General features: G+C 74.5%; 91 protein-coding genes, 3 tRNA genes and 1 rRNA gene (1 of these 95 cut by a window edge). 69 read left to right on the top strand and 26 right to left on the bottom strand.

Annotated features, from left to right (window positions below; translation table 11 throughout):
• Positions 1–139 precede the first annotated feature (139 nt).
• The 5 genes from rrf to ACFU9A_RS17000 all read left to right on the top strand — a co-directional run bounded on the left by rrf (position 140) and on the right by ACFU9A_RS17000 (position 4,829).
• A 5S ribosomal RNA gene (gene rrf, locus ACFU9A_RS17020) occupies positions 140–256 on the top strand.
• A 922-nt stretch (positions 257–1,178) separates the two neighbouring features.
• Positions 1,179–1,682, top strand: a complete 504-nt coding sequence (uraD, locus tag ACFU9A_RS17015; RefSeq protein ID WP_430576453.1) for a 2-oxo-4-hydroxy-4-carboxy-5-ureidoimidazoline decarboxylase — start codon at positions 1,179–1,181, stop codon at positions 1,680–1,682.
• The gene (gene uraH, locus ACFU9A_RS17010) at positions 1,679–2,017 is read left to right on the top strand and encodes a hydroxyisourate hydrolase (protein WP_430576452.1); all 339 of its coding nucleotides are present in this window, start codon (positions 1,679–1,681) and stop codon (positions 2,015–2,017) included. Before uraD ends, uraH begins: the two co-directional genes overlap by 4 nt.
• Positions 2,018–2,149: 132 nt before the next feature.
• Positions 2,150–3,094, top strand: a complete 945-nt coding sequence (pucL, locus tag ACFU9A_RS17005; RefSeq protein ID WP_430576451.1) for a factor-independent urate hydroxylase — start codon at positions 2,150–2,152, stop codon at positions 3,092–3,094.
• Positions 3,095–3,149: 55 nt separating this feature from the next.
• Positions 3,150–4,829 carry a nucleobase:cation symporter-2 family protein gene (locus ACFU9A_RS17000; RefSeq protein WP_430576450.1) on the top strand — a complete coding sequence of 560 codons (1,680 nt, stop codon included), beginning with the start codon at positions 3,150–3,152 and terminating at the stop codon, positions 4,827–4,829.
• 80 nt (positions 4,830–4,909) lie between these two features.
• Here the strand turns inward: ACFU9A_RS17000 and ACFU9A_RS16995 are convergent, their stop codons facing one another.
• The gene (locus ACFU9A_RS16995; protein WP_430576449.1) at positions 4,910–5,662 is read right to left on the bottom strand and encodes an IclR family transcriptional regulator; all 753 of its coding nucleotides are present in this window, start codon (positions 5,660–5,662) and stop codon (positions 4,910–4,912) included.
• A 108-nt stretch (positions 5,663–5,770) separates the two neighbouring features.
• On the opposite strand from ACFU9A_RS16995, the gene ACFU9A_RS16990 reads away from it, so the two are divergent.
• From ACFU9A_RS16990 to ACFU9A_RS16925, 14 genes are all read left to right on the top strand, one after another.
• Positions 5,771–7,246, top strand: coding sequence for an NAD-dependent malic enzyme (locus tag ACFU9A_RS16990; protein ID WP_430576448.1), 1,476 nt, complete (start codon positions 5,771–5,773; stop codon positions 7,244–7,246).
• Positions 7,243–8,499, top strand: a complete 1,257-nt coding sequence (locus ACFU9A_RS16985) for a DUF6986 family protein (protein ID WP_430576447.1) — start codon at positions 7,243–7,245, stop codon at positions 8,497–8,499. The genes ACFU9A_RS16990 and ACFU9A_RS16985 overlap by 4 nt, the downstream gene beginning before the upstream one ends.
• Positions 8,500–8,738: 239 nt before the next feature.
• Positions 8,739–9,551, top strand: coding sequence for a hydroxypyruvate isomerase family protein (locus ACFU9A_RS16980; RefSeq protein ID WP_430576486.1), 813 nt, complete (start codon positions 8,739–8,741; stop codon positions 9,549–9,551).
• Positions 9,552–9,603: 52 nt separating this feature from the next.
• Positions 9,604–10,482, top strand: coding sequence for a 2-hydroxy-3-oxopropionate reductase (locus ACFU9A_RS16975; RefSeq protein ID WP_430576446.1), 879 nt, complete (start codon positions 9,604–9,606; stop codon positions 10,480–10,482).
• A 47-nt stretch (positions 10,483–10,529) separates the two neighbouring features.
• Positions 10,530–12,305, top strand: coding sequence for a glyoxylate carboligase (gene gcl / locus ACFU9A_RS16970; protein WP_430576445.1), 1,776 nt, complete (start codon positions 10,530–10,532; stop codon positions 12,303–12,305).
• Positions 12,306–12,379: 74 nt separating this feature from the next.
• Entirely contained in the window at positions 12,380–13,591 is a 1,212-nt protein-coding gene (locus ACFU9A_RS16965; RefSeq protein ID WP_430576444.1) for a glycerate kinase, read from the top strand.
• Positions 13,588–14,928 carry an allantoinase AllB gene (gene allB / locus ACFU9A_RS16960; RefSeq protein WP_430576443.1) on the top strand — a complete coding sequence of 447 codons (1,341 nt, stop codon included), beginning with the start codon at positions 13,588–13,590 and terminating at the stop codon, positions 14,926–14,928. The genes ACFU9A_RS16965 and allB overlap by 4 nt, the downstream gene beginning before the upstream one ends.
• Positions 14,929–14,989: 61 nt before the next feature.
• On the top strand, positions 14,990–15,466 hold the full coding sequence (bcp, locus tag ACFU9A_RS16955; protein WP_430576442.1) for a thioredoxin-dependent thiol peroxidase: 477 nt from the start codon (positions 14,990–14,992) through the stop codon (positions 15,464–15,466).
• Positions 15,467–15,529: 63 nt separating this feature from the next.
• Positions 15,530–17,149: a malate synthase A gene (gene aceB / locus ACFU9A_RS16950; protein ID WP_430576441.1), complete on the top strand. Its 1,620-nt coding sequence runs from the start codon at positions 15,530–15,532 to the stop codon at positions 17,147–17,149.
• A gap of 146 nt (positions 17,150–17,295) precedes the next feature.
• On the top strand, positions 17,296–17,592 hold the full coding sequence (gene gatC, locus ACFU9A_RS16945) for an Asp-tRNA(Asn)/Glu-tRNA(Gln) amidotransferase subunit GatC (RefSeq protein ID WP_380323985.1): 297 nt from the start codon (positions 17,296–17,298) through the stop codon (positions 17,590–17,592).
• 1 nt (position 17,593) lies between these two features.
• A complete protein-coding gene (gene gatA, locus ACFU9A_RS16940; RefSeq protein WP_430576440.1) occupies positions 17,594–19,099 on the top strand; it encodes an Asp-tRNA(Asn)/Glu-tRNA(Gln) amidotransferase subunit GatA in 1,506 nt (501 codons plus the stop codon).
• A gap of 18 nt (positions 19,100–19,117) precedes the next feature.
• The gene (gatB, locus tag ACFU9A_RS16935) at positions 19,118–20,623 is read left to right on the top strand and encodes an Asp-tRNA(Asn)/Glu-tRNA(Gln) amidotransferase subunit GatB (RefSeq protein WP_430576439.1); all 1,506 of its coding nucleotides are present in this window, start codon (positions 19,118–19,120) and stop codon (positions 20,621–20,623) included.
• Positions 20,623–21,210, top strand: a complete 588-nt coding sequence (locus ACFU9A_RS16930) for a GNAT family N-acetyltransferase (protein WP_430576438.1) — start codon at positions 20,623–20,625, stop codon at positions 21,208–21,210. Before gatB ends, ACFU9A_RS16930 begins: the two co-directional genes overlap by 1 nt.
• Before the next feature lie 228 nt (positions 21,211–21,438).
• The gene (locus ACFU9A_RS16925) at positions 21,439–22,278 is read left to right on the top strand and encodes a bifunctional allantoicase/(S)-ureidoglycine aminohydrolase (protein ID WP_430576485.1); all 840 of its coding nucleotides are present in this window, start codon (positions 21,439–21,441) and stop codon (positions 22,276–22,278) included.
• A 25-nt stretch (positions 22,279–22,303) separates the two neighbouring features.
• Here the strand turns inward: ACFU9A_RS16925 and ACFU9A_RS16920 are convergent, their stop codons facing one another.
• Positions 22,304–23,686, bottom strand: a complete 1,383-nt coding sequence (locus ACFU9A_RS16920; RefSeq protein ID WP_430576437.1) for a cryptochrome/photolyase family protein — start codon at positions 23,684–23,686, stop codon at positions 22,304–22,306.
• Positions 23,687–23,834: 148 nt separating this feature from the next.
• Here ACFU9A_RS16920 and ACFU9A_RS16915 point away from each other — a divergent pair, with 148 nt between their 5' ends.
• Entirely contained in the window at positions 23,835–25,355 is a 1,521-nt protein-coding gene (locus ACFU9A_RS16915; RefSeq protein WP_430576436.1) for a peptide MFS transporter, read from the top strand.
• 31 nt (positions 25,356–25,386) lie between these two features.
• On the opposite strand, the gene ACFU9A_RS16910 is transcribed toward ACFU9A_RS16915, so the two are convergent.
• Complete coding sequence (locus ACFU9A_RS16910) at positions 25,387–25,968, bottom strand: DoxX family protein (protein ID WP_430576435.1); 582 nt, start codon at positions 25,966–25,968, stop codon at positions 25,387–25,389.
• 317 nt (positions 25,969–26,285) lie between these two features.
• Here ACFU9A_RS16910 and ilvD (ACFU9A_RS16905) point away from each other — a divergent pair, with 317 nt between their 5' ends.
• From ilvD (ACFU9A_RS16905) to ACFU9A_RS16870, 8 genes are all read left to right on the top strand, one after another.
• Positions 26,286–28,148 (top strand): dihydroxy-acid dehydratase, encoded by a 1,863-nt coding sequence (gene ilvD / locus ACFU9A_RS16905; RefSeq protein ID WP_430576434.1) that lies wholly within the window; start codon positions 26,286–26,288, stop codon positions 28,146–28,148.
• An 82-nt stretch (positions 28,149–28,230) separates the two neighbouring features.
• Positions 28,231–29,139, top strand: a complete 909-nt coding sequence (locus ACFU9A_RS16900) for a tryptophan 2,3-dioxygenase (RefSeq protein WP_430576433.1) — start codon at positions 28,231–28,233, stop codon at positions 29,137–29,139.
• On the top strand, positions 29,136–30,227 hold the full coding sequence (locus ACFU9A_RS16895; protein ID WP_430576432.1) for an amidohydrolase: 1,092 nt from the start codon (positions 29,136–29,138) through the stop codon (positions 30,225–30,227). Before ACFU9A_RS16900 ends, ACFU9A_RS16895 begins: the two co-directional genes overlap by 4 nt.
• Positions 30,224–31,495 carry a kynureninase gene (locus ACFU9A_RS16890; protein WP_430576431.1) on the top strand — a complete coding sequence of 424 codons (1,272 nt, stop codon included), beginning with the start codon at positions 30,224–30,226 and terminating at the stop codon, positions 31,493–31,495. The genes ACFU9A_RS16895 and ACFU9A_RS16890 overlap by 4 nt, the downstream gene beginning before the upstream one ends.
• A complete protein-coding gene (locus ACFU9A_RS16885) occupies positions 31,492–32,325 on the top strand; it encodes a PaaX family transcriptional regulator C-terminal domain-containing protein (protein ID WP_430576430.1) in 834 nt (277 codons plus the stop codon). Before ACFU9A_RS16890 ends, ACFU9A_RS16885 begins: the two co-directional genes overlap by 4 nt.
• Entirely contained in the window at positions 32,322–34,031 is a 1,710-nt protein-coding gene (gene ilvD / locus ACFU9A_RS16880) for a dihydroxy-acid dehydratase (protein ID WP_430576429.1), read from the top strand. The genes ACFU9A_RS16885 and ilvD (ACFU9A_RS16880) overlap by 4 nt, the downstream gene beginning before the upstream one ends.
• Before the next feature lie 57 nt (positions 34,032–34,088).
• A complete protein-coding gene (locus tag ACFU9A_RS16875) occupies positions 34,089–34,667 on the top strand; it encodes a pyridoxamine 5'-phosphate oxidase family protein (RefSeq protein ID WP_430576428.1) in 579 nt (192 codons plus the stop codon).
• Positions 34,668–34,699: 32 nt separating this feature from the next.
• On the top strand, positions 34,700–35,026 hold the full coding sequence (locus tag ACFU9A_RS16870; protein ID WP_430576427.1) for a 4a-hydroxytetrahydrobiopterin dehydratase: 327 nt from the start codon (positions 34,700–34,702) through the stop codon (positions 35,024–35,026).
• On the opposite strand, the gene ACFU9A_RS16865 is transcribed toward ACFU9A_RS16870, so the two are convergent.
• Entirely contained in the window at positions 34,962–36,422 is a 1,461-nt protein-coding gene (locus tag ACFU9A_RS16865) for a PLP-dependent aminotransferase family protein (protein WP_430576426.1), read from the bottom strand. The genes ACFU9A_RS16870 and ACFU9A_RS16865 overlap by 65 nt on opposite strands.
• Before the next feature lie 46 nt (positions 36,423–36,468).
• On the opposite strand from ACFU9A_RS16865, the gene ACFU9A_RS16860 reads away from it, so the two are divergent.
• The 8 genes from ACFU9A_RS16860 to ACFU9A_RS16825 all read left to right on the top strand — a co-directional run bounded on the left by ACFU9A_RS16860 (position 36,469) and on the right by ACFU9A_RS16825 (position 45,087).
• Positions 36,469–36,969 carry a carboxymuconolactone decarboxylase family protein gene (locus ACFU9A_RS16860; protein WP_430576425.1) on the top strand — a complete coding sequence of 167 codons (501 nt, stop codon included), beginning with the start codon at positions 36,469–36,471 and terminating at the stop codon, positions 36,967–36,969.
• A 96-nt stretch (positions 36,970–37,065) separates the two neighbouring features.
• Entirely contained in the window at positions 37,066–38,385 is a 1,320-nt protein-coding gene (locus ACFU9A_RS16855) for a VOC family protein (protein WP_430576424.1), read from the top strand.
• A gap of 140 nt (positions 38,386–38,525) precedes the next feature.
• A complete protein-coding gene (locus tag ACFU9A_RS16850) occupies positions 38,526–39,572 on the top strand; it encodes an ABC transporter ATP-binding protein (protein ID WP_430576423.1) in 1,047 nt (348 codons plus the stop codon).
• Positions 39,569–40,663: an ABC transporter permease subunit gene (locus tag ACFU9A_RS16845; RefSeq protein WP_430576422.1), complete on the top strand. Its 1,095-nt coding sequence runs from the start codon at positions 39,569–39,571 to the stop codon at positions 40,661–40,663. The genes ACFU9A_RS16850 and ACFU9A_RS16845 overlap by 4 nt, the downstream gene beginning before the upstream one ends.
• A gap of 273 nt (positions 40,664–40,936) precedes the next feature.
• Entirely contained in the window at positions 40,937–42,760 is a 1,824-nt protein-coding gene (locus ACFU9A_RS16840; RefSeq protein WP_430576421.1) for an acetolactate synthase large subunit, read from the top strand.
• 28 nt (positions 42,761–42,788) lie between these two features.
• Complete coding sequence (gene ilvN / locus ACFU9A_RS16835) at positions 42,789–43,310, top strand: acetolactate synthase small subunit (RefSeq protein ID WP_430576420.1); 522 nt, start codon at positions 42,789–42,791, stop codon at positions 43,308–43,310.
• 90 nt (positions 43,311–43,400) lie between these two features.
• Positions 43,401–44,429, top strand: coding sequence for a ketol-acid reductoisomerase (gene ilvC / locus ACFU9A_RS16830; protein ID WP_430576419.1), 1,029 nt, complete (start codon positions 43,401–43,403; stop codon positions 44,427–44,429).
• A gap of 127 nt (positions 44,430–44,556) precedes the next feature.
• The gene (locus ACFU9A_RS16825) at positions 44,557–45,087 is read left to right on the top strand and encodes an ASCH domain-containing protein (protein WP_430576418.1); all 531 of its coding nucleotides are present in this window, start codon (positions 44,557–44,559) and stop codon (positions 45,085–45,087) included.
• 23 nt (positions 45,088–45,110) lie between these two features.
• Here the strand turns inward: ACFU9A_RS16825 and ACFU9A_RS16820 are convergent, their stop codons facing one another.
• On the bottom strand, positions 45,111–45,545 hold the full coding sequence (locus ACFU9A_RS16820; protein WP_430576417.1) for an NUDIX hydrolase: 435 nt from the start codon (positions 45,543–45,545) through the stop codon (positions 45,111–45,113).
• A 59-nt stretch (positions 45,546–45,604) separates the two neighbouring features.
• Here ACFU9A_RS16820 and ACFU9A_RS16815 point away from each other — a divergent pair, with 59 nt between their 5' ends.
• On the top strand, positions 45,605–46,135 hold the full coding sequence (locus ACFU9A_RS16815) for an ASCH domain-containing protein (protein ID WP_430576416.1): 531 nt from the start codon (positions 45,605–45,607) through the stop codon (positions 46,133–46,135).
• Entirely contained in the window at positions 46,132–46,632 is a 501-nt protein-coding gene (locus ACFU9A_RS16810) for a GNAT family N-acetyltransferase (RefSeq protein ID WP_430576415.1), read from the top strand. The genes ACFU9A_RS16815 and ACFU9A_RS16810 overlap by 4 nt, the downstream gene beginning before the upstream one ends.
• Positions 46,633–46,647: 15 nt before the next feature.
• Here the strand turns inward: ACFU9A_RS16810 and ACFU9A_RS16805 are convergent, their stop codons facing one another.
• Positions 46,648–47,361 (bottom strand): methyltransferase domain-containing protein, encoded by a 714-nt coding sequence (locus tag ACFU9A_RS16805; protein WP_430576414.1) that lies wholly within the window; start codon positions 47,359–47,361, stop codon positions 46,648–46,650.
• 141 nt (positions 47,362–47,502) lie between these two features.
• On the opposite strand from ACFU9A_RS16805, the gene ACFU9A_RS16800 reads away from it, so the two are divergent.
• The 4 genes from ACFU9A_RS16800 (at position 47,503) to cimA (ending at position 53,019) form a co-directional block, all read left to right on the top strand.
• Entirely contained in the window at positions 47,503–48,546 is a 1,044-nt protein-coding gene (locus ACFU9A_RS16800) for a 3-isopropylmalate dehydrogenase (protein WP_430576413.1), read from the top strand.
• 232 nt (positions 48,547–48,778) lie between these two features.
• Positions 48,779–49,939 (top strand): branched-chain amino acid aminotransferase, encoded by a 1,161-nt coding sequence (locus ACFU9A_RS16795; RefSeq protein WP_430576412.1) that lies wholly within the window; start codon positions 48,779–48,781, stop codon positions 49,937–49,939.
• Between the two features lie 75 nt (positions 49,940–50,014).
• The gene (locus ACFU9A_RS16790; RefSeq protein ID WP_430576411.1) at positions 50,015–51,160 is read left to right on the top strand and encodes a winged helix DNA-binding domain-containing protein; all 1,146 of its coding nucleotides are present in this window, start codon (positions 50,015–50,017) and stop codon (positions 51,158–51,160) included.
• A 209-nt stretch (positions 51,161–51,369) separates the two neighbouring features.
• Positions 51,370–53,019 (top strand): citramalate synthase, encoded by a 1,650-nt coding sequence (gene cimA, locus ACFU9A_RS16785; protein ID WP_430576410.1) that lies wholly within the window; start codon positions 51,370–51,372, stop codon positions 53,017–53,019.
• A gap of 16 nt (positions 53,020–53,035) precedes the next feature.
• Here cimA and ACFU9A_RS16780 read toward each other — a convergent pair whose 3' ends face one another.
• Positions 53,036–53,917 carry a MurR/RpiR family transcriptional regulator gene (locus ACFU9A_RS16780; protein ID WP_430576409.1) on the bottom strand — a complete coding sequence of 294 codons (882 nt, stop codon included), beginning with the start codon at positions 53,915–53,917 and terminating at the stop codon, positions 53,036–53,038.
• Positions 53,907–54,992: an N-acetylglucosamine kinase gene (locus ACFU9A_RS16775; RefSeq protein ID WP_430576408.1), complete on the bottom strand. Its 1,086-nt coding sequence runs from the start codon at positions 54,990–54,992 to the stop codon at positions 53,907–53,909. Before ACFU9A_RS16775 ends, ACFU9A_RS16780 begins: the two co-directional genes overlap by 11 nt.
• Positions 54,993–55,114: 122 nt before the next feature.
• Here ACFU9A_RS16775 and ACFU9A_RS16770 point away from each other — a divergent pair, with 122 nt between their 5' ends.
• From ACFU9A_RS16770 to ACFU9A_RS16740, 7 genes are all read left to right on the top strand, one after another.
• Complete coding sequence (locus ACFU9A_RS16770) at positions 55,115–56,191, top strand: lipoate--protein ligase family protein (RefSeq protein WP_430576407.1); 1,077 nt, start codon at positions 55,115–55,117, stop codon at positions 56,189–56,191.
• A 326-nt stretch (positions 56,192–56,517) separates the two neighbouring features.
• Positions 56,518–57,828: a sugar ABC transporter substrate-binding protein gene (locus ACFU9A_RS16765; RefSeq protein ID WP_430576406.1), complete on the top strand. Its 1,311-nt coding sequence runs from the start codon at positions 56,518–56,520 to the stop codon at positions 57,826–57,828.
• Positions 57,829–57,831: 3 nt separating this feature from the next.
• Positions 57,832–58,803, top strand: a complete 972-nt coding sequence (locus tag ACFU9A_RS16760; RefSeq protein WP_430576405.1) for a carbohydrate ABC transporter permease — start codon at positions 57,832–57,834, stop codon at positions 58,801–58,803.
• 92 nt (positions 58,804–58,895) lie between these two features.
• Positions 58,896–59,696, top strand: coding sequence for a carbohydrate ABC transporter permease (locus ACFU9A_RS16755; RefSeq protein WP_430576484.1), 801 nt, complete (start codon positions 58,896–58,898; stop codon positions 59,694–59,696).
• Complete coding sequence (locus tag ACFU9A_RS16750; RefSeq protein ID WP_430576404.1) at positions 59,693–61,285, top strand: glycoside hydrolase family 3 N-terminal domain-containing protein; 1,593 nt, start codon at positions 59,693–59,695, stop codon at positions 61,283–61,285. The genes ACFU9A_RS16755 and ACFU9A_RS16750 overlap by 4 nt, the downstream gene beginning before the upstream one ends.
• Entirely contained in the window at positions 61,282–62,559 is a 1,278-nt protein-coding gene (locus tag ACFU9A_RS16745; protein WP_430576403.1) for an anhydro-N-acetylmuramic acid kinase, read from the top strand. Before ACFU9A_RS16750 ends, ACFU9A_RS16745 begins: the two co-directional genes overlap by 4 nt.
• Positions 62,556–63,539, top strand: coding sequence for an N-acetylmuramic acid 6-phosphate etherase (locus ACFU9A_RS16740; protein ID WP_430576402.1), 984 nt, complete (start codon positions 62,556–62,558; stop codon positions 63,537–63,539). Before ACFU9A_RS16745 ends, ACFU9A_RS16740 begins: the two co-directional genes overlap by 4 nt.
• Positions 63,540–63,603: 64 nt before the next feature.
• On the opposite strand, the gene ACFU9A_RS16735 is transcribed toward ACFU9A_RS16740, so the two are convergent.
• On the bottom strand, positions 63,604–64,368 hold the full coding sequence (locus ACFU9A_RS16735; RefSeq protein ID WP_430576401.1) for a YggS family pyridoxal phosphate-dependent enzyme: 765 nt from the start codon (positions 64,366–64,368) through the stop codon (positions 63,604–63,606).
• A 121-nt stretch (positions 64,369–64,489) separates the two neighbouring features.
• Here ACFU9A_RS16735 and ACFU9A_RS16730 point away from each other — a divergent pair, with 121 nt between their 5' ends.
• Positions 64,490–64,912 (top strand): YccF domain-containing protein, encoded by a 423-nt coding sequence (locus tag ACFU9A_RS16730; RefSeq protein WP_430576400.1) that lies wholly within the window; start codon positions 64,490–64,492, stop codon positions 64,910–64,912.
• 15 nt (positions 64,913–64,927) lie between these two features.
• Here the strand turns inward: ACFU9A_RS16730 and ybaK are convergent, their stop codons facing one another.
• Both ybaK and ACFU9A_RS16720 read right to left on the bottom strand, forming a co-directional pair.
• Complete coding sequence (gene ybaK / locus ACFU9A_RS16725; RefSeq protein WP_430576399.1) at positions 64,928–65,428, bottom strand: Cys-tRNA(Pro) deacylase; 501 nt, start codon at positions 65,426–65,428, stop codon at positions 64,928–64,930.
• Between the two features lie 52 nt (positions 65,429–65,480).
• Complete coding sequence (locus ACFU9A_RS16720; protein WP_430576398.1) at positions 65,481–65,939, bottom strand: SRPBCC domain-containing protein; 459 nt, start codon at positions 65,937–65,939, stop codon at positions 65,481–65,483.
• A 149-nt stretch (positions 65,940–66,088) separates the two neighbouring features.
• Between ACFU9A_RS16720 and ACFU9A_RS16715 the strand changes: the two genes are divergently transcribed.
• A complete protein-coding gene (locus tag ACFU9A_RS16715) occupies positions 66,089–66,844 on the top strand; it encodes a TSUP family transporter (RefSeq protein WP_430576397.1) in 756 nt (251 codons plus the stop codon).
• 27 nt (positions 66,845–66,871) lie between these two features.
• On the opposite strand, the gene ACFU9A_RS16710 is transcribed toward ACFU9A_RS16715, so the two are convergent.
• The 4 genes from ACFU9A_RS16710 to ACFU9A_RS16695 all read right to left on the bottom strand — a co-directional run bounded on the left by ACFU9A_RS16710 (position 66,872) and on the right by ACFU9A_RS16695 (position 72,481).
• Positions 66,872–69,610 (bottom strand): DEAD/DEAH box helicase, encoded by a 2,739-nt coding sequence (locus ACFU9A_RS16710; protein ID WP_430576396.1) that lies wholly within the window; start codon positions 69,608–69,610, stop codon positions 66,872–66,874.
• Between the two features lie 105 nt (positions 69,611–69,715).
• Positions 69,716–70,438, bottom strand: coding sequence for a lytic polysaccharide monooxygenase (locus tag ACFU9A_RS16705; RefSeq protein WP_430576395.1), 723 nt, complete (start codon positions 70,436–70,438; stop codon positions 69,716–69,718).
• Positions 70,439–70,612: 174 nt separating this feature from the next.
• Entirely contained in the window at positions 70,613–71,383 is a 771-nt protein-coding gene (locus ACFU9A_RS16700; protein WP_430576394.1) for a phosphotransferase, read from the bottom strand.
• A 33-nt stretch (positions 71,384–71,416) separates the two neighbouring features.
• Positions 71,417–72,481: a DMT family transporter gene (locus ACFU9A_RS16695; protein ID WP_430576393.1), complete on the bottom strand. Its 1,065-nt coding sequence runs from the start codon at positions 72,479–72,481 to the stop codon at positions 71,417–71,419.
• A 39-nt stretch (positions 72,482–72,520) separates the two neighbouring features.
• Here ACFU9A_RS16695 and ACFU9A_RS16690 point away from each other — a divergent pair, with 39 nt between their 5' ends.
• Entirely contained in the window at positions 72,521–73,054 is a 534-nt protein-coding gene (locus tag ACFU9A_RS16690; RefSeq protein WP_430576392.1) for a CGNR zinc finger domain-containing protein, read from the top strand.
• Between the two features lie 96 nt (positions 73,055–73,150).
• Positions 73,151–73,603, top strand: a complete 453-nt coding sequence (locus tag ACFU9A_RS16685; RefSeq protein WP_430576391.1) for a peptidoglycan-binding protein — start codon at positions 73,151–73,153, stop codon at positions 73,601–73,603.
• 9 nt (positions 73,604–73,612) lie between these two features.
• On the opposite strand, the gene ACFU9A_RS16680 is transcribed toward ACFU9A_RS16685, so the two are convergent.
• Positions 73,613–74,557: a 3-methyladenine DNA glycosylase gene (locus tag ACFU9A_RS16680; RefSeq protein ID WP_430576390.1), complete on the bottom strand. Its 945-nt coding sequence runs from the start codon at positions 74,555–74,557 to the stop codon at positions 73,613–73,615.
• 55 nt (positions 74,558–74,612) lie between these two features.
• On the opposite strand from ACFU9A_RS16680, the gene ACFU9A_RS16675 reads away from it, so the two are divergent.
• Entirely contained in the window at positions 74,613–75,467 is an 855-nt protein-coding gene (locus ACFU9A_RS16675; protein ID WP_430576389.1) for a PhzF family phenazine biosynthesis protein, read from the top strand.
• Here the strand turns inward: ACFU9A_RS16675 and ACFU9A_RS16670 are convergent.
• Positions 75,457–76,194: a hypothetical protein gene (locus ACFU9A_RS16670; protein WP_430576388.1), complete on the bottom strand. Its 738-nt coding sequence runs from the start codon at positions 76,192–76,194 to the stop codon at positions 75,457–75,459. The genes ACFU9A_RS16675 and ACFU9A_RS16670 overlap by 11 nt on opposite strands.
• Before the next feature lie 114 nt (positions 76,195–76,308).
• On the opposite strand from ACFU9A_RS16670, the gene ACFU9A_RS16665 reads away from it, so the two are divergent.
• Both ACFU9A_RS16665 and ACFU9A_RS16660 read left to right on the top strand, forming a co-directional pair.
• Complete coding sequence (locus tag ACFU9A_RS16665; RefSeq protein ID WP_430576387.1) at positions 76,309–77,340, top strand: phosphodiester glycosidase family protein; 1,032 nt, start codon at positions 76,309–76,311, stop codon at positions 77,338–77,340.
• Positions 77,337–78,512, top strand: coding sequence for a glycosyltransferase (locus ACFU9A_RS16660; RefSeq protein ID WP_430576386.1), 1,176 nt, complete (start codon positions 77,337–77,339; stop codon positions 78,510–78,512). The genes ACFU9A_RS16665 and ACFU9A_RS16660 overlap by 4 nt, the downstream gene beginning before the upstream one ends.
• Here ACFU9A_RS16660 and ACFU9A_RS16655 read toward each other — a convergent pair.
• Entirely contained in the window at positions 78,485–79,429 is a 945-nt protein-coding gene (locus tag ACFU9A_RS16655; RefSeq protein ID WP_430576385.1) for a GlxA family transcriptional regulator, read from the bottom strand. The genes ACFU9A_RS16660 and ACFU9A_RS16655 overlap by 28 nt on opposite strands.
• Positions 79,430–79,499: 70 nt before the next feature.
• Between ACFU9A_RS16655 and ACFU9A_RS16650 the strand changes: the two genes are divergently transcribed.
• Entirely contained in the window at positions 79,500–80,531 is a 1,032-nt protein-coding gene (locus tag ACFU9A_RS16650; protein WP_430576384.1) for a saccharopine dehydrogenase NADP-binding domain-containing protein, read from the top strand.
• On the opposite strand, the gene ACFU9A_RS16645 is transcribed toward ACFU9A_RS16650, so the two are convergent.
• Positions 80,494–81,678 (bottom strand): heparan-alpha-glucosaminide N-acetyltransferase domain-containing protein, encoded by a 1,185-nt coding sequence (locus ACFU9A_RS16645; protein ID WP_430576383.1) that lies wholly within the window; start codon positions 81,676–81,678, stop codon positions 80,494–80,496. The genes ACFU9A_RS16650 and ACFU9A_RS16645 overlap by 38 nt on opposite strands.
• A gap of 91 nt (positions 81,679–81,769) precedes the next feature.
• Between ACFU9A_RS16645 and ACFU9A_RS16640 the strand changes: the two genes are divergently transcribed.
• The 4 genes from ACFU9A_RS16640 to ACFU9A_RS16625 are packed head-to-tail and all read left to right on the top strand — an operon-like array spanning position 81,770 to position 84,791.
• The gene (locus tag ACFU9A_RS16640; protein WP_430576382.1) at positions 81,770–82,681 is read left to right on the top strand and encodes a class I SAM-dependent methyltransferase; all 912 of its coding nucleotides are present in this window, start codon (positions 81,770–81,772) and stop codon (positions 82,679–82,681) included.
• A 35-nt stretch (positions 82,682–82,716) separates the two neighbouring features.
• Positions 82,717–83,499, top strand: coding sequence for a fumarylacetoacetate hydrolase family protein (locus ACFU9A_RS16635; RefSeq protein ID WP_430576381.1), 783 nt, complete (start codon positions 82,717–82,719; stop codon positions 83,497–83,499).
• 1 nt (position 83,500) lies between these two features.
• Positions 83,501–84,076: an NUDIX hydrolase gene (locus tag ACFU9A_RS16630; RefSeq protein WP_430576380.1), complete on the top strand. Its 576-nt coding sequence runs from the start codon at positions 83,501–83,503 to the stop codon at positions 84,074–84,076.
• 49 nt (positions 84,077–84,125) lie between these two features.
• Positions 84,126–84,791 carry a nitroreductase gene (locus ACFU9A_RS16625; protein ID WP_430576379.1) on the top strand — a complete coding sequence of 222 codons (666 nt, stop codon included), beginning with the start codon at positions 84,126–84,128 and terminating at the stop codon, positions 84,789–84,791.
• Between the two features lie 18 nt (positions 84,792–84,809).
• Here the strand turns inward: ACFU9A_RS16625 and ACFU9A_RS16620 are convergent, their stop codons facing one another.
• Entirely contained in the window at positions 84,810–85,568 is a 759-nt protein-coding gene (locus ACFU9A_RS16620; protein WP_430576378.1) for a flavin reductase family protein, read from the bottom strand.
• Positions 85,569–85,691: 123 nt separating this feature from the next.
• Here ACFU9A_RS16620 and gltX point away from each other — a divergent pair, with 123 nt between their 5' ends.
• Both gltX and ACFU9A_RS16610 read left to right on the top strand, forming a co-directional pair.
• Complete coding sequence (gltX, locus tag ACFU9A_RS16615; protein ID WP_430576377.1) at positions 85,692–87,161, top strand: glutamate--tRNA ligase; 1,470 nt, start codon at positions 85,692–85,694, stop codon at positions 87,159–87,161.
• Positions 87,158–87,898, top strand: a complete 741-nt coding sequence (locus tag ACFU9A_RS16610) for an HAD family hydrolase (RefSeq protein WP_430576376.1) — start codon at positions 87,158–87,160, stop codon at positions 87,896–87,898. Before gltX ends, ACFU9A_RS16610 begins: the two co-directional genes overlap by 4 nt.
• A 7-nt stretch (positions 87,899–87,905) precedes the next feature.
• On the opposite strand, the gene ACFU9A_RS16605 is transcribed toward ACFU9A_RS16610, so the two are convergent.
• Positions 87,906–89,051 carry a YeiH family protein gene (locus ACFU9A_RS16605; protein WP_430576375.1) on the bottom strand — a complete coding sequence of 382 codons (1,146 nt, stop codon included), beginning with the start codon at positions 89,049–89,051 and terminating at the stop codon, positions 87,906–87,908.
• 69 nt (positions 89,052–89,120) lie between these two features.
• Here ACFU9A_RS16605 and ACFU9A_RS16600 point away from each other — a divergent pair, with 69 nt between their 5' ends.
• A complete protein-coding gene (locus ACFU9A_RS16600) occupies positions 89,121–90,026 on the top strand; it encodes a LysR substrate-binding domain-containing protein (protein WP_430576374.1) in 906 nt (301 codons plus the stop codon).
• 68 nt (positions 90,027–90,094) lie between these two features.
• On the opposite strand, the gene ACFU9A_RS16595 is transcribed toward ACFU9A_RS16600, so the two are convergent.
• Positions 90,095–90,916 (bottom strand): class I SAM-dependent methyltransferase, encoded by an 822-nt coding sequence (locus ACFU9A_RS16595; RefSeq protein WP_430576373.1) that lies wholly within the window; start codon positions 90,914–90,916, stop codon positions 90,095–90,097.
• Between the two features lie 152 nt (positions 90,917–91,068).
• On the opposite strand from ACFU9A_RS16595, the gene ACFU9A_RS16590 reads away from it, so the two are divergent.
• The 3 genes from ACFU9A_RS16590 to ACFU9A_RS16580 all read left to right on the top strand — a co-directional run bounded on the left by ACFU9A_RS16590 (position 91,069) and on the right by ACFU9A_RS16580 (position 91,423).
• Positions 91,069–91,140: transfer RNA gene (locus ACFU9A_RS16590), tRNA-Gln, on the top strand.
• 75 nt (positions 91,141–91,215) lie between these two features.
• A tRNA-Glu gene (locus ACFU9A_RS16585) sits at positions 91,216–91,288 on the top strand.
• Positions 91,289–91,350: 62 nt separating this feature from the next.
• Positions 91,351–91,423, top strand: a tRNA-Glu gene (locus tag ACFU9A_RS16580).
• Between the two features lie 90 nt (positions 91,424–91,513).
• On the opposite strand, the gene ACFU9A_RS16575 is transcribed toward ACFU9A_RS16580, so the two are convergent.
• From ACFU9A_RS16575 to ACFU9A_RS16565, 3 genes are all read right to left on the bottom strand, one after another.
• Positions 91,514–92,308 carry a PH domain-containing protein gene (locus tag ACFU9A_RS16575; protein ID WP_430576372.1) on the bottom strand — a complete coding sequence of 265 codons (795 nt, stop codon included), beginning with the start codon at positions 92,306–92,308 and terminating at the stop codon, positions 91,514–91,516.
• Positions 92,309–92,316: 8 nt separating this feature from the next.
• Complete coding sequence (locus ACFU9A_RS16570) at positions 92,317–92,484, bottom strand: hypothetical protein (protein ID WP_380320620.1); 168 nt, start codon at positions 92,482–92,484, stop codon at positions 92,317–92,319.
• Positions 92,485–92,643: 159 nt separating this feature from the next.
• Positions 92,644–93,363 carry an IclR family transcriptional regulator gene (locus ACFU9A_RS16565; RefSeq protein ID WP_079574616.1) on the bottom strand — a complete coding sequence of 240 codons (720 nt, stop codon included), beginning with the start codon at positions 93,361–93,363 and terminating at the stop codon, positions 92,644–92,646.
• A 165-nt stretch (positions 93,364–93,528) separates the two neighbouring features.
• Between ACFU9A_RS16565 and leuC the strand changes: the two genes are divergently transcribed.
• Both leuC and leuD read left to right on the top strand, forming a co-directional pair.
• A complete protein-coding gene (leuC, locus tag ACFU9A_RS16560; RefSeq protein ID WP_430576371.1) occupies positions 93,529–95,004 on the top strand; it encodes a 3-isopropylmalate dehydratase large subunit in 1,476 nt (491 codons plus the stop codon).
• 26 nt (positions 95,005–95,030) lie between these two features.
• Positions 95,031–95,669: a 3-isopropylmalate dehydratase small subunit gene (leuD, locus tag ACFU9A_RS16555; RefSeq protein ID WP_430576370.1), complete on the top strand. Its 639-nt coding sequence runs from the start codon at positions 95,031–95,033 to the stop codon at positions 95,667–95,669.
• A 90-nt stretch (positions 95,670–95,759) separates the two neighbouring features.
• Here leuD and ACFU9A_RS16550 read toward each other — a convergent pair whose 3' ends face one another.
• Positions 95,760–96,288, bottom strand: partial view of an SDR family oxidoreductase gene (locus ACFU9A_RS16550; RefSeq protein ID WP_430576369.1) — the 3' portion only. The gene runs 176 nt beyond the window's last position; only the last 529 of its 705 coding nucleotides appear in the window; its start codon lies beyond the right edge, outside the window; the stop codon is at positions 95,760–95,762.

The following is a 96,288-nucleotide window of genomic DNA, read 5'->3' as shown; positions in this document are numbered from 1 at the left end:
AACTTCACACACACCCAACACTGTTGGCAATAACATGCTTGCGTCCACTATGCGGTTCCCGAGAAACGGGCACCACCCCCACCCCCCACACACACACGTGCGGGCGGCCACGGGGTGAACCCAGACAACTCGATAAAGTTACGGCGGTCATAGCGTTGGGGAAACGCCCGGTCCCATTCCGAACCCGGAAGCTTAGCCCTTCAGCGCCGATGGTACTGCCCTCGAGAGGGGGTGGGAGAGTAGGACGCCGCCGGACACCCATTCACGAAAGGCCCACCCCCCAGGGGGTGGGCCTTTCGCATACCCGGATCCCCTCACCACCATCCGCGGCCGCGGCGTTCCGCCACGCTGCGTGACGACCACGTGAGCACGGCAGGGCCTGCATCGCAGCTCAACGGCTGCCCACGACCGCGAGCGGGCCGAGCCGACAGGGTCGTCGGTAGCAGCTGCTCCGGTCGCTGGCCGGGCGGCTGAGGGGGATCGCGCCTCATCCGCTCCCATGGCTCGCCGTGGCGCGGAGCCGCGTACGCACTCACGCGGCGCTCAGAGGCCTCGACGTCCACCCTCGGCGGCCAGAGCCTCGACGGTCAGAGCCTCGACGGTCAGAGCCTCGACGACCAGAGCGCTCGACGTGCCGGGCGCCCGTCCTGGGCGCGTGGTGCTCCTTGTTCTCCGGGACGGGTCCTCGCGGTGCCGGGAGCCCGGATCCGGTGCCCCACGCCCCGCCGTGCTGTCCACGCCCGCCGGCCGTGCCCGTAGGCGGGGTCGCCCCCGTCGGCGCCCGGCGCGTCGTCACCGACGGCGCATCCCGGTGCCTCCGCACGTCCGTCGGCCCGCACCCGGTGGATGCGGCGCCGGCCTCGGCCCAGCGCGCTCCGGACGCGGCCCCCGGCCTGGCGCCCTCGGGTACGGCGGCGCACGGCGGCGCGGCCTGCGCCGGGCGGGGCCGCGGGATCGGCGACCCACCTCCGCATGCCCTTCACGCGGCTGGTAGCGCGCGGGTTCTCCGGGGCTGACCATGGGACATGCGGGGGACACGGCCGGGCCTCGCCGCGAGGGTCTCGCGGGCGGCCGCAGTGAGCATCGACTCACTTGACACGTCGCCCGTGCGAGAGCGAGACTTCACGGAACGGAAACCCATTTTCGGTGGGTGGAATCGTCCGAAGGAGGATCGCTCGATGACGAGTGCGGGTCTCGAGGCATTCAACGCGGCGGACGTGGACGCTGCTCTCGTGCAGGTCCTCTCCTGCGCGGCCGTGTCCCGGTGGGCCGAGGCGGTCGTCGCCGGCCGTCCCTACGCCGACACCGCCGCCGCCCTCGCGGCGGCGCGCGCGGTGGCCGACCCCTGGACCGAGGAGGAGATCGACTCCGCCCTCGCGCGCCACCCGCGGATCGGCGAGCGGGCGTCGGGGGAGGACGCCGACGCCGCGCACTCCCGGCGGGAGCAGGCCGGGCTCGGCGACCTCGCCGCTTCGGTGGAGGAGCGCCTGCGCGAAGGGAATCGCGCCTACGAGGCGCGGTTCGGCCACGTGTTCCTCATCCGCGCGGCGGGCCGGAGCGCCGAGGAGATCCTCGGCTCGCTCGAGGAGCGCCTCGGGAACGACGCCGCCACCGAGCGACGGATCGCCGGCCAGCAGCTGCGGGAGATCGCCGTGCTGCGGCTGGAAGGAGAGCTCTCATGACCTCGCACATCACCACCCACGTGCTCGACGCCGTCTCGGGCCTGCCCGCGGCGGGCGTCGCCGTGTCCCTCTGGAGCGTCGGCGCGGACACGGCCGAGCGGCTCGCGGACGCGACCACGGACGCCGACGGCCGGGTGAAGGACCTCGGCCCCGGGGCGCTCGAGCCCGGCACCTACCGCGTGACCTTCGCGACCGGCGAGTACTTCGCCGCGCAGGGGACCCCCACGTTCTACCCGTCGATCACCATCGACTTCACCGTCGAGGCCGGCCGTGACCACTACCACGTGCCCTGCCTGCTCAGCCCGTTCGCGTACTCCACGTACCGCGGGAGCTGACGGGCCCTCCGGCCCGCATCACCGGCCGCGGCAGAGGCGCCGCGACCTGCGTCATCGTCATAGGAGACGTGCCCGCCGGCCCTTCGGGGGCCGGCACGGGACAACGCAACAACAGATGAAGGAGTCAGCAAGATGACCGCCACCGCCACCGACGCACAGGCCACGACCGGCACGATCGTGCTGGGCGACAACCAGTACGGCAAGGCCGAGGTCCGCGTCATGAAGGTCGACCGGGACCAGGCGCGCCACCGCATCACCGAGCTCTCCGTGACCTCGCAGCTGCGCGGCGACTTCTCCGCCGCCCACATCGAGGGCGACCAGGGCCTCGTGGTCCCGACGGACACGCAGAAGAACACCGTGTTCGCGCTCGCCAAGGACGGCATCGCCTCGCCCGAGGAGTTCGCGCTCCGGCTGGGCGAGCACTTCACCTCGAGCTTCGACTGGATCGAGGGCGGCCGGTGGGAGGCCAAGGAGTACACCTGGGAGCACATCCCCTCCTCCCTCGCGAACCACGTCACCGACGGCGAGCACGACCACGCCTTCGTCAAGGGCGGCACCGAGACCCGCACCACGGTGGTGCAGCGCGACGGGGACGACGTCTTCGTCGTCTCGGGCCTGGAGGACCTCAAGGTCCTCAAGTCCACGGGGTCGGAGTTCCACGGCTTCCCGAAGGACCGCTACACCACGCTGCAGGAGACCACCGACCGCATCCTCGCGACCTCGGTGACCGCCCGCTGGCGCTACACGACGCTCGACATCGACTTCAACGCCGTCTACGACGACGTGCGCCGCATCCTGCTGGAGACGTTCGCGGACGTCCACTCCCTCGCCCTGCAGCAGACGCTGTTCCAGATGGGCAAGAAGGTGCTCGAGGCGCACCCGGAGATCGGCGAGATCAAGTTCTCGATGCCGAACCTGCACCACTTCGTCGTCGACTTCGAGCCCTTCGGCCTGGAGAACCCGAACGAGGTCTTCTACGTCGCCGACCGCCCGTACGGGAAGATCGAGGCGGAGGTGAAGCGGGAGGGCGCCGACCAGGAGCCGCGCGCGTGGGCCACCGTCACGGGGTTCTGCTGATCGCGGTCCGGCTGATCAGCGAGGCACCGTGCAGTCGGTTCGAAGGAGCATCGAGATGAGCACGACGACGACGATCGACGACGCGACGTCGGTCGCGCCGGCCGCAGGCGGCCGGCCGGAGGACGAGCGGTACCCGCTCGGCAAGACCTTCCTCTACGGCCTGCAGCACATCATGACGATGTACGGCGGCGTGATCGCGCCGCCGATCATCGTCGGGCAGGCGGCGGGCCTCGACGGCGCGCAGATCGGTCTGCTGGTCTCGGCGGCGCTGCTCGTCAGCGGCCTGGCCACCGCGCTCCAGACGCTGGGCATCCGCTTCTTCGGGTCGCAGCTCCCGCTCGTCCAGGGGATCTCGTTCGCCACCGTGTCCACGATGGTCGCGGTGGCGAGCGGGGACGGCGGCCTGCCCGCCGTCTTCGGCGCCATCATCGTGGCGGCCGCGATCGGCCTGGCGATCACCCCGTTCTTCGCCCAGGTCGTGCGGTTCTTCCCGCCGGTCGTCACGGGCACCATCATCACGATCATCGGGGTCTCGCTGCTGCCGACCGCGGCCGGCTGGATGATGGGCGGCGACGCGGAGGCGGCCGACTGGGGCTCCGTCCCGAACATCTCGCTCGCGCTCGGCACGCTGGCCGTGGTGCTCGTGCTCAGCAGGTTCCTGCAGGGCACGATCTCCCGGCTGTCCATCCTCTTCGGGCTGGTCATCGGCACGGTCGTGGCCGTGCCGCTGGGGCTCGCGGACTTCTCGGGCGTGGGGCAGGGGGCCGTGTTCGAGCTCCCGACGCTGTTCGCCTTCGGCATGCCCGTCTTCGAGGTCGGCGCCATCATCTCGATGACCATCGTGATCCTCGTGATCATGACGGAGACCACCGCCGACCTCATCGCCATCGGCGAGGTGCTGGACACCGAGGTCGACTCCAAGCGGGTCGGCGACGGCCTGCGGGCCGACATGGCGGCCACCCTGGTGGCACCGCTGCTCAACTCGTTCCCGGCGTCGGCGTTCGCGCAGAACGTGGGCCTGGTGGCGATCACCGGCATCCGCTCGCGGTTCGCCGTCGCGGCCGGCGGCGCCGTGCTGTTCGTGCTGGGGCTGTTCCCGGTGCTGGGCCGCGTGGTCGCGGCGATCCCCGCGCCCGTGCTGGGCGGGGCCGGCATCGTCCTGTTCGGGTCCGTGGCCGTGTCCGGCATCCGCACGCTGTCGCGCGTCGAGTACGAGGGCAACCTCAACCTGACGCTCGTGGCGGTGGCGCTCGGCTTCGGGATCATCCCGATCGCCGTCCCCGACTTCTACGACCAGTTCCCCACCTGGGTGGGCATGATCTTCCACTCCGGCATCGCGGCCGCCGCGGTCGTGTCGGTGGTGCTGAACCTCGTGTTCAACGAGATCCGATGGGGCCGGCGCAGCACGGACCCGTCGGTGTTCACCGCGGGGTCCTCGGCGCGGCTGGTCGTCACCGAGGAGCAGGAGCAGCGCCGGGCGGAGTACTTCGCGCGGCTCGACGCCGAGCACCAGGCCGCCCGCCGCGCCCGACTCAACGCGGACGTGCGGGCGCGGGTGCGCCACGGGCACGGCCGCCGCTCGGGCTGCGTCTCGGCGATCGACCTCGACGCCGACGGCGTGCCCGACGTGCTGCAGATCCGGGAGGGGGCGCGCGCCGCGGTCGCGGAGCGCCGCCCCGGCGCGGACTCGCGACCGCTGGTGCACGCGGGCGCGGCCGAACCGGGGGACCGGTGAGCGCGGTGCGCGCCCCCGCACGACGGAGGGCGCGAGGCGGGACCACCGCCTCGCGCCCCCCGTCGGGCCCGCGCCTGCGCTCAGGCCGCGGAGAGCAGCTCCTTGGAGATGGTCTCGGCCACCTCGTGCAGCAGGGGGAGCGCGGCCTCGCCGAACTCGTAGGTGACGCGGGCCGCCGGCCCCGACACCGAGAGGGCGGTGGGCGTGGGGGCGCCCTTGACGGGAACGGCGAAGCACCGCACGCCGATCTCCTGCTCGCCGTCGTCGACGGCGTACCCCTGCTCGCGGATGGTGCCGATCTCCTTGAGGAGGTCGTCCGGGTCCGTGATCGACAGGTCGGTGGCCGGCGGCATCCCGACGCGGCCCACGATGTCGCGGATGGTCTGGTCCGGCAGCTCGGCGAGCACCATCTTGCCGACGCCGGTGCAGTGCGTGTAGACGCGCCGTCCCACCTCGGTGAACATCCGCATCGAGTACGACGACGAGGCCTGGGCGACGTACACCACCATGTCGCGGTCGATCATCGCGAGGTTGGCGCTCTCGCCGAGCTCGCGGGCCAGGCGCTCCAGGTGGGGGCGGGCGCTGGCGCCGAGCTGGCGTCCCGCGCTCTCGCCCAGCCGGATCAGCCGCGGCCCGAGGGTGTAGCGGCGGGACGGGAGCTGGCGGGCGTAGCCCCGGCCGACGAGCGTCCGCATCAGCCGGTGGATCGTCGGGAGCGGGAGGCCGGCCGCGGCCGCCAGCTCGCTCAGCGCGGCGTCCCCGCCCAGGTCGGTCATGATCTCGAGCAGGTCGATCGCCCGGTCCACCGACTGGACTCCGGTGCCGTTCGCCATGGTCAGGTCCCCCTTCGCAAAGTCTCGTGAACCGTTCCCGGTTCTAGAAACCATCCTTCCACATCTCGAAACTTCATGTCATCAGCTCCCCGAAAGGACACCCAGGCCATGGCGATGCCCAGCCCCAGCTACACGATCACCCTCCGCGTCGAGGCGCCGGCCTCCCAGCGCGCGACGAGCGAGATCGTCCACGAGATCGCCACGGCGGGCGGTTCGGTGATGGGCGTCGACATCGCGCAGTCGCACACCGACACGATCGTCGTCGACGTCACCTGCGACACTGTGGACGCCGAGCACGGCGAGCGGATCGTCCAGGCCCTGGACGCGCTCGAGGGCGTGCGCGTGCTGAAGATGTCGGACTCGACGTTCCTCATGCACCTCGGCGGCAAGATCTCGATCGCGCCGAAGGTGCCGCTCAAGACCCGCCGCGACCTGTCGCGCGCGTACACCCCCGGCGTCGCCCGCGTGTGCCTCGCGATCGCCGCCCGCCCGGAGGACGCGCGCCGCCTCACCATCAAGCGCAACACCGTCGCCGTGGTCACCGACGGCACCGCCGTCCTGGGGCTCGGCGACATCGGCCCGGAGGCCGCCATGCCGGTCATGGAGGGCAAGGCGGCACTGTTCAAGCAGTTCGCCGACGTCGATGCGTGGCCCATCGCCCTCGACACGACGGACACCGAGGAGATCATCCGGACCGTCAAGGCGATCGCGCCCGGCTTCGGCGGCGTGAACCTCGAGGACATCTCCGCCCCGCGCTGCTTCGAGATCGAGAAGCGCCTGCGCGAGGAGCTGGACATCCCCGTCTTCCACGACGACCAGCACGGCACCGCCATCGTGGTGCTGGCGGCGCTCATCAACGCGCTCAAGGTGGTGGGCAAGAAGATCGAGGACGTCCGCATCGCCGTCTCCGGCGTCGGCGCCGCCGGCTCCGCCATCATCCGGCTGCTGCTCGCCCAGGGCGCCCGCGACATCATCGGCTTCGACCGTCACGGCGCGCTCACCACCGAGTCCGCGCACGGCGACGAGAACCGCGCGTGGATCGTGGAGAACACCAACCCGTCCGGCTTCACGGGCACGCTCAAGGAGGGCCTGGTGGGCGCCGACGTCTTCGTGGGGGTGTCGGCCGGCAACATCCTCACGGGCGCGGACGTCGCGCGGATGAGCGACGACGCGATCGTGTTCGCCCTCGCGAACCCGACGCCCGAGGTCGACCCGATCGCCGCCGGCGAGACGGCCGCCGTCGTCGCCACGGGCCGCAGCGACTACCCGAACCAGATCAACAACGTGCTGGCGTTCCCGGGCCTGTTCCGCGGGCTGCTCGACGCGGGTGCCACGCAGATCACCGACGAGATGCTGCGCGTCGCGGCCGTCGCGATCTCCTCGGTGGTGAGCGAGGACGAGCTCAACTCCGCGTTCATCATCCCGGGCGTCTTCGACAGCCGCGTGGCCGAGGCGGTCGCCGACGCCGTCCGGGCCGAGGGGCACAAGGAGGTCCCGGTGGCGGAGCACCGCGCCGAGGACGCCGAGCGCCTCGCCCAGCACCTGGGCCGGGCGCTCCAGCCGGAGGCGGCGGTGGTCCGATGAAGGTCTCCCTCGACCAGGCCGCGCTCGGCGACGTCGAGCGCCGCCTTGCCGCGCACGACGCCCACCTCGACCGTGCCTACCCGGGCGACGACGGCACGCGTCAGCCGGTGCACACCGTCTACGTGCCGGCGCACCGGTACAGGGCGGGGCTCGCGACGAAGTGGGGCGCGCAGGCGTGGGCCGCCGTGGAGGCGCAGGGGACCGACGCGCTCCTCGACGCCGTCGGCGTGCGCGCCGACCTCCGCGACGCGGTCGCGGCGCAGGTGGAGCGCAAGCTCGCCACCGAGCCGATCGAGGACCTGCGCATCGACCTCGAGGACGGGTACGGGACGCACCCGGACGCGGCCGAGGACGAGGTGACCGCGGCGGCCGCCGCGGCCCTGCGGGCCGAGCTGGACGCCGGGGGCGCGACGCCGTTCGTGGGCATCCGCTTCAAGTGCTTCGAGCGGCCGACGCGGGCGCGCGGGCTGCGCACCCTGGACGTCTTCGTCAGCACCCTGGCGTCGTCGGGCGACCTGCCGGAGGGGCTCGTCCTGACCCTGCCGAAGGTGACCGCCGTCGCGCAGGTCGAGGCGATGGTCGCGGTGTGCGAGCGCCTCGAGGAGGCGAACGGGCTCCCCGCGGGCCGGCTGCGGTTCGAGGTGCAGGTGGAGACGCCGCAGTCGATCCTCGACTCCGCCGGCACGGCCACGGTCGCGCGGATGATCCACGCGGGCGACGGGCGGGTGAGCGGCCTGCACTACGGCACCTACGACTACTCGGCGTCGCTCGGCATCTCCGCGGCGTACCAGTCGATGGAGCACCCGGCGGCGGACCTCGCCAAGGAGGTCATGCAGCTCGCGGCCGCGGGGACGGGCGTGCGCCTGTCCGACGGGTCGACGAACATGCTGCCGGTCGGGGACGACGCGCAGGTGCGCGCCGCGTGGGCGAACCACGGGCGCCTCGTGCGGCGCTCGCTGGAGCGGGGGTTCTACCAGGGCTGGGACCTGCACCCGGCCCAGCTCCCGAGCCGGTTCGCCGCGACGTACGCGTTCTACCGCGAGGGCTTCCGGCCCGCGGCGGAGCGGCTGTCGAACTACGTGAACAAGGTGGAGGGGGCGGTGCTCGACGAGCCCGCCACCGCGAAGGCGCTCGCGTGGTACCTCAAGCGCGGCCTCGACTGCGGGGCGCTCGGCGCCGACGAGATCGTCGGGCGCACCGGCCTGCAGCAGGCGGAGCTCACGGCGATGGTGACCCGCCCGGTCGGGGCCTGACCCGCGCCCCGGCGCCACGGCCCGGCCACGACGGCCCGGTGGGACCTCGGTCCTCCCGGGCCGTCGTGCTGTCCCGGACCGTCGGCGCTGCTGGTGGCGCCGGCTGTGGGCCGGATCACGACCGGAGGGCGGGACGGGCCCCGGCGGGGGTTGACCTTTCCTGCCGGCGCGGCGTAGCGTTTTCACAACAAGGAACCATTCTTCCATCTGGCGAAAGCGAGTCAGCGATGACGGACCAGATCCCCTACACCGTGAACTGCTCGATCCTCCTTACGGACCTGCCGCTCCTGGAGCGTCCGGCGGCCGCCAGGGCGGCCGGCTTCGACGGCGTCGAGTTCTGGTGGCCCTTCGCCACCCCGACGCCCGCGGCGGACGAGATCGACGCGTTCGTCGGCGCGCTGGCCGACGCCGGCGTGCAGCTGACGGGCCTCAACTTCGACGCCGGCAACATGCCCGGCGGCGACCGCGGCCTGGTCTCCTGGCCGGAGCGCTCGGCCGACCTGCGTGCCAACCTCGACGTCGTCGCCGCCATCGGCGAGCGCACCGGCTGCCGCGCGTTCAACGCGCTCTACGGCAACCGCGTCGACGGCGCGGACCCCGCGGCCCAGGACGGGCTCGGCGCCGAGAACCTCGCGCTGGCGGCGAAGGCCGTCGAGCGCATCGGCGGCACGGTGCTGCTGGAGCCGGTCTCCGGCGCCCCCGCCTACCCGCTGACGTCGTCGGCCGACGTCGTCGCCGTCCTGGACCGCGTCCGCGACGAGCACGGCGCCACCAACCTCGGGCTGCTCTTCGACGTCTACCACCTGTCGGTCAACGGCTCGGACGTCGACCTCGACCTCAAGACCTACGGCGACCGCATCGCCCACGTCCAGGTCGCCGACGCCCCCGGCCGCGGCGCCCCGGGCAGCGGGGACCTGCCGATCCGGCGCTGGATCGGCGACCTGCGCTCCGCCGGCTACGCCGGGCCCGTCGGCCTCGAGTACAAGACGGCCGACGCCGACCCGTTCGCCTGGCTCCCGCGCGAGGAGCGCGGCCAGGGCACCGCCGCCTGACGGCGCCCCCGACCGCAGCAGCCACCCCGCACCCGAAAGAGAGACACCGATCATGAGCACCATCGCCTTCATCGGCCTCGGCATCATGGGCAGCCCGATGGCCGTCCACCTCCAGGACGCCGGGCACTCCGTCGTCGGCTACAACCGCACCGCCGCGAAGGCGCAGCCCCTCGTCGAGGCCGGCGGCACCGCCGCCTCGTCGGTGGCCGAGGCCGTCAAGGCGGCGGACGTCGTCGCGGTCATGGTGCCGGACTCCCCGGACGTCGAGGGCGTGCTCACCGGTGACGACGGCGTCCTCGCGAACGCGCAGCCGGGCACGCTGATCATCGACTTCTCGTCGATCCGCCCCGACGTGACGATCGCGCTCGCCGACCAGGCGAAGGCCGCCGGCTTCCGCTACCTCGACGCGCCGGTCTCCGGCGGCGAGGCGGGCGCCGTGAACGCCGCGCTGTCGATCATGGTCGGCGGCTCCGCCGAGGACTTCGCCGCCGCGTCCGAGGTGTTCGACGCCGTCGGCAAGACGGTCGTGCACGTGGGCCCGTCGGGCTCGGGCCAGACGGTCAAGGCCGCGAACCAGCTCATCGTCGCCGGGAACATCGCGCTGCTCGCCGAGGCAGTGGTCTTCCTCGAGGCATTCGGCGTCGACACCGAGGCGGCCGTCAAGGTCCTCGGCGGCGGCCTCGCCGGGTCGGCCGTGCTGAACCAGAAGGCGCAGAAGATGCTGGGTCGCGAGTTCGCCCCCGGCTTCCGCATCGACCTGCACCACAAGGACCTGGGCATCTTCACGACCGCCGCGCGCGAGCAGGGCGTCGTCGCCCCCGTCGGCGCCGTCGTCGCGCAGCTCATGGCCGCGGCCCGCGCCGAGGGCGACGGGTCGCTGGACCACTCCGGCCTGTTCAACGCGATCGCGCGCCTCTCGGGTCGCGACTGACCGTCGCGCCCGTCCCCGACATCCCAGAAGACTCGAAGGAGAGCACCATGCCCCGCATGCGCGCGGCCGACGCCGCGGTCGCCATCCTGGCGAAGGAGGGTGCCACCGAGGCCTTCGGCCTCCCCGGCGCCGCCATCAACCCGTTCTACGACGCCATGCGGCAGCACGGCGGCATCCACCACGTGCTCGCCCGGCACGTCGAGGGCGCGTCGCACATGGCCGACGGCTACTCGCGCGCCGAGCGCGGCAACATCGGCATCTGCATCGGCACGTCGGGCCCCGCGGGCACCGACATGATCACCGGCCTCTACGCCGCGTGGGCCGACTCGATCCCGATGCTGTGCATCACGGGCCAGGCCCCGGTGGCCAAGCTCGACAAGGAGGACTTCCAGGCCGTCGACATCGCGTCGATCGCCGCGCCGGTCACCAAGCTGGCGAAGACGGTCCTCGAGGCGTCGCAGGTGCCGGGCGTCTTCCAGCGGGCGTTCCAGCTCATGCGCTCCGGCCGCCCCGGCCCGGTGCTCATCGACCTCCCGATCGACGTGCAGATGACGGAGATCGAGTTCGACCCGGAGACCTACGAACCGCTGCCCGTGGAGCGGCCCGAGGCCACGCGCGCGCAGGTCGCCAAGGCCCTGGACATGCTGCTCGCCGCCGAGCGCCCGCTGATCGTCGCCGGCGGCGGCATCATCAACGCGGGCGCGGAGGCCGAGCTGGTCGAGCTCGCCGAGACCCTCGGCGTGCCGGTCGTGCCGACCCTCATGGGCTGGGGCGCGATCCCCGACGACCACCCGCTGACCGCGGGCATGGTCGGCATCCAGACGTCGCACCGCTACGGCAACGCGACCTTCCTGGAGTCGGACTTCGTGATCGGCGTCGGCAACCGGTGGGCCAACCGCCACACCGGCGGCCTGAAGACGTACACCGAGGGGCGCACCTTCGTGCACGTCGACATCGAGCCCACGCAGATCGGCCGCGTGTTCGCGCCCGACTACGGCGTGGTCTCGGACGCGGGCGCCTTCCTGCGCACCGCGCTCGAGGTGGCCGCGGAGCGCAAGGCCGCCGGACAGGTCAAGGACTACTCCGCCTGGGCCGCGTCCGCGCAGGAGCGCAAGGGGACGCTGCAGCGCAAGACGCACTTCACCGAGGTGCCGATCAAGCCGCAGCGCGTGTACGAGGAGATGAACAAGGCCTTCGGCCGCGACACGGTCTACGTCACCACGATCGGCCTGTCGCAGATCGCCGGCGCCCAGCTGCTGCACACCTACAACCCGCGGCACTGGATCAACGCCGGCCAGGCGGGCCCGCTGGGCTGGACCGGCCCGGCCGCGCTCGGCGTGTCCCGCGCGCTGCCCGAGGGCAACGTGGTGGCGCTCTCCGGCGACTACGACTTCCAGTTCATGCTGGAGGAGCTCGCCGTGGGCGCGCAGCACCACCTGCCCTACGTGCACGTGGTGGTGAACAACGCCTACCTCGGCCTGATCCGGCAGTCGCAGCGCGCGTTCGACATGGACTTCCACGTCTCCCTCGCGTTCGACAACATCAACTCGGCGGAGACCGAGGGTTACGGCGTGGACCACGTCAAGGTCGCCGAGGCCCTGGGCTGCAAGGCGATCCGGGTCAAGGACCCGGAGGACCTGGCCGCGGCGTTCGCCAAGGCGCAGGCCATGACGGCCGAGTTCCAGGTGCCCGTGGTGGTCGAGGTCATCCTCGAGCGCGTCACCAACATCGCGATGGGCGCCGAGCTCAACGGCGTGAACGAGTTCGAGGACCTGGCCATCTCGGCCGAGGACTCGCCCACGGCCATCGCGCTGCTGGACTGAGCAGTACCCCGACGACGGCGACGGGAGAGACGATGACGACGACGGGCAGCGACGGACGGGGAGGGGGAGCGACGGTGACGACGACCACGGCCCCGGCGGCGCGGACCGCGCCGGGGGGCGCGCCGCGCGTGCTCCTCGCCCCCGACAAGTTCAAGGGCTCGCTGTCCGCGGGCGAGGTCGCCGCCCACCTGGCGGCCGGCCTGCGCCGGGCGGTGCCCGGCGTCGTCGTCGACGAGCTCCCCGTGGCCGACGGCGGCGAGGGCACCCTCGAGGCCGCCCTCGCCGCCGGCCACACCGCGGTGGACGTGGTTGCGACCGGCCCCCTCGGGGAGCCGGTGGCGACCCGGTATGCCCGCCGCGGCGGCACGGCGGTGATCGAGATGGCCGCGGTCACCGGGCTCGCGATGGTGCGCCCGACGGCGGCCACGGCGCTGGCCGCCACCTCCCGCGGCCTCGGCGAGGTGATCGCGCACGCCCTCGACGCCGGGGCGCGCGAGATCGTCATCGGCGTCGGAGGCTCCGCCAGTACGGACGGCGGGTCCGGCATGCTCGCCGCGCTCGGCGCGCGGCTGTCGGGCCCGGCAGGCGACCTCGCGGACGGCGGCGGCCACCTGCACGGGCTGGTCGACGTCGACCTCTCGGGTCTGCACCCCGCCCTCGCGGACACGGAGATCGTGCTGGCGAGCGACGTGGACAACCCGCTCCTGGGCGACCACGGCGCGGCCGCCGTGTACGGGCCGCAGAAGGGCGCCGACCAGGGCACGCTCGCCGAGCTGGAGCTGGGGCTGGCCACCTGGGTGGACGTCCTGGCGACCGTCGGCGTCACCGGCGCCCGCGGGTACGCCGCGGCACCCGGCGCGGGCGCGGCCGGCGGCGTCGGCTTCGCCTGCCTGCTGCTCGGCGCCGAGCGGCGCCCCGGCGTCGACGAGGTGCTCGCCCTCACGGGCTTCGCCGACCGCCTCGCCGGGGTGGACCTCGTCGTCACCGGCGAGGGCAGCCTCGACGGGCAGTCCCTGCACGGCAAGACGCCGGTGGGCGTCGCCGCCGCGGCCGCCGCGGCCGGCGTCCCCACGGTCGCCGTGTGCGGTCGCACCACCCTGAGCCCCGAGAGCGCCGCCGCCGCCGGTCTCCGCGCCGTGCACGCCCTCACCGACGTCGAGCCGGACGTCGCCCGCTGCATCGCCGAGGCGGGCCCGCTGCTCGAGACCCTCGCCGCGCGGTTCGCCGACCACCTCCCGGTGCCTGCCGCGACGGACACCGTGACGACCCCGATGGAGAACGCATGAGCACCGCCACCCACGACCTCGTCGTCCGCGCCGCCCGCGCGCTGACCCCCGACGGCGAACGTGCCGTCGAGGTCGGCGTCACCGACGGCCGGATCGCGGCGGTCGTCCCGCTGGGCACCGGGCTCGCCGGCGCCGAGGTGCTCGAGCTCGCCGAGGACGAGGTGCTGCTGCCCGGCCTGGTGGACTCGCACGTGCACGTCAACGAGCCCGGTCGCACCGAGTGGGAGGGCTTCGCCACCGCCACCCGCGCCGCGGCCGCCGGCGGCGTCACGACCATCGTCGACATGCCGCTCAACTCGCTGCCGCCCACGACCTCGGTCGCGAACCTGGAGGTCAAGAAGCAGCGCGCGGTGGACCAGGCGTTCGTCGACGTCGGGTTCTGGGGCGGCGCGGTGCCCGGCAACACGGCCGACCTGCGGCCCCTGCACGACGCGGGCGTGTTCGGCTTCAAGTGCTTCCTCGCGGACTCGGGGGTGCCCGAGTTCGGGCACCTCGAGACCGACGAGCTGCGCACCGACCTGGCCGAGCTGACCGCGTTCGGCGGACTGCTGATCGTGCACGCGGAGGACCCGGGCACGCTCGAGGACGCCCCCCAGGAGCCCGGCCGGGCCTACAAGGACTTCCTCGCGTCGCGCCCCGCGAAGGCGGAGTCGACGGCCATCGCCGCGCTCATCGACGCGGCGCGCACCACGGGCGGCCGCGCGCACGTGCTGCACCTGTCGGACGCCGACTCCCTGCCGATGATCGCCGCCGCGCGCGCCGAGGGCGTCCGGCTGACGGTCGAGACCTGCCCGCACTACCTGTCGCTGGACGCCGACCACGTGCCGGACGGCGCGACGGCGTACAAGTGCTGCCCGCCGATCCGCGAGCAGGACAACCAGGACCGCCTCTGGCAGGGCCTGCGCGACGGCCTGATCGACATCGTCGTCACGGACCACTCGCCGGCCACGGCCGAGCTCAAGCAGCCGGCCTCCGGCGACTTCGCCGAGGCGTGGGGCGGCGTCGCGTCGCTCCAGCTCGGTCTCGCCGTCGTGTGGACCGAGGCGCGCCGCCGCGGCGTCCCGCTCGCCCAGGTCGTCGGGTGGATGTCCGCCGGACCGGCCGCGCTGGTCGGCCTGGAGCGCAAGGGCGGCATCGCCGTCGGCAAGGACGCGGACCTCGCGGTCTTCGCCCCCGACGCGACGTTCGTCGTCGACCCGACCCGCCTGCACCACAAGAACCCGGTCACGCCGTACGCCGGCCGCGACCTCACGGGCGTGGTGCGGCGCACCCTGCTGCGGGGGCGCGACGTGGGCGACGAGCCCGCCGGCACCCTGCTGCGCCGCGGCGAGGCCTGACCCCGGGTCACGGCCCGCCACCGTTCCCCCGTCACACCGAGAACGAACAGGACACCCCGCGATGACGCGACTCCAGCCGGGCGACACCGCCCCCGACTTCACCCTGACCGACGCCGCCGGCGCCGCCGTGTCCCTCGCGGACGTGCGCGCCGGGGCGGACAAGGGCGTGGTCGTGTACTTCTACCCGAAGGCGGGCACCCCCGGGTGCACCACCGAGGCCTGCGACTTCCGCGACAACCTCGCGTCGCTCGCCGGGGCCGGGTACGCCGTCGTCGGGGTCTCCGCGGACCCCGTCGAGGACATCCGCGCCTTCGTGGAGTCGGAGCGCCTGACGTTCCCCCTGCTGAGCGACGCGGACCACGCGGTGGCCGACGCCTACGGCACGTGGGGGCCAAAGACGATCGGCGGCCGGACGTTCGACGGGGTGCACCGCTGCACGTTCGTCGTCGACCCGGACGGCACGCTCCGCAGCGCGGAGTACGACGTCGAGGCGACGGGCCACGTGGCCGCGCTGCGCGCGCGGCTCGTGGGTGCCTGAGCCAGGCTGGACCCGCTAGGGTTCACCTCAGGCGATTCCGCTAGGCGTAATCAGACTTTCACCATGCAACGTTCCGCAGAACAAGGAGGGACTGTCGTGGAGCTCCCCGACGGCCTGACCATCACCGCCGAGATCGGTGAGCGCGACAACGAGGTGCTCACCCCGGCCGCGCTCGACCTCATCGCGACCCTGCACCGGCAGCTCGGCGCCCGCCGCCTCGAGCTGCTCGACGCGCGGGCCCGCCGCCGCAGGTCGCTCGCCGACGGGGGCACGCTCGACTTCCTGCCCCAGACGGCGCACATCCGTGCCGACGACTCCTGGAAGGTCGCGGCCCCGGCCCCCGGCCTGGTCGACCGCCGCGTCGAGATCACCGGCCCGACCGACCGCAAGATGACGGTCAACGCGCTCAACTCGGGCGCGAAGACGTGGCTCGCGGACCAGGAGGACGCCAACACGCCGCAGTGGCGCAGCGTGGTGGGCGGCCAGCTCAACCTGCTCGACGCGATCGAGCGCCGGATCGACTTCACCAACGAGGCGGGCAAGTCCTACGCCCTGGCGCCCGACGAGGAGCTCGCGACCATCATCGTGCGCCCCCGCGGGTGGCACATGAACGAGAAGCACGTCCTCGTCGACGGCGAGCAGACGTCCGGCGGGCTCGTGGACTTCGCGCTCTACGTCGCGACGGCGGGCCTGCGGCAGATCGAGAAGGGCCTCGGGCCGTACTTCTACCTGCCGAAGATGGAGTCGCACCTCGAGGCGCGCCTGTGGAACGAGGCGTTCGTCATCGCGCAGGACGCCCTCGGCATCCCGCGCGGCACCATCCGCGCCACGGTGCTCATCGAGACCATCCCGGCCGCGTTCGAGATGGAGGAGATCCTCTACGAGCTGCGCGACCACTCGGCCGGCCTCAACGCGGGCCGCTGGGACTACCTGTTCTCGGTGGTGAAGAACTTCCGGACCCGCGGCGAGGAGTTCCTGCTGCCGGACCGCAACCAGATCACGATGACGGTGCCGTTCATGCGGGCGTACACCGAGCTGCTCGTGGCGACCTGTCACAAGCGCGGCGCGCACGCGATCGGCGGCATGGCCGCGTTCATCCCGAGCAAGGACGCCGAGGCCAACGCGCAGGCGTACGCGAAGGTCCGCGCGGACAAGGCCCGCGAGGCCGGCGACGGCTTCGACGGCTCCTGGGTGGCGCACCCGGGCATGGTCGCCACGTGCAAGGAGGTCTTCACCGAGGTGCTGGGGGAGCGGCCGAACCAGATCGACCGCACCCGCGACGACGTGCACGTGACCGCCGCGGACCTGCTGTCCGTGGACAGGACGCCGGGCACGGTCACCGAGGCGGGCCTGCGTAACAACGTGTCCGTGGGCATCCAGTACCTGCGCGCCTGGCTCGGCGGCCTCGGGGCCGTCGCCATCTTCGGCCTCATGGAGGACGCCGCGACCGCGGAGATCTCCCGGTCGCAGGTGTGGCAGTGGCTGCACAACGGGGTCGTCCTCGCCGACTCGGGCGAGAAGGTGACCCGCGAGCTGGTCGACCGCGTCGTCGAGGAGGAGGTGGCGAAGCTCCCGGGCGACGCCGCCGACTACGACGAGGCGCGGACCACCTTCATGGAGGTCGCCGTCGCCGACGAGTACATCGACTTCCTCACGACGGCCGCCTACGAGCGGATGGACTGAGGAACCCGGCACGCTCGGCTGCGACGGGGGCGCCGAGCACCGCCGGTGCGTGACGGCCGGGACCATGGTCCGTGTGACATGGTCCCGGCCGTTTCGTCATGCGGGGACAACGTCCCGGACACGTGCCGACCACTAGACTGGCGGCCATGTCCACCATCTCCCGAGACGAGGTCGCGCGCGTCGCCGCCCTGGCCCGGATCGACCTGCGCGACGACGAGGTCGACCGGCTCGCCGGCGAGCTCGACGTCATCGTCGACTCGATCGCCCGCGTGAACGAGGTCGCCACCCCCGACGTGCCCGCGACGAGCCACCCGCTGCCCATGACCAACGTGTTCCGCGAGGACGTGCCGCAGCCCGCGCTGCCCGTGGCGGACGTGCTGGCCGCCGCGCCGGACGCCCAGGACGGGCGCTTCGCCGTGCCGCAGATCCTCGGGGAGGAGTGAGATGACGGACCTGACCCGCCTCAGCGCGGCGGAGCTCGCCGACGCCCTGGCCCGCAAGGAGGCCTCGAGCGTCGAGGTCACGCGCGCGCACCTGGACCGCATCGCGGCGGTCGACGGCGACGTGCACGCGTTCCTGCACGTGAGCGACGAGGACGCGCTGGCCACGGCCGCCGACGTCGACGCCCGCCGCGCCGCCGGCGAGGAGCTGCACCCGCTGGCCGGCGTGCCGATCGCCGTCAAGGACGTCGTCGTGACGAAGGGCATGCCCTCGACCGCCGGCTCCAAGATCCTCGAGGGCTGGATCCCGCCCTACGACGCGACGCTCGTCGAGAAGATCCGGGCCGCGGGCCTGCCGATCCTCGGCAAGACGAACATGGACGAGTTCGCGATGGGCTCCTCCACGGAGCACTCCGCGTTCGGCAACACCCACAACCCGTGGGACCTCGACCGCATCCCGGGCGGCTCGGGCGGCGGCTCGGCGGCCGCCGTGGCCGCCTTCGAGGCGCCGCTCGCGATCGGCACCGACACCGGCGGCTCGATCCGCCAGCCGGGCGCCGTCACGGGCACCGTCGGCGTGAAGCCGACCTACGGCGGGGTCTCCCGCTACGGCCTCATCGCGATGGCGTCGTCGCTGGACCAGGCCGGGCCCGTGACCCGCACGGTCCTGGACTCCGCGCTGCTGCACGAGCTCATCGGCGGGCACGACCCCCGCGACTCCACGTCCATCCCCGAGGCGCTGCCGCCGCTGGTCGAGGCCGCCCGCGCCGGCGCGCTGGGCGACCTGTCCGGCCTGCGCGTGGGTGTCGTGACGCAGCTGCAGGGCGAGGGCTACCAGCCGGGCGTGCTGGCCCGGTTCCACGAGTCGCTCGAGCTGCTGACCCAGGCCGGTGCCGAGGTCGTCGAGGTCTCCTGCCCGAGCTTCGACTACGCGCTCGCCGCGTACTACCTGATCATGCCGGCGGAGGCGTCGAGCAACCTCGCGAAGTTCGACGGCATGCGCTTCGGCCTGCGCGTCGAGCCCACCGACGGGCCGATCACCGCCGAGCGCGTCATGGCGGCCACCCGCGGCGCCGGCTTCGGCGACGAGGTCAAGCGCCGCGTCGTGCTCGGCACCTACGCCCTCTCGGCCGGCTACTACGACGCCTACTACGGCAGCGCGCAGAAGGTCCGCACCCTCATCCAGCGCGACTTCGCCGCGGCGTTCGCGCAGGCCGACGTGCTGGTCTCGCCCACGGCGCCCACCACGGCGTTCCCGCTGGGGGAGAAGCTGGACGACCCGCTCGCGATGTACCTCAACGACGTCGCGACCATCCCGGCCAACCTCGCGGGCGTGCCGGGCATCTCGGTGCCCAACGGCCTGTCCGACGACGGCCTGCCCGTCGGGTTCCAGATCCTCGCGCCGGCGAAGGCGGACGACCGCCTCTACCGTGTCGGCGCCGCGCTCGAGTCGGCCCTCGAGTCCACCTGGGGCGCCCCGCTGCTGTCGCGCGCACCCCAGCTGGGCTGACGAACGGAGATCATCGCTGTGACCACCACGACCCCTGCTCTCGTCGCCTACGACGACGCTGTGCGCCGCTACGACCCGGTGCTCGGCATCGAGGTGCACGTCGAGCTCGGCACCCGCACCAAGATGTTCTGCGCGGCGGAGCAGTCGTTCGGCGCGGAGCCGAACACGCAGACCACGCCGGTCTCGCTCGGCCTGCCGGGCGCGTTGCCCGTCGTCAACGGGACCGCCGTCGAGTACGCGATCCGCATCGGCCTGGCGCTCAACTGCCAGATCGCGGAGACCTGCCGCTTCGCCCGGAAGAACTACTTCTACCCGGACGTGCCGAAGAACTTCCAGACGTCGCAGTACGACGAGCCGATCGCCTTCGAGGGCTGGCTCGACGTGGAGCTCGAGGACGGCACGGTGCACCGCGTCGAGATCGAGCGCGCGCACATGGAGGAGGACGCCGGCAAGAACACGCACGTCGGTGGGTCCGCGGGCCGCATCCACGGCGCCGAGTACTCGCTGGTCGACTACAACCGCGCCGGCGTCCCGCTGGTGGAGATCGTCACCAAGCCGATCACCGGCGCGGGGGAGCGGGCGCCCGAGGTGGCCCGCGCCTACGTGCAGGCGCTGCGCGACATCTTCCGGGTGCTGGGCGTCTCCGAGGCCCGCATGGAGCGCGGCAACGTGCGCGCCGACGTCAACCTCTCGCTGCGCCCGACGCCCGAGTCGCCCCTCGGCACGCGCACCGAGACGAAGAACGTCAACTCCTTCCGGTCGGTCGAGCGGGCCGTGCGCTACGAGGTCTCGCGGCAGGCCGCGCTCCTCGACGCGGGGCAGACCGTGATCCAGGAGACGCGCCACTTCCACGAGGAGGACGGCTCGACGTCGCCCGGCCGCGTGAAGTCCGACGCCGAGGACTACCGGTACTTCCCGGAGCCGGACCTCGTGCCGGTCGCCCCCTCGCGCGAGTGGGTCGAGGAGATCCGCGCCACCCTGCCCGAGCTGCCGCAGGCCCGGCGCCGCCGCCTGCACGACGAGTGGGGCTTCGCGGACGCCGAGATGCGCGACGTCGTGAACGCGGGCGCGCTCGACCTCGTCGAGGCCACGGTGGCCGCGGGCGCGAGCCCGGCCGCCGCGCGCAAGTGGTGGATGGGCGAGCTGGCCCGCCGCGCCAAGCAGGACGAGGTCGAGCTCGCCGAGCTCGCGATCACGCCCGCGCAGATCGGCGAGCTCCAGCAGCTCGTCGACTCCGGCCGGATCAACGACAAGATCGCCCGGCAGGTGCTCGACGGCGTGCTCGCCGGCGAGGGCGACCCGGAGGCGGTCGTCGTGGCCCGCGGCCTGGAGGTCGTCTCCGACGACGGCCCGCTGCTCGAGGCGATCGACGCGGCGCTCGCGGCCCAGCCGGACATCGTGGAGAAGGTCCGCGGCGGCAACCAGGGCCCGGTCGGCGCCATCATCGGGTCCGTCATGAAGGCCACCAAGGGGCAGGCGGACGCCAAGCGCGTGCGCGAGCTGGTGCTGGAGAGGATCGGCTGATGCGCTCGCCCGTCCTGCACGGGGAGCTCGTGCGCCTGCGCGCGCTCGAGGCCGGGGACGCCGACCGCCTGTGGGCGTCGCTGCGCGACCCCGACAACGGCCGGCTCTCGGGGATGGGCACCAGCGGTGCCTCGTCCCGCGCCGAGGTGGGCTCGTGGGCGGCGGACGCGGCGGACCTGCCCGGGCGGTACGACTGGGCGGTCACGTCGGCGGCCGTGCGGGACGGGGAGCTCGTCAGCGACGACCTCCTGGGCGAGATCTCGCTGGACCAGGTGGACCTGCAGCTGATGTCGGCCAACCTGCGCCTGCGGATGATGCCCGACTACCGCGGCCGCGGGTACGGGCGCGAGGCCATCGGCGAGGTGCTGCGGTTCGCGTTCGACCGCGCGGGCGCCGGCCTGGGCCTGCACCGGGTGAGCCTCGCCGTGACGAGCATCAACCCCCGGGCGCGCGCCCTGTACGACTCGCTCGGCTTCCGCGAGGAGGGTCGCCTGCGCGACGCCTTCCGCGACGGGCAGGGCTGGGCGGACGCCATCGTCATGGGCATCCTCGAGGACGAGTTCCGCGCGGGGGCCGGCACGGACTAAGCGCCCCGCCCCACGCACGACGACGCCGGCACCCGCGACCCCGCGGGTGCCGGCGTCGTCGTGTCCGGGGCGGTCGCGGTCGTCTGTCGCCGTCGGCGCGGCGAGGATGGGGAGGTCGCTTGACCGCCGGGACGCGCCCGCACTAATCTCACAGAGCAGAATCTGAATTCCACTGAACGAAAGAACCGGGGTTCAGTCGCCAGGACCACGAGCGAGGAGAGCGTGACGATGACACAGCCAGGGCCGCAGACCACCCGCTACTACACCCCGCAGGGCGGGCTGCCCGGGCAGGAGGAGCTGCTGACCGACCGGGCGATCGTCACCGAGGCGTACACCGTCATCCCGCGCGGCGTGCTCCGCGACATCGTCACCTCCAACCTGCCGGGCTGGGACAAGACGCGGCTGTGGGTGCTCGCTCGCCCCGTCGAGGGCTTCGCGACCACGTTCGCGCAGTACGTCGTCGAGGTCTCCCCGGGCGGCGGCACCGACCGCGGCGAGGTCGAGGAGACCGTGCAGTCGGTCGTCTTCGTCACCGAGGGCACCCTGGTGCTCACCGTCGGCGGCGCCGAGCACGTCCTCGAGCCGGGCGGCTACGCCTACCTCGCGGCCGGCGACGCCTGGGCGCTGCACAACCGCTCGGACGCCAAGGCCGCGTTCCAGTGGGTCCGCAAGGTCTACGAGCGTGTCGACGGCTACGAGGCCAAGACCTTCGTCACCCGCGAGCAGGACGTCGAGCCCCGCCCCATGCCCGACACCGACGGCGCCTGGGCCACGACCCGGTTCGTCGACCCCGACGACCTCGCGCACGACATGCACGTCAACATCGTGACGTTCCAGCCCGGCGGCTCCATCCCGTTCGCGGAGACCCACATCATGGAGCACGGCCTGTACGTGCTCGAGGGCAAGGCGGTCTACCGCCTCAACGGCGACTGGGTCGAGGTGCAGGAGGGCGACTTCATGTGGCTGCGCGCCTTCTGCCCGCAGGCCTGCTACGCCGGCGGCCCCAAGCCCTTCCGCTACCTGCTCTACAAGGACGTGAACCGGCAGGTGCGGCTGGACCGGCGCTGACCGTCGGGGTCAGGCCGACGACACGTCACCGGCGGCGCGCGCGCTCGAAGTCGTCGAGCGCGACGCGCCGCTCGTGCGCGTGGTCGACGACCGGGGCCGGATAGGCCTCCGGCGGCGCGGGCAGCTTCCACGGCTCGTGCACGCCGCGGCCGGGGACGTCTCGCAGCTCGGGCACCCAGCGGCGCACGTAGTCGCCGTCCGGGTCGAACTTCTTCCCCTGGGTCACCGGGTTGAAGACGCGGAAGTACGGGGCCGCGTCGTGCCCGGTGCCCGCCACCCACTGCCAGTTGAGCTGGTTCTGCGACACGTCGCCGTCCACCAGGTGGGCCATGAAGTGTGCCGCCCCGCGCTGCCAGCGCACGTGCAGGTCCTTGACGAGGAACGACGCGACCACCATCCGCACCCGGTTGTGCATCCACCCGGTCGCGAGGAGCTCGCGCATCCCGGCGTCCACGAGCGGGTACCCGGTGCGCCCCGCGGCCCAGGCCTCGAAGGCGCTGTCGCCGGCGGCACCCGTCGCCCAGGAGTCGTCCGGCACGACGGCGCGCAGCGGGCGGGCGCGCGCGTCCGGACGGTGGTGCAGCACGTCCGCGTGGAACTCGCGCCACGCCAGCTCGGAGCGGAACGTCGCGACGTCGTCCGCGGGCGCCCCGCCGGCCTGCGCCTCGCCGAGGTCGGCCAGCAGCGTCCGCGGGTGGACCTCCCCCCAGCGCAGGTGCACGGACATCGCGGACGTGCCCGCGCGGTCCGGCCGGTCCCGGTCCGTCCCGTAGGTCGCGAGGCCGTCGCGCAGGAACGTGTGCCACCGGCGCCGGGCGGCGTCCTCGCCGGCGCGGGGCAGGTGCTCGGCGGTCGGTGCGGCGTCGGGCAGGTCGTCCGTGCGCAGCGACGCCCAGGGGATCTCGCGCGGTCGCGGCGCCGGCGCCCGCCAGCCGTGCTCCAGCCACGCGCCGCGGAACGGGGTGAACACCTGGTAGGGCGTGCCCGCGCCGGTGCGCAGCCGGCCCGGCGAGACCGCGTACGCGGAACCCGTGCGGACCAGGCGGGCGCCGGCCCCGGCCAGCGCGGCCTCCACGGCCTCGTCCCGGCGCCGGCCGTACGGCTCGTGGCTCGCGGCCACGTGCACCTCGGCGGCGCCCACGCTCCCGGCGACGCCCGGCACGACGTCGCGAGGGTCGCCGCGGCGGAGCACCAGCCGGCCGTCGCAGGTGGCGTCGAGGGCGCGGAGGGAGGCGACCAGGTACGCCAGGCGGTTCGACCCCGCCGCCGCCCACAGCGCGTCGTCCAGGACGTAGAGCCCCACGACCTCGCCGCCGCCGGCGCGGGCCGCCTCGACGGCGGCCACGAGAGCGGGGTTGTCGGCGAGGCGCAGGTCGCGGCGGAACCAGAGCACGCTCGTCGTCGGCATCCGCCCACCGTACGTGCCCGCCCGGCTCCCGACCGGATCCCCACCCGACCCCCACCCGACCTCGACCGGGTCCCGACCGCGGCGGAGGTGCGGGTGGAAGCCCGGTCACCGGTCGCAGGTCGCCGGTCCCGGTGTCAGAGTCGACTCCATGACCGATCAGGCGCCGACGGCGGCGCCGCACCCGGAGCACGAGGGGGACCGCGCCTTCTTCGGCCACCCGCGCGGGCTGATGACGCTCGCCACCACGGAGGCGTGGGAGCGGTTCAGCTACTACGGGATGCGCGCCATCCTGCTGCTCTACCTCACGGACACCGTGGCCAACGGCGGCCTCGGGATGGACGCGACGACCGGCGCCGCGTTCGTCTCCATCTACGGCACGTCCGTCTACCTGCTGTCCGTGGTCGGCGGCTGGCTGGCCGACCGCGTGATCGGGGCGCGCCGGTCCGTCCTCTACGGCGGCATCATCATCGCCGCAGGGCACGTGTCCCTCACCGTGCCGACCTACGCCTTCTCGATGCTCGGCATCGGCCTGGTCGCCTTCGGCACCGGGCTGCTCAAGCCGAACGTGTCCTCGATGGTCGGCGAGCTGTACTCCCGCGACGACCCGCGTCGTGACCCGGCCTTCTCGATCTTCTACATGGGGATCAACCTGGGGTCGTTCTTCTCGCCGTTCATCGTCGGCTTCGTGCAGCGCCAGTGGGGCTACCACGCGGGCTTCTCCGTCGCCGCGATCGGCATGGGCATCGCGCTGGTCTTCTTCGTCGCCGGCTACAAGTACCTCGGCAAGGCCGGCACGGACGTGCCGAACCGGATCACGCCGGCGGACCGGCCCGCGGTGGTCCGCCTCGGCCTGATCGTGGTGGGCGCCATCGTGGTCGCGACCCTCCTGGCCGTGCTGATGGCCGGCGGGTGGGGCACCGGCACCTTCATCGACGCGGTGTCCTACCTCGCGCTGGCGACGCCGGTCGTGCTGCTGACCGTCATGTACCGGTCGAAGCGGGTGACGGACGCCGAGCGCCCCCGGGTGGTCGCCTACGTGCCGCTGTTCATCGCGGCGATGCTCTTCTGGATGATCTTCGAGCAGGCGGCGACGACGCTGACGCAGTTCGCCGCGGACCGCACCGACCTGATGCTGTTCGGCATCGAGCTGTCGCCGGCGTTCTTCCAGTCGATCAACCCGGCGTCGATCATCATCCTGGCGCCCGTGTTCGCGTGGCTCTGGACGAGGACGGGCGACCGGCCGCCCACGGCCTACAAGTTCGTCATGGGGCTCACGCTCGCGGCGCTGTCGTTCCTGTTCCTCGCCTGGATGTCCGAGGTGTTCGCGGGCGAGCTGGCACCGCCGTGGGTGCTCGGCGGTGTGTACGTCATCCAGACGCTCGGCGAGCTGTGCCTGTCGCCGGTCGGCATCGCGGCCACGACGCTGCTGGCGCCCCGGGCCTTCCGGGGTCAGGCGATGGCGCTGTGGTTCCTCTCGTCCGCCGCGGGCCAGGCGATCACCGCGCAGACGATCGAGGCGACGGAGGGGGTGTCGGACACGGCGTACTTCGGCGGGATCGGGGTCGTGGCGCTCGCGTTCGCGGGCATCCTGCTGCTGCTCGCGCCGTGGGTCACGCGGCACATTCGCCACGCCGACGAGATGGAGCGCACCCACAGCGCCGGCGCGTGACGCGCCGGCGCCGTGGGGTGCCGGCGTGCGGTCAGCGCAGCCAGGTGGCGCTGCCCGGCACCGGCGAGGCGGCCCAGGCGCGACCGAGGCCCCAGGTGTCGCCGGCGCGGGTGAGCGCCAGCGTGACGAGCAGCGTCACGTACAGCAGGTGCTGGTCGACGACGGGGTTCTGCGAGCCCGCGGCGAACGGCCAGACGGAGGCCCAGAGGGAGAGCATGAGCAGGCCGCCGGCCACGGCGGCGACGCGCAGCCCGACGCCGAGCAGCAGGGCCAGGCCCGTGCCGAGCATGCCGAGCATGAAGAGCCAGTCGACGACGGGGCCGGACATCGCCGCGAAGCCGGCGGCGAGCGGGCTCTCGATGGAGCCGAGGTAGCCGGCCGTGGGGGAGGAGCCGGACAGCCACGCCCGCTCGGCGGGGGTGGCGTAGCCGAGGCCGAACGTCTTGTCGAGGACGGGCCACAGGAAGACGCCTGCCAGGAGGATGCGACACAGCGCCAGGGCGCGGCGCGCGGCCGGGCGGGTGACGACGTGCGTGGCGGCGTCCTCCTCGGCGCGGGTGCGGGCGGAGGTCGTGGTGCGGGTCGTGCTGCTGCCTGCGGCGGTCGCGGTCATGAGTGAGCTCCCTGATCGTGGTGCGCTGCGTGGTGCTGGGGTCGGGTGACCCGGTGCGGCCGGCCCCCCGTCGGGCCGGTCGCGCGAGGATGTGGTCCGCCGGACGACGTCTTCGTCGAATTTGGATGGATCACTGACGAACCGTGCCCAACATGCCAAGGTTGCCCGGGCGTCGCAACCGTTTCGTGATCTTCGTGGCGTTTCAGCAGGCAAAACGACCATAGTTCGGACGATTGCCCGCGATGCGGGACGGCGGGCGTAGCGTGCTCGTGCGCGCCGTCCGTGACGGCGTGGCACCACTCGTCGAAGGAGCTGACATGAGCCGTCCCCTGCGCTCTCGGACGTCCACCCACGGTCGCAACATGGCCGGTGCCCGCGCGCTGTGGCGCGCCACCGGCATGGGCGCGGGCGACTTCGGCAAACCGATCATCGCGATCGCGAACTCCTACACGCAGTTCGTCCCCGGGCACGTCCACCTCAAGGACATGGGCGACCTCGTGGCCTCCGCCATCCAGGAGGCCGGCGGCGTGGCGAAGGAGTTCAATACCATCGCCGTGGACGACGGCATCGCGATGGGCCACGGCGGCATGCTCTACTCGCTGCCGAGCCGCGACCTCATCGCCGACTCCGTCGAGTACATGGTCAACGCGCACTGCGCCGACGCCCTCGTGTGCATCTCGAACTGCGACAAGATCACGCCGGGCATGCTCAACGCGGCCCTGCGCCTCAACATCCCGGTGATCTTCGTGTCCGGCGGGCCGATGGAGGCCGGCAAGGCGATCGTCGCCGACGGCGTTGCGAAGACCCCGCTCAACCTCATCAACGCGATCAACTACTCGGCCGACGACAACGTGTCCGACGAGGCGCTCGCCCAGGTCGAGGAGAACGCCTGCCCCACCTGCGGCTCGTGCTCGGGCATGTTCACCGCGAACTCGATGAACTGCCTCACCGAGGCGCTGGGCCTGTCGCTGCCGGGCAACGGCTCGACCCTGGCCACGCACGCCGCCCGCAAGGAGCTCTTCCTCGAGGCCGGGCGCACCATCGTCGACCTGGCCAAGCGGTACTACGACGACGAGGACGACTCGGCCGCGCCCCGGTCGATCGCCACCAAGGCGGCGTTCTCCAACGCGATGGCCCTCGACGTGGCGATGGGCGGCTCCACCAACACGGTGCTGCACATCCTGGCCGCGGCGCAGGAGGGCGAGATCGACTTCGACCTCTCCGACATCGAGCAGATCAGCCGCCGCGTGCCGTGCCTGAGCAAGGTGGCGCCGAACCACCCGGACTACCACATGGAGGACGTGCACCGCGCCGGCGGCATCCCCGCCCTGCTGGGCGAGCTGGACCGCGCCGGCCTGCTCGACCACGACGTGACGTCCGTGCACTCGCCCACGCTGCGCGGCTGGCTCGACGACTGGGACGTGCGCGGCGGCAAGGCCACCGACCGGGCGGTCGAGCTGTTCCACGCCGCGCCCGGCGGGGTGCGCACTACGCAGGCCTTCTCGACGTCGAACGTCTGGGAGAGCCTCGACACGGACGCGGCCGGGGGCTGCATCCGCGACCTCGAGCACGCGTACACCGTGGAGGGCGGGCTGGCCGTGCTGCGCGGCAACCTGGCCGAGGACGGCGCCGTGTTCAAGACGGCGGGCGTCGACCCGGACGTCTTCCACTTCGTCGGCACCGCGCTGGTCTGCGAGTCGCAGGAGGACGCGGTCGAGAAGATCCTCACCAAGCAGGTCCAGCCGGGCCACGTCGTGGTGGTGCGCTACGAGGGCCCGTCCGGCGGCCCGGGCATGCAGGAGATGCTCTACCCGACGTCGTTCATCAAGGGCCGCGGCCTGGGCAAGGTCTGCGCGCTGATCACCGACGGCCGGTTCTCGGGCGGGTCGAGCGGCATCTCCGTGGGCCACGTGTCGCCGGAGGCGGCCGCGGGCGGCGTCATCGGGCTGGTCGAGGACGGCGACGAGATCGAGATCGACGTCGACACCCGGCTGATCCGCCTCAACGTGCCGGACGAGGTGCTCGCCGAGCGCCGCGCCAAGATGGAGGCCCGGGAGAACCCGTGGCAGCCGGAGAACCGCGACCGCTACGTGTCCCCGGCCCTGCAGGCGTACGCCGCGATGGCGACGTCCGCGGACCGGGGTGCCGTGCGGGACGTGTCGCTTATCGCGCGCCGCTGACGTCGCCGGGCGCCGGGTCGCCCCCGGCGCCCGGTGTTGCACGATCTGGCCGGGCGTCACGTTCGTGGCATAGGCTCGCGGCATGGTCGACCAGCCGCCGCAGCCTGCCCCGACGTCCGCCGCGCCCAACGAGCGGGAGCTCGAGCCGGAGATCGTCACCGACCTGCGCGAGCGCATGACCTACGGCTCGTACCTGCACCTGGACCGCCTGCTGGCCGCCCAGGAGCCGATCAGCACGCCGGCGCACCACGACGAGATGCTGTTCATCGTGCAGCACCAGACCACGGAGCTGTGGCTCAAGCTGGTGCTGCACGAGCTCGTCTCCGCCCGCGACCTCCTCGCGGCGGACGAGCTCGGGGCGGCGCTCAAGCGCATCGCCCGCGTCAAGCACGTGCAGCGCACGCTCACCGAGCAGTGGTCCGTCCTCGCGACCCTCACGCCGAGCGAGTACGCCCAGTTCCGCGGGTTCCTCGGCAACGCCTCCGGCGTCCAGTCCTGGCAGTACCGGGCCGTCGAGTTCCTGCTCGGCAACAAGAACGCCCGCATGCTCGCGGTGTTCGACGCCGAGCCCGAGGCGCGCGCCGAGCTCGCCCGGCTGCTGGCCGAGCCGAGCGTGTACGACGAGTTCCTGCGCTACCTCGCCCGGCACGGCCACGACGTGCCGCAGCGGGTGCTCGACCGCGACGTCACCACCGCGCACACCCTCGACGACGACCTCGTCGAGGTGTTCCGCCGCATCTACGCCGACCCCGAGTCGGACTGGTCGGCGTACGAGACCTGCGAGGAGCTCGTCGACCTCGAGGACAACTTCCAGCTCTGGCGCTTCCGCCACATGAAGACCGTGCTGCGCATCATCGGCACCAAGCGCGGCACCGGGGGCTCCAGCGGCGTCGGGTTCCTGCAGCGGGCGCTCGACCTCACGTTCTTCCCCGAGCTGTTCGCCGTGCGCACCGAGATCGGGGCGACCGCCGGCCCGGGCGCGCGGTCGTGACCGGCCCGCTCCTCGTGCCCCCGGCCCTCGCCCCGGTGGTCCTCCCCGCCGACGTCCCGCCGGAGGTGCGGAGCCGCCTGGCCGGCTCCGGCACCCTGCTGCCGCCGTTCACGGACGCGCACGTGCACCTGGGGCTGGTGGACCCGGCGCCGCTGCGGTCGCGCGGCGTCGCCGCCGTGCACGACCTGGGTGGGACCCCGGCCGACGTCGCGGCCCTGGCCGGCGACCCGGCGCTCCCGCGCGTCGCGTACGCGGGGGCGTTCCTCACCGCGCCGGGCGGGTACCCGAGCGACCGGGCGTGGGCCCCGGCCGGCTGGGTCGAGGAGGTCGCGAGCCCGGCGGACGCCGTCGCGGCCGTGGACCGGCAGGTCGCCGCGGGGGCGTCGTTCGTCAAGGTCGCGCTGCACGCCGACGCCGGGCCGACTCCCGACGACGCCACCCTGGCCGCCGTCGTCGACCGGGCGCACGCGCACGGGCGGGACGTCGTCGCGCACGCCGAGGGGCCGGGCCAGGCGGCGCGGGCGTTCGCGGCGGGCGTCGACCGGCTGGCCCACGCCCCGTTCAGCGAGCGCCTGCCCGACGAGCTGCTCGTGGCCATGGCCACCCGCGGGACGACGGGGGGCTCCAGGACGCCGGGCCCCCTGACCTGGCTCAGCACGCTCGACATCCACGGCTGGGGCTCTCCCACGCCCGAGCGCGAGGTGGCGCTCGACAACGTCCGCCGCTTCGCCGTGGCGGGCGGACGCGTCCGCTACGGCACCGACCTCGGCAACGGACCGCTGCCCGTGGGGCTGAACGCCCGCGAGCTCGCCGCCCTCGCGGCGGCCGGCCTCGGCCGGCGGTCGCTGCTCCAGGCGCTGGTCGGCGACGAACCGCCTGCCGGCCTCGTGTCGTTCGTGCCGGGCCCGGCGCCCGCGCAGGCGGACGTCGGCGCGGTCCACGCGGCCTGGCTCGCGCGCGCCGTCGTGCTCGACCTCGCCGACCTGCGGGACCCCGCCTTCGTCCCGCCCACCGCCACTGACCAGCCCGCCGACCAGCCCGCCGACCAGCCCGCCGACCAGCCCGCCGAACCTGGAGGAGCCGCATGACCACCGACGCCGCCACCCGTCGCGACCGCGCCGCCGCGCTCGACGCCGCCGACCCGCTGGCCCGGTTCAGGGCCGCGTTCGTCGACTCCGCGGAGGTGACCGCCTACCTCGACGGGAACTCGCTCGGCCGCCCGACGAAGGCGTCGGCCGAGCGGCTCGCCCGCTTCGCGCCCGAGGTGTGGGGCGCGCGCCTCATCCGCGGCTGGGACGAGGAGTGGTACGACCTGCCCCTGCGCGTCGGCGACCGCATCGGCGCGGTGGCCCTCGGCGCGGCACCGGGCCAGACGTTCGTCGCCGACTCGACGACGGTCGTCCTCTACAAGCTGGTGCGCGCGGCGCTGTCCGCGCCGCGGGCGGCCGGGCGCGACGAGATCGTCCTGGACTCCGGCAACTTCCCGACCGACCGCTTCGTGCTGGAGGGCGTCGCCCGCGAGCACGGCGCCACGCTGCGCTGGATCGAGCCGGACCACGACGGCGGCGTGACGCCCGACCAGGTCTCCGCGGTGCTGGGCGAGCGGACGGCGCTGGTCGTGCTGAGCCACGTCGCGTACCGCTCGGGGTACGTGAGCGACGCCGCGGAGATCACGCGGCGCGCGCACGACGCCGGCGCGCTGGTGCTGTGGGACCTGTGCCACTCCGCCGGCGCGGTGCCCGTCGCGCTCGACGGCTGGGGCGCCGACCTCGCCGCCGGCTGCACCTACAAGTACCTCAACGGCGGCCCGGGGTCGCCCGCGTTCGGCTACGTGCGCGCGGACCTGCAGGACGAGCTGGTGCAGCCGATCCAGGGCTGGATGGGCAGCGCCGAGCCGTTCGAGATGGGCCCCGCCTACGCGCCGCACGCCGGCGTGCGGCGCTTCCTGTCCGGCACGCCGGCGATCGTCGGGATGCTGGCGATGCAGGACATGCTCGACCTGGTCGCCGACGCCGGCCTGGACGCCGTCCGCGCCAAGTCGGTGGCGCTCACCCGGTTCGCGCTGGAGCTCGTCGACGACCTGCTCGTGCCCCTGGGCGTGCGGGTCGCGTCGCCGCGGGACGACGAGCGCCGGGGCAGCCACGTGACCGTCGACCACGACGCGTTCGCCGACACCCTGCCCCTGCTGTGGGAGCGCGGCGTGATCCCCGACTTCCGCCGCCCGAACGGGCTGCGCCTCGGCCTCTCGCCGCTGTCCACCTCGTTCGACGAGGTGCGCGTCGGCGTCGAGGCGGTGCGGGACGCGCTGGTCGGGGTCGCGGGGGCCGGCGCCGCGCGGGTCGAGGGCACCGCGTGATCCTGGACGACCTGGACGCCCGCCCCGGCAGCGCGACGTCGCTGCTGCGCACGGTCGTGGGCCTGTACGCCCGCGACCTGGGCGGGCACCTGGCCGCGGCGGACCTCGTCGCGCTGCTCGGCGCGGCAGGGGTCGCGCCCGGCGCGGCGCGGTCGGCCGTCTCGCGGGCGAAGTCGCGGGGCCTGCTCGAGGCCGAGGAGTCCGGCGGGCGGGCGGGGTACCGCCTCGCGCCGGGCGCGGAGGAGATGCTCGAGCGCGGCGACCGGCGGATCTTCGCCTACCGTCCGCAGGGCGACCGCGACCCGTGGTGCCTGGTGTCGTTCTCGATCCCCGAGGCGCGGCGCGACGCGCGCCACCGGCTGCGCCGCAGCCTGGCCGGCATCGGGTGCGGCACGGTCGCGGACGGGCTGTGGATCTGCCCCGGCCACCTGGCCGACGAGGTCGAGGGCATCCTCGACGGGCTCGGCCTGCGCGACGCGGCCACGGTGTTCCTCACCGGCACGCCCCGCGTCGCCGGGGCGCTCGCGGACGCCGTCGCCCGCTGGTGGGACCTGCCGCTCCTCGCGGGGGCGCACCGGGCGTTCCTGGCGGCCCACCCCGACCCGGCCGCCGGGGAGGCGCTCGACCCGGCCGAGGCGTTCGCGCGCTGGGTGCGTGCCGTCGACGACTGGCGGCCCCTGCCGTACCGCGACCCCGGGCTGCCGCCGGGCGTGCTGCCGGACGACTGGCCGGGGACGGCGGGCGTCGCGCGGTTCGCCGCGCTGCGCGCCGCGCTGGCCGCGCGCGCCGCCGCGCACGTGCGGGCCGTGGTCCCTACGCTCGGTCCATGAGCGCCGACGCCGCAGCCACCCCGGACCTCAAGCCCCGTTCCCGCCAGGTCACCGACGGTCTGGAGGCGACGGCCGCCCGCGGCATGCTGCGCGCCGTCGGGCTCGGGGACGACGACTTCGCGAAACCGCAGATCGGCGTCGCGAGCTCGTGGAACGAGATCACGCCCTGCAACCTCTCGCTGGACCGGCTGTCGCAGGCGGTGAAGCACGGCGTGCACGCGGGCGGCGGCTACCCGCTGGAGTTCGGCACGATCTCGGTCTCCGACGGCATCTCGATGGGGCACGAGGGGATGCACTTCTCGCTCGTGTCCCGCGACGTCATCGCGGACTCCGTGGAGACGGTGATGCAGGCCGAGCGCCTCGACGGCTCGGTGCTCCTCGCCGGCTGCGACAAGTCGCTGCCGGGCATGCTCATGGCGGCCGCGCGGCTCGACCTCGCGAGCGTGTTCCTCTACGCCGGCTCGATCATGCCCGGCTGGGTGAAGCTCTCCGACGGCACGGAGAAGGACGTCACGATCATCGACGCGTTCGAGGCCGTGGGGGCCTGCGCCCGCGGGCTGATGAGCGAGGAGGACGTCGGCCGGATCGAGCGCGCCATCTGCCCCGGCGAGGGCGCGTGCGGCGGGATGTACACCGCCAACACGATGGCGTCCGCCGCCGAGGCGCTCGGGATGTCGCTGCCCGGCTCGGCCGCACCGCCGTCCGCGGACCGCCGTCGCGACGCCTTCGCCCAGGCCTCCGGCGAGGCCGTCGTCGAGCTGCTGCGGCGCGGCATCACCGCCCGGCAGATCCTCACCAAGGACGCCTTCGAGAACGCGATCGCCGTGGTGATGGCGTTCGGCGGGTCCACGAACGCCGTGCTGCACCTGCTCGCCATCGCGCACGAGGCGGAGGTGGAGCTCACGCTCGACGACTTCTCCCGGGTCGCGGACCGCGTGCCGCACCTCGGCGACCTCAAGCCGTTCGGCCGCTACGTCATGAACGACGTCGACCGCATCGGCGGGGTGCCCGTGGTGATGAAGGCGCTGCTCGACGCGGGACTGCTGCACGGCGACTGCCTCACCGTCACCGGCCGCACGGTCGCGGAGAACCTCGCGGACATCGACCCGCCCGACCCGGACGGCAAGATCCTGCGGGCGCTGGACCGGCCGATCCACCCGACGGGCGGCATCACGATCCTGCACGGGTCGCTCGCCCCCGAGGGCGCGGTGGTGAAGTCGGCGGGCTTCGACTCCGACGTCTTCGAGGGCACGGCCCGCGTCTTCGAGCGGGAGCGCGCCGCGCTCGACGCCCTCGAGGACGGCACGATCACCGCCGGCGACGTCGTCGTGATCCGCTACGAGGGCCCCAAGGGCGGGCCGGGGATGCGCGAGATGCTCGCGATCACGGGGGCGATCAAGGGCGCGGGGCTCGGCAAGGACGTGCTGCTCGTGACCGACGGGCGGTTCTCCGGCGGCACCACCGGGCTGTGCGTGGGGCACATCGCGCCCGAGGCGGTCGACGCCGGGCCGATCGCGTTCGTCCGCGACGGCGACCGCATCCGCCTCGACGTCGCGCGCAAGACGCTCGACCTGCTCGTCGACGACGCGGAGCTGGAGTCCCGCCGGGACGGCTGGGCGCCGCTGGCGCACGGGTACACGCGGGGTGTCCTGGCCAAGTACACGAAGCTGGTGCAGTCGGCCTCGCGCGGGGCCGTCCTGGGCTGAGCGACCACCTGGCGGTCGCCCGTCGACCGGGAGGCGCGCGGGGGGCAGGATTGCCGCATGGGAAAGGTGCACGAGCGCATCGACGGCCGGCTGCGGAGCTTCATCGAGTCCCAGCACGTCTTCTTCGTCGCCACCGCCCCGCTGGCGGGCGACGGGCACGTCAACGTCTCGCCGAAGGGGATCGACGGCTCCTTCTCGGTGGTCGACGAGCACACCGTCGCCTACCTCGACATCACCGCGTCGGGGGCGGAGTCCGTCGCGCACCTGCGCGAGAACGGGCGCATCACCCTGATGTTCTGCGCCTTCGACGGCCCGCCGAACATCGTCCGGCTGCACGGCCGCGGCCGGGTCGTGACGCTGTACGACGACGAGTACGCCGCGTGGGCGCCGCGGTTCCCCGAGAGGCGGGGCGCCCGCGCGGTGATCGTGGTCGACGTCCATCGGGTGTCGGACTCCTGCGGCTACGGGGTGCCGCTGCTCGACTACGCGGGGGAGCGCGACCTGCTGCCGCCGTTCATGGACCGCAAGGGCGCCGAGGGGCAGGCCGACTACCGGAGGCAGAAGAACCGCACCAGCATCGACGGCCTGCCGGCGTTCGACGACGACCCCGTCCCCGCAGGTCAGGCCGAGGGCTAGCGAGCACCGGGGCGGCAGGCGATGCTGGACGTATGAGCGACTCGATCACGCCCCGACAGTTCCACCACTCCGACGGGGTCGCGGACTGGCAGGCGGACGACGGCTCCGCCTGGGCGGTCTTCCAGACCGGGTCGTTCGCGGCCGGGGCACGCTTCGTGGACGCGATCGCCGAGATCGCGGACGCCGTGAACCACCACCCCGACGTGGACCTGCGCTACGCGACGCTGACGGTGCGCACGTCCTCGCACGACTCCGGCGGCCTGACCTCGCGCGACGTCGACCTGGCCCGCCGGATCAGCGAGGCCGCCCGCGAGCTGGAGGTCCCGGTCGAGCCGCACCACCACCACCTGCGGCACTGACCGCGTCGACGAGCGCCGCCAGCGCCGCCTCGAAGCGGTGCCCGGGCGGGGCGCCGTAACCGACGACGACGTGCGGCGGGGCCGCGCCCGGCGCGCCGGGTCCCGCGGCGTCGAAGTCGCCCAGGCCGGCCAGGCGCAGGCCGCGCGCGGCGGCCGCCCCGGTGACGGCCCGCTCCGGGACGCCGACCGGCAGGGCGAGGAGGCCGTGCAGCCCGGCGTCCATGCCGACCAGCCGGCACCCGGGCAGCCGCGCGTCGACGACCTCCTGCAGCCGGCGCCGCCGGTCGCGGTAGTCCGCGCGCCGGCGCCGCACGGTCCGGTCGTACTCGTGGTCGTCGACGAACCGGGCGAGGGTGAGCTGCCCCAGCGGGTCGGGCCGCACCCCGCTCCGCCGGCGCTCGCGGGCGAGGTCGTCGACGAGCGCGGGCGGGACGGCGCCCCATGCCAGCCCGATCCCCGGGGCGAGCGCCTTGCTCGCCGTGCCCGCGTACACGACCCGGTCCGGGGCCAGGGCCTGCAGGGCCCCGACCGCGCGCCGGTCGTACCGGAACTCGCCGTCGTAGTCGTCCTCGACGACCAGGGCCCCGGTGCCCGCCGCCCACGCGACGAGCTCCCGCCGCCGCGCCGGGGCCAGCGCGGCCCCCGTCGGGAACTGGTGCGCGGCCGTCACCAGGACGGCGTCGACGCCGGGCAGGGCGGCGAGCCGGCCGACGTCCAGACCCTCCTCGTCCACCGCCACCGGCACGACCCGCAGCCCGGCCGCCTCGATCACCTCGCGGTGCGCGGCGTGGCCGTACCGCTCGACGGCGACGCCCCGGGCCCCGCGTGCGGCGAGCACCCGGCACACCAGTGCGAGCAGCTCGCCGAAGCCGTGCGTCACGACCAGCGACCCGGGCTCGGACCGGACCCCGCGCACGCGGGCCAGGTAGGCGGCGAGGCTCCGGCGCAGGACGGCGTCGCCGAGCGGGTCGCCGTACCCGAGGTGCGCGGCGGGGGCGTCGGCGGCGGCCCGGCGGGCGCTCGCGGCCCAGGCGGCGCGTGGGAACGCGGAGGCGTCGGGGATGCCGCCGCGCAGGTCGAGCAGGTCCCGGACGGGCTCCGGCGGCGCCGGGGGAGCGGACGCCGTGGTCGTGGGCCGGGCGACCCAGGTGCCGGCGCCGACCCGCGACGCGAGCCAGCCCTCGGCGGCGAGCTGCGCGTACACCGCGGAGACGGTGTTGCGCGCCACGCCGAGGTCCGCCGCGAGCGCCCGGGACGAGGGCAGGCGGGCGCCGGGCGCGATCCGGCCGCCCGTCACGGCCTCGCGCAGCGCGGCCTCGAGGTCCCGGCCGGGCCGCGCGGCCCCGAGCGCCAGGTGCAGGTCGAGGCCCGAGGAATTGGCCCAGGAATCCGTCATCAGAATGCACTGTAGCGATGGTCCACCCGCGCGTAGCGTCGAGGACATGACCACCGACACCGCTCCTCGCGCCCCCTTCGTCCGCGTCCCGCGCCGCCTGGACGTCGACCATCTCGCGCCGTCCTTCTCCGAGGCGATGGGCGCGCTGGACGCCGCGGCCACGGCCGACGCCGAGCGCGCGGGCGTCGCCCCCGCGGTCCGCGAGCTCGTGCGGCTGCGGGCCTCGCAGCTGAACGGCTGCTCCTACTGCGTCGACCTGCACTCGCAGGCGGCCCTCGACGCCGGCGTGGACGCGCAGCGCCTGCTGGCCCTGCCGGTGTGGCGCGAGTCGAGCTTCTTCACCGCGGCCGAGCGTGCCGCGCTCGAGCTGGCCGAGGCGGTGGTGCGGCTGTCCGTGGCGGAGGTGCCGGCCGCGGTCGTCGACGGCCTGGTGGCCGAGGTGGGCGAGGAGACCGCCGCGGCGGTGCTCGCCCTCGTGGTCACCGTGGTCGCCTGGAACGGCATCGGCGCGACCGCGCGCTGCTGGTCGCCCGCCCGCCGCCGCTGACGCCGGGCCTCGCCGCGCGAGGCCTGCGGCCCCGGGGCAGGGTGGACCGGTGCGGTCCGGGCGACGGGCCCGGGCACGCGACGGACGGAGGCGCCGATGGCCGACGAGATCACCCCGGCGGGGTTCGAGGCCGCGGCGGGCACCGCCGACTGGCGGGCCCTCGGCACGGGCGCGAGCGCCCTCTTCCGCACCCGGTCGCCGGGGGAGGTCGCCGTCCTCCTCGAGCACGTGCGGGTGCTCGCGGACGGCGCGAACCACCACCCCGACGTGGACCTGCGGCCGGACGGCGTCGTCGTGCGTGTCGTGTCGCACGACGTCGACGGGCTGAGCGAGCGGGACGTCGCCCTGGCCCGCGAGGTGTCGGCGACCGCCGCCGACCTCGGGCTCGCCGCCGACCCGGCCGCGCTGCAGGAGGTCGAGCTGACGATCGACGCCGCCGACCGTGAGCAGGTCATGCCGTTCTGGGGCGCCGTCCTCGGGCACCGTCGCACGAACGAGGACCTCGCGGACCCGCACGGCCGGTGGCCCGGCATCTGGTTCCAGGAGATGTCCGAGCCCCGGCCGCTGCGCAACCGGCTGCACCTGGACGTCTTCGTCCCGCACGACGTGCGGCAGGCGCGCGTCGACGCGGCGCTCGCGGCCGGCGGGCGGGTCACGACCGAGGAGTTCGTGCCGCACTGGTGGACCCTCGCCGACGCCGAGGGCAACGAGGCCGACGTCGTCGCCTGGGAGGGCTTCGACGAGGACCTGGCCGAGGGGCTGCTCACCCCGCAGGAGTTCCGCGCGGCGGGCGGCGTGGACGACTGGCGGGTGCTCCAGGGCGCCAGCGCGCACTACGTGACGGGCGGCTTCGACGCGGGCGTGGAGCTCGTCGCGCGGGCGGCCCGCGCCGCGGAGGAGGCGGGCGTGCCCCTGTTCGCCGACGTCCGCTACGCGGGGGTGACGCTTCGGGTCGGGCCGCCGGAGGACGGGTGGATCGACGACGCCCGGCTGCGGCTGGCGCAGCAGGCGCAGGCCGCCGCCCGCGACCTGGGCCTGCGCGCCGAGCCCGCCCAGCTGCGCGACGTGCAGCTCACGTTCGACGCGCTGGACCTCGCGGCCGTGCAGGCGTTCTGGGCCGCGGCGCTCGGCTACCGGGAGCGGGGCGAGACGGACCTGTACGACCCGCTGCTGCGCGGGCCGTCGGTGTTCCTGCAGCAGCTGGACGCGCCGCGCGAGCAGCGCAACCGGATCCACGTGGACGTCATGGTGCCGGCCGACGTCGCCGACGCGCGGGTCGCCGCGGCCGTGGCCGCCGGCGGGCGCGTGGTGCGCGACGCCGAGTCACCGTTCTGGCGCACCGTGGCCGACCCCGAGGGCAACGAGGTGGACATCGCCGTGGTCCCGGGCCGCACGGAGGCGTGGGGCGCCGACTGACCGGGTGAAAGTCTGAGAAGCCGCTGACCGGGGCCGGTGCGTCTCCACCACCGACCCCGGCTCGCCGCTATGCTCCGGGGCGCGCGCCGGAGCGCCCGGGGCGGCGATGTGGGCCCCGGTGACTCCGCGGCCACGAGGAGGTGGCGGTGTCCGAGACAGTCGGCGCAGAGCTCGCGATCGAGACGCGAGGCCTGCGCAAGACGTACCGGAGCGTGCGGGGGAGGTCGGTCGGGGTCGAGGGCCTCGACCTGCGGGTGCCGGTGGGCGGGGTGCACGGCTTCCTCGGCCCCAACGGCTCCGGGAAGACGACGACGATCCGCATGCTCCTCGGGCTGGTCCGGCCCGACCGGGGGACCGCGACGATCTTCGGTCACGAGGTGCCGAGGCGGCTGCCCGAGGTCGTGGGCCGCGTGGGCGCCATCGTCGAGAGCCCCAAGTTCTTCCCGGCGTTCAGCGCCCGCCGCAACCTCCGCCTGCTCGCCGACGCGATCGGCGCGCCCGCGGGCCGCGTGGACGCCGTCATCGACGAGGTCGGGCTCACCGGGCGCGCGCGGGACAAGTACCGCACCTACTCGCTCGGGATGAAGCAGCGCCTCGCCATCGCCGCGACGCTCCTCAAGGACCCCGACCTGCTGATCTTCGACGAGCCCACCAACGGGCTCGACCCGGCCGGCATCCGGGAGATCCGCCAGACGATGCGCGGCCTCGCCGACCAGGGCAAGACGGTGCTGGTCTCCAGCCACATCCTCGCCGAGGTGGAGCAGATCGCGGACACGGTCTCGATCGTCGCCCGCGGTCGCCTCGTCGCGTCGGGCCGGGTGGCCGACCTCATCGGCGCCGGCACCGCCACGCGGTCCGTCCGGCTGCGCGTGTCGCCGCAGGACCTCACCATCGCGACGAGCGTGCTGGAGACCGGCGGTCTGCTGGTGCGCCGCGAGCACGACGCGCTCGTGGTGGACGGCGCCGCCGACCCCGCGGAGGTCAACCGCGCGCTCGGCGAGCGCGGCGTCTGGGTGCACGAGCTCGCGCCGCTGCAGGCCGACCTGGAGTCGGTGTTCCTCGGCCTGACCGCGCACGAGACGCCGGGCGGCCACACCCACAAGGGCGGCCGCACCAAGCGGGGCGGCCCGCCGCCGGAGCCCGCGCACGCCGCCGGGAACGCCGCGACGACGGAGGTGGACGCATGAGCCGCCTGCTGCGCGTGGAGCTGCGGAGGCTGTGGGCCCGCCGGCTCACCTGGTGGGCGCTGGTCGGGGTGCTCGCGGTCGCGGCGATGACGGCGTTCTCCGCGTACGGGAGCGCGAAGCCGCCCACGGAGGCAGAGCTCGCGGACGCGAAGCAGATGTACGAGCGGGAGCTGGCGAACTGGGAGGAGTCGGGCGACGAGCAGGTCGCGGAGTGCAAGGAGTCCGAGGAGGCCGACCCCGACCCGGCCGTCGACTACGGCTGCGACCAGATGGAGCCGCGGCTGGAGTGGTTCCTGCCGCCACAGCCCTACTTCGTGCCGCCGGCCGCCGACGTCACGGACCTCGACACCTATGCCGAGGAGCGGGGGCTGGACCCGGCCGACGTCGACCCCCGGATCGCGGCGCTCGACACCGCGATGTGGAGCGACTGGGGGTCGGGCACGCAGCGCATCGCGACCACGGCGCTCGCGATCGTCGCGATCGCGTTCGTGCTGGGCGTGAGCTTCGTGACCGCCGAGACGAGTTCCGGCGCGCTCGGGCTGTGGCTGACGTTCGAGCCCCGGCGCCGCCGGGTGTTCTGGTCGAAGGCCGCCGCTGCCGGTGTGGGGACGATCCCCCTGACGGTGCTCGGGACGGTCGCCGTGATCGGCGGGGTCTACGCGGTGTACGCGAGCTTCGGCACGGTCGGCGACCTCACGTCGTCGCGGTGGGCGGAGATCGCCGGGTTCGGCGGGCGCCTCGTCGTGGAGGCGACGGCGCTCGCGATGGTCGGGGCCGCGCTGGGCGCGATCTTCCGGCACGCGGCGGCTGCGATCGGCGTCGCCGCCGTCCTCGCGTGGGTCGGGACCCTCGTGACGGCGTCCGTCGACGTCGCCCAGCGCTGGAGCCCGGTGGTGAACTTCGGTGCGTGGCTCCAGGGGGGCGCCGTCTACAACACCGAGCGGTGCACGCCGGGGGAGTCCGGCATCGTCGAGTGCGCCTGGGTCGAGAAGGTGGTCTCCCAGACGCAGGGCGGGCTCTACCTGCTCGCGCTCACCGTCGTGGTCCTGCTCGTCGCTGCGGTCGTCTTCCGGCGCCGCGACGTGAGCTGACCGTTCGCGTCACCCCCTGGTCGTGAGCCCGGCGTCCCGCATCGTGGGACACCGGGCTCACGACGTGACATCGCGAGGTGGCGGGCGTAACGTTCGATCCGTGCAGACGATCCTCGTAGTACTTCTTCCCGGGCGCGCCGACTAGGCCCACGCACCAGGCTTCGTCAGCGCGCTCACCCTCGTCAGTCCCGTCGTCCCGGGACCGGGGGCTTTTTTATTGCACGGACACCTTTCGCCAGACCCCTCGCCCAGACCGACCGGCAGGAGAGACCGATGGTCCAGCCGAACCCGACCCCCGCCCAGGTGGCCGCGCGCACCGCGCGCCCCGCCGACCGAGCCGTGTCCGGTGAGGAGGTCACCGGCGCCGAGTCGATCGTCCGCTCGCTCGAGTCGGTCGGCGTCGAGAACGTCTTCGGCATCCCGGGCGGCGCGATCCTTCCGCTCTACGACCCGCTCATGGACTCCAAGCAGATCCGCCACGTGCTGGTGCGGCACGAGCAGGGCGGCGGGCACGCGGCCCAGGGCTACGCCCACGCGACCGGCAGGGTCGGCGTCACGATGGCGACGTCGGGCCCGGGCGCGACGAACCTCGTGACCCCGATCGCCGACGCGCACATGGACTCGGTGCCGCTGGTGGCGATCACCGGTCAGGTGGCGCAGTCGCTCATCGGCACGGACGGGTTCCAGGAGGCGGACATCGTCGGCATCACGATGCCGATCACCAAGCACTCCTACCTGGTCACGGACCCCGACGAGATCCCGCGCACGATCGCCGAGGCGTTCCACATCGCCTCGACCGGCCGGCCGGGCCCCGTGCTGGTGGACATCGCCAAGTCCGCGATGACGTCGCGCACCACGTTCTCCTGGCCGCAGGAGCTGGCGCTGCCCGGCTACCACCCCGTGACGAAGCCGCACGCCAAGCAGATCCGCGAGGCCGCCAAGCTGCTCGCCACCGCCCGCCGCCCGGTGCTGTACGTGGGCGGCGGCGTCATCCGCGCGGGCGCGTCGGAGGCGCTGCGCCGGCTCGTCGACGTCTCGGGCGCCGCCGTCGTCACGACCCTCACCGCACGGGGCGCCGTCCCCGACAGCCACCCGCAGCACCTCGGCATGCCGGGCATGCACGGCACGGTGCCCGCCGTGGCCGCGCTGCAGAAGGCCGACCTGGTCGTCGCCCTCGGCGCCCGCTTCGACGACCGTGTCACGGGCCGGCTGTCGAGCTTCGCCCCGAGCGCCGCCGTCGTGCACGCCGACATCGACCCCGCGGAGATCGGCAAGAACCGCCCCGTGGACGTGCCGATCGTGGGCGACCTGCGCGAGGTGATCGCCGACCTGGTGCCGGCGCTCGAGGCCGAGCACGCCAAGGTGGGCAAGCCGGACCTGGCGGCGTGGTGGCACCAGCTCGACACCTGGCGCGAGACCTACCCCCTGGGCTACACGCCCACCGCCGACGGGCACCTGTCGCCGCAGCACGTGATCTCCCGCCTCGGCGAGCTCGCCGGCCCGGACGCGATCTACGCCGCGGGCGTGGGGCAGCACCAGATGTGGGCGGCGCAGTTCATCCGCTACGAGCGGCCGCGCACCTGGCTGAACTCCGCGGGCCTCGGCACGATGGGCTTCGCGGTCCCCGCCGCGATGGGCGCCAAGGTCGGCGAGCCCGACCGCGAGGTGTGGGCCATCGACGGCGACGGCTGCTTCCAGATGACCAACCAGGAGCTGGCCACCTGCGCGATCAACGACATCCCGATCAAGGTGGCGCTGATCAACAACAGCTCCCTCGGCATGGTGCGGCAGTGGCAGACGCTCTTCTACGACGAGCGCTACTCCAACACCGACCTGCACACCGGGCACGGCACCAAGCGCATCCCCGACTTCGTGAAGCTCGCCGACGCGTACGGCTGCGAGGGCATCCGCGTGGAGCGCGAGGACGAGGTCGACGCCGCGATCAAGCGGGCCCAGGAGATCGACGACCGCCCCGTGGTCATCGACTTCCAGGTCTCGCGCGACGCCATGGTGTGGCCGATGGTCGCCGCCGGCGTGCCGAACGACGACATCCAGTACGCGCGCGGCATCTCGCCGGCGTGGGACCGCGAAGACTGACCGGCGCGAGCAGAGACGGAGAGCCACCATGTCGCGTCACACCCTGTCCGTGCTGGTCGAGAACAAGCCGGGCGTCCTCACCCGCGTCACCGCGCTGTTCGCGCGGCGCGCGTTCAACATCCACTCCCTGGCCGTCGGCCCCACCGAGCACGAGGAGATCTCGCGCATCACCGTGGTGGTCGACGTCGAGGAGCACCCGCTCGAGCACGTGACCAAGCAGCTCAACAAGCTGGTCAACGTCATCAAGATCGTCGAGCTCGACCCGGAGTCGTCCGTGCAGCGCGAGCTCCTGCTCGTCAAGGTGCGGGCCGACGCCGCCACCCGCGCCGGGGTGCTGGAGGTCGTCGACCTCTTCCGCGCCCACGTCGTGGACGTGGTGCCCGACACCGTCGTCGTCGAGGCGACGGGCACCGACGCGAAGCTGTCCGCGCTGCTCAGCGCGCTCGAGCCGTACGGCGTCCGCGAGATCGTCAAGTCCGGCACGCTCGCGGTGGGCCGCGGCTCGCGGTCCATCACCGACCGAGCGCTGGAGCGGGTACGCACGGCCTGACGCCGTTCGCGTACCGTCACCCCTGCCGGTGACCACCGAGAAACCGACCAGCAGTACCGATTCGAAGTATCGAGACCGAGGAGCATCACCGTGGCTGAGCTGTTCTACGACGACGACGCCGACCTGTCCATCATCCAGCAGCGCAAGGTCGCCGTCATCGGCTACGGCAGCCAGGGGCACGCCCACGCGCTGAACCTGCGCGACTCGGGCGTCGACGTCCGCGTCGGCCTGCGCGAGGGCTCCGCGTCCGCGAAGAAGGCCGAGGACGAGGGCCTGCGCGTGCTCACCGTCGCCGACGCCGTCAAGGAGGCGGACGTCGTCGTCATCCTCGCGCCGGACCAGGTCCAGCGGCACGTCTACCGCGACGAGATCGCCCCGAACCTCGCCGAGGGCGCGGCGCTCGTCTTCGGGCACGGCTTCAACATCCGCTTCGGCTACATCAAGCCCGAGGCCGGCCACGACGTCCTCATGGTCGCCCCCAAGGGCCCGGGCCACCTCGTGCGCCGCGAGTACGTCGACGGCCGCGGCGTGCCCGTGATCGTCGCCGTCGAGCAGGACGCGTCCGGCTCCGCCTGGGAGCTCGCCCTGTCCTACGCGAAGGGCATCGGCGGCCTGCGCGCCGGTGGCATCAAGACCACGTTCACCGAGGAGACCGAGACCGACCTCTTCGGCGAGCAGGCCGTGCTGTGCGGCGGCGCCTCGCAGCTGGTCCAGTACGGCTTCGAGACGCTGACCGAGGCGGGCTACCAGCCCGAGGTCGCGTACTTCGAGGTGCTGCACGAGCTGAAGCTGATCGTCGACCTCATGGTCGAGGGCGGCATCGCCAAGCAGCGCTGGTCCGTCTCCGACACGGCCGAGTACGGCGACTACGTCTCCGGCCCGCGCGTCATCGACCCGCACGTCAAGGAGAACATGAAGGCCGTCCTCGCGGACATCCAGAACGGCGCCTTCGCCGAGCGCTTCATCGCGGACCAGGACGCGGGCGCGCCCGAGTTCACCGCGCTGCGCGAGAAGGGCGAGGCGCACCCGATCGAGACCACCGGGCGCGAGCTCCGGAAGATGTTCTCGTGGATCAAGCCCGCTGACTCCGACTACACGGAGGGCAGCGCCGCTCGCTGACCCACACCGTCAGCAGCGACGCGCGCGGCCGCCGCCCGGGAGACCCCCGGCCGGCGGCCGCACGTGCGTCCGGAGGTGCCGGGGCCCTCCGGGGGCGGACACAGGTCGGCCAGGAAGGATGTCCGGGATGAGCGACCACACGAGCCGTCCTCCGACGGGCGACCCGCCGGCAGCGCGCATCGCGGAGTTCTGGGACGCCGCCCGCCCGAGCGCCGGGCGCGCCGGCCCCGCCGGGGCGTCGGGGGAGCGGTCGGCGGACGCCGTCCCGCCGCCCGCATGGTCGTTCGGCGACTCGCCCGGGCTCGCCGACGAGCTCCTCGCCCTGGTGCTCCAGGGGCGCAAGACGGCCGCGGCGTCGCTCGTCGTCGAGTTCGAGGACGTCGGCGACCCGGTGCCCGCCCCGGGGGACCTGTCGATCGTGCTGGACGGCCGGGGCGAGCCGCGCGCACTGATCCGGACCGTGCGGGTCGAGATCGTGCCGTTCGCGGAGGTCACGGCCGAGCACGCCCACCTCGAGGGCGAGGGCGACCGCACGCTGGAGTCGTGGCGCACGGAGCACGAGCGGGCCTGGCGCGACGCGCTCGCGTCCCTCGGGCGCGAGCTCGACCCGTCGATGCTCGTGGTGTGCGAGCGGTTCACGGTGCTCTTCCCGGCCTGACGGCGGCCGGGCGCGTTCTCCCGTCAGCTCAGCAGGCCCGCCCAGCCGCGGACGACGTCGACCAGGCCCACACGGTCGAGGGCGTCGACGTCGGACAGGTGGTGCCAGGCGACGCCGTCGGTGGTGCCGTCGGCCTCGACCGAGAGCTTCCCGCCCACGACGTGGGCGTGGTAGACGATGCGGATGCCGTGCATCGGCTCGATCGGGGCGCCGAGGCCGATGTCGAACCGCTGCTCCGTGGGGACGACGATGCTGTCCACGCCGAGCAGGCCGTCGACGACGACGTCGTAGCCGGTCTCCTCGCGGAGCTCGCGCACGACCGCGTCCTCGGGGTGCTCGCCGGGGTCGATGCCGCCCCCGGGCATCGTCCAGCCCGACCCGGTGCCGCCGGACCAGTGGGGGAGCAGGATGCGGTCGTCCTCGACGACGAGGGCGTAGGCGGCGACGCGCGTGAACATCCCGGCATCATGCCATGCCGCACCGGCCTGCGGCGCCGTGGCCTGGCAGGATGGTCGGCATGACCGACGACGCGAACGCTGGGCTGACCGACGCCGAGCAGGCCGACCGCATCACGCAGTTCTGGGACGTCGCCCGGCCGAGCGCCGGCCGCACCAGCCACGGCGGCGCGGTGGGCGAGCGGTCCGAGAACGTCGTGCCGCCGCCGGCGTGGTCGTTCGGCGACTCGCCCGAGCTGGCCGACGAGCTGCTCCAGCTGGTGCTCGACGGCGTGAAGACCGGCACCGCGGCCGCCGTGTGGGAGTACGAGGCGGCGGAGGAGCCCCTGCCGCGCAAGGGCGACCTGTCGATCGTGCTCGACGGCACCGGCGCGCCGCGCCTCCTCATCAAGACCACCCGGGTCGACACCGTGCCGTTCGACGACGTGACCGCAGAGCACGCCGCTGCCGAGGGCGAGGGCGACCGCTCCCTCGCCGACTGGCGCGCGGGGCACGAGCGCTACTGGCGCCGCACGCTCGAGCAGATCGGGCGCGAGTTCGACCCGACGATGCCCGTCGTCTGCGAGCGGTTCAAGGTGCTGTTCCGCGCGTGAGCCGGTTCCCGGGACCCGCCACGATCCGACCTGCCACGCCCGAGGACGCCCCGGGATGCGCCCTCGTGCACCACACGTCGTGGGTGGAGACGTACGGCGGACTGCTCCCGGCGGAGCACTGGGAGACCGACACCCTCGAGGCGCGGACCGCGACCTGGCGGCGCTGGCTCGCCGGCGAGCTGACCGCGGTCGTGGCGGAGTCCGACGGGCGTGTCGTCGGCGTCGCGTTCGCCGCCGCGGGCCGGGAGGTCGGCGGTCATGTCCCCGTGCGCGACCGCGAGCTCTGGCTCCTCTACGTGCTGGGGGCGTACCACGGGACGGGCGCCGGCCAGGGGCTGCTGGACGCCGTCCTTCCGCCCAACGTGCCGGCCCAGCTCTGGGTCGCGGAGGAGAACCCGCGGGCTCGCCGGTTCTACGAGCGCAACGGGTTCGTGCCCGACGGCGCCCGCTTCGTCGACGAGCGGCTGGACCTCGCCGAGGTCCGGCACGTGCGCTGACCGCTCCGGGAGGGGCTACGCCGGGGTGAGGACCAGCCAGGCGAAGCCGACCACGCCGCGGTAGCCGCCCAGGTACTCGTCGCGTCGCCGGTCGGCGAAGGCGCGCGCCCCGGGCGTCCCGACGCGCTCGATGCCGGCGCGCCAGTCGGACTCGAAGTCGTCCCACTCGGCCTGCGTGGAGGTGGCGGCGTGCAGCACGCGCAAGCCGGCGTCCGTGGCGGCACGGGCCAGGCCCGCGAGGTCGGGCAGGTCGCCGAAGTCCCGGCGCACGTCCGCGTCCGGCTCGGCCTCGTAGACCCCGTCGCCGAACAGCAGCAGGCCGCCGGGCGCGGTGTGCCGGTGCAGGGCCGCGAACGCGTCCGGGGCGTCGCCCCAGATGTACCCGGCACCCACGTTCAGCACCACGGGCGCCGTCCCGTCCCATGCCGACGCGTCCGCCTCGTGGAAGGCCACCCGGTCGCCGAGGCCGCGCTCCGCCGCGCCACGCCGCGCGCGCTCGAGGTCGCCCGGGTGCTTGTCGACGCCGTCGCCGGCGAGGCCGTGCCGCGCGCACAGCCGCAGCAGGAGCTCGCCCGAGCCGCAGCCCAGGTCGAGGACGCGGGCGTCGGGGGCCGGGGGAGCGAGGCGCTCGAGGAGGTCCGCCACCCGCGCGGCGCCGAGCGGGGAGTTGAAGGTCAGGTTCGCGGCGGCCGCGTCGAAGTAGGGCCGGAGGTCGTCGTCCGAGGTCATGGGGCGATCGTGGGCGAGCGGGGCGCGCGGGCCAAGGGAATTGTCGGGGTGCCGCCCGTGACCTGCGAGGTCACGACGCCGCCTGTCCGAGGAATGAGATTTCTGTCCGCATCATGACCCCGCGGGCTTAGGCTCGCCCTCATGACGCGGAGCATCGACCTGGCAGTGGTGGCCGGCGACGGCATCGGGACCGAAGTCGTGGAGCAGGGCCTCGCGGTCCTCGAGGCGGCGGTCTCCGGGGCCGACGTCAAGGTCTCCACCACCGAGTTCGACCTGGGCGCGCGCCGGTGGCACGCGACCGGCGAGACGCTGACCGACACCGACCTCGAGGCCATCAAGGGCCACGACGCGATCCTGCTGGGAGCCATCGGCGACCCCAGCGTGCCGTCCGGCGTCCTCGAGCGCGGCCTGCTGCTCAAGCTCCGCTTCTCCCTGGACCACTACGTCAACCTCCGCCCGGGCAAGCTGTACCCCGGCGTGACGAGCCCGCTGGCGAACCCCGGCGAGGTGGACTTCGTCGTCGTGCGCGAGGGCACCGAGGGCCCCTACGTGGGCAACGGCGGCGCGCTGCGCGTCGGCACCCCGCACGAGATCGCGACCGAGGTCTCCGTCAACACCGCGTTCGGCGTCGAGCGCGTCGTGCGCGACGCCTTCGCCCGTGCGCAGGCCCGCCCCCGCAAGCACCTCACGCTGGTGCACAAGCACAACGTGCTGGTGCACGCCGGGCACCTGTGGCGCCGCACGGTCGAGGCCGTCAACGCCGAGTTCCCCGACGTCACGACGGACTACCTGCACGTCGACGCCGCCACGATCTTCCTCACGACCAACCCGTCGCGGTTCGACGTGATCGTCACCGACAACCTGTTCGGCGACATCCTCACGGACCAGGCCGCCGCGATCACCGGCGGCATCGGCCTCGCCGCGTCGGCGAACATCAACCCGGACCGCACCGCGCCGTCGATGTTCGAGCCGGTGCACGGCTCCGCCCCGGACATCGCCGGGCAGGGCAAGGCCGACCCGACCGCCACCGTGCTGTCGGTGTCCCTCCTGCTCGACCACCTCGGCCTCGCCGAGGAGGCCGCCCGCGTGGAGGCGGCCGTCGCCGCCGACCTCGTGGAGCGCGGCGACCGAGTACGCACGACGGCCGAGGTCGGGCGCGACCTCGCCGCTCGCGTCAACGGCTGACGACAGCCCCACCGTCGTCACCGGACGGCGCGGCGCCACCCGCGCCGCGCCGTCGGACGAGTCGTCCGAGCCACCGCCCGCCCCGGCCGTCATCCCCATCGATCACCCGGCGTCTCCTCCGAGCCGTCTTCTTCGTGTCCGGGTGGCCGCTGTGGTCGGAGCGACGCCGGTGCCCACGGGATGCGCGGTCGTGGAAAACTACAGGGGTCACCCGGTGAAAGGGCCCCGCATCATGACCACATCCAGCACCACCGCCTCCGCCGCGAGCACCGACCGACCGGGCATCCTCCCGGCCGAGCTCGAGGACCTCGTCGCCCTCTTCGACGTGCGCGAGACGGACAGCCCGACGCCCGACGCCGAGCGCGAGGCCGCGCTGCAGGCGCCGAAGTTCGGCACCGTCTTCTCCGACCACATGGCCCGCATCAGCTGGCGCCAGGGCGACGGCTGGCTCGACCGCCGCATCGAGAAGTACGGGCCCCTGCAGCTCGACCCCGCGACCGCCGTCCTGCACTACGCGCAGGAGATCTTCGAGGGCATGAAGGCCTACCGTCACGACGACGGCACGGTCTGGACCTTCCGCCCCGACGCCAACGCGGCGCGGTTCGCCCGCTCGGCGCACCGGCTGGCGCTGCCGGGGCTGTCGGTGGACGACTTCATCGGGTCCATCGCGGCGCTCGTGCGCACGGACCTCGCCTGGGTGCCGTCCGGCGAGGACTCCAGCCTGTATCTGCGGCCCTTCATGTTCGCGTCCGAGTCGTTCCTCGGGGTGCGGCCCGCGGCCGAGGTGGAGTACCTGGTCATCGCGTCGCCGGTGGGCCCGTACTTCGCGGGCGGCGTCAAGCCCGTGTCGATCTGGGTGGCCGAGGACTACCACCGGTCCGGGCCGGGCGGCACCGGCGACGCCAAGTGCGGCGGCAACTACGCCGCCAGCCTCCTGCCGCAGATGATCGCGCAGGAGCAGGGCTTCGACCAGGTGTGCTTCCTCGACGCCACGTCGGACACGTACCTCGAGGAGCTCGGGGGCATGAACGTGTTCGTCGTCATGGCGGACGGGGCCGTGCACACGCCCGAGCTCACCGGCTCGATCCTCGAGGGCGTGACGCGCTCGTCGATCCTGCGCCTCGCCGCCGACCACGGCCGCGACGTCGTGGAGCGCCGGATCCCGCTCGCCGAGGTCGCGGCGGGGCTCGCCGACGGCAGCGTGCGCGAGATCTTCGCGTGCGGCACCGCGGCGGTCATCACCCCGGTCGGCCGGCTCGCCGGCGACTCGTTCGACCACCAGGTCTCGGGCGGCGAGCCCGGCGAGCTCACCATGGCGATCCGTGCCGAGCTCACCGACATCCAGTACGGTCGGGCCGCGGACCGGCACGGCTGGATGCGCCGGCTCGCCTGACGCGGCGCCGCGCGGGTCTGCCGCGGGACGGTCGGGCGGGGTCGGTCACGACCACGGACGGAGGCCCGACACCGCATGGCAACCCCGATCACGGCGGACGCGCTCAACCGCACCACCCTCGCGCGCCAGCAGCTGCTCACCCGGTCCGACGACGACGTCCCCGCCGTCGTCGGGCGGGTGGGCGGCCTGCAGGCGCAGCACGCCGACATGCCGTACGTCGCGCTCTGGTCGCGGCGCTCGGGGCAGACGATCGCGGCGCTCGAGGAGGCCCTGACCGACGGCGTGGTGGTCAAGGCGACCGTGATGCGGTCCACCCTGCACCTCGTGCCCGCCGACGTGTGGCCCCTGCTCGACGCCGTCTCGGCGGAGCAGCGGCTCGCGGCCTGGCGCGCGAGCGCCCGGCGGGCGGGCGTCGACCTCGCCGGCCTCAACGCCGCCGTGCGCGCGTACTGCGCCGAGCCGCGCACCCTCGACGAGGTGGAGTCCTTCGCCGCCGAGCAGTACCCCGGCGTCGACGCCGTCGCGGCGATCCCCGGCGGCGTCAGCCGCGCGTGGTGGCGCCTCGCGAGCGCGGGCGGCGGCCTCGTGCACGTGCCCCCGAGCGGGCTGTGGGGCTCCCACGTGGCGGTGCGGTACCAGGACGGCACCCGCTGGCTGGCCGACCGGCTGCCGCACCCGCTGCCCGAGGTCCCGCCCGACGAGGCCCGGGCCCGCGTCGTCGGGCGCTACCTGGCCGCCTTCGGGCCGGCGTCGGCCCGCGACGTCGCGCGCGGGGTGGGGATCCGGGGCGTCGGGGCGCTGAAGCGGGCCCTCGCGCTGCTGGAGCTGCGCGCCTACGAGGCGCCGGACGGGCGGGAGCTGCTCGACCTCGACGGCGCGGACCTCGCCCCCGGGGACGCCGCCGCCCCGCCGCGGTTCCTGGCCCGGTGGGACCAGCTGCTCGTGGCGCACGACGTGCGCGACCGCCTCGTCACCCCGGCGGCCGTCCCGCAGGTCTACCGGCGCAACGCGGACGTGCTGCCCACGCTGCTCGTCGACGGGCGGGTGGCCGGCACGTGGTCCACCGAGCGCGACGGCGAGCGGGCCACGTTGCGCGTGGTCGAGCTGGAGCAGGTCGCCCCGGCGGCGCGCGAGGAGGCCGAGGCGGAGGCGGCGGCGCTGCTCGCCTACCTCGAGCCCGACGCCGCGGAGAGGTCCGTCGCATGGTCGCTGCCCGCCTGAGCCGAGCGCCCGCGGCGTGGACGTGCTGTCGGGGCGCCGCGCGGGTGTGGCACCATGTGGCCCATGACACGCCTCGCGTACCAGCGTCGCTCGCTCATCATTGCGTAGCGCGTCCGGCACACCCGCCGGACGCGCAGACCTTCCGTACCCCGGAGGGTCTTTTTTGTTGACCTGATCGCCCAGAGCTCCACGACGTTGGGGAGTCCCGCATGACCGCCACCCCGTTCCACGTGTACGACACCACCCTGCGCGACGGCGCGCAGCAGGAGGGCATGAACCTCTCCGTGGCGGACAAGCTGGCCATCGCGCCGCTGCTGGACGAGCTGGGCGTCGGCTTCATCGAGGGCGGCTGGCCCGGGGCGATCCCCAAGGACACGGAGTTCTTCCGCCGCGCGGCCAAGGAGCTGCGCCTGGAGAACGCCCTGCTGGCCGCGTTCGGCTCCACCCGCAAGGCGGGCACCCGGGCCTGGGACGACCCCCAGGTGCGCGCCCTGCTCGACTCCGAGGCGCCCGTGGTCACCCTCGTGTCGAAGTTCGACGTGCGGCACGTGGAGCGCGCGCTGCGCACCACCCCCGACGAGGGCCTGGCGATGATCACCGACACGGTGGCGTTCCTCGTGGGCGAGGGGCGCCGGGTGGTGGTCGACGCCGAGCACTTCTTCGACGGCTACCGCTTCGACGCCGCGTACGCGCGGGCCGCGGCCGAGGCGGCGTTCGCGGCGGGCGCCGAGGTCGTCACGCTGTGCGACACCAACGGCGGCATGCTGCCCCACTGGGTGACGGACGTCGTGACCGGGGTGCGCGAGTCGCTCGGCGTGCCGCACGGGCGCGACGCCGCGCCGGGCGACCCCCTGCTGGGGATGCACGCGCACAACGACTCCGGGTGCGCCGTCGCGAACACGCTGGCCGCCGTGGCCGCGGGCGCCTGGCACGTCCAGGGCACCGTCAACGGGTACGGCGAGCGCACGGGGAACGTGGACCTCGTGACCGTCGTCGCGAACCTCGAGCTCAAGCACGGCCTGCGCACGCTCGCCGGCGGGGGGCTGGAGGAGGCGACCCGCATCGCCCACGCCGTCGCGGAGATCACCAACATCTCCCCGTACGCGCGCCAGCCGTACGTCGGCGCCAGCGCGTTCGCCCACAAGGCGGGCCTGCACGCCAGCGCCATCAAGGTGGACCCGGACCTCTACCAGCACATCGACCCCACCGCCGTCGGCAACGACATGCGCATGCTCGTGTCCGACATGGCCGGGCGGGCCTCGATCGAGCTCAAGGGGCGCGAGCTGGGCTACGACCTCAGCGGCCAGGGCGAGCTGCTCACCCGCGTCACGACCCGGGTCAAGGACGCCGAGGCGCAGGGCTACACGTTCGACGCCGCCGACGCGTCGTTCGAGCTGCTGCTGCGCGAGGAGCTCACGGGCACCCGGCAGTCGTACTTCCGGGTCGAGAGCTGGCGCACGATCGTGGAGACGGTCGTCGGCAACGCGGGTCACGACGCCGCGAGCCGGGACGCGGACGCGGTCGCCGAGGCGACCGTGAAGCTGCACGCGGGCGGCGAGCGCGTCGTCGCCACGGGCGAGGGCAACGGGCCCGTGAACGCCCTCGACCAGGCGCTGCGCAGCGCGCTCACGCGCGTCTACCCGCAGATCGGGAAGTTCGAGCTCATCGACTTCAAGGTGCGCATCCTCGACGCCCAGCAGGGCACCGACGCCACCACCCGCGTGCTCGTCGAGACGACCGACGGGCAGCACTCGTGGTCCACGGTGGGCGTCGGGCCCAACGTCATCGAGGCGGCGTGGGAGTCGCTCATCGACGCGTACGTCTACGGGCTGCTGCACGCCGGCGTCGAGGCGCGCTGACCGCCGGGCCCGGGCGCTACTTCGGCGCGCGGGCCTGCAGGCGGTGGGGCTGGACGGCCTCGTACGTGGCCTTGAGCGCGGCGGTGGTCTGGTCGTAGCGACGCTGCGCGACGCGCACGAACAGGAAGTCGACGATGGCGAGCTGGGCGATACGGCTCGACATCGCCCCGGAGCGGAACTGCGTCTCGCGCGCGGTCGTGGAGAGCACGACGTCGGCGAGCTCGGCGAGCGGGGACGACGGGAAGTTGGTGACGGCGACGGTCGTGGCGCCGGCGTCCTTGGCGAGGGTGAGGGCCTGGATCGTCTCGACCGTGGTGCCCGTGTGCGACACGGCGACGGCGACGCAGCCCTGGCCGAGCAGCGCGGCGGACTGGAGCTGGCCGTGCAGGTCCACGGGGGCGAAGCAGACGATGCCGATGCGCGAGAGCTTCTGGGACAGGTCCTGCGCGGTGAGGCCGCTGGAGCCGGCGCCGTAGACGTCGACGCGCGGCGCGGCGGCCATGGCGCCGACGGCGCGCTCGAGCGCGTCCAGGTCGAGCATGCGCGCCGTCTCCTCGATGGTCCGGGCCTCGTGGAACGCGATCTTGGACACGACGTCGGTGGCGGTGTCGGTCCGGTTGATCTCGCCCTCCGCGATGCCGGACCGTTCGAGCTCCACGGCGCGGCGGCTCGTGGCCTGCGCGAGGTCGATCCGGAACTCCGGGTAGCCGGCGTAGCCCACGGCACGGCAGAACCGCACGACCGTCGCCTGGGACGTGCCGGCGCGCGACGCGAGCTCGGTGATGGTGGCGCCGACGACGCCGGGCGGGTCGTCGAGCACGACCGAGGCGATGCGCGCCTCGGCGGGCCGCAGCGTGGGCAGGGTCTGGCGGAGCCGGACGAGGACGTCACCGTTCATGCGCGGGGTTCTCCTTCCCGGCGGGCGCCGGCGTCGGGTGGGTGGCGGGTGGCGCGGGCGACAGGGTGCCCCGCACGGTGAGCCAGGGGTCGGTGGGCTCGACGAGCGAGCCGCCGCGGTCGTCGGCCAGCGAGCGGGCGAGGCGCAGGGCGCCGTCGAGCGGGCTGCCGTCCGCGGGCACGAGCCGCACGTCGGGGCGCAGGGCGGACAGGCGCGCCCGCAGCGGGGTGGTGACGGCGTCGCCGATCTGCAGGACGCCGCCCGTCAGCGCGGCCAGCGGCGGGATGCCCGGCCGCAGCGCGGCGACGAGGGTCTCCGCGAGGTGGGTGCCGGCGTCGTGCAGGATCCGCTGGGCCACGAGGTCGCCGGCCCGGGCGGCGTCGGCGACCGCGGGGGTGAACGACGCGAGCACGTGGGCACGGTCGGCGCGCCCGTAGAGCGCGGCCGGCCAGCCCTCGACGGGGCCGAAGCGTTCCATCGCCGCGGCGAGCAGCGTGGGGGAGGCCGGGCCGGGGCGGGCGTCGTGCGTGGCGACCGCGGCCCGCAGGCCGTGCGCGCCGATCCACGACCCGGAGCCGAGGTCGCCGAGCAGGTGGCCCCAGCCGTCGGCCCGGTGCCAGCGGTGGCGCAGGTCGGTGGCCAGCACGATCGCCCCCGTGCCGACGGCGGCCACGGCGCCGGGGCGCCCGCCCAGCGCGCCGAGGTGCGCGGCGAGCGCGTCCGCGGCGACCGCCGTGGCGGTGGCGCCGGCGTCGTGCAGCACGTCGTGCAGGGCGCCCGGGTCGGGCACCAGGGACGGGAGGCCGGTGACCGACAGCGCGGCGGACGCGATGCGCACGCCGGGGAGGCGGCGCCCGAGGGCCGCGACGAGCTCGGCCACGACGTCGGCGGCGTCGCTGCCGGCGGCCGTGATGCGCACGGGCCGGCCGGTGAGGGTGATCGGGCCGTCGTCGGCGCCGGTCGGCGAGCCGGGGGCCGGGAGCGCGGGCACGGCGACCAGGCGCGCGCCGCTGCCGCCGACATCGACGGCGACGACGCGCTCGAGGGCGGGGGGCGGGGCGTCCGTGCCGGTCACGGGGAACAGTGTGGCAGTCATTTTCTCGCGAAGGGGGGCTAACGAAACGAATCTCGCCCGCTCGGGGCCGGGTGTGACCGACGCCGCGTCCCGTCCGGGCGCAGCACGGCTACCGTGGTGACGTGCATGGTGAGTACAAGGTTCCCGGTGGCAAGCTCGTGACGGTCGACCTCGACGTGCGCGACGGGCTGCTCGCCGACGTCAGGCTCAGCGGCGACTTCTTCCTCGAGCCGGACGACGCGCTCGAGGTCATCGACGACACCCTGGCCGGGCTGCCGCGCGAGACGTCCACGAGCGAGATCGCCCGGGCCGTCGACGACGGCCTGCGCCGCGCCGAGCAGGACGGGCGCGTGGCGGGCGAGGTGGCCATGGTCGGCTTCGACGCCTGGTCGGTCGCCGTCGCGGTGCGCCGCGCCCTGGGCCTGGCCACCACGTGGGACGACCACACCTTCGAGGTGCTGCGCCCGGGCCCGCTGGCCCCGGCCACCCTCGCCGCCCTGGACCAGGTGCTCACCGAGGAGCTGGCCGAGGGCCGGCGCGGGCCCACGCTGCGGTTCTGGGACTGGACCGAGCGCGCGGTGTTCATCGGGTCCTTCCAGTCGCTGCGCAACGAGGTGGACCCCGAGGGGGTGCGCAAGCACGACGTCACCGTGGTGCGGCGCATCTCCGGCGGCGGCGCCATGTTCATGGAGGCGGGGAACTGCGTGACGTTCTCCCTCGTGGTGCCCGCCTCGCTCGTGGACGGGCTGTCCTTCGAGCAGTCGTACGCCTTCCTGGACTCCTGGGTGCTGGGCGCGCTGGAGGACGTCGGGGTCGAGGCGTACTTCTCGGGCATGAACGACGTCTCGTCGCCGGCCGGCAAGCTCGCCGGGTCGGCGCAGAAGCGCCTGGCGGGCGGCGCCGTGCTGCACCACATGACGATGGCCTACGACATCGACAACGCGAAGATGCTCGAGGTGCTGCGCATCGGCCGCGAGAAGCTGTCCGACAAGGGCACGACCAGCGCGAACAAGCGGGTGGACCCGCTGCGGTCGCAGACCGGCATGGCGCGCGACGAGATCGTCGACGCCTTCGAGGCGCACTTCAGGGCGCACTACCGCACCAAGGACTCCACGCTGCGCGAGGACGAGCTCGCGCGGGCGGAGGAGCTGGTGCGCACCAAGTTCGGCAACCCGGCCTGGATCAACCGCGTGCCCTGACCCGCGTGCCCTCCCGGGCCGCTCGTCGGCCCGTACGGGGTCGGACCTCCCGCGGAGGTCACCGTCCTGTCACGGAATGGTGCGGCGACTTTGCACGCCCTCGGTTGGTCAGTAATCTTCCTCCCAGACCGGCCGCCGGGAATTTCCTTTCAACCCGGGGGTCGTCGCACGCGACGACCGCGTGCTGCACGACAGCGATCAGCAGACAGCGAGACGAGGACGTCGCGCCGGACGACGAGGACGTCGCGACGACATGACCGCGCGAACGGCGCCCACGGGGGCCGCGCACGAGGGAACGGCCCAGGGGCCGTCAGGGGAGGACAGCGATGCGGCGAGAGAAGTGGACCCGGACAACCGTGGGGGTCGCGACCGCGGCACTGGTGGCGCTCGGCGCCGCCGCCTGCGGCAGCGGCTCCGACGACGGCGGGGACGGCGCCGTCGACGGCGAGGGCAAGACCCTCGACGTGTGGATCATGCAGGGCACCAACCCCAGCGCCGACACTTTCTTCGACGAGGTCGGGAAGGCCTTCACCGAGGAGACCGGCGGGGCGAAGCTGAACGTCGAGTTCGTCGAGTGGGCGGACGCGCACGACCGCTTCGTCACCGCGATCGCCGGCGGGACCACGCCGGACGTCGCGGAGACCGGCACCACGTGGACGCCGGAGTTCGCGGACGCGGGCGCGCTCGCGCCGCTCGACGACTACATCGCCGACGCCGGGCTGGGCGACGACCTGGTGGACGGCCTCGTCGACGCCGGCACGTACGACGGGAAGCTGTACGGGATGCCCTGGTACGCGGGCGTCCGCTCCCTCGTGTACAACAAGGACATCTTCGAGAAGGCCGGCGTGGAGCCGCCCACCACCTGGGCGGAGATCGAGTCGGCCGCCAAGGCGATCAAGGCGAAGTTCCCGGACAAGACCGCGGTCGCGGTGCCCGGCGACGCCGAGTTCACGGTGTACCCGTGGGTCTGGGGCGCCGGCGGCGAGGTCGCGACGCTCGACGGCGACACCTGGACCTCGGGCCTCGACAGCCCCGAGGCGCAGGAGGGCCTGAGCTTCTGGACCGGGCTGGCCGAGGACGGCTACTCGTCGGCGGGCGCCACGACCTGGCGCGAGACCGACGTGCTCGACGCGTTCGCCCAGGGCGACGTGGGCATGGCGATCATGGGCTCCTGGACCCCGGGCGCCATCGTCGAGGCGAACAAGGACATGGACGGCAAGTTCGCCGCCGTGCCGATCCCGGGCAAGGACGGCGGCATGTCGCCGTCGGTGCTCGGCGGCTCGCACCTCAGCATGTTCTCCACCGCCGAGGACCAGGACCTCGCGTTCGCGTTCATCAAGCTGATGACCACGGGCGAGTTCGCCACCGAGTGGGGCGAGCAGGCCGGCTACTTCCCGGGGCAGAAGTCGCTGCTCGACGAGACGCTCAAGAGCACCGACCCGCTCGTGGCGCCGTTCGCGAAGCAGTTCGTCGAGGGCGGTGCGTCCGTGCCGGTGTCGCCGAACTTCGGCGCCGTCCAGGCCAAGCTGACGACCAGCACGATGATGCAGTCGATCCTCTCGGGCAGCCAGGACGTGCCCACCGCCAGCACGAAGGCGGCCGACGAGATGTCGTCGCTGCTCAACGGTGGCAACTGACGGATGACGAGCACTCTCCCCGTCGCGGCCCCCGCCGGGCCCGGGCAGCAGCCCGGGCCCGGCGGGCGCCGCCCGCTCGGCCGGTCCCTCCTGGCGCGCACCCGCCCGTGGATGCTCCTGACGCCCGCGCTGCTCGTGCTCGCCGTGCTGCTCCTGTGGCCGCTGCTGCGGGTCGTCCTGTTCTCCCTGCAGGACTACGGGCTGCGCGAGATCGTCTCGGGCGAGCCGAACTGGATCGGGCTCGACAACTTCGCCGAGATCTTCACCTCCGAGCAGCTGTGGGCCGTGGTGCTGCCGAACACCGTGGTGTTCGCCGTCCTGTCGGTCGCCTGCACGGTGGTGTTCGGCACCGCGGTGGCGGTGCTGCTCGCGTCGCTGGGGCGCGTCTGGCGCACCGTCGTGTCGAGCGCGATCATGGCGGCCTGGGCGATGCCCGCCGTCACCGGCACGTACGTGTGGATCTGGATCTTCGACGCCGACCGCGGCGTGTTCAACCACGTGCTGCAGGCCCTCGGCCTGCAGGACGCGCCCGTCAACTGGTTCACCGACCGCTGGTCGTTCTACGCCATCGTGCTGCTGAACGTGGTGCACCACGGCTTCCCGTTCGTGGCGATCACCGTGCTCGCCGGCCTGCTCGGCGTGCCCAAGGAGCTGCTGGAGGCCGCCCAGATCGACGGGGCCGGACCGTGGCGCCGGTTCTTCTCGGTGATCGTGCCCCAGCTGAAGCAGATCTTCGCCGTCGTGATCATCCTGTCGACCATCTGGGACTTCAAGGTCTTCGCGCAGGTCTACCTCATGCCGGGCGGCGCGGGCAGCAACCGTGACGTGCTCAACCTCGGCGTCTGGTCGTACACCGAGTCGTTCGGGCAGAACCGGTACGGCTTCGGCGCCGCGATCGCGGTGCTGCTCACCCTGCTGCTGCTCGGCATCACCGTCGCGTACGTGCGCACCATCCTGAAGGAGGACGAGCTGTGAGCGCCGCGACCAGCACCGCCCCGCGAGCCGACCGGCGGACCGCCGCCCCCGCGCGGCGGCGCGGGCCCGGCCGGCCCTCCACCGCCGTCCAGGTGGGCAAGGGCGTGGCCGTCGCGCTGCTGCTCGTCTTCACGCTGTTCCCGGCGTACTGGATGCTCGTCAGCGCGTTCGACGGCAAGGCGGGCCGCGGGTCGTCCTTCGTGCCGGCCGAGCCCACCCTCGAGCACTTCGAGTTCGTGCTGACCGACGGCGGCTTCGACGTCTTCCTGCGCAACTCGCTGATCGTGGCGCTCCTCACCGTGCTCGCCTCGTCGCTGCTCGCCCTCCTGGCGTCCGTCGCCGTGGCGCGGTTCCGGTTCAGGCTGCGCACGCAGGTGCTCATGCTCGTGCTCGTGGTGCAGATGGTGCCCCTGGAGGCGCTCGTCATCCCGCTGTTCGTGCAGGTGCGCAACCTGCACCTGCTGGGCACGCTCACCGGCCTGGTCGTCGTGTACGTCGCGCTGGCGCTGCCGTTCGGCATCTGGATGCTGCGCGGCTTCGTCGCCGCCGTGCCGGTGGAGCTCGAGGAGGCCGCGTACCTGGACGGCGCCACGTGGGGCCGGATGTTCCGCTCGATCCTGCTGCCGCTCGTCGCCCCCGGGCTCGTGGCCACCAGCATCTTCAGCTTCATCACGGCGTGGAACGAGTTCGTCTTCGCGATGACGCTGCTCGGCGGCGAGACCCAGAACTACACGGTGGCCATCGGGCTGCGGTCGTTCTTCGGGCAGCACTCCAACGACTGGGGCTCGATCATGGCGGCCTCGACCATCATCACCGTGCCGGTGATGATCTTCTTCATCCTGGTCCAGCGGCGGCTCGCGTCGGGCCTGACGTCCGGGGCGGTGAAGGGATGAGCGCGCCCGACGCCACCCTGCGCGCGGTGCACGGGGTGCTCCTGCCCGGGTTCTCGGGCACCACCCCGCCGCCGTGGCTCGCCGACGCGGCGCGCTCCGGGCTGGCGGGGGTCGTGCTCTTCGCGCACAACACCCCGGACCTGGCCGCGACGGCCGCGCTCACCGCGAGCCTGCACGACCTCGCGCCGGATCTGCTGGTCGCGACCGACGAGGAGGGCGGCGACGTGTCGCGGCTCGAGGCCGCGACGGGGTCGTCGCTCCCCGGCGCCGCGGCGCTCGGGGTGGCGGACGACGCCGGGCTGACCCGCGACACCGGCGAGGCGCTCGGCCGGCTGCTCACCGCCGCGGGGGTCGACCTCGACCTCGCGCCGGTGCTCGACGTCGACGCGCCGGGCAACCCGGTGATCGGCGTGCGCGCGTTCGGCACCGACCCGGAGGCCGTCGCACGGCACGGGGCCGCGTTCGCGCGCGGGCTGCAGCGCGGCGGCGCGGGCACGTGCGCCAAGCACTTCCCCGGGCACGGGTCGACCACCACCGACTCGCACCTCGAGCTGCCCGTCGTCGCCGCGGACCTCGGCACGCTGCGCCGGCGCGACCTCGTGCCCTTCGCCGCGGCGCTCGCGGACGACGGCGCCGGGCCCGACGACGCGCCCGCCCTGGACACCCTCATGACGGCGCACGTCGTCGTGCCGGCCCTCGGCCCGGCCCCCGCGTCGCTCGAGCCCGCGGTGGCCGCGCTCGCCCGCGAGCTCGGTCACGCCGGGCCCGTGATCACCGACGCGCTCGACATGCGCGCCGTCTCCGACGGCGCGGACGTGGGCGAGGCCGCAGTGCGCGCCGTCGAGGGCGGCGCGGACCTGCTCTGCCTCGGCACGACGGCGGGCCGCGAGGACGAGGCGCTGTTCCGCTCCGCGGTCGACGCCCTCGTCGACGCCGTCCGCACGGGCCGCCTGACGCCGGAGCGGCTCGCCGCGTCGCGACGACGCACCGACGCGCTCGTGGCGCGGCTGCGCGCACGGCGCGCGTCCCTGGGCGCGGCCGGCGTCCCGGGCGCCGACGCCGCGCGCCGCGCCCAGGAGTCGCTCGCCGCGATCGGCGCCGACGTCGCGCGCCGCGCCGTCCGGGCCGTGGGCCCGGCGTCCCCGGTCCTCGCCGGCGCGCCCGACGTCGTCGACCTGCGCCTGCGGCTCGACCACGCCGCCGGCCGCACCGCCACGCACGTGCAGCGCGCCGTCGTGGCCCGCTGGCCCGGCGCGACGCTGCACCCCGCCCCGGGAGGCCCCGCGCCCGACGACGCCGCGTTCGACCGGCTCGTCGGCGAGCTGGCGGGCCCCCGGCCGGTGGTCGTCGTGACGCGCGAGCCGGTCCCGGGGAGCGTCGAGCGCTCCCGGCTGGCCGCGCTGCAGCGGGCCCGGCCCGACCTCGTCGTCGTGCACACCGGCGTCCCGGAGGCGGGGGAGCGGTGGCTCGCCGCGCTGCCCGGCGGCCTGCCCGCGACCGTGCTCGCCTGTGGCACCGGCCGGGCCAACGCCGAGGCCGCCGTGGCGCTGCTCGCGGCCGCGGGCTCCCGCACGGAGGTGGGGCGATGATCGTCATCGGCATCTCGTCCGGCACCAGCGTCGACGCGATCGACGCCGCGGCCGCCGACCTCGACCTGCGCGCGGACGGGACCCTGCACCTGCGCCCGCTCGGCCACACGGAGTACCCCTGGCCCGACCACCTGCGCCGCCGGATCCTCGCGGCGCTGCCGCCCGCTCCCGTCGACATGGGCGAGGTGTGCCAGCTCGACACGCTGATCGGGCAGGAGCTCGGGGCCGCCGCACGACGCGCCGTCGACGACCTGGCCGGCGGCGACGCCGACCTCGTCGCCTCGCACGGTCAGACGCTGCACCACTGGGTGGTCGCGGGCCGTACGCGCGGCACGCTGCAGCTCGGCAACCCGGCGTGGGTGGCGGAGCGCTCGCGGCGGCCGGTCGTCAGCGACTTCCGCGTCGCCGACGTCGCCGCCGGCGGCCAGGGCGCCCCGCTCGTCAGCATCCTCGACGCGCTGTGGCTGGGGCACGACGGCGAGGCCGCGGCCCGGGACTCGGCCGCGCTCAACGTCGGCGGCATCGCGAACGTCACCGTGGTCGGGGCGCACGACGCCCCGGTCCTGGGCTGGGACACCGGGCCCGGCAACTGCCTCGTCGACCACGCCGTCCAGCGCCTGACCGGCCGGCCGTTCGACCGCGACGGGGAGCTCGCCGCGCAGGGCGCCGTCGACCGCGAGGCCCTGGACGCGCTGCTCGGCGAGCCGTACTACGACCTGCCCGTGCCGCGCTCCACCGGCCGCGAGCTCTACGACGGCGAGTACGTCGCCACGCGGCTCGCCGCCGCAGGCCTGGGTGCCGACCGCCTGAGCACCGCCGACCTCGTCGCCACGCTCACCGAGCTGACGGCCGTCACCGTGGCGCGGTCGCTGGCCGAGCACGGACCGGCCGCCGGGGTCGGGCGCGTGGTGATCTCCGGCGGGGGAGCGCGCAACCCGGTGCTCGTCGAGCGGCTCCGGGCGCACCTGCCCGCCACCACGGGACTCGTCACCTCCGACGAGCTGGGGATGCCCGTGGACGGCAAGGAGGCGTACCTCTTCGCCCTGCTCGGCTTCCTCGGCGTGCACGGCGTGCCGGGCACCGCCGCCGGGCCGCAGCGCCGGCAGGCCACCGGGGCCCGCCGCCCCGTCGTGCTGGGGTCGCTCACCCCGCCGACGCCGCTGCCGGTCGACCCCGTGCGAGGCGCCGTGCGGCGACTCGTCCTCGCGACCTCGCCGCCGGACCACCTGGCGGCGTCGCGTCACCTGACGACTCCGAGAGGAAGCAGCCGATGAGCGGAGCGCACGTCCCCGACCCCTCCGACACCTCTGCCGGGACTCCGGCCGACGCGCCGGAGGACCTGCTCGCCGTCGCGCGGATGGTCTCGCCGACGGAGGAGCGCAACCCACGCACCACCGACATCGACCTGCTCCCCGCGGCGGACGTCGTGCGCCTCATCCTCGAGGAGGACGCTGGGGTGGCGAGCGTGGTGCGGGCCGAGCGGTTCCGGGTCACGCAGGCGGTCGAGCTCGCCGTCGAGGCGATCCGCGCCGGGGGCCGCGTGCACTACGCGGGCGCGGGCACGTCCGGGCGTCTCGGCGTCCTCGACGCCGTCGAGCTCTCGCCGACGTACGGCGTCGGCACCGAGTGGTTCGACGCGCACCTCGCCGGCGGGCCGGACGCGATGACCCTCGCCGTCGAGGGCGCCGAGGACGACGCCGAGGCGGGCCGCCGGGACCTCGACGACGTGGGCCCGCACGACCTCGTGGTCGGCCTCGCCGCCTCCGGCCGCACGCCGTACGTGGGCGGCGCGCTGGAGCTGGCCCGGGAGCGGGGCGCGCGCACCGCCCTCGTGAGCGCCAACCCGTCCGCACCGCTGGCCGCGCTCGTGGACGTCGCGATCCTGGTGGACACGGGCCCCGAGGCCGTCACCGGGTCCACCCGGATGAAGGCCGCGACGGCGCAGAAGATCGTGCTCAACACGTTCTCGACGGCCACGATGATCCGGCTGGGCAAGACGTACTCGAACCTCATGGTCGACGTGCGCGCCACCAACGCCAAGCTCCGCGCGCGCCTCGTGCGGCTGCTCAGCCAGGCGACGGGGCTCACGCCGGAGGTCTGCGCGCCCGTCCTCGCCGACGCCGACGGCGAGGTCCAGGTGGCGCTCGTCATGCTCCTGGCCGGCGTCGACGCCACGGCCGCCACCGGCGCCCTGGCCGGCGGTGACGGCGTCCGCGGCGCCCTCTCCCGCCTCGGCGCCGCCCCGCCGCGGTAGTCCCCGTCCCCGCGAGGTCTCGACCGACCTCGGCGACGGCCGGACGCCCTCGGGGGAGCCGGGACTACGTCGCGGGGGTGGGGCGGGCGCCGAAGACGGCGGTGCCGACGCGGACCACGGTGGCGCCCTCGGCGACGGCGAGCTCGAGGTCGCCGGTCATGCCCATGGAGAGCTCGTGGGCGTCGGCGGTGCCCGGCGCGTCGCTCGCGAGCACGGCGTCGCGCACGGCACGGAGGCGGGCGAAGCCGGCGCGCACCCGGGCGCCGTCGTCCGAGCGCGCGCCGATCGTCATGAGGCCGACGAGGCGCAGGCCGGGCAGCGCGGCGACGTCGAGCGCGAGCGCGACGGCGTCCTCGGGCGCGACGCCGGACTTGCTCTCCTCTCCGGAGACGTTGACCTGCACGAGGACGTCGAGCGTGCGACCGTCGCGGGCGCAGCGCGTGGACAGGGCCTGGGCGAGGGCGAGGGAGTCCACGGAGTCGATGGCGGCCGCCGCGCCCAGGACGGCGTTCACCTTGTTCTTCTGCAGGTGGCCGATGAGGTGCGCCTCCACCCGCCCGGCGGCGACGAGGTCGGCCAGGGCGGGGGCCTTGGCGACGAGCTCCTGCACGCGGTTCTCGCCGACGAGCACGGGCCGGTCGTCGCCGGCCGCGGCGGCGAGGTCGAGGGCGGCGCGCACCCCCTCGAGCACGGTCGCGGCGTCCTGCGTCTTGGTGGCCAGCAGCACGCGGACCTCGCGCGGGTCACGACCCGCCGCGCGGGCGGCCGCGGCGACGCGGTCGTGGACGGCGGCCAGGCGTGCGGGGATCCCGGGACACTCGTTGGGCATGGTGGCCAGTCTACGAACGCCGTCGGTCGCCGGGGCACGTGACCGACGCCGCACCGGACCAGGGTCGCCTCAGGGGCATCCCGGGTGGTGCGCCGCGCCCGCCGCGGGCGAGGATGGTGCCGTGAAGGCCCTGCTCAACATCATCTGGCTCGTCTTCGGCGGCTTCTGGCTGGCGCTCGGCTACGCCGCCGCCGGGATCCTCTGCTGCATCACGATCGTCGCCATCCCGTGGGGCATCGCGTCGTTCCGGATCGCCGGGTACGCGCTGTGGCCGTTCGGCCGCACCGTGGTCGACAAGCCCGGCGCCGGCGGCTGGTCGGTGCTCGGCAACATCATCTGGATCGTGTTCGCCGGCATCTGGCTCATCATCGGCCACATCACCACGGCGATCGCGCAGGCGATCACGATCATCGGCATCCCGCTGGCGATCGCGAACATCAAGATGATCCCGATCTCGCTGCTGCCGCTCGGCAAGGACATCGTGTCGAGCGACGCCCGGTACCCGACCTACCAGCACTCCCCGCAGGGGTACCCGGCCCGCTGACGGCCGGCCCCGCGCTCAGGCGCGGGCGATCGGGGCGAGCCGGCCGGCGGTGAGCCGCAGCAGGTCGTCGGGGGCGAGGGACACGTCCAGGCCTCGGCGCCCGCCGGACACGTAGACCACGTCGAACCCGGCCGCCGACGCGTCGAGCACGGTCGCGTGCCGCTGCTTCTGCCCGAGCGGGGAGATGCCGCCCACCACGTACCCGGTGGCGCGCTGCGCGGCCGCCGGGTCCGCCATCGCTGCCCGCTTGCCGCCGACGGCGCGGGCCAGCGCCTTGAGGTCGAGGCTGCCGTCCACCGGCACGATGCCGACGACGAGGCGGCCGTCGACGTCGGCCAGCAGCGTCTTGAAGACCTGCGCCGGGTCCGCGCCGAGCGCCTCGGCGGCCTCCAGCCCGTAGCTCAGCTCCGACGCGGGGTCGTGCTCGTAGGCGTGCCGGCCGTAGGCCACGCCCGCCCGGTCGAGGGCGACGAGCGCCGGCGTCCCGTGCGAGTCCTGCCTGCTCTTCTTCGCCACGGGGCGATTCTGCCCGCTCGACGCGGGGTCGCGGCCACCCCTTTTCGGCGGCTCAGGCGGCGGCGCGGGCGAGCCTCGGCAGCATCGACCGCCACGACTGCCGGCCGAGCTCCGCGGACCCGGCCGGGTGCGGCCCCTCCCGCACGACGACGCGCGTGCCGTCGCCGGCGGGCGCGAGCTCGACCCGCAGCTGCGACGCCCACGGCCCGTCGACGCCCGGGACGCCCACCCACGCGCCGCCGGCGGCGACCAGGCGGCCGGGCACGAGCGCGGTGAACGTGCCGTCGAACGCCGAGCGGAACGACGGGTCGGCGTCGAGCGTCATGGCGAACCGCAGGACGCCACCCACCCGCGCGTCGATCTCGACCTCCTCGCGCGGGGTGCGCACGCCCTCGGGCCCGTACCAGCGCGCGAAGACGTCCGGGTCGGTGAACGCGGCGAAGACGGCCGCGGGCGGCACGTCCAGCACCTCGGTGTGCTCGACGTCGTACTCGGGATCGGTGGCTGCCACGGTCCTGTCCCTTCCGGAGGCGGGCACGGGGATCGCGCGCCCGCAGGTGAGACGCCGCGCGGGCGCCCCGCTCATCGGCGCCGGACCCACCGCGCCCCACCTTCACCCGCCGCCCGCGCCCGCGCCGCGGACCGCGTACCGTGGCGGGCGTGCTGCTGCTCCTCGTCCTCGCGATCCTGGTGGGCGGGGCGCTCCAGCGGGTCACGGGCATGGGCTTCGGCCTCGTGGCCGGCCCGTTCATCGTGCTCATCGTCGGCCCGCTCGAGGGCGTCCTGTTCGTCAACCTCGCGGGCGCGATCGCGTCGGCGCTGATCCTCGGCCGCGTCGCGCGCGACGTGGACTGGCGGCGGTACGCCTGGCTCGCCACGACGTCCGTGCTGGTGATGGTGCCGGCCGCCCTGCTGCTGCGCGACGCGAGCCGCGCGGCGCTCGAGGTCGCCGTCGGGGCCCTCGTCGTCGTCGCGATGACGCTCGCCGTCGTCACGACGCGGCTGCGGCGCGGGGACCGGCACCCCGTGCGGCCGGAGGCCCGTGCCCCGCTGGTGGTCACCGGCGTCGCGAGCGGCGTCGGGAGCGTGGCCGCGGGCATCGGCGGCCCGCCGGTGGCGATCTACTCCGTGCTCAGCGGCTGGGACCCGCGCGCCTTCGCCGCGACGGCGCAGCCCTTCTTCGCCACCAACGCGCTCGCGGCGCTCGTCGCCAAGCTGACGCTCACCGACGCGTCCTTCCCGCCGTTCGCCCTCTGGCAGTGGCTGGTCGTGCTGGCCGCGATCGTGGCGGGCCTGGTGGTCGGCGACTGGCTCACGCCGCGCGTCCCCGCGGCGACGGTCCGGCGCGGGCTGATCGTGCTGGCGTACGTCGGAGGGGCGGCGACGCTCGTGCAGGGGCTCGTGCACCTCGCCTGACGGCGCCCGCCGACCCGCCGGACCGGACTAGATCCGCCCGACGTCCACGACGGTGAGCACCACGGCCCCGGCCTCGTCGCTGGCGGCGAGGTCCACGAGCGCGGTGATCGCCCAGTCGTGGTCGCCGTCGGCGTCGTCCAGCACCTGGCGCACCCACCAGGTGCCGGCGGGCACCTCGGCGACCTCGACGCCGTCGCGGGTGGTCGTGGTGGCGCCGCCGGGCAGCTCGGCGCCCGGCTCGCGGATCGTCAGCAGGCCGGCCGCCCGGGCGGCGGGGCCGATGCCGACGGCGTCGTCGCCCTGCGCCTCGAACAGCGGGTCGAGGGCGGCGGCCCACGCGTCGCCGTCCCAGCCGTGCGCGCCGTCGAGCGCCCCGAGCGCGTCGTAGTCCTCGCGGGCGGCGAGCTCGACGCGGCGGAACGTCGCGTTGCGCACCAGGCGGCGGAACGCGCGCGGGTTGCCCGTGACGGGGCGCGCGGGCGCCTCCGCGCCGGCCTCGGCGAGCTCGCCCTCGACGACGGTGTCCGCGTCGTCGTCGACCGGGTTCTGCAGCCGCTCCCACTCGTCGAGGAGCGACGAGTCGACGCCGCGCACCAGCTCGCCGAGCCACTCGACCACCTCGTGCACCTCCTCCGAGCGGTGCTCCTCGGGCACCACCTGGCGCAGCGCGCGGTAGGCGTCCGCGAGGTAGCGCAGCACCACGCCCTCCGTGCGCTCCAGCCCGTACACGCTGACCAGCTCGGCGAACGTCATCGCCTGCTCGAGCATGTCGCGCACCACCGACTTGGGCGCGAGCTCGGCGTCCGCGACCCACGGGTTGGCCCGCTTGTACGTGGCGAAGGCGGGCTCGAGCAGGTCGGCGAGCGGCTTCGGCCAGCTCACGTCCTCGAGCGCCTCCATGCGCTCCTCGTACTCCATGCCCTCGGCCTTCATGGCTGCGACGGCCTCGCCCTTCGCCTTGGACTGCTGGGCGTAGAGGATCTGCCGCGGGTCGTCGAGGGTCGCCTCGATGACGGACACGACGTCGAGCACGTGGGTGGGGCTCTCGACGTCGAGCAGGTCCATCGCCGCGAGCGCGAAGGGCGACAGCGGGGCGTTGAGGGCGAAGTCGCGCGGCAGGTCCACGACGAGCCGCACGCTGGGGCGGTAGCCGGCCGGGCGCGACGGGTCGGGCACGCGGACCTTCTCCACGACCCCGGCGACGCGCAGCGAGCGGTAGATGCGGAACGTCTGGCGCACGTGCTTGGCCTGCAGGGCCTCGCTGTCGTGGTTCGCGGTGAGCAGGTGCCGCATCGCCTCGACGGGGTCGGCGCCGCCCCGCTCGTCGCGGGTGCGGGCGAGCACGTTGAGCACCATGGCGTGGTTGACGTGGAACTGGCTGGTCAGGGGCTCCGGGTCGGCGTCGCGCAGCCGCTCGAACGTCGAGTCGGTCCAGTTCACGGACCCCGTGGGCGCCTTCTTGCGGACCACCTTCTTGAGCTTCTTGGGGTCGTCGCCCGCCTTGGCGAGGAGCTTGCGGTTCTCGATGACGTGCTCGGGCGCCATGACCAGCACCTCGCCCACGGTGTCGAAGCCGGCGCGCCCGGCCCGGCCGGAGATCTGGTGGAACTCGCGCGCGGTGAGGTGGCGCATGCGCTCGCCGTCGTACTTCACGAGCGACGTGAGGAGCACCGTGCGGATGGGCACGTTGATGCCCACGCCGAGGGTGTCGGTGCCGCACACCACCTTGAGCAGCCCGCGCTGGGTGAGCCGCTCCACGAGGCGGCGGTACTTGGGCAGCATCCCCGCGTGGTGCACGCCGATGCCGGCGCGCAGGAACTTGCTCAGCGTCCTGCCGAACCCGGTGCCGAACCGGAACGCGCCGATCTCGGCGGCGATGGCGGCCTTCTCGTCCTTGGACGCGAGGCTGGTCGACAGCAGGGCCTGGGCGCGCTCGACGGCGTCCTTCTGCGTGAAGTGCACGACGTAGACGGGCGCGCGGTGCGTGGTGACCAGCTCGGTGATGACGTCGGTGAGCGGCTCGACGACGTAGGAGAACGTCAGCGGCACCGGGCGCTCGGCGCCCGCGACCTCCGCGACGGGGCGGCCGCTGCGCTCCTCGAGGTCCTCGCGCAGGCGCGTGGTGTCGCCGAGGGTGGCCGACATCAGCAGGAACTGCGTGCGCGGCAGCTCCAGCAGCGGCACCTGCCACGCCCAGCCGCGCTGCCGGTCGCCGTAGAAGTGGAACTCGTCCATGACGACCTGGGCGATCGCGTCGTCCCCGGCCGTGCCGTCGGCGGCGACGCCGTCCTCGGCGTCCCCGCGCCGCAGCGCGAGGTTGGCCAGGATCTCGGCGGTGCAGCAGATGATCGGCGCGTCGGCGTTGACGGCCGAGTCGCCGGTCATCATGCCCACGTTGCGCGACCCGAACGCGGCGACGAGGTCGAAGAACTTCTCGCTCACCAGCGCCTTGAGGGGCGCGGTGTAGAACGTGCGGCCGCCGCGGCCCGAGCGGCGGTTCGCGAGCGCCGCGAACTGCGCCCCCATCGCGACCATCGACTTGCCCGACCCGGTGGGCGTCGCGAGCACCACGTGCGAGCCCGTCATGAGCTCGAGGAGGGCCTCCTCCTGGTGCGGGTACAGCGGGCGCCCCGTGCCGGCGGCCCACTCGCCGAAGCCCTCGAACAGCACGTCGGGGTCCGGGGCTCCTCCGGTGGGGGCGGGCAGGTACGGCAGCAGCGTGCCGGCGGGGCGGGGGGCGGGGTCGTTCGAGGTCGGGGAGGTCATCGCCGGCCATTCTTCCAGGCCCCGCCGAAAGCAACGAGCGTGCTGACTTGTTCCTCATTCGAGCCGAATGAGGAACAAGTCAGCACGCTCGATGCTCCGGGTGGGTCAGCAGGCGCCGAGGTCGGTCCAGACGCCCCACTGGCTGGCGGACGACGGGGTGTCGCCCTGGGTCCACCACTTGGCCTGGTAGGCGCGGCCCTCGTAGGAGACCTTGGTGCCGCCGGTGTACGCGCTGGAGGGGTTCCAGGCGGCGTCGTCGCACTCGCCGGGCTCGACGGGCGGGTCGGTCGGGTCGACCGGGGGAGTCGTGCCCCCCTCGCCGACGGTCACGTCGACGCAGGCGTAGAACGCGTTGGCGGTGTCCGCGACGTTCCAGCGGGCCAGGATGGTGTGGTTGCCCTGGGGCAGGTTCTCGAGGGTGTGCGTGACGATCGCCTCGGGCTGCTTGCCGTTGTCGTTGAACGTGCGGTGCAGCACGCCGTCGACGAAGTACTCCCAGGTGGAGGTGGAGTGGCGGGCCGTGAGCTTCCACTGCATCGAGACGCTGTTGCCGATCTTGGTGCGCGGCCACGGCTTGGAGCTGTCGTCGAGGACGGAGAAGCCGCTGCCGCCGGAGCACTTCATCGAGCCCTTGGGGGCCTCGACGCTCTGGGGCTCGTACTGGACGCCGCCGCAGTCGAAGGACACGGTGCGCGTGGCGCAGTGGTCCTGGCGGCTGGGCGGGCTGGTGACCCACCCGTGGGCGGAGGCGGCCGGGGCCACCACCACCGGGGCGAGGATGGCGGCGGCGCCGAGCACCGCGGCGAGGAGGGTTGAACGCAGACGCATCGTTGCTCTCCCGTGTTCGTGAGGAAACTGGACAAATTCGACGCTACGGCGTCGGTCCGGCCCGCACATCAGGGGAACTGCGTCATCTGGTCGGGATCCCGGAGCCGCGGGTACGGGGATTCCCGTACCCGCGGCAACGGTCGGCCGACCTGCCCGCGCCACGCCGGGCAGGGGTCAGCCGAGGTCCCACAGGTGCCGGTAGAAGGCAATGCGGCCCGCGTCGGGCGCGATGCCGTAGGCGTCGAAGAAGTCGGGCTCGTACCCGTCGCCGTAGTTCCACTCCAGGCTGTAGCTCGCCACCGCGAGGTCAGCCCACCGGTCGGCGACGCCCAGCGCGTCGAGGTCGACGTGCGCGGTCCAGCTCCCGCCGTCGTCGAGCAGCGTGTTGGGCGCGCAGGGGTCGCCGTGGCACACGACGAGCCGGTCGACGTCGGGCACCGCACCGACCTGGGCCCGCGCGGCGGGCCCGAGGCGCGCGACGCGGTCGTCGACGCCCCAGGAGAACGGGCAGTCGGCCACCGGCAGCGCGTCGTGCAGGGCGCGGAGCCCGGCGCCGACGGCCCGCGCGGCGGTCTCGGGGTGCGCCAGCCAGCGCGGGTCGACGGCGGAGCGCCCGGGGATGCCGGCCGTCAGCAGCCAGCGGCCGTCGGCGTCCTCGCCGCGGTCGAGCACGCGCGGCACCGGGGTGTACCGCCCGGCCCAGGCGAGCCGGTCGGCCTCGGCGTCGAGGTCGAGCCCGACGACGCCCGCCGGCACCCACTTGACGTAGCGGTCTCCCGTGGCGATCCCGTGGGCCGTGGCGGCGCCCGGCGGCGCGAGACGGAACGTGAGCCCGCCGAGCTCGTTGCGCCACACGGGCGTCACGTCGTCGTCGCCCGCGAGCAGGCGGACCCGCTCGGGCACGGTGACGGCGTCGGTCGGGGTGGCGGCGAGCACGCGGGACATGCGGAGATCGTCACATCTCCGCGCCGCGCCGGGCTATGGCTTTCCCGTCGACGGCCCGACCGGCGGCTCGACCGGCGGCTCGACCGGCGGCCCGACCGGCGGCCCGGCGGCCGGCTCGATCGTCGGCACGGCGCGCCGGGTGGCGGCCTCGCCCTGCTGCACGACGACCACCCCGGCGAGGACCAGCAGCCCACCGACGAGCTGGACGGGCCGCGGCAGCTCACCCAGGAAGACCCAGGCGAAGAACACGGCCGCGACCACCTCGAGCAGCCCGACGAACGACGCGGGCCGCGCGCCGAGCCGGCGCCCGGCGGCGACACCGGTGACGTAGGCGACGCCGGCGGTCACGACGCCCAGCGCGGCGAGCACGGCCCACGCGGGGACGACGGCGTCGGCCAGGAGCACCGGGTCGGCCGACGTCGTCACGGGCAGCACCCCGACGAGGGCGAGCAGCCCGAGCAGGACGGCCCCCACCACCAGGCCGCCCGCGGCGAGGCTCAGCGGCGGCAGCCCGGTGTCGGTGCGGGCGTTCATGAGGAAGTAGGCCGAGACGCCGACCATCGCGCCGAGCGCCCACGCGACGCCGACGGGGTCGAGCCGCGCGCCGGTGAGGTCGAGGACGAGCACCAGGCCCGCGGCGGCGAGCGCGACGCCGGCGAGCGTCGCGCGCCCGGGCCGCTGCCCGTGCCGCAGCCACAGCCAGGCGACGACCGCCGCGGGGGAGGAGTACTCGATGAGCAGCGCCGGGCCCACCTGCATGTGCTGGACGGCGGCGAAGTAGCAGAACTGTGTGGCCGCGACGCCGAGCGCGCCGTACGCCAGCAGCAGGCGCGCGTTGCGGCGCACCGCGGACCAGTCCCCGCGCAGGGCGACGACGCCGAACGGCAGCACCACGAGGGCGCCGACCGCCACGCGCACCAGGACCACGGCGCCCGGGCTCCAGCCCGTCGCGAACAGGCCCGCGGCGAGCGGGCCCGAGAGGCTGAAGGTCACGGCGGAGACGACGGCGAGCACGAGCCCGGCACCGAGCCGCGCACCGGGTCCGGCATCGGACCCGGGTCGCTCCCGCACCGGAGCGTCATGCGTCATGTCCGCCATGACTCATGACGCTACGGGCGGTCGAGGTAATGTGTCAACATGCCGTTCGCTCATGACACCGCCGTGGAGCTCCGGGCCGCCGTCGCCCTCGTGAACTCCGCCGAGCCGCCCGAGACGCTCGCGACGGTCGCGGACCTCGACGCCTTCTTCCGCGAGCACGGGTACACGGGCCGCCACGACCGGACGGCCGAGGAGCTCGCCCAGGTGCGCGCGCTGCGCCCCCGGCTGCGCGAGCTGCTGCTCGCGGACCGGGACACCGCCGCCGGCCTCGTCAACGAGCTGCTGGCGGGCGTGCCGGTGCGCCCGCGCCTCGTGCGGCACTCGGGGGAGGACTGGCACGTGCACGCCACCGCCGACGACGCCCCGCTGTCCACGCGGATCGTCGTCGAGACGGCGATGGCGATGGTCGACGTCGTGCGCGAGGACGAGCACTCCAGGCTGGCCGTGTGCGCCGACCCGGACTGCCAGGGCATGGTGCTCGACCTGTCCCGCAACCGCTCGCGACGCTACTGCTCCACGGCGTGCACGAACCGCAACGCGCAGGCGGCGCTGCGCGCGCGGCGCGCCGGCTGACGTATCTGCGGACCCCGCCCGCTCTCCCTCCCCGCGAGGGCGCCAGGCACCCGCAGGGCGACGACCGCCCGGCCCGGCCCCAGCGAGGAGGCGGCGATGTCCGTCACGACCGACCGCGCGCTCGACCCCTGGCCGATCGTCCGCCCCGGCGACTCGTTCCACCCCGTCGGGTCGCTCCAGCACCTGCTCGTCGAGCACGGCCACGACCTCGCGGTCGACCAGAAGTTCGGGCCGCGCACCGAGGCGGCCGTCCGCGCGGCGCAGGGCGACTTCGGCCTCGTCGTGGACGGCGTCGTCGGCCCGCTGACCTGGGGCGCGATCGTCGTCACGGTCCGCACCGGCAGCCGCGGCCCCGCGGTCCGCGGCGCGCAGGCCGAGCTCGACACCCGGGACGGCTTCGACCTCGCGGTCGACGGTGTGTTCGGACCGGCGACCGAGGCCGCGGTGCGCGAGTTCCAGACGGCCCTGTCCGCCTTCGGCGTGCTCGTCGACGGCGTGGTCGGGCCCATCACCTGGCGGGCCATGGTCAGCGGGATGGTCTCCGACTGACCCCGGCGGTCATGCCTCGGCGTCGTCCCCGAGGACGGCGTCGCAGGCCGCGACGAGCCGGGCGCGCAGCGCCTGGCCGCGCTCGGCGAAGCCGCGCTGGCGGCGGACGTACTCGGCTTTGCCGTCGGGCGTCTCGATCGGCACGGCCTCGACGCCGTACGACGAGACGTCGTAGGGGGCGGCGGCCATGTCCGTGTAGCGGATGTCGCGGGCGAGCTCGAAGGCGTCGAGCAGCAGGTCGCCGGGGGCGGCGGGCCCGAGCTTGAGCGCCCACTTGTAGAGGTCCATCCCGGCGTGCAGGCAGCCCGGCTGCTCCATGGCGGGCTGGCGCTCGCGGGTGGGCCGCAGCTGGTTGCGGTCGGCGGCCTCGGGCGTGAAGAACCGGTAGGCGTCGAAGTGCGAGCAGCCGATGCGGTGCGACTCGACCACGGCGTCCGTGCCGTCGTGCCCCAGCCGCAGCGGCAGCGGGTGGCGGTGGTCGCGCCCGGCGGCGCGGTCGCGGTAGACCATCGCCCACTCGTGCAGGCCGAAGCAGCCGAACGTCCCCGGCCGGCCCGCCGTCGCGGACACCAGGGCGCGCACGTACCGGACGGTGTCGCCGCGGTCGGCGACGAAGGCCGCGGCGTCGAGCGTCGCGCCGGTTCCCGACGGCCCCGGGCCGCCGTCGGGCAGGGCGACCTCCCGGTACCAGCGCCACCCGGAGTGCTCGGCGGCGCCCGCGAGCACGACGCCGGGACCGGGGTGCCACCTGCGCAGGTGGCTCACGCGCGTGGGGTAGTACGTGAACAGGAAGTCCTCGATCGCGTGCGTCGAGCCGCGGTCGTGCGCGGCGCGCCACACGGCCGTCAGGGCGTCCGCGCGGTCGGCGTGCGCCGCGGCCCGCGGCTCCCACTCGTCACGGCGCAGGACGGCGCCGGCGGGGGCCGCCAGGTCGTCGAGGGTCGTCGCGCGCACCCCACCAGGGTACGAGCGCGGCGACCCGCCCCCGGCCGGGGTTAGCGTGTGACTCGTGCCGCACACCCTCGGATTCCGCCAGGTCGACGTCTTCGCCACGGGCCCGCTCACGGGCAACCCGCTCGCGGTGGTGCACGACGCCGACGACCTCACCGACGACCAGATGGCCGCGTTCGCCCGCTGGACCAACCTGTCCGAGACCACGTTCCTGCTGCGCCCCACCGACCCCGGGGCCGACTACCGCGTGCGGATCTGGACGCCCGGCGGGGAGCTGCCGTTCGCCGGCCACCCGACGCTCGGCTCCGCCCACGCGTGGCTCGAGGCGGGCGGCGCCCCGCGGTCCGCGGGCCTCGTGGTCCAGGAGTGCGGTGTCGGCCTGGTGACGGTGCGGCGCGACGGCGGCGGCGAGGGCGGGCGGCTCGCGTTCGCGGCCCCGCCGCTGCGCCGCTCGGGTCCCGTCGCGCCGGAGGACCTCGCGCGGATCGCGCGGTCCCTGCGCGTCGCGGTGGCCGACGTCGAGGACGCGGCCTGGGTGGACAACGGCCCCGGCTGGGTGGCGGCGCGCCTGCGGGACGCCGCGGCCGTGCTCGCCGTCGACCCGGACCTCGCGTCGTTCGGCGGCCTCAAGATCGGCCTCGTGGGCCCGTACGCGCCCGGCGAGTCCGACGCCGCGGTCGAGGTGCGCGCGTTCGTGCCCGGCATCGGCGTGCCGGAGGACCCGGTGACCGGCAGCCTCAACGCCGGTCTCGGCCAGTGGCTCGCGGGGGACTACCTGCCCACCTCGTACGTCGCGTCGCAGGGCACCGCCCTCGGCCGCCGGGGCCGGGTGCACGTGCACCGCGACGCCGACGGCGAGGTGTGGGTCGGGGGCGCCGCCGTCACGACGATCGCGGGCACGGTCACCCTGTAGGCGAGGCCGCGACCCACACGCGCAACGGGCCGACGACCTCGAAGCCGTGCCGCAGCGCGGCCTCGAGGTCGTCGCCGCACTCGTAGCCGACCACCGGCACCCCCGGGAAGAGGTGGCCCACGGCCCCCAGCACCCCGTGCCAGACCGACCCCGGGGTCCCGGGGACGGCGAAGACGTTCGAGACCCCGACGACGCCGTCGGTGCGGGTCGCGACCGCCCCGGCGACGACCGCACCCGCGCCGGTCCGGCCGGCGAGGACCGTCGTCGACGGGTCGCCCAGGAGCTCCGGGCGGAAGACCCACGCACGACCCCCGCCCTGGTCCCAGGCGCCCGCCCACGTACGCAGCGCCGCGGCGTCGGTGACCGTGGCCCACTCCACGCCGGGCATCGGTGCCCCGGGAGCAGAGGCCGGCGGCCGGTGGATCCAGCTCGCGTCGAACGCCACCTCGAACGCGGCACCCTGCGGGGTCGCGGCGGACAGGTCGAGGTCGGCGAAGCTGTCCTTGACCGAGGCGCCCGGCGAGCGGGTGTCGATCCGGTCGACCAGGGCCGCGGCGTCCGCCCCGGGCACCAGCGTGACGGCGTCCGGGTACAGCGGGGGCGTCCGGACGGGGCTCGCCCAGGCCTGCCGGCGGGTCCGGCCGGAGATCCCGTGGGCCCCGGCCATCGTCGCGCACCACGCGGCGTTGTTCCGCGCCGCCGCTCGCACCAGGTCGTCCGTCGTCACGGCCCGATCATCCCGGCCGCCGGGCACGGCGTCCACGGAGCGCCCAGGTGACGGTCAGCGTTCCCGGGCGGTCGACAGCGTGCGCCGACGCTCGTCGCAGGTCCGCCGTCTTCCATGATCGGCATGACCCGACCCGACGATCCCGAGAACCCCACCGACCCCACCGAGCCCACCGAGCCCACGGCACGCCCGCGCCGCCCACGGCGCCTCATGGTCCTCGTCGCGACGCTGGCGCTGCTGCTGCCCGTCGGCGGCGTCACCGCGTGGGCGGCCAACCGCTTCCTGATCGAGCACGTCCAGATCGACGACGTCTCCGCCTACGAGGCGGCGCAGTCGTCGTCGTCGGCGTCCTCGTCGTCCGCCTCGTCCTCGGAGGACGGCTCCGGCGACGCCGGCACGGTCACCGCCGACGGCTACACGTCGGACGACACGTCCGTCTCGCTCGACACCGTCACGCAGGGCAGCGGTGACGACACCGTCACGTACTACGTGGCCCACGTGGCGCTCGACGACGCGACGCAGCTGCGCTCGGCGTTCGCGCAGGACAAGTTCGGCACCAACATCACCGAGCGCACCAGCGAGATCGCGGAGGACAACGACGCGATCCTCGCCGTCAACGGCGACTACTACGGCTTCCGCGACACCGGCATCGTCATCCGCAACGGCGTCGTCTACCGCGACGAGGGCGCCCGGGAGGGCCTCGCCTTCTACACCGACGGCCGCGTCGAGGTGTACGACGAGACCGCCACCACGGCGGACGAGCTCGTCGCCGACGGCGTGTGGAACACGCTGTCGTTCGGGCCGGCGGTGGTGGAGGACGGCCAGGTGGTCGACGGCATCGAGGACGTCGAGGTCGACACCAACGTCGGCAACCACTCGATCCAGGGCGAGCAGCCCCGCACCGCGATCGGCGTGGACGAGGACGGGAACCTCGTCATCGTCGTCGTCGACGGCCGCGACACCGGCTACAGCCGTGGCGTCACCATGACCGGGCTGGCACAGATCATGGTCGACGAGGGCGCCGTCACGGCGTACAACCTGGACGGCGGCGGCTCGTCGACCCTGTGGTTCGACGGCGAGGTCGTGAACCGGCCGTCGAACGGCGGCGAGCGCGGCACCTCCGACATCCTCTACGTGGCGCGATGACCGGCACCGCGAGCGGGCCGCCGTCGACCCCGCACCGGCGGACGCCCCTCGTCGTGGTCCCCGCCTACCGGCCCGACGGCGCCCTGCCGGCCCTCGTGCGCGACCTCGCCGAGCGGGGGCTGCCCGACGTCCTCGTCGTCGACGACGGCTCCGGCCCCGCGCACGCCGCGGTCTTCGACGCGGCCGCCGCGCTCGGCGCCGAGGTGCTGCGCCACGACCGCAACCGGGGCAAGGGCGTCGCGCTGCGGACGGCGTTCGCCCACGCCCGCGAGCGCCACCCCGGGCGCGACGTCGTCACCGCGGACGCCGACGGGCAGCACACGCCCGCGAGCGTGCGCGCCGTCGCGGACCGGCTGTCCGCCGGGGGAGCGGACGTCGTCGTGGGGGAGCGCGACCTCACCGGGGCGGGGGTGCCGCTGCGCAGCCGCGTGGGCAACGCGCTGAGCGGCGCCGCCGTGCGCACGGCGACGGGGCTGCCCGTGCGCGACAGCCAGACAGGCCTGCGCGGCCTCGCCGCCGGGACGCTCCCGTGGCTGCTCGACGTGCCCGGCGACCGCTACGAGTACGAGCTGCGCGTGCTGCTGGAGGCGTCGGCGCGCGGTGCGGTCGTCGCGGGCGTGCCGGTGGAGACGGTCTACGTCGACGACAACGCGTCGTCCCACTTCCGCCCGGTGCGCGACTCTCTGGTCGTGATGGCGCCGCTGCTCGCGTTCGCCGCCTCGGGCCTGCTGGCCTTCGGCGTCGACGCGGCGGCGCTCCTCGCCCTGCAGGCGGCCACGGGGATCCTGGCGCTCGCGGTCGTGGGCGCCCGGGTGCTCAGCGCGGCCGTGAACTTCGGGGTGAACCGCGCCCTCGTCTTCGGGCGCTCGCGGCCTGCCCCGGTGCGGGGGTCCGCCGCGCGGTACGCGGCCCTGGCGCTGCTCCTGCTCGCCGCGAACTACGGCCTGCTCGACGCCCTGCACGGCACGCTCGGCGTCCCGCTGCTCGTGGCGAAGGCGCTCACGGACGCCGCGCTGTTCCTCGCGAGCTGGACGGTGCAGCGCCAGGTGGTGTTCGCGCCGTCCTCGGCGGACCGTGGGCCGGACGACGGGGCGGGCGCCGGGCAGGGCGCCGTCGTGGGCGCGACGACCGTGCCCGGCGGGCCTCAGCGCAGCCGGAACGCTGCCCGGTAGGCGGCGGGAGAGACCCCGACGACGCGGTGGAAGTGCCGGCGCAGCGTGGCGGCCGTGCCGAGCCCGGAGCCGGCCGCGACGCGCTCGACGGACGCGTCGGTGCGCTCGAGGAGCTCCTGCGCCCGCGCGACCCGCTGCTGGTGCAGCCAGTCGAGCGGACCGGTGCCGACCTCGGCGCCCATGCGGCGGGCGAGCTGCCGGGTGCTGAGGCCGGCGTGCCCGGCGAGGTCGGCCACGGTCAGCGGCCGGTCGAGGCGGGCCCGGGCCCACTCCAGCGTGGGGGCGAGCCCGGAGCCGGTGCGCGGCTCGGGCGGCGCGGCGACGAACTGGGCCTGGCCGCCGCTGCGGTGCGACGGGACGACCAGCCGGCGCGCGATGCCGTTGGCGGCCGTGGCGCCGAGGTCGCGCCGCACGAGGTGGAGGCACAGGTCGAGCGCGGCGGTCTTGCCCGCGGAGGTCAGCACGTCGCCGTCGTCGACGTACAGGACGTCCGCGCGCACCTCCACCTGCGGGTAGCGGCGGGCGAGGTCGTCGGCGTGCATCCAGTGCGTGGCCGCGGCCCGGCCGTCGAGCAGCCCGGCGGCCGCCAGGACGAAGGCACCGGTGCACAGCGCGGCGACCGCGACGCCGTGGCGGTGCGCCTCGCGGAGCGCGTCGACCAGCGCGGGGGCGGGGTCGGCCTCGGGGTCGTCGGTCGACGGGACGACGACGCGGTCGACCCGGGACAGCTCGGAGTACGGGGCGGTCGGCGCCCCGGGGAGCCAGGGGTGGGGCGCGCCGTCGGGCGTGCAGGCCACGAAGTCGTACCAGGTGCCGCCCGGCGCGAGCTCTCCGCGGTCGACGCCGAGGATCTCGGCGGCGATCGCCACCTCGTACAGCATCGCGGTGCCGTGCATGGCCAGGGCGATCCGGGGCATGTCCGAAACTGTACGCACGACGTCGTTCGAGACGCTCGTCGGCGCGCGGCCCGGCGGCCAGGATCGAGACATGCAGACACGTGAGGCAGTGATGGTCTACGGCGCCGGCGGGCACACGGGCGGCTTCGTCGTCGACGAGCTGGTGCGGCGCGGGCTGACGCCCGTGCTGGCCGGGCGCGGTGCCGAGCGGCTCGAGGGCGTCGCGGCGCGGCACCCGGGCCTGGAGCGTCGGGTCGTCGGCGTCGACGAGGCCGGCCCGCTGCGGGCCGCCCTCGACGGCGTGGGGGTCATGGTGAACTGCGCGGGGCCGTTCCTCGACACCGCGCTGCCGCTGGCGGGCGCGGCGGTCGCGGCCGGCGCGCACTACCTCGACGTGACCGCCGAGCAGCCGGCCGTCCGGCTGCTCTACCGCGAGCTCGACGCCCCCGCCCGCGCCGCGGGCGTCGCCGTCGTGCCCGCCATGGCGTTCTACGGCGGCCTCGCCGACCTGCTCGTGACCGCGGCGCTCGACGGCGCGTCCGAGGCCGACGCCGTCGAGGTCGCCGTCGGGCTGGACCACTGGTGGCCCACGGCCGGAACCCGGGTCACGGGGGAGCGGAACACCGCGACGCGGCTGGTGGTGCGCGACGGGCGCCTCGTGCCCCTGGCCAGCCCCGCGCCGACGGGCACGTGGGCGTTCCCAGAGCCGCTGGACGAGCTGCCGGTGGTCGAGCTGCCGTTCTCCGAGGTGGTGACGATCACCCGCCACCTCGGCGTCGGCGACCTCACGTCGTACCTGAGCACGGCCTCGCTCGACGAGCTCCGCGACGAGTCGACCCCGCCCCCGCCCGGCGGTGACCGGTCGGCGCAGCGGTTCGTCGTGGACGTCGCCGTGCGGCGCGGCGGGACGACGCACCGCCTCGCCGCGGCGGGCCGGGACATCTACGCCGTGTCCGGCCCGATCGTCGCGGAGGGCGCCGCCAGGCTCCTGGACGGGCGCCACCGCGGTCCCGGCGCCGCCGCGCCCGCGGAGGCCTTCGACGCGGTGGACGTGCTCGCCGCGCTGGAGCGGCATCCCGCCGGGATCACGACCCGCGTGGCGGCGCCGCGACCCGGTCGCTGACCGCGCCGACCGCGCGCTCGAGGGGTCCCCGGCCCAGCAGGAACCGCCACGCCGTCGCCGCGACGAGCGTGACCAGCACCAGCACGAGGAGCGGGCCGTTCGTGGTGGACCCCAGCAGGTCCCAGTGCCAGATCGCCACGATCTGCAGCGAGTAGACGGTGAGCGCCATCGACCCGACGGCGGCCAGCGGCGCCAGCACCCACCGGCCCACGCGCCCCACGTGGAGGCACAGGCCGACGACGGCGACCGCGAACCCGCCGGACGCGAGCACCTCGAGGGTCGTGTCGTCGTGCGGGCCGCCGAGGAAGAGCCCGGCCACCCCCGGCCACGGGTCGTCCCACGCGAACGGCACGGTGTCGACCGACTGCCGCGCGAGGGTCAGCCCACGGACCACCTCGTCCCCGCCGGCGGCTCCGACCAGCGCACCGGAGAGCAGGGAGAACGCGCCCCACGCGGCGAGCCCGCAGGCCAGCAGGCCGCGGCGCAGGCGCGGAGAGCGCAGGTCGCAGCGCCCGATCGCCATCCCGGCGAGCACGTACGCCATCCAGACGACGCCCGGGTACGTGCCGGTGAGCAGGAAGTCGGTCACCGCGCCGGAGCCGTCGCGCGGTGCGCGCAGCCCGGCCCGGGCGATCGCCTCGGGCCCCCAGTAGGCCAGGAGCGGCCCGACGAGCGCGACGACGCCGGCGAGCGCCGCGAGCCGCGGCGGCCGCCACCGCAGGAAGGGCAGCGCGAGCACGAAGAAGCACGCGTAGAAGCCGAGGATCAAGGCGACGCGGGTGCCGAGGAGGTCGAGCAGGCCGGCGACGGCGAGCAGCAGCGCCGCCCGCACGAACAGCCGGAGCCGGGCACGTCGGAGGGGGTCGCCGTCGAGCGGGCGGGGTCCGCCCGAGACGATCGCGACGGAGATGCCGGCCACCACCGCGAACAGGATCGACGAGCGGCCGTGCGAGAGGTCGAGCAGCCACCAGGCCGGGCCGGCGTCGGGGGTGGTCACGCCGACGTGGGCGGTGAACATGCCGAGCACGGCGATGCCGCGGGCGACGTCGACCCCCGGGACGCGCCCGGGGCCGCCGGCGAGGCGGTGCCGTCCCGCGCTCAGCAGCGCGCGGAGGCGGGAGGGCGGCACGCCCGTGACCGCGGTCATGGCGCGATGATGCCACCGCGCGTGACGCGTGGCGTCCCGGAGCGTGAGAACACCGGGGCTTGCGGGCCTCGCGGTCACTACGGTAGGGACCATGAGCGACCTGCGCACGGAGCCCACACCCGAGGGCACCCCCGAACCTGCCGGTGCCGACCTCAACGACGCGATCGAGGCCCCGAGCACCCATCACACCGTGCCCAGCAAGGAGTCGGAGTCGTACACGCACGGCCACCACGAGTCCGTGCTGCGCTCCCACCGGAGCCGCACCGCGCAGAACTCGGCCGGCTTCCTCGTGCCGCACCTGCGCGACGACATGTCCCTGCTGGACGTCGGCTGCGGCCCGGGCACGGTGACCGCGGACCTCGGCCGCATCCTCGCCGGCGGCGAGGTCGTCGGCGTCGACGCGAGCCCGCACGTCCTCGAGGCCGCGCGGGAGCACGCCGAGGCGCTCGGCTACACCAACGTGCGGTTCGAGCAGGCGAACGCCTACGAGCTGCCCTTCGCGGACGACACCTTCGACGTCGTGTACGCGCACCAGCTGCTGCAGCACCTGTCGGACCCGGTCGCGGCCCTGCGCGAGATGAAGCGCGTGGCGAAGCCGGGCGGCATGGTCGCCGTGCGCGACGCCGACTACGCGGGCATGGCCTGGTACCCGGAGACGCCCGGGCTCACCGAGTGGAACGAGCTCTACCACGAGGTCACGCACGCGTACGGCTTCGAGCCGGACGCCGGCCGCCGCCTCATGTCGTGGGTGCAGGAGGCCGGGATGGACGGCATCGTCCCGTCGGCGTCGTCGTGGTGCTACGCCACCCCCACGGACCGGCAGTGGTGGGGCGAGCTGTGGGCCGAGCGGTGCGTGGAGTCGAACTTCGCGGTCCAGGCCAAGGAGTCCGGGCTCGCCGACGACGTCGCGCTCGAGCAGATCGCGCAGGACTGGCAGGCGTGGGCGCAGGCGCCCGACGGCTGGTTCGCCATCCTGCACGGCGAGGTCCTGGCCCGCGCCTGACGGTGCCGCGCACGCGCCCCGCGTAACCTGGGCGCGTGCGCATCGCGAGATTCACCACCGGAGACGACCCCCGCTTCGCCCTCGTCCAGCAGGAGGGCGACCGCACCTACCTCGCCGTCCTCGGCGGCGACCCGCTCTACATGCCGGCGATGCCGACGGGGGAGCGGATCGAGCTGGGCGACGGCGTCCGGCTGCTGGCCCCGGTGATCCCGCGGTCGAAGGTCGTGGCGGTGGGCAAGAACTACGCCGACCACGCCAAGGAGATGGGCGGCGAGGTCCCCGCGTCGCCGCTGCTGTTCTTCAAGCCGAACACCGCCGTCGTCGGCCCGGACGACCCGGTCGTGCTGCCGGAGTTCACCCGCGAGGTCAGCTACGAGGCCGAGCTCGCCGTCGTGATCTCCAAGGTGTGCAAGGACGTGGAGCCGGAGAACGTGCGGTCCTACGTGCTGGGCTACACCGTCGCGAACGACGTCACCGCGCGCGACGCGCAGCGCACCGACGGGCAGTGGGCACGCGCCAAGGGCTTCGACACCTCGTGCCCGCTGGGCCCGTGGATCGACACGGACCTGGACCCGGAGGACGTCGCGGTGCGATCGCGCGTCAACGGCGAGCTCAAGCAGGACGGCCGCACCTCCGACATGGTCTTCGACGTGCCGTTCCTCGTGTCGTACATCAGCAAGGCGATGACCCTGCTGCCGGGCGACGTGATCCTCACGGGCACGCCCGCCGGCGTGGGCCGCATCGACCACGGCGACCACGTCGAGTGCGAGGTCGAGGGCATCGGCGTCCTCGCCAACCCCGTGTTCCGGCGCGACTGAGGTGCCCGCGACCGACGTCTCCTCGACCGCCGGCCTGCACGCCGACGCCCGCGCGGTGCTGCGGCGGACGCCCGCCGGCGACGACGGGCAGCGCGCGCTGCGCGACCGCTTCGTGGCGCACCTCGACGCCCACCCGGACGGCGTGCTGCGATCCTGCCGCCCGGACCACGTCACCGCGTCCACCGTGGTGCTGTCGCCCGACGCCTCGCGCGTGCTGCTGACCCTGCACGCCAAGGCGGGCCGCTGGTTCCAGCTCGGCGGGCACGTCGAGCCGGGCGACGCGACCCTCCTCGCCGCCGCGCGTCGCGAGGCCTCGGAGGAGTCGGGCCTGGACGTCGACCTCGACCCCGTGCCCGTGCACCTCGACGAGCACGCCGTGCCGTTCTGCGGCCCCGGCGGCGACGCGCACCACCTCGACGTGCGCTTCGTCGCCGTCGCGCCCGCGGGCGCGCGGCACGCCGTGAGCGACGAGTCGCTCGACGTGCGCTGGTGGCCCGTCGACGACCTGCCGGAGCCGGACCTCGCGACCATGGTCGGGCTCGCCGTGGCCCGCGTGCGGGGCTCGGGCCCGCGATGACAGCGCGGGCGGCCGTGCCGCCGGCCAGCGACTGAGAGGACGACGACGCGTGGACGTGTACGAGGCCGTGGACAGCCGCCGGGCGGTGCGGGCGTTCAGCCCGGAGCCGGTGCCCCGGGAGGTGCTCGACCGCGTGCTGACCGCGGCCACCCGGGCGCCGTCGAGCGGGAACCTCCAGCCGTGGCACGTCTACGTCGTGACCGGGGAGCCGCTCGCCGAGCTGAAGCGGCGCGCCACCGCCCGGGCCCTCGCGGGCGACCCGGGCGACGAGCGGGAGTACCCGATGTACCCGGACGGGCTGGCCTCCCCGTACGCGGACCGCTTCGCCGCCGCGGCCGCCCAGCGGTACGAGGCGCTGGGCATCGAGCGCGACGACCCCGACCGGCCCCGCAAGATCGCCACGCTGAACTCGGGGGCGTTCGGCGCGCCGGCCGTGCTGTTCTGCTACCTCGACCGGTCGATGGGCCCGGGGCAGTGGGCGGACGCGGGGATGTACCTGCAGACCGTCATGCTGCTGCTGCGGGCGGAGGGGGTGCACAGCTGCCCCCAGGTGATGTGGACCATGTACCGCACCACCGTGGGCGAGATCGTCGGCGCCGACGAGGGGCACGTGCTGCTGTGCGGCGTCTCCGTCGGGTACGAGCAGGAGGGCGTGCACCGGCTCCGCACCGGGCGCGCCCGCCTGGGCGAGACGGTGAGCTTCGTCGGGGCGTGACCGCCGGTCGGCCCGGGGTCAGCGCGGGGCGCTGGCGCGCGGCTCGCGGTAACGGTCCTCGTCGATCCCCGCGAGGCGCGACGGGTGCACCTGGCCGCCCAGGCCGTAGAACCGCTGGAAGCTCATGACGAGCGGCCGCCAGAGGTCGGGGTCGATCCGGTCGGCGTGGCCCGCGAGCCGGATCGCCGGGTCGACCCAGACGCGCGTCACCTCCGCCTCGACGGCGAGCTGCCGGGCGGCGTCCCCGGTCCCCGGCCCCGCGTCCGCGGGGCCGCCGAGCGGGTGGACGCGCCGCACCACGGCCTCCAGGTGCACCTGGCACTCGGCGACGCGCTGGGGCCGTACCGTCGCCGACTCCAGCGGCGTCAGCCCTGCTACGGCGAACTTGTCGGGCGCGTAGACGTAGCCCGCGCGGGCCTTCCAGGGCGAGACGTCCGCCCGCCCGGTCGTGAGGGCCAGCCGGTCGACGTGCTCGACGACGTCCGGCGAGGCGAGGTTGAGCACGACCTCCGGGTGCCGGCGCAGGTTGCGGGCCGTCTGGCTGCGCGCGCCGATGCCGAGCACCGCGCTGCGGCCCAGCCAGAAGACCGACGACATCGGCATGAGGTTCGTGGTGCCGTCCTCGTTGGTCGAGCTCAGCAGCACGACGGGCGTGCCGAAGTACAGGATCGCCGGGTCGACGACGACGTGGCGGCTGGCGCCGGGCGCGGTGGGAGTCGTGGGCTCCGTGGTCGTGGGCTCCGTGGTCGTGGGCTCCGTGGTCGCGGTGCTGGTCATGGGCACGACGCTAGGTGGGGCGCGCGCCGCCGTCCGGCGGGAATCGGACGTCGCGTGGGCCGCCGTCCGGCGGCGGGCGGGCGTCGATGCCGTCCGGCGGCGGGGGACAACTACGCTGGTCCCGTGATCCCCGCTGCAGGCTCCTCCGACGTCCGTGTCCGCTTCGCCCCGTCGCCGACGGGCATGTTCCACGTGGGCGGCGCCCGCTCGGCGCTGTTCAACTGGGCGGTCGCCAAGCGGCAGGGCGGCATCTTCGTGCTGCGCGTCGAGGACACCGACGCGGCGCGCAACAAGCCCGAGTGGGTCGACGGCATCCTGAACGCCCTCGCGGCGCTCGGCATGCACGCCGAGGACCCGACGTTCGAGGGCCCGTACTTCCAGTCGCAGAACGTGGAGAAGCACCGCGAGGCCTCCGCCCGCCTGTACGAGGCCGGCCGCGCGTACTACTGCGACTGCACGCGCGACGACGTCGCGGCCCGCACGGGCAACCCGCACTCCGGCTACGACGGCCACTGCCGCGACCGCGGCCTGACGTACGAGCCGGGCCGCGCGCTGCGCTTCCGCACCCCCGACGAGGGCGAGACGCCGGTCGTCGACCTCATCCGCGGCAACCCCACGTTCCCGAACTCGGCGATGGAGGACTTCGTCGTCGCGCGCGGGGACGGCTCGCCCGTCTTCCTGCTCGCGAACGTCGTCGACGACATGGACGAGGGCATCACCCACGTCATCCGCGGCGAGGAGCACCTGCCGAACACGCCCAAGCAGCAGCTGCTGTGGGAGGCCCTCGGCGCCGAGCCGCCCACGTGGGCGCACCTGCCGGTCATCGTCAACGAGAAGCGCCAGAAGCTCTCCAAGCGCCGCGACAAGGTCGCGCTCGAGGACTACCTCGCCGAGGGCTACCTGCCCGACGCGATGGTCAACTACCTCATGCTGCTGGGCTGGGCGCCCGGCAACGACGAGGAGATCCTCCCGTTCGACGAGCTGGTCGAGCGCTTCCGCATCGAGGACGTCAACAGCGCGTCGGCGTTCTTCGACGTCAAGAAGCTGCTGTCGTTCAACGGCGAGTACATCCGGGCGATGAGCGTCGAGGACTTCGTCGTCGCCGTCGACCCGTGGCTGCACGCCCCGAAGGCGCCCTGGACCGAGGAGCAGTACGACGCCGCGGCCTTCGCACGCGTCGCGCCGCTCGCGCAGTCGCGCGTGGCGCTGCTAGCCGACATCACCGACAACGTCGACTTCCTCTTCCTCGACGAGCCCGCCCGCGACGAGCGCTCCTGGGCCAAGGCCATGAAGGCCCCCGCCGCCGAGCTGCTGGCGGACGCCCGCGCGGCGCTCGCGGACCTCGGGGCGTGGGAGGCGGAGCCGCTCAAGGACCTCGTCACGGCGGTGGGCGAGCAGCACGGCCTCAAGCTGGGCAAGGCGCAGGCGCCGGTGCGCGTGGCCGTCACCGGCCGCACCGTCGGGCTGCCGCTGTTCGAGTCGCTCGAGGTGCTCGGCCGCGAGCGGACGCTCGCGCGCGTCGACGCCGCGCTGGCCCGGCTGGCCCGCGAGGCCGACGCCGCGCCCGCCGCGACCGACGGCGCGACCGCGTGACGGCCCGGGTCGACGGGGTCCTGCTCGACGTCGACGACACCCTCGTCGACACCAAGGGAGCGTTCGGCAAGGCGCTGACGGCGGTCGCCGTCGAGCACCTGCCGCACGTCCCGGCGGACCGGTACCCGGACCTGCTGGCGCACTGGCGCTCCGACCCGGGCGGGCACTACAAGCGGTACACGCGCGGCGAGACCGACGCGCTCACGCAGCGCCGGCTGCGCGCCGACCTGCTGCACCGCACGTTCGGCGGGGAGCCGGTCACCGAGTCCTCGTTCGCCGACTGGGACGCCCTGTTCTGGGGCACCTTCGAGCGGTCGTGGTCGGCGTTCGACGACTCCGCGGCCGCGCTCGCCGCGTTGCGCGCCGCGGGCGTCGAGGTCGGCGTGGTGACCAACGCGGCCACCGAGCTGCAGGAGCGCAAGCTCCTCGCCGCCGGGCTCGCGGACGTCCCCGTCCTCGTCGGGGTGGACACGCTGGGCTACGGCAAGCCGCACCCCGACGTCTTCGTCGAGGGCGCCCGCCGCCTCGGCACCGACGTCGCGCGCACCGCCTACGTGGGCGACGAGCCCACCACCGACGCCCGCGCCGCTCACGACGCCGGCCTCGTCGGCGTCTGGCTCGACCGCCCCGGCGCCCGCCGCGACGACGAGCACCACGTGGACGCGGACGCGCTGCGCGCCGACGGCATGGTCGTCCTGACGGGCCTCGCCGGGCTGCCGGCGGCCCTCGGCCTCTGAGGGTCGCTCAGGGGGCGAGCAGCAGGACGGCGGCGAGGCCGATTCCGCTGACGGCGACGGCGCCCGCCGCGCCGAGCACGAGCGGCCGGCGGGCGGTGCGGGCCAGGCGCGGCACGTCGACGCCGGTGCCGAGGGCGAACATCGCGGCGACGAACAGGATCGTCGTGAGCTGCTGGGCGGTGTCCGTGACGACGTCGGGCAGCAGGCCCGTGCTGCGGACCAGCACCGCGGCGAGGAACCCGAGCACGAACCCGGGGACGAGGGGCGCCCGCCGACCGCGCGCGGGAGCGTCGCTCCCCGGCGCGTCGCCCTCGGGAGGGGCGGTGAGGGCCGCGCGCCGCGACCGCAGCGCGCCGGCGCCGGCCACGAGCGGCGCGAGCAGCACGACGCGCGCCAGCTTGGTGACGGTGGCCGTGGCCAGCGCCGCGGCCGAGACGGTGCCCGCGGCGGCGACCACCTGCGCGACCTCCTGCACGCTGGCGCCGATCCAGAGGCCGGCCTGGTGGTCGGTGAGCCCCAGCGCGCTCGCGAGCGGCGGCAGCGCGAAGATCGCGATCGTCCCGTAGACGGTGACGAGGGCGAGCGCGGCGGCGACGTCGTCGCGCAGGCGGGCCTGCTCGGCGCCGCCGGAGCCCGGGTCGCGCTCGAGCACGCTCGTCATCGCGGAGACGGCCGCGGCGCCGCAGATCGAGAACCCGGTGGCCACGAGCAGCGAGGTGGTGCGCGGCACCCGCAGGAGTCGGCCGAGGCCGAGGATCGCGGCGAACGTGCACGTCACGGTGACGACCACGACGGCGATGCCGCGCCAGCCGAGCGCCAGCACGTCGGGGATGGAGAGCTGGAGGCCGAGCAGCACGACGCCGGCGCGCAGCACGGTGCGCGCCGTCCAGTCCGTGCCGGGCCCCACCCGCTCGGCGAACCGCGCGGCGCGGCCGCTGCGGGGCACCACGCGTCCGAGCACGGAGCCGACCACCGCGCCCACCAGCAGGGCGAGCACGAGCGGGGACACCGCGCCGCCCGTCACGGGGGCGAGGAGCCGGCTGGCGCCGAGCAGGACGAGGGTGGCGACGGCGGCGAGCACGAGGCCCGGCGCGAGGCGGGTGGCGGCTGCGCGGGTCTCGGGGCGTCGCGGTGCGGCGAGGATGGTGGGCACAGGACCAGGTTCGTCACCCGCGCGGCGCCCCGGAAGCGCCAGGTGCCGATCGATCCATAGACTCGCGCTATGGCAGAACGTCCCCCGCTGGCCGCGCTCGAGCTGCTGGTCGCCCTCGACGCCCACGGATCGATCAGCGCGGCCGCCCGCGCCGCCGGGGTCTCGCAGCCCACGGCGTCGGCCGGGCTGCACCGGCTCGAGCGCCGGCTCGGCCTCGAGCTCCTCTCCCGTGGGCCGCGGGGGACCGCGCTCACCGCCGCCGGGCACCGGGTGGCCGAGGCCGCCCGCGACGTCGTGGCCGCCGTCGACCGGTTCGAGGCCGCCGCCGCGGCGCTGCGGTCCGCGCCCGTGGCCGGCCTGCGCGTGGCGGCGAGCCTGACGATCGCCGAGTACCTCGCGCCGCGCTGGCTGGCCGCGTTCGCGCGCGCCGAGCGCGAGCACGGCGCGGCGCCCGAGGTGGAGCTGGTCGTGCGCAACTCGCGCGAGGTCATGGAGCTCGTGCTCGACGAGGGCGCGGAGCTCGGGTTCGTCGAGAGCCCGACGGTGCGGCGCGGGCTGCGGTCGCGCACGGTCGCCCACGACGAGCTCGTCGCCGTCGTCGCGCCCACCCACCCCTGGGCGCGCCGCCGTGCGGTCGACCCGGACCTGCTGGTGAGCGGCCGCCTGGTGCTGCGGGAGGCCGGCTCGGGCACCCGCGACGTGCTCGAGGACGCCCTCGGCCAGGCCGGCGTGCGGCTGCCGGCGCAGGTCACCGCGCTCGGGTCGACCGCGGCGGTGAAGGCGGCGGTGCGCCACGGGGAGGGCGTCACGGTGCTCTCCGCCCTCACCGTGGCCGACGAGGTCGCCGGCGGCCACCTCGTCACGGTGCCGATCTCGCGCCTCGACCTCTCGCGCCGGCTGCGCGTGGTGTGGCGCGACGGGGCGGCGCTCTCCGCCCCCGCCCGGCGGCTCGCGGCGGTGGCGGGGGCGCGCTGACCCGGGCCATGGAGCGGCCTGGCGCGGCCCGGAGCGGCCGGAGCGGCCCGGCGCGGCCCGGCGCGAGGTCAGCGCCGGGTCGCCCGGTAGGCGTGCGTGACGTAGGGCAGCTCGATCTCGGTGCGGCGGGCCAGGGCGGGATGGGTGGCGACCAGCGCGTCGACCTCGGCCAGCCGGGCCGCCCGCTCGTCGTCGGGCAGCGTCAGCAGGTAGCTGCGCGTCCCGGCGAGCACGCGCAGCGCGCCGGCGGGGACCCGGTCGGTCCAGCGGACCGTGTGCGCCTCGACGGCGGTGAACGCCGCGCCGAGCCCGGCCAGCGGGTCGTTCCCCGCCGCGGGCTCGAGGCGGTCCCCCCGGTGCAGGATCTCGCCGAACCGGGCGACCCACTCCACGTCGGCGTCCCGGTCGTTCCACGCGACGCCGAGGGCGCCCCCGGGGCGCAGCACGCGGGCGATCTCCGCGGCGGCGGCGGTCGCGTCGAACCAGTGCCACGCCTGCCCCACGAGCACGGCGTCGACCGACGCGTCCGCCAGCGGGACGTCCTCGGCGGTGCCGCGGTGCGTCGTGACCCCGGGCAGGCGGGCGGACAGCTCCTGGAGCATGGCGGGGGAGAGGTCGACGGCGACGAGCTCCGCGCCGGGGCCGGCGACCTCGGCGGCCACCTCGGTGAGCTTGCCCGTGCCCGCGGCGAGGTCCAGGACGCGTCGCGGCCGGGCGGGCAGCATCCACTCGACGGCCTCCCGCGGGTACGAGGGCCTGACCTGCGCGTACACGTCCGCGTCCCGCTCGAACGACGCCGCGCGGTCGGCGTGCGCCTGGGGGTCGGCCACCTGCGCGGGGTCGACGGGCGTCGGGTCGGGCACGGCCGGCGGGGGCGGGGTGGAGGTCATGGGGCGAGCCTTCCACGACGGCCGCCGCGAGGTGACGTACGGCACCCCACGCGCGTTTTGGACGTCGGTCCGGCATCCGGTAATGTTCTCTGACGTTGGGCCTGACGCGGTCGCTCCGACGATGTCGGATTCGCCCGGAGGGTCTGATTCTTTGGGGTATGGTGTAATTGGCAGCACGAGAGATTCTGATTCTCTTAGTCTAGGTTCGAGTCCTGGTACCCCAGCGCAACGCTCTTCATTCGCCGACGCGGCGTGAAGGGTACGCACGGCACGGAGTCCCTCGGGACGTCGAGTCATAGGCCCCCATCGTCTAGCGGCCTAGGACGCCGCCCTCTCACGGCGGTAACGCGGGTTCAAATCCCGCTGGGGGTACGCAGGTCGACCGTCGCCGGTCGATCGCCAGGTCAGCGCCTCGCGGCGCGGACCAGTTCCAGGCCCCCATCGTCTAGCGGCCTAGGACGCCGCCCTCTCACGGCGGTAACGCGGGTTCAAATCCCGCTGGGGGTACAGAGCACGAGGCCCGGTCCGACAGGACCGGGCCTTCGTCGTTCCCGGCCGTCGCTCGTCTCGGGATCGGGTCCGCCGCCGTGCCCGCCGCTAGAGGAACGGGTCCGGCACCGTCGCGCCGTCGCTGCTCGGGTGGGGGTAGCTCGCGCCGGTGGGCTTCCAGGTCACCGGGTGCGCGCCCTCGCTCGGCTGCGCCTCGGGCGGCCGCGGCGCCGGGGTGGCGGGCTGGACGGCGATCGGCTGCGTCGTCGGGCGCGGGCCCTCGGGGTCGGTGCGGCCCGGGACGATCGTCGGCCCGCCGGGGACGCGGCCCCCGGGCGTCCCCCCGCCCGACGGCGAGTCGTCATCGTCGTCGTGCGAGCGGCCGGGGGTGAAGAGCGTGTCGCACAGCGTGCGGTACGTGGCGTCGGGGTGCGGGACGTGCGTGATGGTGCGCAGCGCCTGGTCCTGGCCGGCGGACTCCATGTCGAACCGGCCGTACCCGAGGACCTGCCCCAGCGGGCTGCGCGAGTAGCCCATGTCGGTGACCTTCTTCAGCGGCATCATCGCCACCTTGTGCACCACGAGCCCGTACAGCAGCAGGAGCCGCTTGTCCGTCGCGACGAACCACTCGTAGCGCCACTCGAGGCACCGCCAGGCGAGGCGCCCCGCGACGACGAACCAGACCAGCCACAGCCACTGCGCGGTGCTGCGCACGTCCACCGGGGTGGACATGACGATGGTGCCGATCAGCAGGAACGCGCCGACGGTCAGGGCGATCGGCCCGAGGAGGACGGCCCAGTGCCGCCGGGTGGCGACGATGACGTGCTCGCGGGGGAGCACGTACCGGCGCAGGTGCCCGTGCGCGTGGACGGCGTCGCGCTGCCGGGGCTCCTCGGTGACCATGGGTCGGCTCAGGACGCGATGGTGGAGAAGAACTGCACGAAGCTGGAGATCGTGTTGGCGATGAAGTCCCAGATCGAGGTGACGATGTTGCCGGCTCGGTCCGGGTCGTTCACGATCGCGAAGATCAGGAAGATCACCACGATCCAGATCAGCAGGGTCTTGGCCTTCGCGGGCATCAGGTCCTCACGCCTCTCGGGTCTCGGGGCAGGGTTGCCCCACCAGCCAGGAGCGTACTGACCTGGGACGGGGCCGGACAGCACCGGGCCCGGCGCGCCGCGTCGGTACGCGGCGGCCGGGCCCGTGGCCTCGTCGCGGAGGTCAGGAGGGTGCGGGGCTCACTCGCCCGCGCGGCGGAGCACCTCGGTGAGCCGGTTGGCGGCGGAGACGACCGCGGCGGAGTGCAGGCGCCCCGGCTGGCGGGTGAGCCGCTCGACCGGGCCCGAGACGGACACCGACGCCACGACCCGCCCCGACGGCCCGCGCACGGGCGCGGACACCGACGCGACGCCGAGCTCGCGCTCGGACACCGACTGCGCCCACCCACGGCGGCGCACGCCGGACAGGATCGTCGCGGTGAAGACCGCCTCGCGCAGGCCGCGGTGCAGACGGTCCGGCTCCTCCCAGGCGAGGAGGATCTGCGCCGCGGAGCCCGCGTGCATGGTGAGCGTGGCGCCCACGGGGATCGAGTCGCGCAGGCCGACCGGTCGCTCGGCGGCAGCCACGCAGACGCGGTGGTCGCCCTGGCGCCGGTAGAGCTGCGCGCTCTCGCCCGTGTGGTCGCGCAGGGCGGTCAGCACGGGGTTGGCCGCGGCGAGGAGCCGGTCCTCGCCGGCCGCCGTCGCGAGCTCGTTGAGGCGCGGTCCGAGCACGAACCGCCCCTGCATGTCTCGGCCCACGAGCCGGTGGTGCTCGAGCGCGACGGCCAGGCGGTGCGCCGTGGGGCGGGCGAGTCCGGTCGATGAGACCAGCTGCGCCAGGGTGGCGGGACCCGCCTCCAGAGCACCCAGCACGGACGCGGCCTTGTCCAGTACGCCGACTCCGCTAGTATCGTCCATAGGACGATATTGGCGTCTCGCCCACTGAGATTGCAAGTCGAGGACCGCATCTCACTGGACGGAACCGTCTCGCGGACCGAGCCTTGCCGGTCCCGACCGGCGGTATCGACCGAGACACACGCACACGCACGACGGCCGCGGGACGCGGCGGACGAGGAGCTCATGATGGCCGGCACGCTGGCGGAGAAGGTCTGGGAGGCGCACCTGGTGCGCCGTGGCAGCGACGGGGCACCCGACCTCCTCTACATCGACCTGCACCTCGTGCACGAGGTGACGAGCCCGCAGGCGTTCGAGGGCCTGCGCCTCGCCGGGCGCCCGGTCCGTCGTCCCGACCTGACGATCGCGACCGAGGACCACAACACCCCGACGCTCGACATCGACCTGCCGATCGCGGACCTCACCAGCCGCACGCAGATCGACACGCTGCGCAACAACGCCCGCGAGTTCGGCGTCCGGATCCACTCCCTCGGCGACGCCGACCAGGGCATCGTGCACCAGGTGGGCCCGCAGCTCGGCCTGACGATGCCCGGCCTGACCGTGGTCTGCGGCGACTCGCACACCTCCACGCACGGCGCGTTCGGCGCGCTCGCCTTCGGCATCGGCACCTCCGAGGTCGAGCACGTGCTCGCCACCCAGACGCTGCCGCTGGCGCCGTTCCGGACGATGGCGATCACCGTGAACGGCGAGCTGCCCCCGGGTGCCACCAGCAAGGACATCATCCTGGCGATCATCGCCAAGATCGGCACCGGCGGCGGCCAGGGCTACGTGCTCGAGTACCGCGGCGAGGCCATCCGCAAGCTCTCGATGGAGGCGCGGATGACCATCTGCAACATGTCCATCGAGGCGGGCGCCCGCGCCGGCATGATCGCCCCCGACCAGACCACGTTCGACTACCTCCAGGGCCGCCCGCACGCCCCCGAGGGCGAGGACTGGGACGCCGCCGTCGAGTACTGGTCGACGCTGCGCAGCGACGACGACGCCGAGTTCGACGCGGAGGTCGTCCTCGAGGCGGCCGACCTCGAGCCCTTCGTCACCTGGGGCACCAACCCGGGCCAGGGCCTGCCGCTGTCGGCCTCCGTGCCGGTGCCGGCCGAGATCGCCGACGAGAACGAGCGCGTCACCGCCGAGCGCGCCCTGGAGTACATGGGCCTCGAGGCCGGCACGCCGCTGCGCGACGTGAAGGTCGACACGGTCTTCATCGGCTCCTGCACCAACGGCCGCATCGAGGACCTGCGCTCGGTGGCCAAGGTGCTCCAGGGCCGGCACAAGAACGACGACGTGCGCGTCCTCGTGGTCCCCGCCTCGGCGCGCGTGCGCCTGCAGGCCGAGGCCGAGGGCCTGGACGTCATCTTCAAGGAGTTCGGCGCGGAGTGGCGCAACGCCGGCTGCTCGATGTGCCTCGGCATGAACCCGGACCAGCTCCAGCCGGGCGAGCGCGCCGCGTCGACGTCCAACCGCAACTTCGAGGGTCGCCAGGGCAAGGGCGGGCGCACCCACCTCGTGTCGCCGCTGGTCGCGGCGGCCACGGCCATCCGCGGCACGCTGTCGTCGGTCGCCGACCTCGAGTTCGAGGGCGACGTCGACCTCACGACGTTCGACGGCACCCCGCTGGCGCCGCTGTCCGCCCCGTCCTTCGTCTGACCCCCACCCCGTAGCAGGAGATCGTCATGGAGAAGTTCACCACCCACACGGGCGTCGGGGTGCCGCTGCGCCGCACCAACGTCGACACCGACCAGATCATCCCCGCCGTCTACCTCAAGCGCGTGACGCGCACGGGGTTCGAGGACGCGCTGTTCGCCGCCTGGCGCGGCGACCCGACGTTCATCCTCAACCAGGACGCGTACAAGGCCGGCTCCGTGCTCGTCGCGGGCGCGGACTTCGGCACCGGCTCGTCCCGCGAGCACGCCGTCTGGGCGCTCAAGGACTACGGCTTCCGCGTGGTGCTGGCGCCCCGGTTCGCGGACATCTTCCGCGGCAACTCGGGCAAGCAGGGCCTCGTGGCCGGCATCGTCGCGCAGGAGGACATCGAGATCCTCTGGAAGATCCTCGAGACCAAGCCCGGCACCGAGGTGACCGTGGACCTCGAGGCGCGCACCGCGCACGCCGACGACGTCACCGTGCCGTTCCAGATCGACGACTACACCCGCTGGCGCCTCATGGAGGGCCTCGACGACATCGGCCTCACGCTGCAGCACGAGGGCGACATCGCGGCCTTCGAGGCGGAGCGCGCGGCCTGGCGGCCCAGGACGCTGCCGGCCAAGCACCTGCCGAGCGTCCCGATCGAGCCGGCGCGCCCGGTCGGCTGACCCCGCCCCGCGGCATCGAGCGTGCTGGCTTGCTCCTCAAACGCATCGTTTGAGGAGCAAGCCAGCACGCTCGATGCGTTCCCGGGCCGCTCACCCCACCTTGTGGCGGGCGCCGCCCTCCACGTGGACGGTCTCGCCGGAGACGAACCCCGCGCCCAGCAGCCACATCACCGCGTCGACGACGTCCTCGGGCTCGCCGTGCCGGCCGACCAGCGTCCCGGCGGCGCTCCTGCCCAGCAGGGCGGCCTTGCCCGCGCCCAGGCGGTCCCACGCGCCCGAGTCGACCACCCCGGGCGAGACGGCGTTGACCCGCACCGGGGCGAGGTCCGCCGCGAGGTGGCGGGCGAGGTGCTCGACGGCGCCGTTGGTCGTCCCCTTGACGAGCGAGCCGGGCCCCGGTCGCCACCCGACGACGCCGGAGAACAGCACGATCGACCCGTGCGGCCGCAGCACCGGCGCGAAGTGCTTGGCGACCAGCATCGGCCCGAGCACCTTCGCCGTGAAGGCGCCCACCAGCTTCTCGTAGTCCAGCTCCGTGGCCCGCACGTCGTGCGGCGCCGAGCCGGTCGTGACGACGTGGTCGACCCCGTCCGCGAGGCTCGCGGCCGCGGCGGCGATC

Source organism: Isoptericola sp. NPDC057653 (assembly GCF_042799955.1).
Taxonomy (GTDB): Bacteria; Actinomycetota; Actinomycetes; order Actinomycetales; family Cellulomonadaceae; genus Isoptericola.
The sequence above is the reverse complement of the archived record's forward strand: the minus strand, read 5'-3'. Positions and strand labels throughout refer to the sequence as shown.

Excerpts from the sequence above, each read along its gene's own strand:
- ACFU9A_RS16780 (WP_430576409.1), bottom strand. The coding sequence starts at position 53,917 with ATGAACGGTGACGTCCTCGTCCGGCTCCGCCAGACCCTGCCCACGCTG.
- gatA (WP_430576440.1), top strand. The coding sequence starts at position 17,594 with ATGACGGACCTGACCCGCCTCAGCGCGGCGGAGCTCGCCGACGCCCTG.
- ACFU9A_RS16710 (WP_430576396.1), bottom strand. The coding sequence starts at position 69,610 with ATGACCTCCCCGACCTCGAACGACCCCGCCCCCCGCCCCGCCGGCACG.
- ACFU9A_RS16640 (WP_430576382.1), top strand. The coding sequence starts at position 81,770 with ATGAGCGACCTGCGCACGGAGCCCACACCCGAGGGCACCCCCGAACCT.
- leuD (WP_430576370.1), top strand. The coding sequence starts at position 95,031 with ATGGAGAAGTTCACCACCCACACGGGCGTCGGGGTGCCGCTGCGCCGC.
- leuC (WP_430576371.1), top strand. The coding sequence starts at position 93,529 with ATGGCCGGCACGCTGGCGGAGAAGGTCTGGGAGGCGCACCTGGTGCGC.
- pucL (WP_430576451.1), top strand. The coding sequence starts at position 2,150 with ATGACCGCCACCGCCACCGACGCACAGGCCACGACCGGCACGATCGTG.
- ACFU9A_RS16790 (WP_430576411.1), top strand. The coding sequence starts at position 50,015 with ATGGCAACCCCGATCACGGCGGACGCGCTCAACCGCACCACCCTCGCG.
- ACFU9A_RS16815 (WP_430576416.1), top strand. The coding sequence starts at position 45,605 with ATGACCGACGACGCGAACGCTGGGCTGACCGACGCCGAGCAGGCCGAC.
- ACFU9A_RS16870 (WP_430576427.1), top strand. The coding sequence starts at position 34,700 with ATGAGCGACTCGATCACGCCCCGACAGTTCCACCACTCCGACGGGGTC.
- ilvD (WP_430576429.1), top strand. The coding sequence starts at position 32,322 with ATGAGCGCCGACGCCGCAGCCACCCCGGACCTCAAGCCCCGTTCCCGC.
- ACFU9A_RS16825 (WP_430576418.1), top strand. The coding sequence starts at position 44,557 with ATGAGCGACCACACGAGCCGTCCTCCGACGGGCGACCCGCCGGCAGCG.
- ACFU9A_RS16765 (WP_430576406.1), top strand. The coding sequence starts at position 56,518 with ATGCGGCGAGAGAAGTGGACCCGGACAACCGTGGGGGTCGCGACCGCG.
- ACFU9A_RS16820 (WP_430576417.1), bottom strand. The coding sequence starts at position 45,545 with ATGTTCACGCGCGTCGCCGCCTACGCCCTCGTCGTCGAGGACGACCGC.
- allB (WP_430576443.1), top strand. The coding sequence starts at position 13,588 with ATGAGCACCGCCACCCACGACCTCGTCGTCCGCGCCGCCCGCGCGCTG.
- ACFU9A_RS16910 (WP_430576435.1), bottom strand. The coding sequence starts at position 25,968 with ATGACCGCGACCGCCGCAGGCAGCAGCACGACCCGCACCACGACCTCC.
- ACFU9A_RS16985 (WP_430576447.1), top strand. The coding sequence starts at position 7,243 with ATGAAGGTCTCCCTCGACCAGGCCGCGCTCGGCGACGTCGAGCGCCGC.
- ACFU9A_RS16575 (WP_430576372.1), bottom strand. The coding sequence starts at position 92,308 with ATGGTCACCGAGGAGCCCCGGCAGCGCGACGCCGTCCACGCGCACGGG.
- ACFU9A_RS16700 (WP_430576394.1), bottom strand. The coding sequence starts at position 71,383 with ATGTCCCGCGTGCTCGCCGCCACCCCGACCGACGCCGTCACCGTGCCC.
- ACFU9A_RS16995 (WP_430576449.1), bottom strand. The coding sequence starts at position 5,662 with ATGGCGAACGGCACCGGAGTCCAGTCGGTGGACCGGGCGATCGACCTG.
- ACFU9A_RS16690 (WP_430576392.1), top strand. The coding sequence starts at position 72,521 with ATGCCGTTCGCTCATGACACCGCCGTGGAGCTCCGGGCCGCCGTCGCC.
- ACFU9A_RS16735 (WP_430576401.1), bottom strand. The coding sequence starts at position 64,368 with ATGCCCAACGAGTGTCCCGGGATCCCCGCACGCCTGGCCGCCGTCCAC.
- ACFU9A_RS16975 (WP_430576446.1), top strand. The coding sequence starts at position 9,604 with ATGAGCACCATCGCCTTCATCGGCCTCGGCATCATGGGCAGCCCGATG.
- uraD (WP_430576453.1), top strand. The coding sequence starts at position 1,179 with ATGACGAGTGCGGGTCTCGAGGCATTCAACGCGGCGGACGTGGACGCT.
- ACFU9A_RS16665 (WP_430576387.1), top strand. The coding sequence starts at position 76,309 with ATGATCGGCATGACCCGACCCGACGATCCCGAGAACCCCACCGACCCC.
- ACFU9A_RS16840 (WP_430576421.1), top strand. The coding sequence starts at position 40,937 with ATGGTCCAGCCGAACCCGACCCCCGCCCAGGTGGCCGCGCGCACCGCG.
- ACFU9A_RS16695 (WP_430576393.1), bottom strand. The coding sequence starts at position 72,481 with ATGGCGGACATGACGCATGACGCTCCGGTGCGGGAGCGACCCGGGTCC.
- ACFU9A_RS16805 (WP_430576414.1), bottom strand. The coding sequence starts at position 47,361 with ATGACCTCGGACGACGACCTCCGGCCCTACTTCGACGCGGCCGCCGCG.
- ACFU9A_RS16595 (WP_430576373.1), bottom strand. The coding sequence starts at position 90,916 with ATGACCTCCACCCCGCCCCCGCCGGCCGTGCCCGACCCGACGCCCGTC.
- ACFU9A_RS16795 (WP_430576412.1), top strand. The coding sequence starts at position 48,779 with ATGACCACATCCAGCACCACCGCCTCCGCCGCGAGCACCGACCGACCG.
- ACFU9A_RS16565 (WP_079574616.1), bottom strand. The coding sequence starts at position 93,363 with ATGGACGATACTAGCGGAGTCGGCGTACTGGACAAGGCCGCGTCCGTG.
- ACFU9A_RS16750 (WP_430576404.1), top strand. The coding sequence starts at position 59,693 with ATGAGCGCGCCCGACGCCACCCTGCGCGCGGTGCACGGGGTGCTCCTG.
- ACFU9A_RS16760 (WP_430576405.1), top strand. The coding sequence starts at position 57,832 with ATGACGAGCACTCTCCCCGTCGCGGCCCCCGCCGGGCCCGGGCAGCAG.
- ACFU9A_RS16845 (WP_430576422.1), top strand. The coding sequence starts at position 39,569 with ATGAGCCGCCTGCTGCGCGTGGAGCTGCGGAGGCTGTGGGCCCGCCGG.
- ACFU9A_RS16990 (WP_430576448.1), top strand. The coding sequence starts at position 5,771 with ATGGCGATGCCCAGCCCCAGCTACACGATCACCCTCCGCGTCGAGGCG.
- ACFU9A_RS16740 (WP_430576402.1), top strand. The coding sequence starts at position 62,556 with ATGAGCGGAGCGCACGTCCCCGACCCCTCCGACACCTCTGCCGGGACT.
- ACFU9A_RS16855 (WP_430576424.1), top strand. The coding sequence starts at position 37,066 with ATGGCCGACGAGATCACCCCGGCGGGGTTCGAGGCCGCGGCGGGCACC.
- ACFU9A_RS16645 (WP_430576383.1), bottom strand. The coding sequence starts at position 81,678 with ATGACCGCGGTCACGGGCGTGCCGCCCTCCCGCCTCCGCGCGCTGCTG.
- aceB (WP_430576441.1), top strand. The coding sequence starts at position 15,530 with ATGCAACGTTCCGCAGAACAAGGAGGGACTGTCGTGGAGCTCCCCGAC.
- ACFU9A_RS16930 (WP_430576438.1), top strand. The coding sequence starts at position 20,623 with ATGCGCTCGCCCGTCCTGCACGGGGAGCTCGTGCGCCTGCGCGCGCTC.
- ACFU9A_RS17000 (WP_430576450.1), top strand. The coding sequence starts at position 3,150 with ATGAGCACGACGACGACGATCGACGACGCGACGTCGGTCGCGCCGGCC.
- uraH (WP_430576452.1), top strand. The coding sequence starts at position 1,679 with ATGACCTCGCACATCACCACCCACGTGCTCGACGCCGTCTCGGGCCTG.
- ACFU9A_RS16920 (WP_430576437.1), bottom strand. The coding sequence starts at position 23,686 with ATGCCGACGACGAGCGTGCTCTGGTTCCGCCGCGACCTGCGCCTCGCC.
- ACFU9A_RS16600 (WP_430576374.1), top strand. The coding sequence starts at position 89,121 with ATGGCAGAACGTCCCCCGCTGGCCGCGCTCGAGCTGCTGGTCGCCCTC.
- bcp (WP_430576442.1), top strand. The coding sequence starts at position 14,990 with ATGACGCGACTCCAGCCGGGCGACACCGCCCCCGACTTCACCCTGACC.
- ACFU9A_RS16745 (WP_430576403.1), top strand. The coding sequence starts at position 61,282 with ATGATCGTCATCGGCATCTCGTCCGGCACCAGCGTCGACGCGATCGAC.
- cimA (WP_430576410.1), top strand. The coding sequence starts at position 51,370 with ATGACCGCCACCCCGTTCCACGTGTACGACACCACCCTGCGCGACGGC.
- ACFU9A_RS16570 (WP_380320620.1), bottom strand. The coding sequence starts at position 92,484 with ATGCCCGCGAAGGCCAAGACCCTGCTGATCTGGATCGTGGTGATCTTC.
- ACFU9A_RS16860 (WP_430576425.1), top strand. The coding sequence starts at position 36,469 with ATGACCACCGACACCGCTCCTCGCGCCCCCTTCGTCCGCGTCCCGCGC.
- ACFU9A_RS16650 (WP_430576384.1), top strand. The coding sequence starts at position 79,500 with ATGCAGACACGTGAGGCAGTGATGGTCTACGGCGCCGGCGGGCACACG.
- ACFU9A_RS16900 (WP_430576433.1), top strand. The coding sequence starts at position 28,231 with ATGGTCGACCAGCCGCCGCAGCCTGCCCCGACGTCCGCCGCGCCCAAC.
- ACFU9A_RS16890 (WP_430576431.1), top strand. The coding sequence starts at position 30,224 with ATGACCACCGACGCCGCCACCCGTCGCGACCGCGCCGCCGCGCTCGAC.
- gatC (WP_380323985.1), top strand. The coding sequence starts at position 17,296 with ATGTCCACCATCTCCCGAGACGAGGTCGCGCGCGTCGCCGCCCTGGCC.
- ACFU9A_RS16865 (WP_430576426.1), bottom strand. The coding sequence starts at position 36,422 with ATGACGGATTCCTGGGCCAATTCCTCGGGCCTCGACCTGCACCTGGCG.
- ACFU9A_RS16915 (WP_430576436.1), top strand. The coding sequence starts at position 23,835 with ATGACCGATCAGGCGCCGACGGCGGCGCCGCACCCGGAGCACGAGGGG.
- ACFU9A_RS16875 (WP_430576428.1), top strand. The coding sequence starts at position 34,089 with ATGGGAAAGGTGCACGAGCGCATCGACGGCCGGCTGCGGAGCTTCATC.
- ACFU9A_RS16660 (WP_430576386.1), top strand. The coding sequence starts at position 77,337 with ATGACCGGCACCGCGAGCGGGCCGCCGTCGACCCCGCACCGGCGGACG.
- gcl (WP_430576445.1), top strand. The coding sequence starts at position 10,530 with ATGCCCCGCATGCGCGCGGCCGACGCCGCGGTCGCCATCCTGGCGAAG.
- ACFU9A_RS16925 (WP_430576485.1), top strand. The coding sequence starts at position 21,439 with ATGACACAGCCAGGGCCGCAGACCACCCGCTACTACACCCCGCAGGGC.
- ACFU9A_RS16800 (WP_430576413.1), top strand. The coding sequence starts at position 47,503 with ATGACGCGGAGCATCGACCTGGCAGTGGTGGCCGGCGACGGCATCGGG.
- ilvN (WP_430576420.1), top strand. The coding sequence starts at position 42,789 with ATGTCGCGTCACACCCTGTCCGTGCTGGTCGAGAACAAGCCGGGCGTC.
- ACFU9A_RS16620 (WP_430576378.1), bottom strand. The coding sequence starts at position 85,568 with ATGACCAGCACCGCGACCACGGAGCCCACGACCACGGAGCCCACGACC.
- ilvD (WP_430576434.1), top strand. The coding sequence starts at position 26,286 with ATGAGCCGTCCCCTGCGCTCTCGGACGTCCACCCACGGTCGCAACATG.
- ACFU9A_RS16655 (WP_430576385.1), bottom strand. The coding sequence starts at position 79,429 with ATGCCCCGGATCGCCCTGGCCATGCACGGCACCGCGATGCTGTACGAG.
- ACFU9A_RS16685 (WP_430576391.1), top strand. The coding sequence starts at position 73,151 with ATGTCCGTCACGACCGACCGCGCGCTCGACCCCTGGCCGATCGTCCGC.
- ACFU9A_RS16705 (WP_430576395.1), bottom strand. The coding sequence starts at position 70,438 with ATGCGTCTGCGTTCAACCCTCCTCGCCGCGGTGCTCGGCGCCGCCGCC.